The sequence below is a fragment of the Flavobacterium nitrogenifigens genome (assembly GCF_003254565.1).
GTDB classification, from domain to species: Bacteria; Bacteroidota; Bacteroidia; order Flavobacteriales; family Flavobacteriaceae; genus Flavobacterium; species Flavobacterium nitrogenifigens.
Map to the genome: position 1 here is coordinate 1 of NZ_QJRI01000167.1, position 115,343 is coordinate 115,343.

The window sequence follows — 115,343 nt, forward strand, 5'->3', positions numbered from 1 at the left end:
TAATTGCGCGGGAACAGTGACTGGAACAACGGCAGATCCATTGGCATACAATGCTCAGGGAACTTATATGATTAACTGGACTTTTAATGACGGAAATGGAAATGTAGAAACAGCAGTCCAAAAAGTGATCATTAAAGACACTCAAAAGCCATCAATCACTTGTCCGTTGGCAGTTTCAGTTTCGGCAGATGCGAATTCATGTGCTGTGACAGGTGTTGTTTTAGGTACTCCAACGGTATCAGACAACTGTATGGGAACGGTTGCTGTAACGAATGATGCGCCATCAAGTTTCCCAATCGGGGATACAACAGTGACTTGGACAGCAAAAGATGGAGCAGGAAATATAGAGACTTGCACACAGATTGTTAAAGTAATAGGTGCCATTATTGCAAATGATGATAATGTTTCTTCATCAAATGGAGTATCTGGAGGAATTGTCATCGCTAACATTCTTGATAATGATGTTTTAAATTGTAATAAAGTAAATAGAGGAGATATTGATATTACGGTAAATAGTACTGTGCCTTCAGTATTAATTTTCAATACTGTAAATGGTGCTGTTTCAGTAAAACCGAATACGCCAACAGGTATTTATACTTTTGATTATTCGATTTGTGAAATTGCTAATAGTAAAAATTGCAATACAGCTACAGTTAAAGTTGAAATTGTAAATGATTTAATTGCGGTTAAAGATGATTTCGGAACAAAATCTTCAGGATCAACATCAGCAATTCTCGGAAATGTAAAATCAAACGATACTTTAGACGGAGCATTTGTTACTTCTGGCAATACAGTTGTGACTGTTGGCAGCGACGGACCATTAAGCGTTGATGCAAATGGAGATGTGACTCTAGCGGCAAACACGCCAAGTGGAATCTACAGCATTACATACGAAATCTGTGAGAAAGATGCTAGTCCATCAAACTGTAAGACAGCAATTGCAGAAGTTAAAGTTGCAAATACAATAGACGCAGTACCAGATGCTATTACTCCAATTAATGGAAACATTGGAGAAACAACAGTATCTCTAATTGGAAACGATACATTAAACGGAAACCAAGCCGTAATTGGAACTAATTCGGGAGAAGTAACAATAAATATTGTTGGCACTTTACCATCGGGATTAGCATTAAATGCAAATGGAACGATTACGGTAGCTCCAAATACACCAAAAGGAAATTATAATGTAGAATATGTAATATGTGAAGTAGGTGCAGCTCCTGCAAACTGCGATTTAGTAACTATTACTGTACCAGTAACAGCAGGAAACCTTGTGGCAAACGAAGACATAATTCCGTCAGTTTTAGGATCGAATGTTCCTCAGACATTAGGCAAAAACGTTTTTGACAATGACACAAAAAATGCTCAGCCGTTAAATCCGTCAGATGTTACGCTGAAAACCACAGCGGCAGATCCAAAAGGATATCTGACTGTAGATGCAGACGGAAATATTGTTTTAGGAGCTAATCCTCCAGCAGGAGATTATGAACTGACTTATGAAATCTGCGAGAAATTAAATCTGGACAACTGCAGTTCAAATACAGTGAAGGTAACAGTTGGTACGCCAGTAATCGATGCAGTTGAAGATGTGATAGCTTCAATAAACGGAAATATTGGAGGAACAACAATTTCATTAATTGCGAATGACAAATTAAACGGAAATCCAATCACAGTTGGAACAGCAGCCGGAGAAGTTAAGTTTGAAATCGTCGGAACACTTCCGTCAGGGCTTACTTTAAATTCAGATTATACAATTACAGTTGCGCCAAACACGCCAGCCGCAGATTATAATGTAGAATATAAAATCTGTGAAAATACGAATCCAACAAATTGTGATTCGGTAATTACAGTAGTGAAAGTTACAGGAGGAAATCTTGTAGCAAACGAAGATCTAGTGCCATCAGCAGTTGGAGTAAACGTTCCGCAGAAAGTAATCAATGTTTTTGAAAATGATACTAAAGATGGAAATAAATTAGTGCCATCAGATGTAGATCTTAAAGTAACTCAAGCTGATCCAAAAGGATATTTAACTGTAGATGCAGACGGAAATGTTGTATTAGCACCTAATGCACCTGCAGGAGAGTATGAATTGACATACACAATATGCGAAAAATTAAATCCGAATAACTGTAATTCAAATACTGTAAAAGTTACCGTAGCAGAACCAAAAATGACAGTAGTTGCAAATAGCTATTGTTCAAACAATGTTCCTTATGTTAACTATACAGTTACACCGGACAATTTCACGACAAATAACCTATTAACGGTTAAATGGATTGACAGCAACAACAATGTTGTGGCAACTCAGACCAATCTGCCATTAAGCGGAAATATTTTATGGCCAGGAGCAGAGATTGACAGCAACCAAAATGGAACAGATTGGCCAGGATGGATTTTAAATAACGGAATATGGGCAGAAGGAGCAGACGGATTTGAAGCTACCAGAAATGGAGTGAAAATGGAATTTTCATTAAATCCAACTGTAACAGTTTCTGTTGCTTATCCGTCAGCAACGCCAGATTGTAATGCACGTCCAACATTCAGTATAAAAGCAAATAATGACGAGGCTGGACCAGTAAATGCAAAGAAAGGGGCAAATGCTAACATTAATATTTTTGAAAATGATTTATTAAATGGAGCAAAATTAAAGGCCTCAGATGTTATTTTATCAGTTCCAGTTCTACATCCAAATATTTCATTGAATGCAGACGGTTCAATCAACATTGCTGTAAATACCGCAGATGGAGTTTACGAATTGACTTATCAGATTTGCGAAGCTGCAAATGCATCAAATTGTAGTCAGGCAGTGATTAAGATTACCGTTGACAATGTTGTGGATCCAACTCCGCCAACAGAGAATAAAATTACTCTGAACAATGATAATGATGTTAGTGCCGACGGTATTAATGGTTCGTTAGAAATTGTAAATGTTTTGGATAATGATTTGATAAACGGACAGCCAATAAATCCTGCAGATGTTATAATTAAGCCTATAACAGAAAGCCCATATTTTGAATGGAATGCTGACGGAACGGTAAATGTTAAGCCAAATACGCCAGGAGGAAATTATCCGTTGACTTATCAGGTTTGCGAAAAAGCTAATGGTACAAATTGCTCAACAGCCGTATTAAATGTTTTTGTTGAAGTGCCAGCTATTTCGGTTATCAAAACAGCAGTTTTCAATGACGAAAATAAGAGCGGTTTCGCAAATGCAGGAGAAACAATTACGTACAAATTTACAGTAACCAATACAGGAAATGTGCCTCTTGTTGGAATCACAATAAACGATCCATTGCCAGGAGTGGTAGTTTCTGGACAAGCAATTAATTTGGGAGTGAATGAATCTAACGAGACTAATTTCACGGCGGTTTACAAAATCACTCAAGAAGATATTAATCGAGGAAGTGTGAGTAATCAGGCAACTGTAAAAGGAAGTAGTGTAAGAGGAGTTGTTGTCGAAGATCAGTCAGACGATGCAAGCAATAGCGGAGACAGTCCAACAGTTTTAGACTTAAACGGATGTTCTATTAAAGTAATGAATGCTTTCTCTCCAAATGGAGACAGCAAGAATGCAAGATTCTATATAAGAGGAATTGAATGTTACCCAGATAACACAGTTGAAATTTATAACCGTTGGGGAGTTTTGGTTTTCAGTATAGATCAATACAACAATAACGATCGAGTTTTTGAAGGATATTCTAACGGGCGTTCTACAATTAAACAAACAGATGGTCTTCCGGTTGGAACGTATTTCTATGTCTTAAAATACAAAGACAGTGCTCAAAAGTCTCACCAAGAATCTGGTTACTTATACCTTAATAAATAAAATGGAATACGGCTTAGTTAACTCTAAGCCGTTCTAAAACTTCATAAATGAAAAAATTAATTTTAGTTTTTATGTTTTTTTCGATTGTGTCAAATGCGCAGCAAGACGCGCAGTACACACAATATATGTACAACACAATCGAAGTCAATCCAGCGTATGCAGGTTCAAGAGGAGCTTTAAGCATTTTTGGTTTATATCGTACACAATGGGTTGGACTAGATGGTGCGCCAGAAACCAGCACATTTTCTGTTAATACGCCTTTAAAAAATAGCGATTTAGGACTTGGAGTTTCTTTGGTAAATGATAAAATTGGGCCAACTGTAGAAAATACTTTATCGGCAGATTTGTCTTATACGATTCCGACTTCAGAATCTTGGAATTTATCTTTTGGTATAAAAGGAACAGCCAATCTTTTCAATATTGATATTAACAAATTAAGCTACGAAGATCAGGATGATCCACAGTTTCAGAATTTAAAAAATAAATTTTCGCCAAATGTCGGAGCTGGAATTTATTATCATTCAGATAGAGCTTACATCGGATTATCGGTTCCTAATTTTATAGAAACAAATCGTTATGATTCAGACGACGTGGCTATTTTCAAAGATAAAATCAATTATTATTTAATAGCAGGTTATGTATTTAATCTGGATCGTTTAGAATACATAAAATTCAAACCAGCCTTAATGACAAAAATGGTAGAAGGAGCACCTTTGCAAGTTGATGTTTCAGGAAATTTCATGTTCAATGATAAATTCGTTTTAGGACTTGCTTATCGTTGGAGTGCATCTGTGAGTGCAATGGCAGGATTTCAAGTAACAAAAGGAATGTACATCGGTTATGGCTACGATCATGAAACGACACAATTAAGAAAATACAATTCTGGATCGCATGAGATTTTCCTAAGATTCGAATTCTTCAATAATTACAATAAAATGATATCCCCAAGATTCTTTTAATACAACCTATGAAAGCTATAAAATTAATTTTGATCTTTTTACTGTCTAGTTTTATTTCAACTGTGAAGGCACAAAATCCATTCACAAACATGAATATAAAATATGCAGATAAAAAATACGAAGAGTACGCTTACGCGGATGCAATAAAAGTTTACGAGAGTTTGGTAACTGAGCAGACTACCGACCAAGGAATAATTCAGCGTTTGGCAAATTCATATTATTTTAATGGAGAATTAAAAAACGCATTAAAATGGTATGAGCAATTATTTGTAATAAATGAAAATCAAGATGCTGAATATTTATATCGATATGCACAATCATTAAAATCAGTTGGAGATTATAGAAAGTCTGATGAGATTTTGCAGAAATTCAATCAAAAGGCAACGGCAGAAAAAAGAGCAGACTTAATCAGAAATGAGAAAAACTACTTAGAAGATATTAAAGAAAACTCAGGCCGATTTCAAATTGCAGACGCTGGTGTCAATTCTAGATATTCAGATTACGGAAGTGTTGTTTACAACAATAAAATTGTTTTTACTTCTGCGCGTGATACAGGCGGAGTGGTGAAAGCCAATTTTCAATGGACAAACAGATCGTTCTCTAGATTGTATACAGCAGATTTAATGCCAGATGGAAGTGTTGGAAAACCAGAGCTTTTAGTAAAAAGAAAAAGAGATAATTTCAATGAGTCAAGTCCGATTTTTACAAAAGACGGTCGCACGATGTATTTTACCCGAAATAATTTTACAGACGGTAAAAGACGTGGCAACGATAAAAACGTAACGCTTTTGAAACTATACAAAGCAGAGCTTATCGATAACACATGGCAGAATGTAAAAGAACTTCCATTCAATAGTGATCAATACAGCACGGCGCATCCAGCTTTAAGTGTTGATGAGAAAACATTGTATTTTGCATCAGATATGCCAGGAACGTTGGGTCAGTCTGATATTTTTAAAGTTGCAATTAATGAAGATGGAACTTTCGGAACACCAGAAAATCTAGGGCCTGCTATCAATACTGAAGCAAGAGAAACTTTCCCTTTCATTTCTGGAGATAATGAATTGTATTTTGCTTCTGACGGACGTCCAGGTTTAGGCGGTCTGGATATTTTTGCTTCAAGAATAAAAGCAAACGGGAGTTATGATGACGTTTTAAATGTTGGTGAACCGGTAAATAGCAAACAAGACGATTTTGCTTTTAGCATTGATAGTAAAACCAGAAGTGGCTATTTTTCTTCAAACAGAGAAAACGGACTCGGTTTGGATGACATTTACAGATTTACAGAAACCAGAAGATTAATCTGCGAGCAAAACTTATCAGGAACAGTTACCGATGCAGAAACAAATGAGATATTAGCCAATACTTCTTTGACTTTGTTTAATGAAAAATTTGATCCAGTTGGAACAATCACTACGGACGAAAAAGGGAACTACATTTTTCCTGACTTAAGATGTGGTAAAAAATACACCATTAGAACGGCTAAAAACGAGTATAATGCCAAAGAAGTAGCGGTAACAATCCTGAAAGAAAAAGGAGAAACTACTCAAATGATTGCATTAAATAAAGTATTTAAGCCTCTCACAGCAAAAACTGTAGCGATCAAAAAAACGACAATCAGTCCAGTAAAAGTGGGTTCTATAAGAGTAGGAGTAGATATTGCAAAACTGCTAAATCTGCCTATGAATTTCTTTGATTTGGGTAAAGCAACTATCAAGAAAACTTCAGAACCGCAATTAATGAAAGTGGTTAATCTTTTAAACGAATATCCGACAATGAAATTAGATATTCGTTCGCATACCGATAGCCGTTCTTCTTCAGAAAGCAATCAGATTCTTTCAGAAAAAAGAGCACAATCAACCAAAAAATGGTTAATTCAAAAAGGAATTAGCGAAGACAGATTAACTGCAAAAGGTTATGGCGAAACGCAATTAGTAAACAAATGTGCAGATGGAGTACAATGTACAGAAAAACAGCATATGCAAAATAGACGAAGCGAATTTATTATTGTATCAATATAAAATAACCTTCATTAAAATCTAAAACCCCTTTTCTAAATTTTAGAAAAGGGGTTTTGTTTAGAAATAGTTCCTACGGGACAATGGTTTGGGGTGTGATTAATTTTTTTTCTATCGACCAGCCACTCCTAGCGGAGTGGGTTTCGAATTATATATAATGTGTAAAAAAAACACTCCGCTAGGAGTGGCTGGTCGGTAGAACGCAAATGTTTATCCGTAATCATAATGTCCTGTAGGGATATTTCATCGGTTAATAAAAATCAATTAATAAATATGTAATTTATAATTTATTGTCTGTGCATCAGAACGTTAAAAAATCTAAATTTTCTCAAAAAACAATTCTAAACAAATTCATTCTTTACACTATAATTTTGAAAATCTAATTTTTTGTGTATTATATTTAAAATGAATTGGTTATGGTTTTAAAAAATCGATTTCGCTGTAGATTGTGTTTGTTTTTGTTTTAACTTTATAATCCTAAAAAATTTTCATTATGACTGTAGATCAAATACTTAAAGCAAAAGGAAGAAATGTTTATTCTATTTTCTCCAATTTAACGGTTTATGATGCGTTAAAAGTGATGGGAGAAAAAAACATTGGGGCAATTTTAGTTATGGATGATAATATTTTAAAAGGGATATTGTCTGAAAGAGATTATGCTAGGAAAATTGTACTGAAAGATAAATCTTCAAAAGAAACTTTTGTTCATGAGATTATGGAAAGTCATGTTTTTACAGTAAAACTTTCAGATAATCTTGAAGATTGTATGGAACTTATGAGCGAAAAAAGAATAAGACACCTGCCTGTTTTGGAAGACGGAAATGTGGTTGGAGTCATTTCTATAAGCGATGTAGTGAAGGCAATTATAGAAATTCAGAAAGACACAATCAACCATTTGAATTCTTATATTTCTCAATAAAGCACACCTAAAAACGATAAAAATTCAAACGAGTCCAATTTCTATTGGACTTTTTCTATTTATTCGAATAAATTTTAGGAAAAGAAAACGCTAAAAAGACGCCATTTTAAAACAAGACTTATATCTTTGTAAGCTAGAATAAAAGCTAAAAACAATGAACAAAGAGAGTAAAAGAAGAGAAGCGTTACTGTATCACGCAGAACCAACTCCAGGAAAAATTCAGGTAGTTCCAACAAAAAAATATGCAACCCAGAGAGATTTATCATTGGCCTATTCGCCAGGAGTTGCAGAACCATGTTTAGAAATCGCAGCAAACAAAGAAGACGTTTATAAATATACAGCAAAAGGAAATTTAGTAGCCGTAATTTCAAACGGTACAGCTGTTTTAGGACTTGGAAATATTGGCCCAGAAGCAGGAAAACCTGTAATGGAAGGAAAAGGTTTATTGTTTAAAATTTTCTCAGACATTGATGTTTTTGATATCGAAATTGATACAGAAAATGTTGAAGAATTCATTCAGACTGTAAAAAATATTGCTCCAACTTTTGGAGGTATTAATCTTGAAGATATCAAAGCTCCGGAATCTTTTGAAATAGAAAGAAGATTGATCGAAGAATTGGATATTCCGGTAATGCACGACGACCAGCACGGAACAGCAATTATCTCTTCTGCAGCTTTAATCAATGCGCTTGAATTGGCAGGAAAAAAAGCTGAAGACGTTAAAATGGTAGTTTCTGGTGCGGGATCTGCTGCAATTGCTTGTACCGATTTATATGTTTCACTTGGAGTAAAAGTAGAAAACATTTTAATGTACAACAGTAAAGGACTTTTAACAAAAGATAATCCATCTTTATCAAATTTACAATTAAAGTATGCTATTGATGGAGCTAAAATTCCTTTGGACGAAGCCGTAAAAGGTGCTGATGTTTTCATCGGATTATCTTCTGGAGATATTCTTTCGCCAGAAATGTTATTGACAATGGCTAATAACCCGATTGTTTTTGCAATGGCAAATCCAAATCCGGAAATCGATTATAATTTGGCTGTAGAAACTCGTAAAGATGTTATTATGGCTACGGGACGTTCAGATTTTCCTAATCAGGTAAATAACGTATTAGGTTTCCCTTATATCTTTAGAGGAGCACTAGACGTAAGAGCGACAAAAATCAACGAAGAAATGAAAATGGCGGCTGTAAAAGCCCTAGCTATTTTGGCAAAAGAACCAGTTCCAGAACAAGTAAATGTGGCGTATGGCGCAACAAAACTTGGTTTCGGACAAGAATATATCATTCCTAAACCATTCGATCCTAGATTGATTACCGTTGTAGCGCCTGCAGTTGCAAAAGCAGCAATGGAATCTGGAGTAGCAAAAAATCCTATTACAGATTGGGCAGCTTATGAAGATCATCTTCGTGAGCGTATGGGTAATGATAACAAAATGGTACGTTTGATTACAAACCGTGCAAAATTAGATCCGAAGAAAATTGTTTTTGCTGAAGCAGATCAATTAAACGTTTTAAAAGCAGCTCAAATTGTTTACGAAGACGGAATCGGATTCCCAATTTTATTAGGAAACAAAGAAGTGATTTTGGAATTGAAACAAGAATTAGGTTTCGATGCTGATCTTGAAATCATTGATCCTAAAACAGATGAAGAAGCTGAAAGACGTAACAGATTTGCAAAATCATTCTGGGAAGCAAGAGGAAGAAGAGGTGTTTCTAAACTAGATGCTGAAAAATTCATGCGCGAAAGAAACTATTTTGCAGCCATGATGGTTAACGAAGGAGAGGCTGATGCAGTAGTTACAGGGCATTCTAGAAGTTATCCTACTGTTGTGAAACCAATGATGCAGTTAATTCCAAAAGCTCAAAACGCTTCACTTATTGCTACTGCAAACATGATGCTTACATCTCGCGGACCAATGTTCTTGTCAGATACCGCAATCAACATTAATCCATCTGCGCAAGATTTGATTAATATTGCTATTATGACGGCAAAAACAGCAAGAATGTTCGGAATTGAGCCAGTTATTGCAATGGTTTCGTTCTCAAATTTTGGTTCTTCAACTAGCGAGAGCGCATCAAAAGTTAGAGAAGCTGTTGCTTATTTACACAAAAATCACCCAGAATTAATTGTTGATGGAGAAATTCAAGCAGATTTTGCTTTAAATCCAGAAATGCTTCAGGAAAAATTTCCTTTCTCTAAATTAGCAGGGAAAAAAGTAAATACATTGGTTTTCCCTAATTTAGAATCAGCGAATATCACGTATAAATTATTAAAAGAATTGTACAAAGTGAACTCAATTGGACCTATCATGATGGGTATGGGTAAACCAGTTCACATTTTCCAATTAGGCGCTAGCGTTGAAGAGATGGTTAATATGGCAGCAATCGCTGTTATTGATGCACAGGAAAAAGAAAGCAAAAAGAATAAAATAACACAATAAACGTTCTTACAAGGATTGAACAAATTTGTCGTAGTTTTATGGCATTTTTGTTATATTTGATACTAATAAACTATATTTATGATAGCACAGTTGCAGGGGAGATTAGTAGAAAAGAATCCTACAGAGGTTGTAATTGATTGTGGAGGAGTTGGTTATCAGGTGAATATATCACTTCATACCTTCTCTTTAATTCCAAATTCTGAAAATATAAAATTGTATACGCATCTTCAAATTAAAGAAGATGCGCATACTTTATATGGTTTTGTTGAAAAATCAGAACGTGAAATTTTTAGAATGTTGATTTCTGTTTCAGGAATCGGAGCAGGAATTGCAAGAACAATGCTTTCGTCTATAGAGCCAAAGCAAATTATCAATGCCATTGCATCTGGAGATGTAGGCATAATCCAGTCTATCAAAGGAATTGGAAACAAAACAGCACAAAGGGTTATATTAGATTTAAAGGAAAAAGTTGTTAAATTGTATAATATTGATGAAGTTTTTGCTGTTCAAAACAATAGAAACCGAGATGAAGCGTTATCTGCTCTAGAAGTTCTAGGTTTTGTACGAAAAGCTTCTGAAAAAGTAGTAGACAAAATCGTAAAAGAAGATCCAGAAGCTACTGCTGAAACAATTATCAAAAAGGCTTTAAAAAGCTTATAATTTTCATTTTATATAAAAGAATTCTATGCGTAAAATTTGTATTTTGTTGCTAGTATTACTCTGCGGTAATGTTTTGCGCGCACAGGTTACGCCAGTAACTCAAGATACAACTAAAACTCAATTTTCAGTAGGCAAGATAGATCTCGAAGATCCTCCAAGTGTACTTTCAGCATATAAGTACGATCCTGTTACAGATCGTTATATTTACACCACTTCGGTAGATGGTTTTTCTATCAATTACCCTTTAATCTTAACTCCAAAAGAATACGAAGATTTAGTTCTAAAAGAATCCCGAAGAGATTATTTTAGAAAAAAATCGGATGCTATTGATGGCAAAAAGGCTGGAGCGGAAGCAGCCAAAAAAGATTTATTGCCAAGATATTACATCAACTCGAGTTTATTCGAAAGTATTTTTGGAAGCAATACCATAGATGTAAAGCCCACAGGATCAGTAGAAATGGACTTGGGGTTGCGTTATACTAAACAAGACAATCCATCATTTTCACCAAGAAACAGATCTTCTCTAACTTTTGATTTTGATCAAAGAATCAGTATGAGTTTGATGGGGAAAATTGGAACCCGTCTTGAAGTAAATGCTAATTACGATACGCAATCAACATTTGCTTTTCAGAATTTATTTAAACTGGCCTACACACCTTCAGAAGACGATATCGTTCAGAAAGTTGAGGTAGGTAATGTTAGTATGCCTTTAAACAGTACGCTTATTCGTGGTGCGCAAAGTTTATTTGGGGTAAAAGCACAGCTGCAATTTGGTAAGACAACGGTTACGGGAGTTTTCTCAGAACAAAAGTCTCAAACCAAAAGTATAGTCGCAGAAGGTGGAGGAACTGTCCAAAACTTTGATTTATTTGCTTTAGATTACGATAATGACCGACATTTCTTCTTATCGCAATACTTTAGAAATAAGTATGATGCTTCATTAAAAAATTATCCATTAATAGATAGCCGCGTTCAGGTTACAAGGATTGAAGTTTGGGTAACCAATAAGCAGAATAGAATAACAACAGGAAATAATAACTTAAGAAATATTATTGCGCTTCAGGATTTAGGAGAAGGCCAGGTTTCTGGTGTGCCAGACAACCAAGTGGTTGTAATTACAGACCCAACAGGTTTCTTTAATAATCCTATTGACTCTCCAACTGACAACACGAATAATAAATATGATCCAGGAGCAATAGGAAAACCTGGAAGTTATTTAAATTCAAATATTAGAGAAATTGTAACAGCAAAATCAGGATTTAATAATGCCAATGTATATGAAGGTACAGATTATTCTGTTCTCGAAAATGCAAGAAAATTAACTACACAAGAATATACTTTTAATCCGCAGTTAGGTTATATCTCGTTACAGCAGCGTTTGGCTAATGACGAAATTTTGGCAGTTGCATTTGAATATACGGTCGGAGGAAAAGTATATCAAGTTGGAGAATTTGGAAGTGATGGTGTAGATGGAACTGTAGTTACAGGAAATAATAATGGAAATCAGGCGATCGTAACACAGAGTTTGGTACTGAAAATGCTGAAAAGCAGTTTGACAAATGTGCAGAATCCAGTTTGGAACTTGATGATGAAAAACGTGTATCAAATTCCGCAGGCTTATCAAATCAAACAAGAAGATTTCAGACTTAACATTCTTTACACAGATCCTTCGCCAATCAATTATATAACACCAGTTCAAGGAACTCTTTTTCCAGATGATGATCCTGTAAATCCTGATCCAAACAATTATTATATTACAAAGAAACCATTGTTAAATGTTTTTAACTTAGATCAGTTAAATTATAACAATGATCCACAAAAAGGTGGAGATGGTTTCTTTGATTATGTTCCTGGAGTTACTGTAGATGTGCAGAATGCACGAATTATTTTCACCACCAAAGAACCTTTTGGAGAACTTTTGTTTAAAAAATTAAATACAGGCTCTGGAGAAAATTATAATGATCCAACTACATATAACCCTAACCAGAAGAAATATGTATTTAGAAATATGTATAAGAATACTCAGGCGGGTGCTTTACAGGATAGTGATAAAAACAAATTCTTATTAAGAGGAAAATATAAATCTTCGGGTAGCAATGGCATTCCTATTGGGGCTTTCAATGTGCCACAGGGATCTGTAGTTGTAACCGCTGCAGGAAGAGTTTTAGTAGAAGGTATAGATTATAGCGTAGATTATCAATTAGGAAGAGTGCAAATATTAGATCCGTCACTTCAAGCTTCTAATACTCCGATTGAAGTTTCATTAGAAAACAATTCAATCTTTGGGCAGCAGACAAGAAGGTTCATGGGATTCAATATTGAACATAAAATCTCTGAAAAGTTTGTTGTGGGAGGGACTTTCTTAAAAATGACAGAACGTCCTTTTACTCAAAAATCAAGCTATGGACAAGAATCTGTAAACAATACCATTTTCGGTTTTAATGGAAATTACTCAACAGAAGTTCCATTTTTAACAAGATTAGCCAATAAGTTACCAAATATAGATACAGATGTTCCTTCTAATCTTTCGATTCGTGGGGAAGTTGCATTCTTAAAGCCAGATGCTCCAAAAGCAAGTGATTTTGAAGGTGAGGCTACTATTTATATCGACGATTTTGAAGGTACTCAGACTACTATCGATATGAGATCTGCTTATGCATGGAGTTTGGCTTCAACACCATTTATTAATTCTGATGCAGATAATACTTTTAATGCCAATTCAAATACATTAGAGTATGGCTATAAACGTGCAAAATTGTCTTGGTATACTATTGATCCTATTTTCTATACTTCAAAACCATCTGGAATTTCAAATGATGATTTATCTTTAAATACAACAAGAAGGATTTATAGTAAAGAGCTTTATCCAAATACAGATATTGCGCAAGGGCAGATTCAGGTGATTAATACTTTGGATTTAACCTATTATCCATCAGATAGAGGGCCATATAATAATAACCCTGATTTTACTTTGGGTAGTCCATCAGCTAATTTTGGTGGAATTATGCGTGCACTAAATTCTACTAACTTTGAGCAGGGTAATGTCGAATATATTCAATTTTGGGTATTGGATCCTTATGTTGGTAATGGACAAGCGCAAGGTACTAACAGCGGAAAAATTTATTTCAATTTAGGTGAAGTTTCTGAAGACGTTTTAAAAGACGGAAGAAAACAATATGAAAATGGTTTAGGTCCAGATCAGGTTATGGTAAATCCACGACCAATTTGGGGAGACGTTCCTGCATCGCAATCCTTAATTTATGCATTTGACACCAATCCAGATAATCGTAAGAATCAGGATGTCGGGTTAGACGGTTTGCCAGATGCAAAAGAAGGATCGATTTATAATAATTATGCAGGAGAGCCAGATCCCGCGGCAGATAATTATACTTATTTCTTAAATACAGAAGGAGACGTTTTACAGCGTTATAAAAAATACAATGGAACAGAAGGAAACTCAGCTGTAAGTGTTGATGATCCAAACCGTGGTTCTACAACTCTTCCAGATGTTGAAGATATCAATCGTGACAATACCATGAGTACAATCAATGCATATTATGAATATAGTATTGATGTACGACCAGGCATGCAGGTTGGAGAAAATTATATCACAGATATTAGAGACGTTCAAAATGTAGAACTTCCAAATGGAGGTTCAACCAATGCAAGATGGATTCAGTTTAAAATTCCGGTTTCTAAACCTCAAAACACTATTGGGAATATTACCGATTTTAGATCGATTCGTTTCATGCGTATGTTTATGACAGGATTTAACGAACAGATGACAGTTCGTTTCGGAGCTTTAGATTTAGTTAGAGGAGAATGGAGAAAGTACACAGGAACACTAGATGCAAATGATACCAATCCTGATGATGACGGAACTCAGTTTGATGTCGCAGCAGTAAATATTCAAGAAAACGGTACAAAATGTCCAGTGAATTATGTTATTCCGCCAGGAGTTCAAAGAGAGCAATTGTACAATAACAATACAATCATTAATCAAAATGAACAATCTTTAGCGGTTCGAATTGGAGGTTCAGGATTAGAATATCAAGATTCACGAGCAGTTTTCAAAAATGTAAGTGTTGATATGCGTCAGTACAAAAAACTGAAAATGTTCCTTCACGCTGAATCACTTCCTAATGAAACTCAGCTTTTAGATGACGAAATGATTGGATTTATTCGTTTTGGTAACGATTTTACACAAAACTTTTATCAAGTTGAGATTCCATTAAAAGTAACAAGAACAGGCGGATCATGTACTATCAGTCCAGATCAGGTTTGGATGGACGAAAATAGTATTGATGTCGCTTTAGAGTTGTTGACGCGAATGAAAATCTTAGCAATGAAGATTGATCCTAATGATCCAATTAGGGATGTTAATGGAATTTATTATCCAGACCGAGATCCATCTGTCGAAGGAGGTGACCAAGACAGTAAATTAACTTTAGGTATTAAAGGAAATCCGAATTTCGGTTTAGTTCGAAATCTGATGGTCGGAGTAAAAAGTGCGGCAAACCATAAAGATATTATGGGGGAAGTTTGGTTTAACGAACTTCGTATGTCTGATTTGGAAAACAAAGGAGGTATGGCTGCATTATTGAATGTAGATACCAATATGGCCGATTTAATGACATTATCTGCTTCGGGTAAAAAGAGTACGATTGGGTTTGGTTCTCTTGAGCAGGGCGCCAACGAGAGAGATCGTGAAGATATTCAGCAGTACAACATTGTTACCAATATAAATTTAGGAAAACTGTTGCCTCCAAAATGGGGTATTAATCTTCCGTTTAATTATGCAATCGGAGAAGAAGTTATTACGCCAGAATATGATCCGTTTAATCAGGATATCAAGTTAGATCAATTGATTAAAGAAACTACAGATCCGGCAGAAAAAGAAAATATTAGAACACGTGCGGTTGATTATACTAAGCGTAAAAGCATCAACTTTATTGGAGTAAGAAAAGATAGAGCGCCAGAGAAGAAACCTCATGTTTATGATGTAGAAAATTTTACTTTTTCTCAATCATACAATCAGGTAGAAAGACATGATTATGAAGTTGAAAATTATAATGATGAGCAGTCTAATACTGCTGTGAACTATGCGTATACTTTCCAGCCAAAAGAGGTAGTGCCATTTAAGGAAACCCAATTCATGAAAAAAAGTGATTATTGGAAAATGCTGAGCGACTTTAACTTTAATTATCTTCCTTCAAATGTTTCGTTTAATACTAACATTTTAAGACAAAGTAACCGTCAGCAGTACAGACAAGTTGAAAACGTTGAAGGTATTGGACTTGACCCGCTTTATAGAAGAAATTTTGCATTTAATTATCAGTATGGTTTTGGATTTAATTTAACAAAATCATTAAAGCTAAATTATACGGCAGCGTCTAATAATATTGTTAGAAATTTCTTGAATGACGACAATACACCAAAAGCAGATTTTAATATTTGGGATGATTATTTTGATATTGGTATTCCAAATCAGCATTTACAGCAATTGGTTCTGAATTACGATATTCCAATTAATAAAATTCCAATATTTAGTTTTGTAAAAGCGACTTATTCGTATACAGCCGATTACAACTGGCAAAGATCATCAACTGCTATGTCTCAGTATATTGATGAAAATGGAACGCCTTGGGATTTAGGGAATACGGTACAAAATGCCAATTCAAATACGTTTTCAACAACGTTGAATATGAATACGCTGTATAAATATTTAGGCCTGACACCAGGTTCAAAACCTGCGAAAGTAAAACCAGCAGCACCGCCAAAACCAGGTGAGAAAATTGTAAATACGGCTAAACCTGTTACAAGCAGTAGTCCTTTTTATGATGGCTTGATTGGAGTGTTGACAAGTATTAAAAACGTTCAGATAAACTATACCAAAAACAGCGGAACAGTTTTGCCAGGTTATATTCCTGGTGTAGGTTTCTTTGGTACTTCTAAGCCTTCTTTAGGATTCGTATTTGGTAGTCAAGACGATGTACGTTATGAAGCGGCTAAAAACGGATGGCTGACCAGCTATCAGAATTTTAACCAAAACTTTACACAGGTAAGCAACAAACTTTTGAAAATAACAGCAAACATAGATTTACTTCCAGATTTAAAAATTGATTTGGCTATGGACCGTGCTTATTCTGAAAATTCATCAGAGCAGTATACGGTTAGAGATTCTATCGGAGGGTTGTATTATAAGCCTTTGTCTCCATATACTTATGGAATGTTTTCTATTTCGACGGTATTGATTAAGACTGCTTTTTCAACCAGTACAGAAACTCAGTCGTCTGCATTTGATGATTTTAGAAATAACCGTTTGGTTATTGCAAATCGTTTGGCAGAAGATCATTACGGGCCAGGAGCAGCGATTCCTAGATATGATGCGAGTACATTGCCTCCAGAAAATCCAAATGCGCCTTTGGAGGATCTTTCAAATCCAAAAAATAGTGAGCGTATAATAATCCAGTCAAACGATGGCTATCCAGTGGGTTATAGTAAAAGCAATCAAGCGGTTTTACTTCCTTCATTTATGGCAGCTTATACAGGTGCAGATGCTTCAAAGAGCTCAACAGGCATTTTTAGAAGTTTTCCTATCCCGAACTGGAGTGTGAAGTATAATGGTTTAATGCGTTATAAATATTTTAAAGATCATTTTAGACGTTTTTCATTGCAGCACAATTATAGAGCATCTTATACGATCAGTCAGTTTAGGTCTAATTTTGATTATTATGAAAATCCAGATGGGAAGGATGTAAACTCAAACTTCTTCAATAAAACGATTATGTCTAATGTTAACTTAGTGGAACAGTTTAGTCCGCTTCTTAGAGTTGATTTTGAGCTGAAAAATTCGTTCCGTTTATTGACAGAGGTTAAAAAAGATCGTGCTTTGTCTATGAGTTTTGATAATAATTTGTTGACAGAAGTTAGAGGAGTAGAATATGTTGTAGGAGTAGGATATCGTTTTAAAGATGTAATCATTTCGTCTAGATTAGCAGATAATCCAACTGGAATTATTAAAAGCGATATCAATATAAAAGCTGATTTTTCATATAGAAATAACGAAACTCTGGTTCGCTATTTAGATTACGATAATAATCAGCTGGCAGCAGGACAGAATATCTGGACGTTGAAATTGACAGCAGATTATGCTTTCAGTAAAAACTTAACAGCCATATTCTATTATGATCATTCGTTCTCAAAAGCAGTTATTTCGACTTCTTTCCCTTTAACGAATATCAGATCAGGTTTCACACTTCGTTATAATTTCGGAAATTAAATTTGAGTTTATAAACTAGATTTTATTAGAAGATTATTACATTTGTGGCTTAAATTTTAAACAATCAATTTTCAAACACAACTATTATGAGCATACCAGCAAATTTAAAGTACACAAAAGATCACGAATGGGTTAGCATCGAAGGAGATGTTGCAACAGTAGGAATTACTCATTTTGCACAAAAAGAGTTAGGAGATATCGTGTATGTTGAAGTAGAAACTTTAGATCAGACACTTGATAAAGATGAGGTTTTTGGAACAGTTGAGGCTGTAAAAACAGTTTCTGATTTATTCTTACCATTATCAGGAGAAATCATCGCTTTCAATGATGATTTAGAAAGTGCTCCTGAAACAGTAAATTCAGATCCTTATGGAGCTGGATGGATGATTAAAATAAAAATTGCTGATGCATCAGAAATCGATTCTTTATTATCTGATCAAGCTTATAAAGATTTAATCGGTGCCTAAACAATTCTTATTAATTTGGGCAATTATTTGCTCGGGAATCATTGCTTATTTTTGTCTGACAGATTCGAGTAATATACCAGCGGTTAATTTTCCAAGTATTGATAAAATTGTCCATTTCTGTTTTCATTTTGGATTTACCATTTCGTGGATTTTATTTTTCAAAAAAGAATTAAAAGGAAAAGATGCAGATGACTATAAAGCCTATTTGGTTTCTTTTATATTTTCTGTCTTTTTTGGAATTACAATCGAAATTCTTCAAAGTGCTCTTACAGTTACAAGGGCTTCAGATGTTACAGATGTTTTAGCTAATGCTCTTGGAGCGGTTGTGGCAGTTTTCTCAGCAATAGGATTTAAAAAGCAAATCGATAAAATATAATTTTAAAAACCCACTTCGGTGGGTTTTTTATTACAAGAAAATCAAGCACTTAAAAAGCTATGTTTTTTCAATATAAAATGTACTTTTGTGCTGGTTTTCTGCAACTTCTATCAAAATGAATGTAAAGCAATATTTGGACTCTACGTATTTAAAAACTGCATCGCAAGCTGGTCTTTCGGAGGCAGAAAATACTATTGTTGTCAAAAATGCAATTGCTGAAGCAATTCAGGAAGGATTTAAGTTGATCATGATTCGCCCAGAATATGTTGCCTTGGCAAAAGAGATGATTGTAGAAGCCAATTCTGTTTTGTTAGTTGGAACCGTAATCGATTTTCCAGAAGGAAAGTCAAGTCTGGAAGATAAGATTAAAGAAGCAAATGAAGCCATTGCCAATGGAGCTGATGATTTAGATTTTGTCTGTAACTATGAAGCATTCAAAAATGGCGATCTTGATTTGGTTAAAAAAGAAATCCTGATCGGAACACAGATAGGTTTAGCAAACGATAAGACCGTAAAATGGATTATCGAAGTTGCGGCTTTAACAGATAAAGAAATTATTCAATTATCTGCCTTAATAAAACATGTTGTAGTCTCTAATTTTAAAGAAGATGATTTTGAATCTGTTTTTGTAAAATCTTCTACTGGTTTTTACAAAACAGAAAATGACCTTCCAAATGGAGCAACTATTCCATCAATAATTATGATGCTAGAAAATGCTTCGCCTCTTTCAATAAAAGCAGCGGGCGGAGTCCGTTCATTTGAAGAAGCAGCAGAAATGATTCGTTTAGGAGTAAAACGAATCGGAACTTCGGCTGCAAAAGCAATTGCCAACGGAGAAATTTCCCCAAATCAATATTAAATAAATACCCAAATTTTAAGTGAATAAGTTTTTTTTGTCCCTTGTTTTAATTTTTTCTTTTTTTATTGTTTCCGCTCAGCAAAATGGTAATTCTTCGGTTCAACCCGGTTTCACAGCAGAAATGTTTCCAGTTTTTCCTAACTGTGAAAATTTAGACGGAAAAAAATTAGAAACTTGTTTTTATAAAGAAGTTCAGGATTTTGTATTTAATAATTTTCAAGTTCCAGAAAAATTAAAACAAAGCAATTATAAAGGGGCAGTAAAATTACTTTTTGAAGTAAATGCAGAAGGAGAATTTAAGGTGATTTATGTTTCTGCAGAAACAGAAGAATTGTCTGAAGAAGCAAAAAGAGTATTCGGGACATTTCCCAAAATAAAACCTTCAACTTACAACGGAAAACCAACGTATTCCAAATATACTATTTCTATTGATATACCGCTAAAAAGCTCGGCTCAGATTGCAGCAGAAGCTCAAGCAGCGGCAGAAATTTTAAAACCAATAGAAAAGCCTATGACAGAATTGGATAGTATTGTATACAAAAAATACAATAATCCAGAATTTGATAGTCATTTAAATATCCCGTTTTCGCATAGCTATTATGCGCAGTTTGATGCAGAAATGAATCAAGTTGGAAGTAATAACCATACGGCTTCTAAGCCTTATACTTATGCTGAGGTTTCAAAATATTATAATTTAAGAGCGGTTAATGAGTCATTGCAGAAAAAAACTTCAACTTGGCTGGGAAGAAAATGGTGGAATGAAAATTTAGTTCAGATTCAAGGAGAAGATTATTGGTTTGCCTTAAACCCAATTGTAGATTTGCAAATGGGTAAAGCTTCAGATCTTGATGCGTCCTACACTTACGTGAATACTAGAGCTCTTAATTTTAGAGGAGGTTTAGGAAAACAAATCAACTTTACAACTACATTTTTTGAAAGTCAGGGACGATTTGCAGGATATTTTAACGATTATGCTGAATCTATTAAGCCGTCAGGAGGAAATCCAGCTATAATTCCAGGAGTTGGAATTGCAAAAAGATTCAAAACAGATGCTTATGATTTTCCTTTAACAGAAGCGAATATTACTTTCGCTCCGGGAAAAATATTTGATTTTCAATTGGGTTATGGAAGAAATTTTATTGGTGACGGATATCGATCTTTATTAGAAAGCGATGGAGCAAGTCCGTATCCATACTTTAAAATCAACACTAAATTTTGGAAAATTAAATATACCAATACATATATGTGGATGAAAGATGTTCGTCCAGAGGTAACTGCCGAAAGAACTTACGCGACAAAATTCATGGCAAACCATTATTTGAGCTGGAATGTTTCAAATAGAGTAAACTTAGGTTTTTTTGAATCTGTAGTTTGGACAAATACCAATAACAGAGGTTTTGATGCTAATTTTGTGAATCCGATTATTTTTTACAGAGCAGTAGAATTTGGATCTTCGTCAAAAAGCGGAAACGCACTTTTAGGAATTACAGGAAAATATAAATGGAATAATAGCGTAAATCTGTATTCGCAATTTCTGATTGACGAGTTTTCTGTTTCTGATGTTGGAGCAGGAAATCAAAGCTGGAAGAATAAATTTGGCTTTCAGTTCGGAGCAAAATATTTCAATGCGTTTAATGTAAAAGATCTATTGGTGCAGATTGAGTATAATCGTGTACGTCCTTATGTGTACTCACATAGTGCCGTTATTACCAATTACGGGCACAACAATCAGAGTGTTGGGCATCAGTGGGGAGGAAATTTTAAAGAGCTTATTGCAATTGCGAGATACCACAAAGGGCGTTGGCTTGCCGATGCAAAACTTACAGTTGGAACTAGAGGTTTAGATTTTGATACTGCGGAAGACTCTTATAACTACGGAGGAAATATTTATAAAAGTTATGACGTGAAACGTCCGTATGATACAGGCGTGAAAATTGGTCAAGGAAATAAAACGAATGTTTTTATTGCTGATGTTCAAGGAGGATATTTGATTAATCCGATGACAAACCTGAAGTTGTTTGGAAGTTTGATCTACAGAAATTTTGATCCAACTCAAGAGACGGCAACAACTTTTAAGCAAAGTACGACTTGGTTTAGTGTTGGTTTACGTTCAGATATTTTTAACTGGTATTTTGATTACTAGTCTTTTTAATAAGATTTTTCGAAATAATAGTGTTAAAGTATGCTGAGATCTTAATTTGTAAAGGTTTTATTGAAAAAAATCTATTTTTATAGGTTAATATTCTACAATCTAATTTGTACATTTGCACCACTCAAAAAAAATACACAAAATACAACGGTATTGAACGCTGCAAAAAATACATTATCAATCAAATCAATATTTCTAGATTTTAAAGAGATTACTAAAGCTGGTCTGGCTATTAGTGTATTGTTTTCTTCAATCGCTGGATATTTATTAGGGGTAGATTCTGATCATCCTTTTAAATGGAGTGTTTTGGCTGTTTTGGCAGTTGGAGGTTACTGTATGGTTGGAGCATCAAACGCATTTAACCAAGTAATCGAAAAAGATATTGATTCTTTAATGGATCGTACCAAAAATCGTCCAGTTCCTTCAGGACGTATGTCTCCTAAAGTAGCTTTGTTGGTAGCAAGTCTGCTTACTATTGTTGGGATTTCGCTTCTTTATACTATAAACGCGAAGTCGGCAATGTTTGCTGCAATTTCGATATTCTTATATACAAGTGTTTATACACCACTAAAAACGGTTACTTCATTGTCTGTTTTTGTTGGAGCTTTTCCTGGTGCGATTCCTTTTATGTTAGGATGGGTAGCGGCAACAGGCGAATTTGGTATCGAAGCAGGGACTTTGTTTTTAATTCAGTTTTTTTGGCAGTTTCCACACTTTTGGTCTATCGGATGGTTTTTATATGAAGACTATGAGAAAGCAGGAATTTTTATGCTTCCGACAGGTAAAAAAGATAAAGGAACTGCATTACAGATAATATTGTATACAATTTGGCTTATAATAGCGTCGTTATTACCGGTGTTAGGTTTTACAGGACAATTATTTATTTCTCCAATTGCAGCAGTTCTAGTGTTTTTATTAGGGATTTGGATGCTTTTTTATGCCGTTCGTTTGTATAAGCTAAGAACTGCAAAAGCGGCGAGAACATTAATGTTAGTGAGTGTTTCTTATATCTCACTTTTGCAAATTGTATTTATAGTAGATAAATTTTTAAGATAGTTATGGAAATGACATTAAAAGCAAACGAAGAACAAGTAAGAAAGTCAAAATCGGCTAAATTGATTTTACTTTTTGCGATGGTTAGTATGACCATGATGTTCGCAGGGTTAACAAGTGCATTTGTAGTAAGTAAATCGAGAGCAGACTGGTTGAAGAATTTTGAACTTCCTTCGGCTTTCTATTGGAGTACAGCAGTAATTATTGCATGTAGCGTTACTTTTCACTTGGCAAAAAAAGCAATTCAGAAAGACAATAGAAGCGCAGTTACAGGATTGCTTCTTGGGACTTTAGCTTTGGGAGTTTTATTTGTGGTATTACAATTCAAAGGATTTGGACAAATCGTTGCTGAAGGGTATTACTTTACAGGAGAAGGTAGTTCAATTACTACAACTTTTCTTTATGTGGTGACAGTTACACACTTGTTGCACTTAGCTGGCGGATTAATTTCACTTTTAATTATAATTTATAATCATTTTAAACAAAAATACAATTCGACTCAAACTCTTGGGATAGAGCTAGGTGCGATGTATTGGCACTTTTTGGATTTATTATGGGTATATTTATTTTTATTTTTATATTTCTTTAAATAAGAAAAAAACGTAAATTTGGGAACTTTTTAACGAATATCTTTTATGGGAGCGACAGTTACTACTGCAAACAACGACGAAAAAACTTGGGGAGGCGGTCACAATGAGCCTTTAGGAGCAAGTTATGGTAAAATGATGATGTGGTTTTTTATCGTATCAGATGCCTTAACATTCTCTGGATTTCTAGGAGCTTATGGTTTTTCTAGATTTAAATTTATTGAAACTTGGCCTTTGGCTGATGAAGTGTTCACTCACTTCCCATTTATGCATGGTGTTGCGGCTCCAATGTATTATGTAGCTTTAATGACTTTTATTTTGATCTTTTCTTCTGTAACAATGGTATTAGCTGTTGATGCAGGACACCAATTGAAAAAGACAAAAGTTGCAATCTATATGTTCTTAACTATTATTGGAGGTTTAATTTTCGTTGGTTCTCAAGCTTGGGAATGGAAAAACTTCATTAAAGGAGAATATGGTGCAGTTGAAACAGTTGGAGGTAGTTTACTTCAATTTGTGGATAAAGATGGTAAAAGAGTAGCTTTAGCTGATTTTGCTGTTAAATTGCCAGAACAAAGAGAAGCTTTAACAAGAAGTAAATCAACTTGGTTTATGGAAGATGCTCAATCTCTTCCAACTTACACAGTTGCAGAAGTTCAGGCTGGTTTTAAAGCTCACCCTGAAATTTTAATCAGAACAGAAAAACTTACAGATAAAAAGAAAAAAACTGTTTTATCAAGAGAAGAATCTGAAAAACATTTAGCTAGTGCTAAATATGTAGTAGAAGGTGCTAACTTGATCAGAAACGAGTACGGTAATAAATTATTTGCTGATTTCTTCTTCTTTATTACAGGTTTCCACGGATTCCACGTATTCTCTGGAGTTATTATCAATATCATTATTTTCTTTAATGTATTATTAGGTACTTACGAGAAAAGAAGAAGCTACGAAATGGTAGAGAAAGTTGGATTATACTGGCACTTTGTAGATTTAGTTTGGGTATTTGTATTTACAGTTTTCTACCTAGTTTAATTTTTAGAATTTAATTATTATGTCACACGAGCACGTATCAAATACAAAAAGAATCTGGTTTGTTTTCGGATTGCTTTCAGTAGTAACTACAGTAGAAGTTATTTTAGGTATCTACAAACCTGGAGTATTAGAATTTAATCATTTTGTTGGATTGAATCTATTAAACTGGATTTTCTATATCTTAACAATTTTCAAAGCATATTATATTGTATGGGCATTTATGCACATGGAAGGTGAAAAAAGCAGCCTTAGATGGTCTGTAGTTTCTCCTGTTATCTTCCTAGTTTTATATTTATTGTTTATTCTGTTAACAGAAGGACATTATATTTATGGGGTTTTTAAAGATTCTACTATTAAATGGAATTTTTAACATGATATTAATTCGAAAAGAAGCTCCGATTTGCGGAGCTTTTTTTATTTTTGTACCTCAATAATTCCCCGTTAATACAATGAAAAAAAATATAGTTCTCTTTGTACTTTTTGTATTGCCAATTGTAGCGTATTTATTCTTTGCTTCTGGTGTAAATAGTTTTACAACACTTCCTGTAATAACACCTAAAGTAGCCGACTTTGGAAATTGGAATTCATTAAACGGAAAAAAAATCTCCCTTGATAAAAAGATTACTGTATTAGGTTTTTCTGGTACAAATATTCTGGAAAATAGAGGCAATTATTTTAATTTAAACGAAAAGATCTACAAGCGTTATAACGGTTTTGAAGATCTTCAGTTTGTAGTGCTATGTCCAACTGGAACTGAAAAAGAAGCTCAAAAAATTGTTGATGCTTTATCTCCTTTTACAGATGTTAAAAATTGGAATTTTGTTTTTGCTTCTAAAGAAGAAATTCAGAAGTTTTATGATGGATTACATTTAAAGGAAAAACTGAAAGAGAACCTTGGAACTTCTAATGTTTATATTATCGATAAAGAGCGTAATCTAAGAGGAAGAAAAGATCCAAAAGAATATAAAGAAGGATACGATACTTTTCATCCGTCTGAGTTGAGCAATGAAATGTTGGACGATTTCAAGATTATTCTTTATGAATATCGCGCAGCTCTAAAGAAGAACCATAATGCCACAAAGCAACTTTAAAATCATTTATAATGTTTAAGAACAAATCATATATCGGAATCTCTTTTGTTATTCTGATTTTTGGAATTTACGCCATTCCTAAAATCGTTGATCGAGTTAAAAACGGTGACGTTGTAAAAGGAAATCGTTTGGATAATGTTGGAGTAAAATCTTCAAAAGAAGCTAAACTTTTGACTATTGGACCTGCACCAAAATTCGAATTAACGAATCAAGATAATGCAAAGGTTTCAAATGAAACGTATAAAGGGAAGGTATATGTTTTAGAATTCTTCTTTACAACTTGTCCATCTATTTGTCCAAAGATGAATATGAGTATGCTGGAAATTGAAAAGACGTTTTTTGGAAATCCTAACTTCGGAATAGTTTCTATTACAATCGATCCAAAACATGATACTCCGCAAGTTTTAAAAGATCATGCAAAGTTGTTAGGCGTAAAATCTTCTAATTGGAATTTCTTAACTGGAGACAGAAATGTAATTATGGATTTGTCAAATAAAGGTTTTAATCTTTATGCTGGTGAAAATGATAAAGTAAGCGGTGGTTTTGAGCACTCAGGATTGTTTGCTTTAATTGATAAAGATGGAAACATTCGTTGCAGAAAAGATGAATACGGAAATCCGAATATTTATTATGATGGTCTAGATAAAAAAGGAGTAAGAGATATTCAAGAAGACATTAAAATTTTATTAGCAGAATAAAAATGGAAGATAATACTTTAGAGAAAAAATTTAGCAAATTCATTATTGCGGTTTCAATAATAATTCCTGTTGTGGTGGCAATTTTGTTTGGGGTTAAATTAAAAGATTTTGGTGTTAATGTGGAGCCATTATCGTTTTTACCTCCAATCTATGCAACTACAAATGGTATTACGGCTGTTGTGCTGGTTTGGGCTGTTTTGGCAATTAAGAAAGGAAACCAAAAATTACATGAAAGATTGATGACTTCTGCTATTGCATTGTCTGTTGCGTTTTTAGTTATGTATGTTGCATATCATATGACTTCAGATTCTACAAAATATGGAGGAGAAGGAGCATTACGTTATGTATATTTCTTTATTCTTATAACACATATTTTATTATCAATTGCAATCATTCCGCTCGTATTGATTACGTATGTAAGAGCGCTTGGAAAACGTTTTGACAGACACAGAAAAATTGCTAAGATCACTTTTCCTCTTTGGTTGTACGTTGCTGTAACGGGAGTGATTGTTTATTTAATGATATCTCCGTATTATGCACACTAAAAAAAATAACATTCAAATTTTAAAATCCAAATTCCAAGTTATAGTATTTGGGATTTGTATTTTTTTAATTGGAGTTTCAGCCAATGCTCAGTGCGCTATGTGCCGCGCAGCATTATCGGGGGATTCTAATACTAAAAAAGCAGAAGCAGTAAATGATGGAATTGTTTACTTAATGGTAATTCCATATTTACTAGTATTAATAATAGGATATTTGATTTATCGAATGTATTCTAAAAAGAAAAAAGCAGTGTAATTACACTGCTTTTTCTTTTATTTAAGTCCGTTAACTGACACATTAACCGTTCCGTTTATTTTGATGAAAGCTATAATGGCCTGATTGGTTAGTTGTATTTTATCAAACTGAATATCTTCCATTTTCCCATTTACAAATACGCCTGGCATTGGTGAATAATTCTTTAAATAGCCCGCCATGCTCTTTTTACCTTCTTCGAGATTAGGCTGGATTGAATAACGGCAGCTTTCTTCCATTTTTCTCAGAATAAATCCTTGCGCTAACCAGTTTGCTGTGCGCATCAATTTGCTTTTGGTATCCAAAACATAATCTAGCTTTTCAAAATAAATTTCTTTTGTCTGAGCATTGTATGATGGAAAGCCGTTTAAATAAAGTGTTCCGTCTATAGATCCTAAAACGTCTAATGCGATAACCATTTTGCCATCTTTGTGCCAGATTGATACATTTTTTACTGTGACTTTTTTGCTTCCTGAACCAAATTCCTGACCAGCAAAATTTTTGGTCATAATCTTGGAGGCATCTATATAACTTGAAATTGCTGCAATATTGGCAGAAATTTGATTTGGGATTTTGGCCACGGGTTTCAGAACAATTTTACTGGCATTGTATTTTGATTCGGGCTGTTTGCCAACAATGGTTTCCATGTTGCATTTCATGCCCATATCAAGTAAGAACGAATCGTTTTTAAGTTTGGCATTTGTAGAGTAAATTTCAACTGGAACAATTCGGAGCCAGCTTTCATAAGTGTCACTCGTTTGAAAAGGAGTGCAGATTTTTTCTACAGCTTGAAGTACATTCGGTTTAAAATCCATTGATTTTTCAATTGCTTCATCTATTTTCTTTTCCAATTTACTTTTAAAAATAGAGATGGCAGGATTTATCAAATAAGTAATTGGCATGTTCTTGCCAAATATTGACATGGTTGGGCTCTCATTCCAATCAAGAGATTTGAACTCTGTTTTTGTTGTGAGTTTCCAATTTGTCAGAGCAGTTTCGCTGGAAAGTGTTATAACTCCGTTTAAATTAAATTCTCTAATATCATATAATTCGACTCCAAGTTTTTTTGTGCCTATTCGGTATTTGATATTCGCTTTAAGCGGTAAAATTGTTCGGATTCTTTTATCAAGATTTGACGGATCATTTTGAATTTTGATCGGAGCTTGTTTCCAAATTTTCATTTCAATATCATCGTCTTCGATATTATTGTCTTCGTAAATTAATCCGTTAAGAAGAGAATTAGTCTGATTTTCAATATCGCTTAATTTGATAGTAATTGGAAGGTTTATAAAAGAAGGATTGCTGTCATAAATTAACGGACTTGCATCGTCTGGTTCAGGCTTTAATGTTTCTAATTTTTGAGCCGACGAACAGCTTGATAACACCGCAAGTGCTGTAAACATTGAAATAATAGAACTAAGCTTCATTTAAGATGATTTTTATTACGAGGTAAAATTACGAAAACAATCATATTTTATTGAAAAAGTGTAACAATAACTAAAGAATGCAGTCTTATACCTAATAGGTAACAAAACTATTAACTTTTTATTATCATAAATTACTTAATAAAAACGTTATTATTGTCTAAAAAATTTAACAATACCATGATTGAAATTAAAGATTTACATAAATCCTATAAGATGGGAAGTTCTGAATTGCATGTATTAAAAGGTATAAATTTTAATATAGAAGAAGGAGAATTGGTTGCGATCATGGGGTCATCTGGTTCTGGTAAATCAACACTTCTTAACATCTTGGGAATTCTGGATGAAGCCGATTCTGGAAGTTATATTTTAGATAAAACGCCAATCAAAAAATTGAATGAAACCCTTGCTTCAAAATATCGTAATAAGTTCTTAGGATTCGTTTTCCAGTCTTTTAATTTGATTAATTATAAAACGGCACTTGATAATGTTGCAATGCCATTGTATTATCAGGGAGTTAAAAGAAAAGAGCGTTATGATATTGCAATGAAATATCTAGAGAAAGTAGGTTTAGGTTCTCACGTTCACCACTTGCCAAACGAGCTTTCTGGAGGTCAGAAACAGCGTGTGGCTATAGCGAGAGCATTGGCATCAAATCCGAAGGTTTTGCTTGCAGATGAGCCAACGGGAGCTTTGGATACTAAAACTTCTTATGAAGTTATGGAGCTTATTCAAGGAATTAATGATGAGGGAAAAACAATTTTAATTGTTACACACGAACCTGATATTGCCGCAATGTGCAAAAGAAATGTAGTCCTGAAAGATGGATTAATTATCGATGATAAAAAAGTAGAACAAGTTAGAGCTTCGTCTTATGTTTAATATTGAACGTTGGCAGGAAATATTTGAAGCCATTTCTAAAAACCGTTTAAGAACATTCTTAACAGGAGTTTCTGTGGCTTCTGGAATCTTTATTTTGGTAATCCTGCTTGGTGCAGGTAAAGGTCTTCAGAACGGAATTGAAAAACAGTTCGAACGAGACGCTGCTGGAATTATTGAGGTTTGGTCTGGAACAACTACGAAAGAATATAAAGGGCTAAATCCAGGAAGACAGATTCAATTTCGCAATAGCGATTACAATCAATCAGTGCAGAAATTTGAAGACAAGTTAGATCTCAGAGCTTCAACAAATAATTATTGGGGACAGTCTTTTGCTTATGGCAAAGAGTCGGGGAGTTATCAGTTTAGAGGAGTAAATCCAGATTATGGCGGAATTGAAAATTTAACCATAGTTCAGGGACGTTATATCAATGCTAAGGATTTAGAAAGCAACGCAAAAGTTGCTGTTATCGGAATGAAACTAAAAACTGATATGCTTAAAGATAAAGAGGCAATAGGAGAAGAGATTCTGATTAACAATATCAACTTTAAAGTAGTTGGAGTTTTTACAGATCCTGGAGGAGAAAGAGAAGAAACTCGTGCTTATTTGCCATTAACTACAGTTCAGAAGACGTTTGGTGGAGGTGATAAAATCAGCAACTTGTTTTTTACCTTAAAAAAGACGCAAGATTATGATGAAGCCTTGGCTCAGTCAGAAAAATTTACCCAAGATTTAAAAGATTTACTAAAGAGTAAAAATGTCGTGGCACCTGAGGATGATGGCGGTGTAGGAGTGTATAATTCGGTTAAAGATGCCAAACAATTTTATGATTTAAACTTATATATAAGACTTTTTTTCTGGTGGGTTGGTATATGTACGATTATCGCTGGTGTGGTTGGAGTAAGTAATATCATGCTTATTATTGTAAAAGAACGTACAAAAGAAATCGGAATTAGAAAAGCACTTGGCGCTTCGCCTTTTTCAATTATCACCATGATTCTTCACGAATCGATTTTTATTACGACCATTGCTGGTTTTGTCGGATTGCTGGCCAGTCTTGCTTTATTGGAATTTGTTGGTCCGATGGTTCAGAGCGAATATTTCAGAAATCCTGAAGTAGATTTTAGCGTAGCTTTAACCACTTTGGTATTACTTGTTTTTGCAGGAGCAATGGCAGGATTTTTTCCAGCTTACAGAGCAGCCAAAATTAAACCTATTGTAGCACTTAGAGACGAATAATCATGTTTAAAAAAGATAATTGGGACGAGATTTTACAGGCCTTAACCGCCAATCCTTTCAGGACTATCCTGACAGCTTTTGGTGTTTTTTGGGGTATTTTTATCTTGGTAATTTTACTTGCTGCAGGTAATGGTCTAGAAAATGGAATCAAAAAAGGTTTTGATGGAATTGCAACTAATACCATGTTTATGTGGAGTCAGACTACCTCTAAGGCGTATAAAGGTTTGCCAAAGACAAGACGTTATGATTTTAGAAATAGTGATGTAACAGCTTTAAAAGCAGCATTGCCAGATTTATTATATGTTTCACCACGAAATCAGTTAGGTGATTTTAACGGAACCAATAATGTTGTAAGAGGTACTAAAACTTCTGCATTTACAATTTACGGAGATTATCCAGAGCTGATTAAACAGCAACCGATGGATATCATTAAAGGAAGATTTGTAAATCAGCAGGATATTGAGCAAAGAAGAAAAGTTTGTGTAATTGGAAAAGGGGTTATCAGCGAGCTTTACGGTAAAGAAGAGGAAGCTGTTGGAACCTATATCAAAATTAACAGCATCAATTTTATGGTTGTTGGGGTTTATAAATCTAAACAACAAGGAGGAAATGCAGAGCAGGAACAAAAGAATATTTTTATTCCGTTTACAACTTTTCAGCAGGCCTTTAATTACGGAGATAAAGTGGGATGGATGGCACTTACGGCAAAAGATGAAACTTCTATAACCGATTTAAAGCCTAAAATTTTAGAGATTATAAAATCATTGCATTCTATAAATCCGACAGATGATAGAGCAGTTGGAAATTTTGATTTGTACGAGCAATTTAATAAAGTGCAAAGCTTATTTAATATTTTAAAAGTAATTGCCTATTTCGTAGGAACATTAGTTTTGATTTCGGGCGTAATCGGAATTTCGAATATCATGCTGATTGTGGTTAAAGAACGTACAAAAGAAATCGGAATTAGAAGAGCATTAGGCGCAACACCTGGAGCAATTAGAAGTCAAATATTAACGGAGTCTATATTTTTGACCATTATTTCAGGTATGCTCGGAATTGCTGTTGCCACAGGAATTATAGCAGTTTTAAATATGGCATTAGACTCGATGCCTCCTGATCAAAATACTATGTTTGCCAATCCAACCGTAGATTTAGGAGTTGTATTTGTGGCTTTAATTATATTGGTCGGATCAGGTTTGCTTGCAGGATTTATTCCTGCCCAGACCGCAATCAATGTTAAGCCAGTAGATGCTTTAAGAACAGAATAAATTATCAATCAAAATAAATCGATTAAACCCTAGACAAATGAAAAAAGGAGTAACCGTAACCATTTTAATATTTATCGCAGTTGTTTTTTTTGGCGCGCTGTACTATTTGTATGCTAAAAACCAAGAATCTCCGATTGTATTTAAAACGGAAAAAGCAGAAATCAAGACCATCGTAAAAAATACTATTGCGACAGGTAATATTCAGCCTGATGAAGAGGTTCTAATCAAACCAAATATCTCAGGTATTATTGAAGAAGTGTACATCAAAGCGGGTGAAAAAATCAAAGCCGGCGATATGATTGCTAAGATTAGAGTTGTAGCAAATGTTTCGAATGTAAGCAATTCTCAGAATCAGGTGCAGACCGCTAAAATAGCATTAGATAATCAGGAAAAAATCTATAAAAGGCAGAAAACATTATTTGAGAAAGATGTAATTTCTGCAAATGATTATGACGCGGCATTATTATCTTACAATCAGGCAAAACAAAACTACTTAGCTGCAAAACAAGGTTTAGATATTGTTAAAACTGGAACAACTTCTTCTTTAGGAAGTTATGCCAATACTTTAATTCGTTCAACAGTGAACGGAATGGTATTAGATGTTCCAGTAAAAGTTGGTAATCAAGTTATCGAAAGTAATAACTTCAATGAAGGAACTACAATCGCAAGTGTTGCCGATGTTGGAAGAATGATTTTTATTGGAAAAATCGATGAGTCTGAGGTTGGAAAAATTAAAGAAAAAATGCCAATTGAGATTACAATTGGTGCGATAGAAAATAAAAAGTTTGATGCCGTTTTAAATTATATTGCTCCAAAAGGAGTTACAGAAAATGGAGCAATCCAATTTGAAATTAAAGCACAAATGGTTAACAGAGATGATACTTTTATTAGAGCCGGTTTAAGTGCCAATGCCTCAATTATTTTAGAAAAAGCAGAGAAGGTTTTGGCAATTAAAGAGTCTTTAGTTCAATTTGACAAAAAAACACAAAAGCCTTATGTAGAAGTTGAAACTGCTCCACAGAAATTTGAGAGAAGAGATTTGGTTCTTGGAGTAAGCGACGGAATCTACGTTCAAGTTAAAAGCGGTGTAAATGATACCGATAAAATTAAAATCTGGAATCAGGGCCTAATTAACGAAGGAGATAAAGAAAAAAAATAAGCTAATTTGAAAGCTTAGGGATCTTTTTGGTTTTAAAAATGTTAAATTTGCGTAGTTCGGTTTACTGCGCCTTCATCAAAAGTATATGAAAATAAATAAATATAATAGTCTGGTTATAGCATTGTTATTCGGTTTTGGATTAACTGGACAGGCGCAAACTAAGAAATGGACTTTAGAAGAGTGTGTGAGATATGCACTCGAAAATAATATCACAATTAAACAATCGGAACTGGATTTAAAGAATGCTAGTATTGATAAAAAAGCAGCATTGGGTAATTATCTTCCATCTGTAAACGGAAATGCTTCTCATTCTTGGAATATCGGTTTGAACCAGGATGTTACAACGGGTATTTTGCGTAATCAAACTACACAATATTCTTCTATTGGTTTGAGTGCTGGTGTAGATATTTATAAAGGCTTGCAGAATCAAAATGCGTATAGAAAATCAAAATTAACAATCATTGCTTCACAATATCAATTGTTGAAAATGCAAGAAGATATTTCGTTGAATGTTGCGAGTGCATTTTTGCAAATTTTATCTAATAAAGAAGATTTAAAGGTTAAGAAAGAGCAATTGGCAATTGACGAAAAACGATATACCCGTTCTGAAGAAATGGTAAATGCAGGAACTATTCCGCGTGGAGATTTGTTCGATTTGAAAGCTACTGTTGCAACAGATAAACAAAACATCGCCGTTTCTGAAAATAACTTGTTAATTTCTAAATTGAGTTTAGCACAGCTTTTACAATTAAAGGAATTTGCAGATTTTGATGTAGTTGATGATACCAATGTAGCTGATGAAAATAACATTCTAGCTCAGAGTCCAATTGAAATTTACAATAAAGCTAAAGAAACTAGAACAGAGTTAAAATTAGCGCAGGCCAATCTCGAAATTGCAGAGAAGAATGTTGCTATTGCAAAAGGTGCTTTTCAGCCAACTTTGAGTGCTTTCTACAACTTTAATACCCGAGCAAGTTACAGTGATGTAATAAGAGGATCAAAACCAAATACAGCAAATCCTACTTCACAGATTGGATATGTGGAAGGAACAAATCAGGCAGTTCTTCAGGATAATTACACGCCTGTTTTAGGTAAAGCGGACCCAATATTAGATCAATTTAGTGATAACAAAGGGCAATCTTTTGGATTTCAGCTTTCTGTGCCTATTTTTAATGGTTTCTCAGTTAAAAACAATGTAGAGCGTAATAAAGTAAGTTTAGAAAAATCTAAAATAGATTTAGAGCAAAAAAGTTTAGATTTGCAGCGTAACGTTTATACTGCTTTTACAGATGCAAGAGGAGCTTTGAATACGTACGAATCTTCTACTGTAACTTTAGAAGCGAGACAGCAGGCTTACAATTATGCAAAAGAAAAATACGATGTAGGTTTAATGAACTCATTTGATTTTACACAAGCTCAAACCTTATTGACTAATGCGCAATCTGATGTTATTAGAACAAAATACGATTACATGTTCAAAATTAAAATATTAGAGTTTTATTTCGGAATTCCAATTGTTCCAATTATTACAAAATAGTTTATTATGCAGAAAAAAACAGTTTATTCTTTATTAGGTGCTGCGGTAGTTATTATCGTAGCTTTGGTTGGTCTTTCTAAGGCAGGATTAATAGGGAATAAGGACGAAGGAAAAGAAGTAGAAACTGCAAAAGTGACAGCATCAACAATTGTTGAAACAGTCTCTGCAACAGGAAAAATTCAACCCGAAATTGAAGTTAAAATTGCCTCTATGGTTTCGGGCGAAATTATTGCACTTAATGTAAAAGAAGGACAGGTAGTCAAAAAAGGTGATTTATTAGTAAAGATAAATCCCGATTTATATACTTCTGGATTAGATAGATCTGTTGCAAATTTAGCCGGAACAAAAGCAAGCCTTACTCAATCTGACGCCAGTTTTAAAGAAGCAAAAGCAAATTATGAGCGTAATAAAATATTGTATGATAAAGGGGTAATCTCAAAATCAGATTGGGATAAAGCCATTTCTACTTTTGAAGTTGCCAAAGCAACAAAACAAAGTGCTTATTACAATGTTCAAAGCGCTTCGGCATCTGTAACAGAAGCTCGAGACAATTTAGGACGTACCACAATTTATTCTCCTGCAGACGGAACCATTTCTGTATTAAATGTAGAATTGGGAGAAAGAGTTTTAGGAACACAGCAAATGGCAGGAACAGAACTTTTGCGTGTTGCCAACTTGAATAATATGGAAGTTGAAGTTGATGTGAATGAAAATGATATCGTAAAAATTAAAATAGGAGACGAAGCAAATGTTGAAGTTGATGCCTATTTGAAAAAGAAATTTAAAGGTGTTGTAACTAGCATTTCAAATTCTGCAAGCACTACATTAACTTCAGATCAGGTGACGAATTTTAAAGTTAAAGTTCGTATCCTGAAAGATTCTTATCAAGATTTGTTAGAAGGAAAACCAAGTACATATTCTCCTTTTAGACCTGGAATGACAGCTACTGTTGATATTATTACAACAACAAAAACAAATGTTTTGGCCGTGCCAATTAGTTCTGTGGTAGTAAAATCGGATACTACGGCTGTAAAAGATTTTACGGTTGAAGATCCAAATGAAGATAAAAAAGCGGCTCCAAAAAGCGATAAAAAATTCGAATGTGTTTTTGTAAAAGTTGGAGATAAAGCTAAAATTCGAATCATTAAAACTGGAATTCAGGACGATACTAATATTGAAGTAATGTCTGGCTTAAAACCGGGCGATGTTGTTATTACAGGACCCTATACAACAGTTTCTAAAGAACTAAACTCTGGAGATAAGGTAAAACTTAAAAAAGCAGAAGCTCCAAAAAAATAATATAATACCACAATCATTTAAAATTTAATACTTTGTCTTTTATTCTCAATATCGAAACGGCTACTAAAAATTGTTCTGTATCTATAGCAAAAGATGGTCAGACCATTGCTTGCAGCGAATTGGCAGATGAAGGATATTCGCATGCCGAAAAACTTCATGTTTTTATTGAAGATGTAATCGCAAAAGCTGGAATATCGGCGCAGGATTTAAAAGCTGTTGCTGTTAGCCAAGGACCAGGATCGTATACAGGTTTAAGAATTGGTGTTTCGGCTGCAAAAGGTTTGTGTTATGCTTTAAATATTCCTTTGATTGCGGTTGATACGATGCAGACTTTAGCATCGCAAGCAGGAGTTACAGACGGAAAAATTATACCAATGTTAGATGCGCGCCGTATGGAAGTTTATAGCGCCATTTTTAATTCCGATTTGACACTGGAAAGAGAGATTAAAGCCGAAATTATTGACGAAAATTCATTCCAGGAATATACAGACAAACTTTACTTTGTTGGCGATTGTGCCGATAAATGTAAACCTGTTTTGATTAAAGAAAACTTTGTGTTTTTAGAAAACATAAAATATCCTTCTGCACAAGCAATGAGCAAAATCAGTTTTGATAAGCATCAAAAAAGCGACACTATTGATGTCGCTTATTTTGAACCTTATTATTTAAAAGATTTTATGATTGCTCCTCCAAAGAAACAATAATATTATTTCTGAATAGTATACGGTTGAATTGCAATTCCTGCCTCATCTAATGCTATTTTACAATTCTCTAAAGTTTCAGAAAAAACAGCTCCGTAATTGGCATTTTTTGCCCAAGGTCGAACTGCAAAATCAATAGAACTTGCTGATAGATTTTTTACAAAAACCTCTGGCGCAGGTTTCTTCAATACCTTAGGGTTTTTATTTAAAACATCTAAAAGAATTTCTTTTGCCTTTTTGATATCTGAATCATAAGAAATGGCAAAAGTCAAATCTGCTCTTCTCTCTCCTTGCATTGAGTAATTGATGATATTTCCATTAGACAAAGAACCATTCGGAACAAATACAGTCTGATTATTTGCCGTAAGCATTTTAGTTACAAAAATCTGGATTTCAAGAACTGTTGCAATAACGCCTTGTGCTTCTATCGTATCTCCAACTTTAAATGGTTTGAAAACAATGATAAGCATTCCTCCCGCAAAGTTGGACAGCGATCCTTGTAATGATAAACCAACTGCAAGCCCCATTGCTCCTAAAATAGCAACAAACGAAGAAGTTTCTATTCCTAATTTAGAAATAAAAGTAACAAATAATAATATTCGCAACGCCCATAATAAAATATCGGATAAGAATTTTGTTAATGTTGGATCGAGATTTCGCTGAATCATTATTTTTCTAATAATTCTATTAATCAACCTGATGGCATATAAACCAACAAATAAGATTAAAAATGCGGAAATCAGTTTTGGCGAGTAATCAACTAAGATGTCAATAAATCGACTAACATATTTACTGACTTGTTCTGGACTAAGATTCATGATTTTAAAATAAAAAACCTTCTCAAAAGAGAAGGTATATTAGCAGTGCAAATATAAAAATATTTACATTATCAGAAAAATGCGATTATGCTTTCTCAATGTCGTCATCGGCTAACTCTTTTACTTCAGCAGCGGCTTTTTCGCTTGAATCGGCAACTGTTTCAGAAATGGTTTTTGGGGTTTCAGAAGCCAGAGAAGCTGTTTTTTCTTTAACAGAATCTACGGCATCATTTATCGCTTCAGATGCTTTGTCTGCATATTCGCTTACAGTTTCTTTTGCTTTTTCAGCATATTCTGAAGCACGGTCAATAATAGGTTCCGAAGCTTCTTTTACTTTTTCAATTGTTTCTTCTGCAAAAGCTTCAGCTTTCTCAATATAAGGTGCGGCAGCTTCTTTTGCTTGTTCAAAAGTCTCTTCGGCATTATTTGCCAATTCAGTTACAGACTCTTTGGTTGAGCCAAACAAATTTTTAAAAAATGAAGATAATCCCATGGTTTTTAATTAATTGGTTAAGAATACAATATTAATTAATTTTATAGAATTACTTGTGTTTTTAATGCTAAATAATTGAAAATTAGCAATTAATAATAAAAAAAGCGTCTCGATGAGACGCTTTGTATAATAGTTTTGTAGAACTATGCATTTGATGCTTCTACTTTTATCGCATCATCATTAAGCATGCTTTTTAGCATATTTTCGATACCGCTTTTTAAAGTAAAGGTAGATGATGGACATCCGCTGCAAGCACCTTGCAATAATACTTTTACTGTTTTATCATCTTCATTGTAAGATTCAAAAGCAATATTTCCTCCATCGGCAGCTACTGCAGGTTTTACGTATTCTTCTAAGATGTTAATGATTTGCTGCGATGTAACATCTAGTTTATCAAAAGCCTCATCTTTTGTTGCTTCAGTTTTGGCTTTAGTTTCAATTAAACTTTCATCTAAAACAGTTCCTCCGTTTTCAATAAATTGTTTGATGAAAGTTCTTAATTCTAGAGTGATTTCATCCCAGTTATTGATTTCATATTTTGTTACTGAAATATAATTTTCGTCAATAAAAATTTCTTTCACATAAGGAAACTTGAATAATTCCTGAGCTAATGGAGAAGAAGCAGTCTGGTCAATATTTTTATATTCTACGGCATTGCGAGTAAGCATTCTGCTTACTACAAATTTCAGTGCAGAAGGATTTGGAGTTGTTTCTCCGTAAACTGTAATAGGCTGTTTTTTTGGTTTTGTTTCATCAATTTTAATGATAACACCACCTTTGTCCACAAAAGCGCTTATTTGCTCTGCAACAGCATCTTTTACATCATCCCAATCTACAATGCTGTATCTTTCGATCGCGATGAAATTTCCAGAGATATAAACCGTTTTAACAAACGGTAGATAGAATAATTGTTGTGCTAGCGGAGAAGCTTGTGCCTCATCGATATTTTTGAACTCAAAGTTTTGATTCTGAGTGATGAAATCCTCAAATTCAAACTTTAAAATAGTTGGGTTTTGAGTTTCTTTTATAGTGATTTTAGTCATGGTAATATATTTTTCGCAAATTTACTAAAGTTATTTTCTACTAATAGCTATATTTGATTTTTTAATAAAATAATTAAGACTCTTTTCAAATAAATCGTGTTAAATTGCAAGAGTGAAAATTATATAGAAACAATATTGTCTTTATGAAATTAAAAATCAAGGTTTTATTAATTTTTCTCATTACAGCTTTTCACTCTTATTCTCAGGAGGGAATCCCAGTTTATTCCGATTATTTATCTGATAATTATTACCTAATTCATCCTTCTATGGCTGGCGCGGCTAACTGTGCTAAAATACGATTAACAGCCAGAAAACAATGGTTTGGAGAAGAAGAAGCTCCATCGCTACAGACTTTAAGTTTTAACGGAAGAGTCGGAGAACGTTCTGGAGCTGGGATCATTCTTTTTAACGATAAAAACGGATATCATTCTCAAAAGGGCGTGAAATTGACTTACGCACATCATATTATGTTTTCGAGAGATGAACTGGATTTAAATCAGTTGTCTTTTGGTATTAGTGGAGGATTAATACAAAGCCAATTGGATGAAACAAAATTTGGAGGAACTTTTGATCCAATTGTGTTTGGATCGATTCAGAAAGATTCTTATTTTAATCTTGATATTGGAGCTTCGTATAATTATTTGGATTTCTATGCGCACGCAACAGTTCAAGGATTGCTAGAAACTAGAAGAGATCTGTATACAGATTATGAAAGTGATAATCTTAGAAAATTTTTATTTAGTGCTGGATATGTGTTCGGAAAAAACAGTAGTTGGACTTGGGAGCCTTCGATCCTTTTTCAGCTATTTGATCAAACAAAAGCAAAAACGCTTGATTTGAATATGAAAGCCTACAAAAGCATGGATTTTGGAAGTCTATGGGCGGCTTTATCTTATAGAAGAGGTTTTGATGGCGCACAATATATTTCTGGAAGTGGAGTATCATCTCAAAAAATACAATACTTTACACCAATTGTCGGGGTTAATTTCAAGAACTTTATGTTTGCTTATACTTATACTCAGCTAGTGGGAGATGTTAAGTTTGACACAGGCGGCTTTCATCAAATTACTTTAGGAATTAATTTATTCTGCAAAAAAGAACGTTACGACTGTAATTGTCCTGCAGTTAACTAAAATTATTATTATGCTTATTAAATCTGTAAACGGGAAATCGCCTCTTATTCCAGAGGATTGTTATGTTGCCGAGAATGCTACTATTGTTGGAGATGTTACGTTTGGGGAATCTTGCAGCGTTTGGTTTAATGCTGTTGTGAGAGGAGATGTTCATTTTATTAAAATTGGAAACAAAGTAAACATTCAAGATGGTGCAGTAATTCACTGTACATATCAAAAACACCCTACGATTATAGGAAATAATGTTTCAATAGGCCATAATGCAATTGTGCACGGTTGCACTATTCATGATAACGTTTTAATCGGAATGGGGGCAATTGTAATGGATAATTGTGTGGTAGAAAGCAATGCTATAATTGCTGCTGGAGCCGTAGTTACTCAAAATACGGTTGTAACTGCTGGAAGTATTTATGCAGGGGTTCCTGCCAAAAAAGTAAAAGACATTGATCAGTCTGATTTTGCTGGAGAAATTGAACGCATTTCAAATAATTACGTTATGTATTCAAGCTGGTTCAAAAACGAAGAATAAGTTTAAAATTCCAATTATAAAAAATTCCAAATTCCAAAGCTTGACTTTTTTGGAATTTGGAATTTTCTTTTTTGAGATTTTAAAAAATTATAGGTTGATTTTTTCGAAGAAAGTGCTTTTATAGCTTTCGCTGATGGGAATTCTTTTATCGCTTATTAATACCTTGTTTTTCTGAATCGATTTTACATGTTTGATATTGATAATATACGATCTGTGAACTCTCGCAAAACCTTTGCTTGAAAGCAGATTTTCAAGTTTGATTAAACTAATTAATGTTAGCGTAAATTTATTATCTGTAGTATAAATTTTGACATAATCTTTAAGGCCTTCAATAAAAAGAATATCGGCAAAATTCAATTTTACATTTTCATATTCAGCTCTAACAAACATAAAATCCTGTTCGATTTCTGGTGTATTATTGCTTTCTGTAAGTGCTTGAGTTGACACAGGCTGTAAAACTTGCTGAGCACGAACTACAGCTTTTAAAAAACGATGAAACGGAATCGGTTTTACTAAATAATCGACCGCACCAAGATTGAATCCTTCTACAGCATAATCGGAATAAGCGGTCGTAAAAATAACCAGAGGTTTTTTCTCTATAGTATTTAAAAAATCAATTCCGGAAAAATGAGGCATCTGAATATCCAAAAAAATCAAATCAACATTATTCTGATTGATAAACGAAACGGCATCAATAGCATTATTGAAAGTGCTAATCAGCTCCAAAGTATCTACTTTTTTGACAAAATCCTGTAGTAGTTCTACAGCCAAAGGTTCGTCATCAATAATTACACATTTCATCTTTTCTGAATTAGTTTTTTAAAATTTATTTTGCGGTCAAAAGTAGTTTGAAACCAGTAAATTAAGTTTTAAAATTTTCATAAAATACTGGTTTTTACAAATCAACATTATGCGTTAACGGTTATCGTTTTTGTAAGCGTATAACCATCTGTTAAGTTTCCTGTAAGTGTAGCAAGTTCATCGGCTAGACTATCGGCAAAAACATTGTCTTTTGCATTTGCAGTATCTGCCTGTCCATGCGCAGCGTAATTGGTGCTTGAATAAACTTGACTCGAAACGGTTTCTGGAAACGCAATCTGAGTTACAAGTAATGAAGTTCCGCTACTCGACAAAACCTCTACATGTACGTGTGGAGCTCTTCCTTGATACCAGCCAGGATAAATTGAGATAAAAGAAACTTCTCCGTTAGCGTCTGAAGTTTGTCTTCCTCTCAAGAAATGAACAGAAGTATAATCGGTTTGCTGCATTTGCGTGCCACCATATTCAGAATAATTTCCGTCTTTGTCACAATGCCAGACATCAACTAAAACTCCAGAAAGAGGTTCGCAATTATTCTTTTTGTTTTCGATTTTTAAATTAATCAATAGCGCAATTCCAACACGGTCAGATTTGATGTTTTCTAAAACCAGCTGACTTGGCGTTTTAATAGGGAACGGACCTTTTGTTTCTGAAGGAGAAACCGTGCAGCTTCCGTCTCCAGAATTGCTTGATTCGGTATCATCGTTGTCACTTTTAGAACAAGATTCTAAAAATTTTGAAGCGGTTGCCAATGAAGCAATGCCCAAAATACCATTTCGGATGAATTTTTTTCTGTCCATAATCAGTTTTCTTTAGTGTATTGCAGTTTTAATTTCGTCTAACTTTAAATTCAAATGAACTCGGTAATAGTTATCATCTTGTGTAATGGTCAGTTCGTGTGCATTTGGATAAAGCAGATCAAGACGGTTTTGGATATTTACCAATCCAATTCCTGAATTTTCAGGATCTTTCACGTAATTTTCAATGGTATTTTCAATCCAAAAGTCAAGATTGTGATCTGTAATTAGGATCTTGATTTTTACGTGAGCAGCGCCTTTATAATCAGTTCCATATTTAAAAGCATTTTCTACAAAAGAAATCAATAGTAAAGGCTCAATAAACTTGTTTTTAGTATCACCATGAACATTGATTACAATGTCTTCAATATTGTTTAATCGCAGCTTTTGCAATTCGATATAATTCTGAATATAATTGACCTCTTTTTCTAAAGCCACCGTTTTGTTGTCGGTCTCATACAGCATATACCGCATAAGCTCAGACAAGGTTACGATGGCATCAGGGACCAAATCAGATTTTTTGTGTGCGAGAGAATAAATACTGTTTAAGGAATTAAATAAAAAATGCGGATTGGTTTGTTTACGCAAATAAATCAATTCAGTATTTGTTCGATGAGTCTCGGCAATCAGTTTATTTTGCTGATTATTGTAAAATTCAGTCAATGTTCTAATAATGGCTGAGATTGTAATAATCAGAATATAGAAAAATGAAGGAGCAATTTTAAAAAAAAGTGGCTGTCTCATTTCTATTCTGTGATGCATTTTACCATCTCTTGGTAAAAAATGGGGGTCACGAATAATGGTTTCAGAATGCATCATTTTCTCGGGTCTTAAATGTCTGAATTCAGGAACAAAATAATTTAATCGTATTGCCATAAATAGTGCAATCAGACCAATAGCAAATGCGCCGTAGAGCCAATATTTTTTTTGCAGCAGATAATTTGGAACCAAATAAAAATAGTTCAGATAAAACAATAAAATTCCAGAAAGCCATTGGGCGTAAAAATCGTTGTCTAGCTTAAATGGACTTTCGTAAAATTGAATTAGAGAAGTCAAAATAAAGAAAATCCATATCATAAAATGGAATAGTATTTTGTTGTAGCCTGTATTTTTAATGGTATCGATCTGCATTTACAATTTTATTTTTAATAAAATTAGTTCATTTTTGGTTACCGTTGGAGATAAGTTTTGTTTGAGTTTTTGCTTTACTAAATCAGCAACTTTCAAAGCATCGCTCTCTGTATCAAAACTTTTAGTGTCACTTATCACTGGAATGATAGACTGTTTAATTACAATTTTTTCTTTGTAAGCTATCATATAGCCCCATCCAGAATTTGTTTTAAAAGATGCGGTTGTTAAAGCTTCTTTTTTTGCGCAGGCAGTAAAAAGTAAAAAAAGTGCAAGAACTATTAAATTCTTCTGGATAGTATTCCAGAAGAATTTTTTAATTTTAGTTATCATCATCGCTTTGTTCGTCTAATGGCTTGAATTCCCAAGCATCATCAAAGTAAGTGGAGCCAATTCGTCCTAGCATGTAGAATCCGCGGTTATTGATGGCAAAACCAACAGCATCAGTTCTTGTAGCGCCTTCCATTGGAGTTCTTTCTGTCCATAAATCAGTTGATGGATTATACTCCCAAACTGTTTTGATATTTTCACCTCCTACAACATATCCTAAGCCATTCATAGAAAAACTAGAAGCATTAGAACGCACAATAGCATAATCGTCATTGTAGCTGTAATCGTCATCTGTATCTTTATCGATATCACGTTTTCTTGTCCAAACATCTGTTGCTGGATCAAATTCCCAGAAATCTTCTTGATAAACGCCATTGTTCACACCAGTTACCAAATACGCTTTGTCTGCAATTGTAAATACAGTTGCATTACGTCTTTTGTTACCGCTAAAGCCATTTACAAGTGTCCAAGTATTGGCCTGATCATCGTACTGATAAAAATCTTTTAAATAATTTCCGTCATAACCTGTTCCAAAATACGCTTTGCCACCAACTTGAAAACCTACGGCAGCGTAACGAGCTGTTCCTGCAAAATCTGTTTTTTGTGTCCAGCTGTTTGCAGAAGGATCATATTGGTAAAAGTCTTTCAGTTTGTTTGTTCCATCATAACCAAGACCTACATATCCTTTTTCGTTTAATGAAAAACTAGAAGCAGAACTTCTTCCAATACCACCAAAATCAGCTTTCTGTTCCCAATAATCTCCATTTGAGTTGTAAACCCATAGATCTTTTAAATAAACATCGCCCGTATAACCGCCAACTACATAAGCATAATCTCCAATAACAAAACTTGTGGCACTAGATCTTGCAGGGCCATCAAAGGCCGATTTTTTAATCCAGTTTCCTACCAAATCATCATCGTCATCGTCATTGCTGCAGCTTATAAAAAAGAGGCTTGAAAAAAGCGCTGCGAATAAAATTCCTTTTTTTAGATTAATCATAGTGTATTTAATATTTATTGTTTGTATTTGATCCCGATTCCTAAAACGTAACCATTTCCGGTATTATAGTCGTATATTTTATGGTTGTTGCTGTCAAGTAAATTGTACTTTTTGTTGAAATCATAACCGGCTTTAAAATGTAAAAACCAATTGCCTCCAACATTTCTTTCGTATTCTAAGGCCGAAGTCATTTGCGATAAAATGGCTTTTTCGGCATTGTCATCTATACTGGATGTTTCGTCTAAATGATAAAAGTTTCCATTAAAACTATTTGTCAGACTGAATTTGTTTCGATCATTGTTTGAATAAGAAATTTTCGAATCTGGGAATCCAATTCTAAAATCGGTTTTCTCATTCATTTTATAATCAAAAGCAACAATCGGCGTAATCTTTGGTGCTCCAAAAATTGATGTTCGGCCAGCTCCAGCAGTTACACTCAGTTTTGAACTAATCTGCTGACTGATTTCTAAACTTCCTAAAACAGTAACATCTGAAAAATCCAGTTTACTCTGAAAATTTGCTGTTGGAATAACTGAAAGCTTCCATTTTGTTTTTTCTGCTATTTCAGATGAATATTCGAACTTGTTTTGAACTTGATTGAATTTGTCCTGATCGACATAAAAATTATAGGAATTCAATTCGTAATTCACCTTCAGATTAGAATATTCTAACGTGTTCGCTATTTTGCTTTTTGGTCCTATTTTTTTCTGATAAAAAACAGCAATGTTTGTTTCGCTAAAATTTATCTTTTCTGTTGGCTCAGTTTTAAAATTAACAGCTGCGCTAAAATTTCCCTGAGCTTTTAAACCTAAAAATGAAATCAAAAAAAGAGAACAAATTAAAAACCGTACTTTCATTATTTATTTTATTGGCTCAAAATTAGATGGATGGAGCCCTTAAAAAAAAGAAGATATATATATGACGTGTTTTGATAGACAAAATCGTCGTTTTTACGGTCGAATTAAAATTTTAGAATAGAATTTAGATTATAGATTGTTTTATGCAGTTTGTAGCCTAAAAAAGCACAGTAGTATATGTTATAGTGTGTTGCCAAAGTGTGCAATTTATATTTGCTCAAAAATTAGATTATGCACAAGTTTATATTGATACTGCTTTTTGTACTGACCTTATTTTCATGCGGTACAGATACAGACACTGGAGAATTTACTGTTGGGTCAGATTATTTGGCTTTAAGCAATAAAGTGATTTTGATTGATACGGTGACAGTCAATATGTCAACAATTAATTTTGATTCATTGGCAACTTCTAGCCGAGGTAGAATTCTAATAGGAAATTACGATGATCCTATTTTCGGAAAAGTAAAATCGGATAGTTATTTTCAGCTTTCTACTAGTAATTATGCTTTGTCTAGCGTGGGTTCAGATACAGAATCGGTGAATTATGTTTTTGATTCTATTTCTATGATTCTTAAGTACGATAAATATTATTATGGAGATACTACTAGAGTCCAGACATTTAACATTTATAGATTAACTCAAAAAGTTAAGCCAAACAAAGACGATAATAATTTCTATAATAACTCAACGCTGACTTATAGTCCAGAAAGTTTGGGTACGATATCTTATAAACCGAGGCCGAGGGAAAAAGATTCGATCAATATTCAAATGAGTAAAGAATTTGGAGAAGCTCTTTTTCAAAAAATAAAGAAAAGAGAAGTGACAGATTTTGACAGCTTTACAGAATATCTGAAGGGATTTGTATTGGTTCCAGAAAATTCAAGTTCTTCCAATGTTATCGGATTTAGTGCTTCTGAAAGTAAAGTTCGATTGTATTATTCGAAGTATCAAACAGACAATGAAACGCCATATATAATCGATTTTTCAATTTTAGATGCCTCTAAGCAGTTCAATTCTATTTCGCTAGATAAAACAGGAACGATACTGCAAAATCTACCAGTATCCACGGGAACATTATCCAGCACATTGCTCAATAATCAGGGATTTATACAATCTGGAACAGGTGTTGCTTGTCGGGTCGATTTTCCAAATATAAAACAGTTTAAGAATATTTCGGCAAATGGCGCTATTGTCGATGCAGAATTAATTCTCAAACCAATTAATAATACTTATTCAGAGAAATATCCTCTAGCTGATTCGCTAACTGTTTATGTGGGAGATAATTTAAATAGAATAAGTGGAACACTTCTAAATGCCGCTGGCTCTTCAGTTTATGGAAAGCTGAGCAAAAGCACCGATGAATTTAACGAAAATGTGGCATATTCAATTTCAGTCGGAGCTTTTCTTCAAAAGGAAATGCTAAAACAATCTGATTCAAGGTCATCGCTTATTTTGACATTGCCTGGAATTGCACAATCTGTAAACAGAATCGTTCTAGGTGATCAAAAACATGTCAACAATAAAATTCAGCTGAAAATTTATTACATCTCTTATTAAATGAAAAATAAAATTGTTTTATGGAGCTGCTTCCTTTTGATGTCGCTGACTTCGTTTTCTCAAAGTATTTCAAGTTCTCCGTATTCGCTTTATGGCGTAGGCAGTCTGTTTGATTCAGATTTTGGCTATTTGTCTTCAATTGGCGGTTCTGGAATTGCTTTACCTTCAGATACTTTTATCAATAATTTAAATCCCGCTTCATTAGGCTTCATGTATCAGAATCATTTTCTTTTTGATATTGGAGGAAAAGCGATCACCACAACTTATCAGAGCGGTAATCGTGAAGAAAAGCGAAATAATTTTCAGTTTTCTCATTTGGCTTTTGCTTTTCCGGTTACGAAAAATTCGGGTTTTAGTTTGGCACTTAGGCCCTATTCTAGTTCAGTGTTTAAAATTTCTAATTTAAAACTTCCAATAGCCGACAGTCAGGAATATTATTATGTTACAGCGCAAGGTTCGGGAGGTTTAAATAATTTAGATTTTTCTTATGGATATCGATTTGGGAAAAAATTGACCGTTGGAGTAACAGGAACAGTACTTTTTGGAAATACGGTTGATGACCGTTCTTTTTTAATTTCGAATGCTATTACTACCATTCATAAGCAAACAGATTATAGAGGAGTTCGTGCTACATTAGGAGGTCAGTTTAAAATAGATTCTACATTTACAATTGGAACAACATTCAAAGTTCCTACAAGAATAAATGCTTCCAAAGTACAATCTGTAACAAGTATTGCAGATGAAGTAGAATCTTCTATAGAAACCGATAAGGCTTCAGATACCGACGATTATTATATGCCATTAGAAATTGGTTTTGGGGCTAGTAAGCGATTTAAAAATAATCTGAATTTGACTTTAGATTACGAAAAAAGCTTTTGGAAAAGCACCAATCAATCTGAACTTTATGGGGAATTTGTAAATCAAGATCGTTTTGCACTAGGATTAACTTATAGCGCCAATAAGAATGTTAGAAGATATTGGGATAGAGTTGGGTACGCGGCAGGTGTGAATTTTGATAACGGTTATCTCGAAATTGACAAACAGCGTGTAAATAGTGCATCTATTTCTGTTGGATTAAATCTGCCAATTGACAACACGTTTTCGTCACTTAACATTTCCTATTCTTACGGGCAGAAAGGGAGAATCGCAAATGATTTAATAAAAGAAAACTACCATAAAATATCACTCAATTTATCATTGGACGGAATTTGGTTCGTCAAGCGAAAGTTTGAATAATAATTTAAAAATCTTTTATTATTACTGGATATTTATATTCTAATATTGACTCTAAAACTTTAGGGTTAGAATTAGCATAAAATATAGGTTCAGTATCTGCACTTTCAGAAAAACCAACTTTATCTTTAAGAAGATTTTTAGTCTGGCGCGCAACAGCTTCTCCTGAATCTATTATTTTAATATGATCTGGGAGAATTTTTTTTATCTGAGGAATTAGGTAAGGGTAGTGGCTGCATCCTAAAACCAAGTAATCAATATTAGCTTCAATCATGGGCTGAAGATATGATTCTAACAATTGTGTCATTTCTGGCGAGTACAAATTACCATCTTCAATAAGCTGTACAAGTCCGTGTCCGACCTGTTCAATGATTTTGGTGTTGTGAAACATCTCTGCAGTTTTATTAAATAGCTCACTATTAAGTGTTCCTTTTGTAGCTAGAATTCCGATAACTTGAGTTTGAGAATTGTTTGCGGCTGGTTTGATAGCAGGCTCAATTCCAACAAACGGAACATCATAATCTGCACGCAGTTCTACTATAGCATTTGTTGTGGCCGTATTGCAGGCAACAACAATAAGTTTGCAATTATTCTCTAGTAAAAACTCTACGTTTTTTTTGCTTAATGCAACAATCTCTTCTTTGCTTCTTTGGCCATAAGGCGCATTTTTATTGTCAGCCAGATAAATGGTTTTTTCATTTGGAAGAAGTTCATGGATGGCGCTCCAAATGGAAGTTCCGCCAATACCAGAATCAAAAACACCTATAGGATTATTGTTTATCATAAAGCAAATTTAATATTTTTTAATAAAAATTCCATATTCTAAGTTAAGTGAAATCTTGAAATAATACCAAAGATTAGGTTTATTTTTTTGTAAAAAAAAACTGCTCAAATTATACAAATTGAGCAGTTTAAATTATGGGATTTAATTTCTTAGAATCCTAAATCTTTTTTAACGTCAGCAGTGATGTTTGGACCATCAGCTAATAGTAAAGTAGAACCGTCTAAAACGTATTGGAAGCCTTTAGCTTTTCCAACTTTTTGGATAGAAGCTCTAACTTTTTCCATTAAAGGTTTTACGATATCTGTTTCTTTTTGTTGTAATTCTTTTTGAGCATTGTCTCTGTAATCAACAATTCTCTTTTGCATATCTTGCACTTCTTTAGAACGCTCACCGTTTACAGCATCTGTTACAGTTGCAGCTTCAGCTTCGTACTTTTTAATTTTTACTTGATATTCATCAACCATTTTTTTGTATTCAGCATCATATGTACCACTTAATTTTTGCAGTTGATTTTGAGCATCTAGCATAGCAGGCATTTTCGACATGATCTCGCTTACATCAACATGGGCTACCTTCGCTTGCGCGTTCATTGTGTTACTTGCTCCTAAAATAAGAATTGCAGCAATTAGTAAAGTTTTGATTTGTTTCATCATTTTTAAAATATTAATTAATTATTGGTCGTATTTGTTTTTTGCGTTTGGGCTTCTTTTGCTTTTTTAGCCGCTTCTCTTTCTTCTAAAATTTTCTTTCTTCTTTCTTCCAATTCTTTTTTACGCTGTTCGTAAAGTAATTGTCTTTCTTCTGCTTTTGTCATTGCAGGCTGTTCGCCGGCAGGTGTTTCTCCTGTAGCGGTAGGCGTTGCAGTTTTAGCAGTCGAGCTTGTTTTGGCAGCATCTGTTGTTGCGGCAGGAACTGCTGTTGCAGGAGCTGTTCCAGAAACCGTGCCATTCTTTTTAGCTTCTCTTTCTTCTTGCAGCGCTTTTCTTCTATCGTCATATTCTTTTCGCTTCGCTTCCTGCTCTAGTTTTCTGTCCTGAATTAGCTTTTCTCTAGCAGCTTTTTTCTCGTCAAGTGCTTTTTGGCGATCGGCCATTGCTGGATTTTCGTCAATTGCATTTTCAATGTTCTCTTTAGCCTCTTGCTCTTTCAATTGTTTTTTAGTCAGCTGCTCACGTTTTTCAGTACGGTTTAGGATTCTTAAAACCTGATCGCTGATATCAAATCTTTTATTGCTAAAAAGCATGGTTAGATCTGATGATTTATCAAAAACAAAATCATAATTTTTTGCTTCTGCTATATCTTGCACAGCAGTAAAAACTTGATCTTGTATAGGCTTTGCCAAAGCTGCCTTCTGTCTCATTAGATTTCCATCAGAGCCAAATTGCTTCTGCTGGTAGTCCATCATTTCTTGTTCAAGAAACTTAATTTCTGTTTCTCTTTCTTCTATTAATTCTTTTGTAAGTAAAGCTTTTTCTGTTTTTAAGCTTTCTTTCAAATTATTTATATTTAATTTTTTTGCTTCAACTTCTTGTTTCCACTTTTGAGCTTTTTGCTCTAATTGTGATTTGGCTTCTTTATAATCGGAAACATTTTCTAAAATATATTCCATGTCGATGTAGCCAATTCGAGTAGTCTTACCTTGTGCCTGACTTGTATTTGCTACAATCAAGGCTAAAAATATAAATAAAAATTGTTTTCTCATAACATAACTTTATTTGATGATTTTTAACCAAACGTTATTTCACTAAAATTGTTGCCCAATGATAAAGTGTGTTTCCCATCCATTAGGTTTTGTTTGTCCTGGAAGAGCGTCAAATCCGTAACCAAAGTCAATACCCAATAATCCAAATGCAGGCATGAATACACGTAAACCAGCACCAGCAGAACGACTTAAGTCAAATGGGTTGTAATCTTTAAACGTCGGATAGGATGAACCTGCTTCTAAGAACGTTAAGGCAAAAATAGATGCCGATGCCTTTAATGTAATTGGGTAACGTAACTCCATAGAGAACTTGTTGTAAATTGTTGCTCCAATTGCATCACCATTTGCATTTACAGGAGTCAAAGAGTTGTTTGGATAACCTCTCAACTGAATAGTCTCTCTACCATCCATTGAGTAGTTGGCCATACCATCACCTCCTAAGTAAAAACGCTCAAACGGAATTACACCTCTATCTTGGTTATAAGCTCCTAAGAAACCAAACTCTGTAAGGGTTCTTAATACTAGTTTTCCATAAACTTTAGTATACCAGTCACCTTTAAATTTAACTTTATAATATTCTAACCAGTTATATTTTTTCTGATCGACTTTTGCTACATCTGTATCAGCGCTTGCATAATCAGAACCAACACTCATTATTTTCCCTGAACTATCAGTTTTGTAATAATCCCCATTATTAAGAGGTTGTTGATAATCATCTGATCTGTTTTCACCGGTATATTGTGTTTTATATTCTTTTTGGTTTTTCAAATCGCCATAATCAATACCATTAAATAATGAATATGGAGGTGTAACTTTTGCAGTAATACTAAATTCTGAACCGTAAGTTGGGAATATTGGGTTTACCCCTTTATTGCTTCTTGAAAGTCCGATAGTATAAGCTAAGTTTCTAGATGCACCATTACCAAAAGTAAACAAACCTGTGTTATAATTGTTTAGGTCGTAGTGCTGATAACTTAAAGATTGTGATAATACAAAGTAGTCATCTGGCACTGTTAATCTTTTTGCTAAACCAACTTGTACTGTAAAAATATTAAAACTTTTGCTTTTATCAACAGTTCTGGTAATATAATTGTTAAGAAATTGCTTACTGTATGAAATAGATGAGCTAAATTGTACTGGTTTCTTTCCTCCAAACCAAGGTTCTGAGAAAGATAAGCTATAGGTTTGGAAATAGGTGCTTCCTTGTAAACGAAGTGCTACTTTTTGTCCGTCTCCCATTGGTAAAGGCTTGTAAGCTTCCTTGTCGAACATTTTTCGTGCGGAGAAGTTGTTAAATGAAAGTCCTAATGTACCAATGAAACCTCCACCGCCATAACCTCCTTGAAGCTCGACTTGGCTAGATCCTTTTTCTACTACATTATATTCAATATCAACTGTTCCAGCTCCAGCATCAACGTTCTTAAATTTAGGGTCTATTGCCTCAGGATCAAAGAAACCTAATTGACCAATCTCACGAATTGTTCTAACCAATTGTTCTTTACTGTATTTTTCTCCTGGTTTAGTTCTTAACTCACGATAAATAACATGGTCGTTTGTTTTGTCGTTTCCAACAACAGTAATTTTGTTGAAATAAGCGATAGGACCTTCTGTTACTCTAATCTCAAAATCGATAGTGTCATTAACTGTTTTTACCTCTACAGCATTAATGTTTGAGAACAAATAACCATTATTTTGGTATAAATTCGTAATATCTTCTGCGTCTGGTTTTGTTTTATCAGCGATTCTTTTTTCAAGTAAAATTCCATTATAAGTTTCACCTTTTTTGATTCCTAAATAACGGTTTAATAGCTGATCTGAGTAAACTGTGTTTCCTAAGAATTTAATATTTCCGAAGTAATATTTGTTTCCTTCTTCAACATTAATCTTAATGGCAAGTGTATTTTTTTTCTTATTATATTGTACCGAATCGTAAATAATACGTGCATCACGATATCCTTTTTCTTTGTAGGAAGCGATTACTTTCTCTAAGTCAGTTTTGTATTTCTCAGGAATAAATTTAGATGCTTTAAATACGCGAATGAAGTTCTTCTGTTTGGTATCTTTCATTGCAGCACGCAACTGCGTATCTGTAAGTTGCTTATTTCCGATAAAATCAATATTGCTGATTTTTACCTTGTCTCCTTTGTCTATTCTAATAAGCATATTAACTTGATGCCCGTTGATAGTATCAGGAGTATTGGTTATAGTAACTTTTGTGTTATAAAAACCTTCTTTTTTGTATTTGTTTTCGATATAATTTTTGGTGGTTGTAATCAAGTTTTCGTTGACAATTTTATTCTTTGTCAGGTTATTATCCTTAATTAAACTTTCGACTTTGCTTTTTTTGACACCAACGATTTTAACCTCGTTTAATTTAGGGAGCTCAATGATATCTAAGTCTAGATAGATACTGTCGTTTTCTATTTTGTTTACATAGAAAGCGATTTCGTCAAAAAGTCCCAGTTTTCCTAATTTTTTAATTGCACTACTGATTTCTTCTCCAGGCACAGTAATTTCCTGACCTTTTTGAAGTCCTGAAAAGGTAACAACAGTCTGTTCATTGAAGCTTATTTTACCAACAACAGAAACTTTAGCTAGAATATATTTTTTTCCTTGATCAAAAGGAACTCTTTCTTGTGCTTTAATTTGTGAAAAACTACCCAAAAGTAAAAGGGTAAGGACTATTTGTATTTTTTTTTGCAACACTAAAAAATTATTTAATTTGTTCACTGGTTTTTCCAAATCTACGTTCTCTTTTTTGATAACTAATAATAGCCTCATATAAATCTTGGTCTTTAAAGTCTGGCCACAAGACATTAGTAAAATACAATTCTGCATAGGCAATCTGCCACAGCAAAAAATTACTTATTCTATGTTCTCCACTTGTTCGTATTAATAAATCTACGTCTGGTAAATTTTGCGTGTAAAGATGCTCATTTATAATTGAATCGTCAATAGTGTCTATTGAAATTATATTATTTTTAACTTTATCACTAATTGCTTTTACAGCATTTACTAGTTCCTCTCTGGAGCCATAACTTAAAGCTAGGGTAAGGGTTAAACGAGTATTATTTTTAGTCTTTTCCATAACATCCAAAAGTTCTTTTTGGGCTGTTTTTGGTAATTTATCAAGATTTCCAATTGCATTAAGTCTGATATTGTTTTCTTGTAGAGTAACAAGTTCTTTTTTTAATGAATTGATCAATATTTTCATTAATGCCTGAACCTCCAATTTTGGACGATTCCAGTTTTCAGTAGAAAAAGCATATAGGGTTAAATACTCAATTCCAAGTTTGGCTGAGGTTTTAATGATTTCTTTTACAGATTTTGTGCCATTTTCGTGACCAAAAGCACGCAAAAAACCTTGTTGTTTTGCCCAGCGTCCATTACCGTCCATGATAATGGCAAGGTGTTTAGGTAAGTTGGTGTGATCTATTGATTCTATTAAATTCATTTTCTAGTATGCGCAATAGCATGGTTTTTTTCCAAAGGTATATGTTAAAGTCATACCAGAAAAAATATACCAGTCATTATTATTTAAATTTCCAAATTTCATAATATTTGGATTGCTTGTATTTGGATTGCTTCCGTCTATGTTATCTGTAAAAGTATAACGTGCACCAACTTCAGCTGCTAGTATAAAGCGTGGCGATATATTCGATTTTACACCTAATATAATAGGTATCGCTACAGAACTGCGGTTTTTTTGAGCATATATTACGTTTGGGCTTGAAGTGTATCTGTATAAGTTGTCAAAAACAAAGAGATTCAATCCTGTAAAAACATAAGGCGTTACTTTTGTATGATAATCGTGTAAATTAAAATCGAAAAAATTGAATTCTAATCCTGCAGAAAGCTCTTTTATGTCATTGTCAAAACGGTAGCCTCTTTGGTTTCTCCCTGTTTCGTCTGATTTAACGTCATTTCCGCTAATGTTAGATTGTGTGTAAGAAAATCTCCAGGAGTGTCTCGGACTTCTATTCCATTTGTAAAGAACACCAAAAGCTAGTTTTTCTGGGGCGATATAAGTTGTTTTTCCAACATCGCCTACAAAGTTGCTTCCGCCAAGAAAAACACCAATCTCATTTATCTGAGCATTTAGTGTAATAAGAGGGAAAAAACATAACAATAAATTAAAAATTTTCTTCATTTAATTCAAAATTGCGTGCAAATATAATAATTATCGATACGAATCAAAGTTCCTTTAGTTAAATGTGCTTTTTTTTCAATTTACGTTATGATTTTGAGCCATTTAATGATGATTCACTACATGCAGAACGAGAAAATGTGGTATTATCGTATAGTGAAGAATCAGAAAAGAGTTTTAATTTCTTTTATCTTCTCCCCAGAGCAGTTTGTTTCTTAAGGTTTTTAAGAAGGTTTCGCCTGGTATTTCAACCATTTTAATTTTGTAATCTGTTTTTTTTATTTTTAAAACAGACTCATTTTTTACCGAAGAAATTCGTGAATCTAGGGAAACCAAATATTGGTCTTCTCTTCCTGTTACTCGCAATGTGATTTCGGTATCGTCAGGAATAACAAGAGGTCTGGCAGTTAAATTATGAGGGGCAATTGGCGTAATAACTAAGCTCTTGACATCTGGTGTTAAAATTGGCCCTCCACAGCTTAAAGAATATCCTGTAGAGCCAGTTGGTGTTGAAATGATTAATCCGTCAGCCCAATATGAATTTAGATATTCGTTATTCAAGTACGTTTCTACTGTGATCATCGATGTGGTATCTTTTCTGCTCACGGTAACTTCGTTCATAGCGAAATTAAGCTCTTTGAAAGCTTCATTATAAGGTTCACATGTGATTCCTAATAAAGTACGCTCTGAAGTTGTATAATTTTGATCGATAACATATTGAAGTAAAATATCGATATTTTCCTTTTGAACTTTGGCTAGAAAACCTAGTCTTCCGGCATTTATACCTAATAAAGGAACTCCCGAATTACGAACAAAAGCGGCAGCTCTTAAAATTGTACCGTCGCCACCAATACTAATAAGCATTTCGAAACTATTGTCTAAAGCAGTACTTGGAGAAAAAGTTTTGTATTCTTTTTTTACAAGCTGTTTTTCATAAAGCATATTCAGGAAATTTTCTTCAATTACCATTTCTACGTTGTTGGCATTAAAGAAATTGAAAATGTCTTTTATAATAGGTTCAGTGCTATTCTGATAGTATTGTCCGTAAATGGCTATTTTCATTCGTTGTTAAATTAGAGAATTTGTCAATGTGTTAATTAGATAATTGGGGAATGCGAAAATCATTTAATTAACTAATTTTCCCATTGGCATATTCATAACTTATATATTAAGGTATTTGTCTAAGTAATCTGATCGTTCTTTTAAACTGTTGATGTAGGTGTCTTCCTGATGTTCAGAAATGATCTCATAACCATATCTTCTGTAAGTCTGAATGATTTCATTAATTGCTCCTAGACCAATTTTTACAGTAATCTGAACATTTTCTGTATCGGCCTCAGAAACAAAACATCCTAAAACTTTTCCATTATTACTTTCTACAATTTGTGTAACCTCGCTCATAGAATAATCCAAAAGGCCTTTTTGAACAATAATAATGGCGCCAGGTTCTTTTAAAAATGGAGTTTCTTGAAAAAACTTCATGATGTCTTCCATTTCATAATAACCTATGTAGTTATTATTCTCGTCAAGAATTGGGAGAAGGTTGGTGTGGTTTTTTGCAAAAACTTCTAGAACATCTAGCCAAATCATCGATTTTCTAGCAAAGAAACGTTCTAAAGTATATTTGTAATCAATTGCTTTTTTTTCAATGTCAAATGTTTCAACATCGTCAGAAGAGATGCTTCCAATAAAGACACCATCTTCTAAAATCGGAAAATGAGAAAAATTTACATCGATAAAAAAGTCCTGAATCGAAGCTATCGTTTCTTGACTGTCAATCGCTCTGAAATCGTTTGTGATATAGTTTGTAATTTCTGTCATAAATCAATTGAGGATATTTGATGCAAAATAATCAAAAAATACCGAAAACCGCTCTGTTTTACTTTGTATTTTTGTCGTAACAAATATAAGATTACTAGAATTAATATCTATTTATATGACAAAATTAAGTGTTAATATCAATAAAATAGCAACGCTTCGAAATGCTCGCGGCGGAAATGTTCCCGATTTATTAAAAGTAGCTGTCGATATTCAGCGATTTGGCGGACAAGGAATTACAATTCATCCACGTCCAGACGAGCGTCATATTCGTTATCAAGATGCACGCGATTTAAAAGCAATTGTTACTACAGAATATAATATTGAAGGAAATCCGCAGCATAATTTTATTGATTTAGTTTTAGAATGCAAACCAGATCAAGTAACGTTGGTTCCGGATGCAATTGGCGCCATTACATCTTCGGCAGGCTGGGATACCATCAAAAATCAAGATTATTTAACTGAAGTTATTCAAGAATTTCAAAGAAACGGAATTAGAACTTCGATTTTTGTTGATCCAATTTTAGAGATGATTGAAGGAGCAAAGAAAACGGGTACGGATAGAATTGAATTATACACAGAATCTTTTGCGCATCAATATAGTTTAGGGAATGAAAAAGGAATTGATCCTTATGTTGAAGCTGCAAAATTGGCAAACGAATTAGGTTTAGGGATCAATGCGGGCCATGATTTAAGTTTGGATAATATCAAGTTTTTTAAACAAAATATTCCTGGATTACTAGAAGTTTCTATTGGTCATGCTTTAATTTCAGAGGCGCTTTACCTTGGTCTAGATAATACTGTCAATATGTATCTGAATAAATTGAAATAATATTCAAAATTAAAAACAATTATAACCTGAGATAATTGGGTTATAATTGTTTATTTTCGCACTTTTCTTATTAAAATCAAGTGCCAAAATCTATTGTTTTCTTTTTTTTATTTTCCTTTTCGGGCCTCTTTGCACAGACCGTAAAGCTATCTGGAAATATAAAATCTTCTGACAGCCAAAATCTTGTTGGAGCAAATCTTTTTTTAGAAGTAAATAAAAAACAATGGAATGTTACTACTGATGTTTTAGGAAATTTTTCAGAAAACATTTCTTCTGGCAGGCTTGTTATAAAAGTCAATCATTCTGATTTTATCTCAAAAACTATTCAGTTCGATATCCTAAAAGATACTGTGATTACTGTAGTCTTAGAAAAAGATATTTCTCAGTTAAAAGAGGTAATCGTTTCAAGTGGTAAAAAAAATCAAATCAAAACTTTATCTGGCGGAAGACTTTCTTTTAACTTAAAAGAATTAAACACTGTTCCAACACTTTTAGGAACAACAGATGTGATCAAACTTTTGCAGTTAACGCCTGGAGTGCAAAACTCTGGAGACGCAAATGGTTATTTGTATGTTCGTGGTGGTGATCCGGGTCATAATGCGATTTTATATAATGAAACTCCAATTTATGGAATTTCGCATTTATTAGGGATATTTCCTTTTTACAATACAGATCATATTAAAGATGTTGAATTTGATAAATCGAGTTCAAACTCAAAATATGGCGGACGTTTGAGTTCTACAACACTTTTAAATGCCAATAAAAAACTTCCTTCTGAGTTTTCTATTCAAGGGAATGCTGGAATTCTGGCATCGCAGGTAACTTTAGCAGTTCCTATAACTGACAAAAACGGATTCTATATTTCTGGACGAAAAACCTATATTGACGAAGTTGTGGGGCCATTGCTAAAATCTGATTCAAGCAATGATGTTCAGGATATGAAATATGGTTTTTCTGATGCGAATGTTACTTTTTTGTATCAAATCTCTGAGAAGAATTTATTTTCTTTAAATGCTTTTTACAGTTCTGATAAACTCAAAATAAAAGATGAAAATTTTGCCCTTACTACCGATTTGAAGTGGAGTAATTTTACAGTATCTCCATCTTTAACAACAGTGTTTTCGTCTAAGGTAAGTATGTCCAATACGGTTTATTTCAGTCAATATTTGAATGATTTAAATATGGAGCAGGCAACAATTCAGTTTGGAGTTTCTTCTTATGTAAAGGACTTAGGGGTTGCAAATTCAGTAAAATTTTCAATCCATAATATTCCATTCGAATCGGGATTGCAATATGTTTATCATGATTTGCAACCTCAAAAAATAAATGTCGAAAATCTGGCAACAAGCGATAATTATTCTCAAAGAAAAATTGATGCAAACGAAGCAGCAATTTTTGTGAGCGCTAAACCGAAATTATTTGAAAATCTAATAGCCGATTTAGGACTTCGAATGAATTACTATATTTCGGGATCAGATTCGTATTTGCATCTTCAGCCGCGTGCAGTGTTGAATTATTATGCAAACGAAAAGTATTCGTTTTATGCTTCTTACAATAAACAATATCAATATTTGAGTCTGATCACAACTTCGAGTGTTGGTATTCCTACTGATTTTTGGATTGCGAGTTCTGACGGAATTAAACCCCAGTCTTCTAATGAGTTTTCTATTGGATCAAATCAAAATATTAGCAGAAATTTTTCTTCTTCTTTTGGCGGATTTTATCGTTCGATGAAAAATCTACTTGAGTATCCTTATGGAATCACTCAGTTTAATGAAATTACAACTCTAAAGAATGATTTGTATGTTGGAGAAGGCAAGGCGTACGGATTTGAAATGATGTTAAAAAAGAGCAATGGGAAATTTACAGGCTGGTTAAGCTATAGCTTAAGTTGGTCAGAGCGAAACTTTGATGAACTGAATAATAGTAATACGTATTTCGCAAAATATGACCGACGCCATAATCTTTCAGTAGTTGGAATGTATGATTTGAATAAAAAATGGAATTTTGGAATAACTCAAATATTTGGTTCTGGAAATAGATTTACAATGCCAACCTTGTGGTATTTTGTAAATAATAACCCTGTAAAAGAGTATTCAGGATATAATAATGCTCAAATGCCAAATTATATCAGAACAGATTTTTCTGTAAATTACTATTTCATAAGAAGTGCAAAGAAAGAAAGCGCTCTAAATTTTTCGGTTTACAATGCTTTCAATGTTTCTAATCCTATTTATGTTGTTTTGGATGTCGAGGTAAATGAGGATAAAAATAAAGTTGTAGTAAAGCAAGATGAGAAAGTTTTATATAGAATTCTTCCTTCAGTTAGCTGGAGATTTAAATTTTAAGATCTGATGAAAAAATATCTATTGTTTGTTTTTGGGTTATTAGCAGTCAGCTGTTCCAGTGATAATTTCGATGAACAAAAAAATATGGAATCTAAAATAGTGGTAGAAGGATGGATTGAAGAAGGTGATTATGCCAATGTTTTACTGTCAAGCAGTATTCCAGTAGCAGATGTTATTGATTCTACAAACGTTTTAAATCATGTCATTAGATCTGCAAAAATTACAATTTCTGATGGAGAAAATTCAGAAATTTTAAGAGTGAAAAACGATAAAAACCGTATTCCTCCATTTGTATATTTTGGCTCCACATTGATGGGCGAGGCAGGAAAAGAATATTCGATTAAAATTGAATATTTGAACCGCGTTGTTGAAGCAAGCACGGCCATTCCGAAATCGGTAAAACTTAGAAATGCAACATACATAAAGCAAAGTGCGACAGATACGACTGGATATGTTTTTGTCAAATTTGATGATCCAGTATCTGAAAAAAACTATTATCAAATTGCAACAAAAGTTGAAGGAGAAGAACCTATTTTTGTTCCTTCTTTTTACGGTAATTTAGATGATAAAAATTTCAAAAGTCCTACAATTGAAATGCAGATTAACAGAGGAATTTTATTGTTCCCTAAAACTAAATTTACACCGAATTTTAATGATGGAGATTTGATTCATGTAAAATTACGAACTCAAACCAAAGAATCTTTAGATTTCTGGAATAGCTGGCAAAACGAGATTGTTAATGCCAAAAATCCAATTTATCCATCAAATACAAGTTTAAAATCGAATATAAAAGGAGGAATAGGTATTTGGGCAGGATACGGGCAAAGTAATATAATTGTTCAAACACCTCCTAAAAAAACAAAACCGATTTGAGACATTCAAATCGGCTTTGTTTTTTGTTAAAATAGCTTATTACTTATTTTTTGTTTGAAAAGCACTTGTGAAATCTGTAAATTTAGAACGTAGCGCATCAAACCCTTCAGAGAAATAAACGCTCAAAGCAGCTTCTGTATTATCATTGAATTTCAAATAAATTACTTCGTCAAGATAAGGTTGTGCAAATAGCTCGCCATTAGAGCTCCATGTCCAGTATTTTCCTTGATCATTCCAAACAGGCAATCTAACAAGATAATCATCTCCAGCTTTTTGCGAGCGTAAAACAATATCGGCAATTTTAGTTCCATCTTTTTTAGAAACTAATGATAATTTTGTATTCTTGTTAAAGCTTGCAGCCTCTCCTTCAGAGATTTTTTTCTCATATGCATTCAAGGCTGTATAATAAGCTTTGAAATCACTATTAGGATTTAGACCGTCAGGATGTGCTGGACGAGTGTTATTTTTGAATAAAGCTTCTCTATCGGCAGCATCAGCAGTCAAATCTGTATTACCAATAATAATAAAGTTATCCATTATTGAAATCAGGGTATTTGCTTTTCCTTTATATTGGCTTAATTCAATGTTTTCAATTAATTTATCGATTTCAGCACTACTTGTAACATTAAAGTTAATTAAGTTTTTTCCATTATAAGTAAATAATGCATTCGAAGTGGTTTCTACACCTTTTTTACCACTCATTTCCCAAGTGTAACCATCATTTAAGGTTAATTTATAAGTGTAATCTTCAGGAGATTTGTTTTGGCTTGAGTATTTTGCATTTGAAGTAAATGTAGCAGCTTCAGTACCATTAATAGTTAAAAGGCCATCTACAGTTGAAGGTAAATAGAACCAATCTTGCACAGAAGGTGTAATAGGTCCATATTCCCCAGTTTCTGAATTGTAACCCCAGTCAGAATAAGTGTCAACATTTGAAAATTTAATGTTTGAAGACGTGCTTTTGGATGTTAATACCGCATTGTTTGTAGTTTGTCCTTCTTTTGCAGGGAAAACGAATTTCAATTCTGTAGTCGAAGCAGTTTTAATCCATGTTTTTTTAGCATCATCCCAAGTGTATATACCATAAACACCAGAAATGTTTAAAACTTCTTCTACACCATTTTGACTTTTTCCGTCAAAAAGATCAATATGTTTAAGGCTAAACAAACGGCCTAAGTTTTTAATAGCTTCGATTGCTCCAGAGCTTTTGCTTTTGTCCAATTGAACAAGCATTTCATTAGCTTCAGCTTCAAATTTATTTTTTTGCTGTGCAGGAGTAAGATTTGAATAAGGCTGTTTTAATAATGCAGCAATTTGTTCTTCTAGTGTTAGCTCCTTTTCTGGTTTTGGTTCTGGTATGATTTCGTCACTGCTATTGTCGCTAGAACATGAAACCATAAGTTGAGTAAGAACCAATGATGATAAAAATAGTTTTTTAATCATGATTTGGTGTTTAAATTAGTTTGTTAAATCAAGACTTTAATGCTTGATTTTGGTGCGAAAATAGTTTTTTTAAAACGTATTACCTTACGGAAAACCGTAAAAAGTAAAATATTTTTGTATTAAATATCTTACAATGTGTTATAGCTATGTTTTTGACTCTTTTTTGCTCAATAACTTTTTTACCTTTGTAAAAGATATTAATACCAATACAAATGTTATATTCAAAAATAGAAGGCGAGGGAAAGCCATTTATCATCATGCACGGATTTCTTGGAATGTCTGATAACTGGAAAACTCTTGCTGGACAATATGTAGAAGCTGGATTTCAAGTTCATATTTTAGATTTACGAAACCACGGTCGCAGTTTTCATTCAGACGAATGGAGTTATGAAGCCATGGTTCAAGATGTTTACGAATATTGTCAGGCAAATAATCTAACCAGAATTGATATTCTAGGACATTCTATGGGAGGAAAAGTGGCAATGCTTTTTGCAACAACTCATCCTGAAATTGTAGATAAATTGATTGTAGCAGATATTGGTCCGAGATTTTATAAACAGCATCATCAAGATATTTTAGCAGGATTAAATGCTGTTGACTTTTCAGCAAAACCAAGCCGAAATGATGTAGAAGAAATAGTGTCACAATATGTTCCGGATTTTGGAACACGTCAGTTTTTGCTAAAAAATCTATATTGGAAAGAGCCAGGACAATTGGCTTTTAGGTTTAATCTTGAAGCATTTAATAATAATCTCGATGCGATTGGAAAACCTTTGGCAGATCATTTAGTTTTTAATAATCCGACATTATTTATTAGAGGTGGGAATTCTGGATATATTCAAGATGCTGATATTGATGAAATTCGCAAGCATTTTCCAAATTTAAAACTGGAAACTATTCCAAACGCTGGACATTGGCTTCATGCAGAAAATCCGAAAATGTTTTTTGAATTGACGGCTACGTTTTTAAAAGAGTAGTCGTTTTTGATAAAAATTTTATTACTTTTAAATAAATTTTAAACCTGAAGAACTATGAAATTATTACTTAGACTCCTTGTTACTGCAGCCTTGGTTCTATTATTATCTAACATTTTGACTGGGGTTCATGTTGCTAGTTTTGGTACGGCTGTAATTGTCGCAGTAGTTTTAGGATTGCTGAACGTTTTTATAAAACCAATTTTAGTGATTTTAACCTTGCCGGTTACTTTTGTTACATTAGGCTTATTTTTACTGGTAATCAACGCTATAATTATTTTATTATCAACTAAGATCGTAGGCGGTTTTGTAGTAGATTCGTTTTGGACGGCATTAATTTTCAGCATTATTTTGTCTATACTTCAATCTCTTACTTATAAAATACTTGGAGACGATAAATAAAACAAATGCAGCAGATTAAAACTGCTTCAAATACAATAGATTAAAAACTTGGTTGGGTTGCAAAAATTTTATAATTTTGCAACCCAATTTTATTATGTAAATTAAAGAAGAAGATGGATATTAAAAGAGTAGCAATAGACGCTGTAAACGAGACAATCGTTATGAACGTTGTTCATATGGATTATAAAGGTCAAGTAGCAAAAAGAATTAACGAAAAAATGCCTTTAGCGCAAGTAAAAGGATTTAGAAAAGGGGCAGTGCCTAAAGATCTTGTTGAAAAACAATACGGAAAAGCTATTAAGCAAGAAGAGATCAAAAAAGTAGTTGATTTGGCTTTAGAGCGTTATATTCAATCTGAAAGATTAAATCTTTTAGGAACTCCTCTTGCTAAAGTAAACGAAGATTTTAACTGGGATGCTGAAGAATTAACTTTCGAATACGAAATTGGTTTAGTGCCAAACTTCGAAATTGATCTTGAAGCTAAAAATAATATCGTAAAATACATCGTTACTGCTGACGATAAATTAATCGACGGACAAGTTGAGCGTATCCAAAAACAATTTGGAAAAGCAGTTCCTCAAGAAGTTTCTGATGCAAAATCTGACTTAACTGGAACTTTCTCAAACGAAGCAAACGGAATCAATAATACAACTACAATTTCTGTTGATACATTCAGCAAAAAAGCTCAAAAACAATTCACAGGTAAAAAAGTTGGAGATGTTGTTACAGTAAGCACAAAAGGTTTATTTGAAGACGATCACCAATTAATGGATTACTTAAAAGTTGGTCACGAAGGTGTTCACGGTTTAGATGTTGAAGTAAACTTCACTATCAGCGCTATCAACGGTTCTGAGCCAGCTGAATTAAACCAAGAATTATTCGATAAACTTTTTGGTGAAGGAAAAGTAGCTTCTTTAGAAGATTTAAAATCTAAAATTAAAGAAGATGCTGAAGCGCAATTCGCTCAGCAAGCTGACCAAAAATTATTATTAGATGTTCAGGATTTCTTAATCGAAAACACAAAATTCGATTTACCAGCTGAATTCCTTAAAAAATGGTTGCAAACTGTAGGTGAGAAAAAATTAACGGCAGAAGAAGCTGAGGTTGAATACGCAAGATCTGAAAAAGGATTACGTTTCCAATTAATCGAAGGAAAAGCTTTAGCTCAAAGCAATATCCAAATTACATTTGATGACTTGAAAGAGTTTACATCAAACGCAATCAGACAGCAAATGGCTCAATTTGGTCAAACAAACCCAACTGACGAAGAAGTTCAAGGAATCGTGGCTAGAGTTTTATCTAACCAAGACGAAGTGAAAAGACTTTCTGAGCAAGTTGTAGCAGCTAAAATGTTAGACATCTTCAAAGAAAAAGCTAACCCAACAACTAAAGAGGTTACTTACGAAGAATTTATCGCTGCTTCTTACGGAGAATAAATTTAGTCTGAAAGTCAAAAGTCCTAAAGTCGAAAGTTAAGAAGTATACTTTTTAAAAATTAAGATTTTATTACAGAAACTGAAAGATAAAAATAATTATATTTGAACGTCAATGGAATTTTCTTTCTGTTGACGTTCTTTTTTGTTTCAAGTTTCAAGTTGGTAAACGTTTCTTAGAAAAAAAAACTTAGAACCTTAGTAGCTTAGAATCTTAGCATCTTAAAAAAGAAGACAAATTGGCATCTCTTGTAAAAAGGTACGAACTTTGTTTAATTCGTTTTAGTCAATTTCTGACTATAGACTTTCAAACTTTATAAACTAAAAATATGAACTACGGTAAAGAATTCAAAAAATTTGCTACAAAGCACCAAGGAGTAAACGCAATGTATTACGATAAAATCGTAGCTGCAATGACGCCAACAAACATGACTCCATATATTATTGAAGAGCGTCAGTTGAATATTTCTCAATTAGATGTTTTCTCAAGATTAATGATGGATAGAATTATCTTTTTAGGAACTGGTATTGACGATCAGATTGCTAATATCGTTCAGGCTCAGTTGTTATTTTTAGAAAGCGCTGATGCTTCAAAAGATATTCAAATTTACTTAAACTCTCCAGGAGGAAGTGTTTATGCAGGTTTAGGAATTTATGATACCATGCAGTACATTAAACCAGATGTAGCAACAATCTGTACAGGAATGGCAGCTTCTATGGGAGCAGTTTTATTGTGTGCAGGAGCTGCAGGAAAACGTTCTGCATTGCCTCACTCAAGAGTAATGATTCACCAGCCATCTGGAGGAGCACAAGGTGTTGCAACAGATATGGAAATCAATTTACGTGAGATGTTGAAATTAAAAGACGAATTATACAACATTATTTCGCACCATTCAGGACAAACTTTTGACAAAGTGCACAAAGACAGTGAGCGTGATTATTGGATGATCGCTGACGAAGCTAAAGAGTACGGAATGATTGACGAAGTATTGAGAAGAGGATAATTTTTAAAGTTTAAATTGTTTCAAGTTTCAGGTTTCAAGTTCCGTAAATAACGCGCCAACTTGAAACCTGAAACCTGAAACTTGAAACAAAAAATAAAGACTTAAGCTGCAAAGAGCTAAGTTTTTAAGTTTTAGGTCAAAAAGCTTAGAAACTTAGTATCTTTGCAGCTTAGTAACTAAATATAGAATGGCAAAAGTAGTATTAGAATGTTCGTTTTGTGGAAGAAAGAAGCCAGAAACTAATTTATTAATTGCAGGGATCAATGCACATATTTGTGATAAGTGTATTGAACAGGCACATGGAATTGTTTTAGAAGAATTAAAATCTAGCGGAAGCGCAAAACTAGTTGGGGACTTGATTTTAAAGAAACCAAAAGAAATTAGAGCTTTCCTAGATCAATATGTTATTGGTCAAGATCAGACTAAAAAAGTAATGTCGGTTGCGGTTTATAATCACTACAAGCGTTTAATGCAACAGCAATTAGACGATGAAGTTGAGATTGAAAAAAGTAACATCATTATGGTGGGGCAGACAGGAACTGGAAAAACATTAGTGGCAAAAACTATTGCTAAAATGTTAGACGTTCCTTTGGCCATTGTTGATGCTACAGTATTGACAGAAGCAGGTTATGTTGGAGAAGACGTTGAAAGTATTTTGACTCGTTTGCTTCAGGCTGCAGATTATGATGTAGCAAAAGCAGAAAGAGGAATTGTATTTATTGACGAAATTGATAAAATTGCTCGTAAGAGCGATAATCCATCAATAACTCGTGACGTTTCTGGAGAAGGTGTTCAGCAGGCATTATTAAAATTGTTGGAAGGAACAGTGGTAAACGTACCGCCAAAAGGAGGACGTAAACACCCAGACCAAAAATTTGTTGAGGTAAATACTCAAAATATCTTATTTATTGCTGGTGGAGCTTTTGATGGAGTAGAGCGTATTATTTCTAAACGTTTAAACCGTCAGGCAGTTGGTTATTCAACTTCTAAAAACACTGACAATATCGATAAAGATAATTTATTGCAATACATTATTCCAAAAGACATTAAAGACTTTGGTTTGATTCCTGAGATTATTGGACGTTTACCAGTTTTAACGCACATGGATCCTTTGGATAAAGCAACGCTTCGCGCGATTTTAACGCAACCTAAAAATGCGTTGATAAAACAATATCAGAAATTATTCTTAATGGATGATGTTGAGTTTACGATTACCGATGAAGCTTTAGATTTTATTGTAGATAAAGCTTTAGAGTACAAATTGGGTGCTCGTGGATTACGTTCATTATGTGAAGCGATCTTGACAGATGCGATGTACGAATTGCCAACATCTGATGATATTAGTTTGACAATCGATAAAGAATATGCAGAACATACGTTAAGTAAAAACTTATTGAAGCGTATGGAGATTGCTTCTTAAATATTAAAAGTATATTTTCTAAAAACCTGTTCATTTTTTGAACAGGTTTTTTTATTGTCTTTTTCGTTTAGTTTTATGAAAACAAAAGTTCTGTTTTGTGCCTGATTAAAACGGGATTTTAGACAAGTTTTATTGTAGAGATGCACTGCAGTGCATTAACCTATGTATGTATTTTTAGATTATTTTTAAATCAATTGTTAGACGCACTGCGGTGCGTCTCTACGATAAAAATTACTGCACTCTAAATTTCTCGCGATACTCAATTGGTTTCATTCCTACCATTTTATAAAAAACCTTTCTGAAAGCTTTAGGATCGTTATAACCAGTTTTTTCTATAATTTCTGAAATGGAAAGCTGCGTTTGCTCTAGGTATTTCTTCGAACTTTCGACTCTAATATTTTGCAAATATTCAATTGGAGGAATTCCTGTCACTTGTTTGAAACGGCGTGTCATGTTTCTGGTACTTGTAGGGATATCTTTTGTGATTTCTTCCAGTTTTTCGATAGAATGGTATTGATTCTCAATTTTTTGCTGCAGCATGGCAACTAGAGAATCGTTGTGTAAATGGTTGGGTCTAAAAGTGCTGAAATAGCTTTGTTTGTATCTGTTCAGGTCGATTGAGAATATTTTAGCAATTTTGACTGCCATTTCGTTACCGCAGAATTTCTGAACCAAAAGAATCAACAAATGAAAAGTTGAAGTTGATCCGCCGCTGGTGTATAAACTTCCGTCTGCAGTCAAAGTTTCTTCTGGTTTTAATTTTACCATCGGAAAAGCTTTGGTAAATGCGCTACAGGCATCAACATGCGTTGTAGCTAATTTTTCATTCAGTAAACCAGAGGCAGCAAACAAAAAAGCTCCGGTACAAAAACTGGCTAATTCTGCTCCAGCTTTATGCTGTTTTTGCAACCACGGAATAAAACTTTTATTCTTTTTGATCATCTCGCTCATATTATCTGTCGTAAAAGCGGGAATTAAAATTAAGTCTAGAATACTATCTGAAGTTTCGATTGCGTTGCTTTTATATCCAAATAAATTTCCTTGATCGTTTTGCTCTTGCGATTGAAAAATCATAATTTCAAATGGTTTTTCGGTTCCAGGAGTAAGTTTGTTCGTAGTTTCGAATACCTCTAATATTGCCGCGATGCTCAGTAATTTATAATCGTGAGGTATGATTAAGCCTAGTTTCGTGCTCATGATATTTTGGTTTTTTGGAATTGCAGTATCATACAAAAATAAGCAAAATGTCTTAAATGCCCCTAAAAATGACTTTTATTGACGTTTTTAAGTAATCTTAAAAAATTAAATTTGTTTTAATTAATTCGTAATTTTATAAAGATGAAAACAAAAATCTTCTTAAATCTTGCTGTAAAAGATTTAAACAGGGCAGTGTCTTTTTATAACGGACTTGGTTTTTCGACCAATCCAAAATTCACAAATGAAAAAGGAGCTTGTTTGGTTATTGATGAAAATATATTTGTGATGATTTTGGCAGAAGAGTTTTATCAAACCTTTACCAAAAAACAAATTTGTGATTCAACAACAACTAGTGAAGCTATTATTGCTATTTCTGTAGACACTCGAGAGCAGGTTGATGAAATGATGGAAAAAGCCATTAAATCAGGCGGAACAGATTATAACCAGACAAATGATTATGGCTGGATGTATCAAAGAACTTTTTTGGATGTTGATGGACATCATTGGGAAGTTTTCTTTATGGATGAAAATCAGATTCCAGAAAACATATAATAATTAATGCGAAACAGATCAAACAAACCAAAAATATTAAAAAGCTATAAAAATGATAACAATTAAAAACACGGTGAATGCATCTCTTGACAAAGTTTGGAACTTTTGGAATACTCCAGAACATATTACAAAATGGAGCTTTGCTTCTCCTGATTGGCACACACCTTACGCAGAAGCTGATTTGAGAGAAGGAGGGAAATTCAAATCGACTATGGCGGCAAAAGATGGAAGTATGAGTTTTGATTTTGGAGGGGAATTTACTCTTGTAAAACCAAACGAAGCACTTTCGTATGTAATGGGAGACGGAAGAAAAGTCGAAATTACTTTTACAAAAACAGCAGACGGTGTTGAGATAATTGAAAGTTTTGACCCAGAAACACAAAACCCAGAAGAGATGCAGCGTGCTGGTTGGCAAGCAATCTTGGATAATTTTAAAAGTTATGTAGAAGCTAATTAATTTTAGGTTCACAGGCTCAAAGTAACAATGGTTCAAAGATTACAAACTTAAATTTGCTTATATCTCTTATATGGTTTAAAAAGAAATAAATATCTAACCCAACAAAAAAACAAAAAATGACAAAACAAATATGGTTGAATCTTCCTGTAAAGGATGTGGCAAAAGCGAAAGACTTTTTCTGGAAAATTGGTTTTTCGTTTAATGAACAGCATGATACGCCAAGTTCGACGTGCATGGTTGTAGGTGAAGGACATTTTGTAATAATGCTTTTTGAAGAAATGCTTTTTTCAAGTTTTTCTCAAAACAGTATTACCGATACGAAATCAAGTTCAGAAGTCTTGATTTCGATCGACGCAGAAAGCAGAGAAGAAGTTGATGAATTAGCTGAAAAAGTCAAAGAAGCCGGCGGAAACGTTTTTGCTCCTCCAGCAGAAAGTCAAGGCTGGATGTACGGCTGCGGCTTTACCGATTTGGATGGTCATCGTTGGAATGTTTTATTTATGGATTTTAGTAAATTACCAGATTAAAATGGAAAAATTAGTGTTTAATATTGAGATAAAGGCTTCTAAAGAAAAGATTTGGAAAGTCTTATGGGACGATGAAACGTATAGAAAGTGGACAAGCGCTTTTTGCGAAGGAAGTTATGCAGAATCGACATGGAATGAAGGAGACAAAATTTATTTTTTAGGTCCTGGCGGAGCAGGAATGAATAGTCTTATTGAAACTAAAATGCCGAACGAATATATGGCTTTTAAGCATCTTGGTGAAATCAAAGATTTTAAAGAAGTGCCGCCAAATGCGGAGACGGAAAAATGGAGTGGTGCAATGGAAACTTATAAACTGACTCAAAAAGGAGATGCTGTAAATCTTCATGTTGAGGTAGATGTAATTGAAAAACATATTGATTATTTCAAAGATGCCTTTCCAAAAGCGGTGGAATTGATTAAAGAATTGTCTGAGAAGTAAAAGCAAGAGAATAGAAGAAAGAAGAGCAACTAATAATTTAAAATTTATAATTAACAATTAAAAAAAATATCATGGCAACAGTAAATCCTTATTTATTATTTAATGGAAATTGCGAACAAGCATTTCTATTTTACAAATCCGTTTTTGGAGGTGAATTTCCATATATTGGAAAATTTAAAGACATGCCAAAAGAAGAAGGATGTGATCAAGTTTCTGAAGCAGACGCTGAAAGAATAATGCACGTTTCCCTTCCAATTGGAGATACTATTTTAATGGGAAGTGATAGTTCGACAAGATTTGGCGATTTGCCTATTGGAGAAAACTTTTCCGTTTCTATTAATACAGAAAGCACAGAAGAGGCAGATAGAATTTTTAATGGACTTTCTGCAGGAGGAAAAGTAGAAATGCCAATGAACAAAACTTTCTGGGGAGCTTATTTCGGAATGTTTAAAGACAAATTTGGAATCAATTGGATGGTAAATTTTGACGAAAACATGAACAAGAAATAACATAAAAGTTATGTTATTTTAATAATAAAACAGAAATGTTAAATTACTCGAAAAAGCACATGGAAATGTGCTTTTTTGTTTCAAAAAAACAATGATTATTCTTTTTTATCAACAAGAGATTGCCGATTTTTGTCGCTTCATAATCAAGAAAGAAAAATGGCAGCAGAAGATAAAGAAATTATTTTATTAAAAGTTTCTGGACACGATAAAATTGGAGTTACAGCAGGTTTAACAGCTGTATTAGCAACGTACGACGCTAATATTTTAGATATCGGGCAAGCTGATATACATGATACACTTTCCTTAGGAATTTTGTTCGAGATTGCTGCAGGATCTTCATCTGCACCCGTTTTAAAAGATCTTTTGTTTAAAGCATACGAATTGGAAATCAAAGTAAAATTTATTCCGATTTCTATTGAAGATTACGAAACTTGGGTAAAATCACAATCAAAACAACGTTATATCATCAATATTTTGGGAGAAAAACTGGCAGCTTCACAATTGTCTGCAGTGACCCAAATATTGTCAGATCAAAATTTAAATATCGATTCAATTATCCGATTAACAGGAAGAACTTCTATTGTAGAAAAAGAAGAATATCCACGTTCTTGTATTCAATTGTCTGTAACGGGCGAAATTGTAAACAAGATTATGATGACGGCAAGTTTTATGGAAATTTCCAGAACGCTCAACGTTGATATCTCTTTCCAGGAAGATAATATTTACAGAAGAAACCGCCGTTTGGTTTGCTTTGATATGGATTCGACTTTAATTCAAACTGAAGTAATCGATGAATTGGCAGAATTGAATGGAGTAGGAGATCAAGTTCGCGCCATTACAGAATCGGCTATGAACGGTGAAATTGATTTCAACGAAAGTTTCAAAAAGCGTATGGCTCTTTTGGAAGGTTTAAGCGAAGAAGTGTTGCAAAACGTTGCGATTAATTTACCAATCACGCAAGGCGCACATCGTTTGATGAAAGCTTTAAAATACTATGGTTATAAAACCGCAATTCTTTCAGGAGGATTTACATATTTTGGAGAATACCTTCAAAAAGAATTAGGAATAGATTATGTTCACGCCAATCAATTAGAAATAAAAGATGGTAAACTAACCGGTAAATATATCGGCGATATCGTAGACGGTCAGAAAAAAGCAGAATATCTAAAAGCAATTGCCGAAAAAGAAGGAATCCACATCAACCAGACAATCGCAGTTGGTGATGGAGCAAACGATTTGCCAATGCTAAACTTAGCAGGCCTAGGAATTGCTTTCCACGCTAAACCAAAAGTAAAAGAAAGTGCTTCAACTTCAATATCAAGTTTAGGTCTTGACGGTGTTTTATACCTTTTAGGATATCACGATAGATATATTGATATGATGTAATTTACAAGTTATCACCCCGAGCGAAGTCGAAGAACCCGACCCATTTTTTGTCATCCCGAGGAACGAGGGATCTCCGCAAGTAGCTCGACAATCAAAATAAAAAAAAACAAACCTCAGTCTTTTTTAATAAAGAGCTGAGGTTTTTTATTTGGGCATGTCCCGCCAGAAAAAGGCGGGTCGGGCTATCCGTTTCAATCTTTTATGCCGAACCCCGGCATAAAAGGATTTCCACTCCTATCCCTCATGCGGGTTTAGTGGAATTGTTGGTTTGGAAATTGTAGAGTTTCTTGGCTTCTCTAAATTTATAAATAGAATTATAAATATCTTCATTTCGTCCTTTAACTAAACTGATTTCAGTTTTTATAGCGATTTCTTCAGGATTTGGAAGTTTAAATAAAATTTTTGAAAGAAATCCATCTAACTGTTTGGCATATTCAATTTTATCTTTCAGAATAAAATTTACATATGTATTTCCTCTGATAGAAATTACACTTAATTTGTCAATATTGTGCCAATAAATTTTAATGTTATTTATATGATCGAAGAAATATGCTCCAGTAAGTTCAATTGCGGGTTGATTTTTTAAGTTTCGATATAAATTTTTAATTGTTCTCTTTATGCGATTTTTAGTTAAGACAATTAAGAAAAAAGCTAAAATAATCCCAAAAGGTTGATTGTTGCTAAATAAAGTTAGTAAAATCAACAAAAAGGTAATAATCAAAAAAATAGCCGAATCAGTCCATAACTTAATAGAATAATATGGATAGAGAACATTATTCACGAGATTCTAATTCTCGTTTCATTTCCTTTAAATTCTTCAGATTCAAAAAAAGAATAGGCAATAACGCAACAGGAATAACATTCATGGCACTAAACCCTTTCATAAAAACAATGAATATATTAAGAATGAATAACATAAAAAGAACCACGCAAAAAATAGTATTCACGGTTTTTAATGTCTTCTGATTTTTAATCAGTTCTTCAGTGGTCATTTCGCTGAATTTTGTGTCTTTCATTTTGCAAGTTGTTATTAGCACATTTCTTTCAATTGTTCCAAATAATCTCTCTGATTTGAAAGTCTCGGAATCTTATGCTGACCGCCCAATTTATCTCTTTCCTTTAGCCAGTCATAAAATAAGTTCTCTCTGGCAACATTGACCACCAAAGGATTTAAAGTCATATTGTTGTAGCGTTTCGCTTCGTAGTCGGAATTTAGGGTTTGCAAGGTTTCATCTAGTACTTTTTGGAAAAGTCCCACATCGGCAGGATCTTTCTTGAATTCGATCATCCATTCATGAGCACCTTTTTCTTTATCGTGCATAAATATAGGCGCAACCGTATAATCGATAACTTCAGTTTGAGTCACCTGACAAGCTTTTGCAATTGCTTGATCAGTATTTTCAACCATTAATTCTTCGCCAAAAACATTAATATGATGTTTGGTTCTTCCCGTAACTCTAATTCTGTACGGATTTAAAGAAGTAAAACGAACCGTGTCGCCAATTAAATAACGCCACAAACCAGAATTTGTAGTAATAACAATAGCGTAATTTTTATTCAATTCAACATCTGCCAGACGAACCACTTTTTGGTTTGGAGTTCCAAAAGTATCCATCGGAATAAATTCATAGAAAATTCCGTAATCCAGCATTAATAATAAATCGCTCGAATTGTTTAAATCCTGAATCGCAAAAAAGCCTTCAGAAGCATTGTATATTTCGTAATATCTAAAATCTTTACTTGGCAATAGTTTTTTGTACTGTTCTCTATAAGGAGAAAAACTTACACCTCCATGAAAGTAAACTTCCAGATTTGGCCAAAGTTCCAATAAGCTTTGTTTGCCTGTGTTTTCAAGAACTTTATTCATTAAAACCAGCATCCATGACGGAACTCCTGCAAAACTGGTTACATTCTCATTTTTGGTTTCGTTGATAATGGCTGCAATTTTCGTTTCCCATTCGCTCATTAACGAAGTTTTACTGCTTGGAGTACTGCTGAATTCAGCCCAAATAGGCATGTTTTCAATCAAAATTGCCGATAAATCTCCAAAGAAAGTATTATTGTTTTCGTAAATCTGAGAACTTCCGCCTAAGCGAAGACTTTTTCCTAAAAACAGCTCAGAATCTTCATTATTATTTAGATAGAGACATAAAAGATCTTTACTGCCCTTGTAATGGCAATCTTCCAGAGCTTCGTTACTTACAGGTATAAATTTACTTTTGGCATTTGTTGTGCCACTCGATTTGGCAAACCATTTAATCGGACTTTCCCAAAAAACATTTTGTTCGCCCAAACGAGTACGTTCAATTAGAGGTTGTAATTCTTCATAAGTGGCAATAGGAACTCTTTCAGCAAATGTCTGATAAGAATTAATACTCGAAAACTCATATTTTTTTCCAATAACTGTATTTTCAGATGCCGTCAATAAGTTATGCAATAATTCTTCTTGAACTTCATTTGGGTATTTTAAAAAAAGCTCTATTTGATGAATCCTTTGTTTTAGGACCCAAGATGCAAACGAATTGATAATAGATAAAGGCATGAATCTGTTTTTAAGTTAACTGATTTTAGGTTTTAAATCTTACAATCTGTGTAAAACAAAAAAACTTAAAATTTGAATATCGAGAGACAAATAGTAACTTTGTCTTCATATCAAAAATAATATTTTTTTGTAAAAAACAATTCTATTTGAAGTAAAGATTCTATCTAATTAAACGAATTTTAACACAAAAAATTTTAAATCTTTTGATAAATCGAAATCAGCAATTATAAATAAAAAGACGAATGCAATATCAAGGTGTACTGACAAAAATGCAAACTGAACTAGGGAGTCCAATTCAATACTATTTGGTTTTTGAGGATAATTTTCTGAATGTAAACCAATTATTAGATAAAGAAATTGAAATCAATTTTGTAGGCACCCAATGCTTAAATTGTGGTAAAAAGAAAAAAATATACCGACAAGGTTTTTGCTACGAATGTTTTTATTCTAGTCCAGCAGTTGGAGATTGGATTATGAGGCCAGAATTGAGTACGGCACATTTAGGAATTGCTGATAGAGATTTAGAATACGAATCAAAGGCTCAGTTGCAGCCACATATTGTGTATTTGGCTTCGGCGAGCGAAATAAAAGTTGGCGTAACCCGTAAAGCACAGATTCCGACACGATGGATCGATCAAGGTGCTTCTCAAGCGATTGCAATTGTTGAGGTTCCAAACCGCTATTTGGCAGGAATAACAGAGGTTGCGTTAAAAGATCATTATACAGATAAAACAAATTGGAGAAAAATGCTGCAAAACTCTGTTGAGAGTTTTGATTTAATTGCTGAAAAAGCCAAAATTGAAAGTCTTATTCCTCAAGAAGTTAGAGATTATTTTTATGCTGAAAAAAATGATGTTTACGAACTTCAATATCCAGTTTTAACCTATCCTGCAAAAGTAAATAGTTTAAACTTAGATAAGACACCTTCTTTTAGCGGAAAATTAACGGGAATTAAAGGCCAGTATTTGTTATTTGAAAATGGAACCGTTTTTAATGTTCGTGGTTCTGAAGGTTATGTTGTAACAATAGACGTCTAAATTTATTTGGGATCTGTCGATGGTTTTTGTATAACTGTCTATTACTTTGTTGATTAGATAATAATTTATTGTAATTTTATATCAATTCCAAAAACAAAAAAATGTAAATATTGATACATTTGATTACAATTTTGTAACAAATGCTTATTGGAAGAATTTATTTTTAGAAAATAAAAGAAGGTAGATTTGAAACTGCCACTGTTTTTAAAATTAATCAAGATTTATAATCGTAAATTATTCCATAAATGAGTGTTTTAAACAAAATAAATGTGCACAGACGTAGCATAATGCGAAGCCTCACAAAGAATGTTGGAAAGGCAAATATGCAGGATGATTTTATTTTGGTCGATAAGAACGAAATCAAAAAAGTTCTGATTTGCAGACCAAATGGAAGATTAGGAAATCTCTTATTGATTACACCACTCGTTCAGGAAGTGTCAGAAATGTTTCCAAATTGTAAAATTGATTTATTTGTTAAAGGAACATTGGCTCCCATTATTTTTGAAAAATATGAGGTAGTTGATAAAATAATTCATTTGCCTAAAAAGCCATTTAAAAATTTATTAGCTTATTCAAAAGTTTGGATTTCGTTAAAAAAAGCACACTACGATTTGGCTATTAATGTTGATCAAAACTCCTCTTCAGGCCGATTAGCGGTTCAGTTTTCTAATGCTAAATACAAATTTTTCGGAGATTCAGGTGAGGAATCAACAGAGCAGAAAAGTGGCTTTGAACACATTGCAAAATATCCAGTTTATAATTTTCGAAATTATTTGTCAAAATTAAGATTACCAACAAACAGTAATAAAATAATTCCTCCTTTAGATCTTAAATTATCAGCTTCTGAAATTGCAAAAGGCAGAAAAATATTAAACGAATTGGCGAATAACGATAAAAAAACGATTTGTATTTTTACTTATGCCACAGGAACAAAATGTCTTTCAGAAGATTGGTGGGAAAAGTTTTATTCGATGCTTACCTCAGAATATAAAGAGTATAATATTATTGAAATTTTGCCTGTAGAAAATGTATCTCAAATCGGATTTAAAGCGCCAACATTTTACAGTAAAGATATTCGCGAAATAGGATCTGTTATTACAAATGCCGATTTATTTGTTGGCGCCGATAGCGGAATCATGCATTTGTCAAGTGCCGTACATACACCAACTATAGGACTGTTTTCTGTTTCTAATTTAAAAAAATATGAGCCTTATGATAATTGCAGTGTCGGCATAGATGTAAATCTCTACACGAAAAAGAAATACATAAAAACTATCAACACAATTTTGAATAACGGTAGATTGAACGGCTTGTCAAGGGCAATTTAAAAGCAAAAAATCCTGTTCATTTGAACAGGATTTTTTGCTTTTAAAGATGCTAAGCTTCTAAGGCGCTGAGGTCCTAAGCTTTTTTTTAGCTTTAGAAAAGCTTAGCACCTTAGCATCTCAGCATCTTTTTTTATGGATTCTTTTTCTTGAACAACCCGTTCAATAAATCACCAGCTTTTTTCGTCACTTCTTGAGTTTTCTGCTCTTTTTCAGTTTTAGCTGCCTGAGTGGTATCTTTAGCTTTAGTGTTTTTGTTGATTAAATCAGTAAGTGCTGAAGTGCCTTTTTGAGTCAGTTTGTCCTTCTGCTGATTTACCAATTGTGTAGTTAAATTGCTCACTGCAGCTTTCATGTCTGTGCTGATTTTCGGATTCGAAAAATTACCAGTCAAAGAAGCATTAATTGGAATATTATCCAGTTTTGCAGCATCAGCAGGAGACATTTTTGCAATTAAGTTGTTAGCTTCAGTTCCCAAATATTTGGCAGGAACATCAAATTTTAGATTGTAGTTCATCGTTTGATCAAAACCATGAGTTCCTCCAACAGTTACTTTAATATCTTGGTATTTAATGTCAAAAGGTTTAACATTTACTTTTCCATTATCAAAAGTTAAAGCTGCTTTTATGTCATTCAGATTCACTTTATTCAAATCGATAAACTTCACATTTGAACTTAGTGCAGTAAGCAAAGTAGAGTTTTTTGAATTTACAGTAGTAGACAGTAATTGACCAATCAAATCTCCTGAAATAGATTTAAGATCTGGAGTCAACTCTTTTGCATCCAAATTACCATTCAGTTTGATAGTCGAATTCAGTTTTCCGTTAATGATTCCAGCAATCGGAGCGATTTTTTTCATCATATCCAATTGTGTAAAAGTCTGTGCAATATCAACTTGATTAAAGCCTAAGTTCATATCAAAAGTTGGCACTTTTTCTTTTGTAGAAACCGCTCCATTAAGACCAATCTGTCCTCCGAAAATATTTGTTTTAAAGTTTTCTAGAGTTGCTTTTTCATCTTTAATAAGCAATCTTCCAGAAACATCTTTTAGTTTCAGGTTGTCATATAAAACCGTTGTTGCTTTTGCGTTCAATGTACAATTCAAGAAAGCAGGAATCTTCATTGCATCAGCAGGTTTTGCTGGAGTTTTGGTTTCTTCTTTTGCAGGTTCGCCAGCAGTCATGAAATCATCAACAGCCAATTGGTTTGAGCTCATGTTAAAGTTTCCTTTCAGTTCTTGTTTTTTAAACATAAAACCATAGAAGTTTTCTAGAACTCCATTAATGCTAATATCACTTTTTCCAGTCGTAGCATCAAATTGCTTCAAGTTAATTTTACTCGGATTGAATTCAACAAGCGCTGTGCTGATGTTCATCGATTTGTTGTTTTCATCAGTATATTTAAATCCTGACAAGCTCATTGTACCAGCATTTTTGATGTTTTGGTACTGGCTTTTTTCTACAGAAGCCATATCAAAATTGGTAGTAACGTCAGCTTTTAAAATACCTGCCAAAGGCTTATCCATTTTAATTGGATACGCTTTTGAAAGATTAGCTAAATTGATTGTTCCTTTTAAAGCCGCATCAATAATAGGATTTACCGTTATGTTTTTAATATTCGCTTTAGCGTTGAAAACATCCTGATCAATTCTAAAAGATAACTTATCTAGGTTGACATAAGTATCATTTAAAATTCCTGTCTCGTTAATGATTTTCGTATCAATTACAATATTTTGAACTGATTTTGGAAGGTTAGGATATTGAAATGAAGCATTGTTAGATGCAATTTCTATATTGAATTTCGGAACAGTTGTATCTGTCAGTTCTCCTTTTGCAAAACCATTTACTGTAAAATCTCCAGTAGTTTTTACGCTATCTAAACCAGCAGCATAAGCCGAAGGAATTAAACCTAAGAAATTGGTAAAAGATGAAGTAGGAGTTTTAAACTTTAAATCGTAAATCTGAGCTTTCTCTGCCATTTGAATGAATCCATCAAATTCTAATGGCAATTGATTGATTAAAGCTTTGTTTTCTTTGAAAGTATATTTGCTCTTTTCTAAATCAATTCCAAGAACGGCGTCAAGAGTTAGTTTTACATTTTTCATGTAGTTTATCTTGTCCATGTCCAATGAAACTTTTGCAGTAGATTTTGTAGCCAGATCTAATTTTGAATTGGTAAAATCTCCAGTTCCTTCGTGGTTTAAACTGTCAATTACCATTTTAATTTTAGAACCTTGATCGATGTATCTAAAAGTAAAATTCTCAATTTTATAGTTTTGAATTTTCAATGCAAGTGGTTTGCTTGCTTCGTCTTTCGTGTCTTCTTTTTTGTCTTTTAAAGCAATATCGAAGTTTCCGACACCATCTTTGTTGAAGATAATATTTACTAATCCATTTGTAGAACTAATTCCCTGAATGCTTAAAGGTTCTTCTTTTCCTTTGAAAAGTTCTTTAATACTCATTTTTAGGTTTAATTCTCCTAGCGAAACCAAAGTATCGCCTTCAAAAGGAGCTTTGTTAATGATAACTAATTTTTCGATTCCAACTGTCGCGTTTGGAAAATTCTTAAATAAACTTAAATCAGCATCTGTAAAACTTACTTTGGCATCAACACTTTCGTTGATTGCTTCGACAATTTTAGCTTTGATTTGGTCTTTAAACAAAAACGGAATGGCAAATAATGCCGCAACAAATACCACAATAACTATGGCACTTATTTTTAAAACTTTTTTTAGCATATAAATAGATTTGAGGGTTTACATTTTAAAATCGACTCCTGCAAAAATAGTTTTTTTTACTAGAGTTTAAAGATAAAGTTTTCTTAATTGTGTAAGAAAAATATTAAAATTGTTAAATAAAAAAATCCGTTGAGAACTATTTTCAAAACGGATTTTTTAGGGTATTTATTTTATTATTTCTGAATAAATGAAACTATTTTTTCAATTAAGACCTCAGAAATTGGAAGTGTTTCATTATTATAACTAGCCATATTATCTTCCTGATTACCATCAATGATTTTCATGATGTGATTCATCTTGTCAATAATCTGCAAGTCTGCATTTTTGTTTGCCTGTTTTAAATTTTCAGCGTCTTTTACTGCAATCTGAATATCATTGTTTCCCTGTAGTATTAAAACAGGAATTGTCAGTTTTTGTATTTCGGTCTGTGGATTGTATTTGAACCAAGAAATGAGATAAGGCTGAACGCTTGGCCTGAAAAGAGAATTTAGCATCGGGTCAACTTTCTTTACCTCAAATCCGTTTTTTAAACTATCAATAATTGGGAAAGTCATGTCATTAAGCTGTTTCATTGACTTTGCTCCAATCTGTGTTTTTAGAATCTGATCTGCCGGTTCGCCTGCTCCTGCAATAGAGATAAACTTATCGGCTTTTGCACTGGCAACCATTCCTATCAAAGAACCTTCGCTGTGACCGATTATAATTATTTTAGAAAAACGTTTGTCCTGTTTTAAATAATTAATCCAGCTTTTTGCGTCCTGGATATAATTTTCAAAAACCAGACTGCTTTCAGATCCGCCGGCAGCTTTACTTTCTCCGATTGCTCTTTTGTCGTATCGTAAAGACGCAATTCCGTTTTTTGCTAAAGCTTCTGCCAGCATTTTCAACGAATTGTTTTTCATCATCGGATTATTTCCGTTTCGGTCCGTTGGCCCAGAACCCGCAATGATTAAAGCAACTGGAAATTTTTTGGTTAAATCGGGTGTTGTCAACGTACCAAAAATCTGATCGTTATTTATCTTTAAGATCGCTGGTGTTTCCTTAAACGTGATTTCTTTTTTGGTTTGGGCGTTTAAGAAACTCCAAAACAAAACTGTTAGAAAAAGAATTGCTTTATTCATCTTTTAATCCGAATTAATAAATATTGATTCCATAAGGCAATATGGCTTGTACTCCTTTTTGTTTTTGGAATTTTTTCACCTGTTCAATAAGAAGATAATTTTCTTCTCCGATTTCTTCTTTTATAAATGCCTCTTTCGATTTTGCAAAAGGAAGGTTACCCAACAAATCGTTTAAAGTCTTTTCGTATTCAGGATAATTCTGAGTGCTGTATTTTTTTACTTTAGCGATTTTTGCTGCTTCAGCAATTGCATCATTTAGTCCGCCTATTTTATCAACTAAGCCAATTTTTAAAGCTTCAGTTCCAGACCAAACTCTACCTTGAGCAATAGAATCTACTTGTGAAAAAGTCATTTTACGACCTTCGGCAACGTGAGTCACAAAAGTGTTGTAGATTTTTTCAACCCCTTCTAAAGTAAACGCTTTGAATTTTTCATCGACAGGTAAAAACGGACTGTAGTTTGCAGCATTTTCATGTGTTTTAACCTGCTCAGAATTGATTCCTAATTTGTTGGCCAATGGGCTAAAGTTTGGCAGCATTCCGAAAACCCCAATAGATCCTGTAATAGTATTGTTTTCGGCAAATATTTTATTGGCGTTACAAGCAATATAATAACCGCCAGAAGCAGCATAATTACCCATAGAAACCACAACTGGCTTCACTTTTTTGGTAATTTCGATTTCTCTCCAAATTAAATCTGAAGTCAAAGCGCTTCCGCCTGGGCTGTCAATTCTAAGAACGATAGCTTTAACATCGTCATTTTTTCTAGCTTCTTGAAGAGAACGTCTCATTGAACCTTCCCCAATAGTATTTACATCTCCTTCGCCGCTTCCAATTTCGCCTTGAGCGTAAATAATGGCAATCTGATCTGTTGCCGTATTAGCTAATGCTGTTGTAACATTGTTTTGAGTATAATCTGAGATTGAAATTTTATTATAATCTTCGTCTTTGTCTACTTTCAGCGCTTTTCTAATGGCATCATGATAAACATCTTCGTAAGCAATAATATCAACCAAATGTTGTTGTTTGGCCATTTCTGGAGTTCTTGCCAGAAGTCCGTTTGCAATTTCGTTTAATTTAGGCAACGGGATATTTCTGCTTTTTGAAATATCAGCAGAAACGGTAGCCCAAATAGAGTTCAAAAGTGCAGTGATTTGTTCTCTGTTGGCATCACTCATTTTATTTTCTAAGAAAGGTTCAACGGCACTTTTGTATTTTCCGTGACGAATAACTTCCATGTGAATTCCTGATTTATCCTGAAAATCTTTGAAGAACATAATTTCAGAAGAAAGACCTTTAAAATCAAGATCTCCAGCAGGATTTAAATAAATAGTGTTGGCTACAGAATTTAAATAATATTCTTTCTGAGAATAAGTATTGGCATAAGCCCAGACAAATTTTCCAGATTTTTTAAAGCTTTCTAGAGCATTTCTTAAATCTTTATATTGCGCAAGACCAAGAGAAGATTCATCATTTAAAATCGAAATTCCTTTGATGTTGTCGTCTGTTTTTGCCGCTTCAATGGCATTGATAACATCAGTCAAACCAATGCCTTTTTTGTCTGAAAAGACAGTTACCCAAGGATCTTTATATTTTCCTGCGTAATCATTTTTAATTTCTTTTAAATTCAATTCAATAACCGAATCCGATTTAACAGAAACACTGTCGTCTCCGCCAAAAATGGCTCCAATAAAGATTACTCCAAAAAAGAAGAGCATAATAAATACAAAAATACCAATTACTGTGGCAATTACATTTCCTAAAAACTTCATATGTATATTTTTTTAATAAGTAGCGAAAAAGGGCAAAATGTTACAAATTAGACTTCTAAATTTATGTTTGGATTTGAGACGTCGTTTCACAAATATATTGGTTAATTCTAAAATAGTTTTAGTTAATTTGCATTAATTATGAAATTACAGCATCAAGTCGTTTTATCGATAGGCAGCAACCAAGGCAGCAGACTAGAAAACATTCAGAAATGTATTGATTTAATACACCAAAATGTAGGGACTGTTATTGAGGTTTCAAAACTTTACGAAACTCCTGCATGGGGTTTTGAAAGTGATGCTTTTTATAATTGTGCGCTTCTTTTGCATACCTATTCTTCTGCACAAAAAATACTCAATCAGATTTTAAAAGTCGAAAAAGAACTGGGCAGAATCCGCTTGAACCAAGAAGGATATCAGTCTAGAATTATTGATGTTGATCTGATTGCTTTTGATACTGAAATAATTGATACAGAAAAACTTCAAGTTCCTCATCCATTAATGCAGAATAGAAACTTTGTTTTACTGCCAATGCAGGATTTAAAGTTAAATTGGAAACACCCGATTTTGCAGAAAACAGTTTCGGAACTAATTGCCATTACTCCAGATGACAGTGTGTGCACGGTTGTTCAGGATTTGAAAAGTCCGATAAGAGAAATTCCATTAAACCAATTTAACTATGTTGCTTTTGAAGGAAATATTGGTGCAGGAAAAACTACTTTGGTGCATAAAATATCGGAAGATTTTAACGGGAAAACGGTTTTAGAGAGATTTGCAGATAATCCGTTTCTTCCAAAGTTTTACAAAGATCAGAACCGATATGCGTTTCCTTTAGAAATGTCTTTTTTAGCCGATCGCTATCAGCAATTGGCAGATGATTTGGCGCAGTTTGATTTGTTTAAGGATTTTATAGTCGCAGATTATCATATTTTTAAATCGCTGATTTTTGCAAAAATCACGCTTGCTGAAGATGAATATCGTTTGTATAGAAATCTATTTGATATTATTTACAGAGAAATGCCAAAACCAGATTTGTATATTTATTTGTACCAAAATACAGATCGCCTTCTTCAAAACATCAAAAAACGCGGGCGAGTTTATGAACAGAATATAGAAGCTACGTATTTAGAAAAAATCAATAACGGTTACTTAGAATATATAAAATCTCAAACCGATTTGAATGTTTTAATTATTGATGTTTCTAATCGAGATTTTGTGAAAAACCATGAAGATTATCTTTATATTTTAAATGAAATTAAGAAGAAGCTTAATTAATTGAGATAATGAGAAAATGTGTCAATTAGAAAATTTTCTAAACAATGGTTTGAATTATCTAATTATCAAATTGACATATTCTCTCATTAAAAACTATCTTTTTAGTGTAAAATGTCCTCTTAAAACAGGCATTGAATCATCTACTTTTAAAGCATACCAATAATCTGAAGCAGGAAGCGGAACTTGATTTAAAGTACCGTCCCAGCTCATTTTGAAACGAGTTAATTGCGCTACTAATTTTCCATATCGATCAAAAATTGTAACCACGGCCTGAGGATAATTTTCCATTCCTGTTACTTCCCAAATGTCATTGTAGGTGTCATTATTTGGTGTAAAGAATGGAGGGAAAACCAATACAACAAATTGTTTTTCAGCTTCACCGCAATGGTTTTTTTCTCGTGCATACGCAGTTTGTAATCCGCCAGGGACATCGTAAAAAACAGTTGAATCTTGATAATGAACGCCATCAACAGAATACTCAAAATAATCTTCTGCTTTTACAGGGTAAATGATGGCTCTTGTTCCTTCTACATCAACACGTGCAATTTGAGGAATCATATGTTCTTCAACCATAATTGTTTTTGTGCTCGAACAGTTTTCAGGACTTGTTACAACAACGGTATATTTGCCTCCTTTACTAACTGTAATTTGTTGTGTAGCTTCATTAGCATTTGACCATAAATAACTCATTCCAGAAATTCCTGCATCTAATGTAATAGACTTGAATTGGCACAAAGGCAAAGTTTCGTCTGTAACAGCTGGAGGTGTGTTAATTACAATGTTTACAGGGGTTCTAGTTGTATTTTTGCATCCATTATTTGATGCTTCAGCATAGTACGTCGTATTGGATGAAATTATTGGAGTTGTAAAAGTTGTTCCTTGAGATATAATGGTTTGGTCAGTTGCTGAAGCATACCAGTTTATAATTCCAATATTTGAAGATGCCTTAATTGTTAGAGATCCTGCGCCACAATTAGTATAGGTGTCTTTTTCTGCTATTGGAGTTGTAGGAGTTGCATATATAGTTGCTTTTACTGGTTTTCGGTTAGATTCGCAGCCCGCATCAACATAATAAGTTGTAGTTGCAGTTAGTGGTAGTGTAGTGTAAGTTGGTCCTGTTGCCAATAAATTTCCACCAACAAGAGCGTCAAACCATCTAATGGTTGCTCCAGCAGTTGCAGTTGCGTTAAAGGTAAAACTTCCAGAATCGCAAACTGGGGCTGGGTCAGTAGCTGGCATTGCTACAGGAATCGTGATTTTAGTGCTCGCAGCAATTTCTAATAGAGTTTCGCCTGGCATTCCGCCATATTCTACAATATATCCTTTTGGCTGATAAGGATCTCCAGAGGTAAGTGATCCTGTATTTGATAAATCATTCCAAGAGCCTCTTGTTCCGATGCCTGGTTGAGTGATGTGGGCATAATCTTCATCACCTTGCTGGTTCGGTTCGCCTGTGTTCCAAAAAGCATAATTAGGTGTTGAACCGTTTGCGTTGCCATTCCAAAAAATAGTTCCTGTTTCTGGGCCAGTAACCCATTTCCAGACACCTTCGGTTTCGGCATCACTTCCGCCAATCCATCCAGTTCCAGAAGCTTGTTCACCAATTAATTTGGCTTCATCTGCAGATAGAATTGTTGCTAAATAACCTTGAAGACCATAATAGGTGCTTGAAGCTGCCAAATCTCGTGCATTTGTCCAAGTAACACCAACATTCGGAATAAAGAGATAATAATGCCCAGTAGAAGGTAAATAATTAGCTTGTCCAATTGTAATTGAAAATGTTCTTGTTCCGCTAGCCGTTGCGGAAGAATTAGTAAATACAACATCTTTTACTGCTGAGACAAAATCAGCATAAGGAATGTCGGCTGAAGTTGTTCCAGACAATCTTAGTTTTCCAGATGTAGCGTCCCAGCTGGTTATGATATTAGGATGCAATGTCGGATTTGTTAGCTCTAATCTGTCTAAGCCACTTGAATATCCAGACGAAATCTGGATGTAAAGCACTTGTGTTCCGTTTTCGGCAATATCATGATCAATTCTAAAGTCGGTTACAATGTTAATTGATGTCTGTGGGCAATAAAATTGGTCTCCCTGCGCAATAAGCTTTGGAGGGTCAATTACGAAACTACTTTTCTTTTGTTTTTTTATATTTGAATTTACGCTAGGTTTTGAGGAGTGTGTATTCTTTTTGTTAAAAGTTTTCATATTTTCATTGGCATTAGAAAAATTAAAACTTAAAACAGAAAATAAAAAGAAAAAGGTTGCTAATTTGATATTCTTCATTCGCTAAAAATATCAATTAATTGAGAATAAAAAAATAAATTTTTACTCAGGCCAATTTATTTTTTGAAATAAATCCCAAACAACAATTCCGGCACTTACAGAAATATTTAGAGAGTGTTTTGTTCCCAGCTGAGGGATTTCAATACATCCGTCGCAAATGGCAACAGCTTCTTGTGATACACCATAAACCTCATTTCCAAAAACCAAAGCATATTTCTGATTTTTTTCAACTTTAAAATCTTGAAGAAAAATCGCACTTTCAACTTGCTCAATAGCCATAGTCAAAACATTTTCTTTCTTTAAATTTTCAATGACTTCCAAAACATCCTCATGATGTTCCCAAGCAACAGTTTCTGTTGCACCAAGAGCAGTTTTGTGAATTTCTTTATTTGGAGGAGTTGCAGTAATACCGCACAGAATTATTTTTTCGATCAAAAACGCATCAGCTGTTCTAAAAACAGAACCAATATTATGCAGACTTCTAATATCGTCTAAAACTAATATTAAAGGGGTTTTTTCCGATTTCTTAAAATCTTCAATTGATTTACGGTCTAGTTCGCTGTTTTCGAGTTTTCTCATTGTTTTAAATTCTAGTAATAAAAAAAGCTTCCAAAGGTAAGGAAGCTTTTTGATTATTTTAAATGTTTTTCAGATTAGCTTTTTACTGGATCTGGTAAAACAGTACCTTTAATAGTAAGGATTTTTGTTGGTTGTCCTTCTGCATTAGAAGTAACAGTTACAGTTTTTGTAAAAGCACCAACTCTGTCAGTAGCATATTTTACGCCAATAATACCTTTAGCTCCTGGAGCGATTGGTTCTTTTGGAGTAGTTGGAACAGTACATCCGCAAGATCCTTGAGTGTTTGTAATGATTAATGGTTTAGTTCCATTGTTAACAAAAACAAACTCGCGTTTTCCATCAGCATTGTGAGCGATAGTTCCGTAGTCAATAGTTTCAGTTTCGAAAAGCATTCCTGCTCCTTCAACTTTAGCAGCTTTAGCTTTTTTAGTTGTTTGTGCATTTGTAGCCGTGATACCAGCAACAGCCAACATAGCGAATAAAATTATTTTTTTCATCTTTAAGGGTCTTTTTTTAAATGATAAACAAAGCTATATAAAAAACTTAAATCAGTAACTAAAAATATCTTAAAATATTTTAATTTTTGAAGCTTTCGATATGCGACCAAAAAATCATAAATTCGCTGTCTTAATTTTTTCATTTAAAATATAATAATTTGGCAGCTAAAGAGAAAGTGGTGAAAGAAACACCTTTAATGAAACAGTACAACGAGATCAAGGCTAAATATCCTGATGCATGTCTGCTTTTCAGAGTAGGAGATTTTTATGAAACCTTTGGAGAAGACGCCATTCGAGCTTCTAAAATTTTAGGAATAACCTTAACTAAAAGAGGAGCGGGGTCTGATACCGAAACAGCATTGGCTGGGTTTCCGCATCATTCTGTAAATACTTATTTGCCAAAATTGGTAAAAGCTGGACTTCGTGTAGCGATCTGCGATCAGCTGGAAGATCCAAAAATGACTAAAACTATCGTAAAAAGAGGTGTAACGGAGCTTGTAACTCCAGGGGTTTCTTTAAATGATGAGGTTTTACAGTCAAAATCGAACAACTTCTTGGCATCCGTTTATTTTGCTAATAAAAATATCGGAATTTCATTTTTAGATGTTTCGACAGGAGAGTTTTTGACTGCTCAAGGAAATGCAGAATATATTGATAAATTGCTGCAGAATTTTAATCCAAGCGAGGTTTTGGTTCCAAAGAATAATAAGAATGATTTCAAAACTGCTTTTGGAGAAGATTTTCATAGTTTTTACTTAGAAGATTGGATTTATAAAGAAGATTATGCTTTAGAAACCTTAACAAAGCATTTCCAGACTAATTCGCTAAAAGGATTTGGTGTTGAGGAATTAAAAGAAGGAATTATTGCTTCTGGAGCGATTTTATACTACTTGTCAGAAACACAGCATAATCGTGTGCAGCATATTACAGCGATTCAGCGTATTGCAGAAGATGCTTACGTTTGGATGGATCGCTTTACGATTAGAAACTTAGAATTATATCATAGTTATAATCCAAATGCAGTTACGCTTTTGGATGTTATCGATAAAACGCTTTCTCCAATGGGAGGACGTTTATTGAAGCGTTGGCTGGCTTTGCCATTGAAAGATGCGAACAAGGTAAAAAGCAGACATGAGGTTGTGGCTTATTTGAAATCTAATCCTGAAATTCTGCACAGTATTCAATATCAAATCAAGCAGATTTCAGATTTAGAACGTTTAATTTCTAAAATTGCTGCGGGGAAAGTTTCTCCTCGTGAAATCGTGTATTTAAAGGAATCTTTGGATGCCATTATTCCAATTAAAACTCTTGCGTTAGAAAGTCCGCAAGAAGCGGTAAAAGTTATTGGAGACAGTTTGCATGCTTGCGATTTGCTTCGTGAAAAAATTAAAACTACACTAAATCAAGATGCTCCAGTTGCCATTTCAAAAGGAAATGCTATTGCGAGCGGAATAAATGAGGAACTGGACGAACTTCGTGCGATTTCAACTTCAGGAAAAGAATTTTTAGAAGGAATCGAAAAACGTGAATCTGAAAGAACTGGAATTTCGTCATTGAAAATTTCTTTTAATAATGTTTTCGGATATTATATCGAAGTTAGAAACACGCACAAAGATAAAGTACCAGAAGAGTGGATTCGTAAGCAGACCTTGGTAAACGCAGAGCGTTATATTACCGAAGAATTAAAAGAATACGAAACTAAAATCTTAGGCGCTGAAGAGAAAATATATAAAATAGAAAGCGAGCTTTTTGAGCAATTGGTGGCGTGGATTTCGACATACATCAAACCAGTTCAGATGAACGCGTATTTGGTTGCGCAATTGGACTGTTTATGTTCGTTTACGCAAATGGCTGTCGAAAATCAATATGTGCAGCCTGAAATCGATGAGACTTTCGAATTAGACATCAAAAACGGAAGACACCCTGTAATTGAAAAACAATTGCCAGTCGGAACGCCGTATATCGCCAATGATGTTTTCTTAGATAGAGAAACGCAGCAGATTATTATGATTACTGGGCCAAACATGTCGGGTAAGTCGGCGATTTTAAGACAAACGGCTCTAATTGTGCTTTTGGCTCAAATGGGAAGTTTTGTTCCTGCTGATAGTGTTAGAATGGGAATTGTCGATAAGATTTTTACCAGAGTTGGAGCTTCAGATAATATTTCGATGGGAGAATCTACTTTTATGGTAGAAATGAACGAAACAGCTTCTATTTTGAATAACTTATCAGATAGAAGTTTGGTATTGTTAGATGAGATTGGAAGAGGGACAAGTACTTATGACGGAATCTCTATCGCTTGGGCAATTGCTGAATTTTTGCACGAACATCCAGGCAGAGCAAAAACGCTTTTTGCAACACATTATCATGAACTGAATGAAATGACGGAATCGATGCCGAGAATCCAGAATTTCAATGTGGCGGTAAAAGAGTTAAAAGATACCGTTCTTTTTGTTAGAAAGCTGGTAAAAGGAGGAAGCGCGCATAGTTTTGGAATTCACGTGGCAAAAATGGCCGGAATGCCTCAATTGGTTATTTCAAAAGCGCAGAAACTTTTAAAGAAATTAGAAAAGAATCATTCGAGTGATGCTTTAAACGGAATAAAATCGGCAAATGAAGAAATGCAGATGAGTTTCTTTAATCTGGATGATCCTTTGTTGGAAGAGATAAAAGAAGAAATTTTGAATCTCGATATTAATGCAATTACACCAGTAGAAGCATTGATGAAACTGAATGAGATCAAAAGAATGCTGGTTAAAAAATAAAATTCAAAAATTTTTCAAATTTAAACTTTAGGTTATCAGAAAGTTATAAAATAAGTCGATTTTTTTTTGAAAAAACACTTGTGTAATTGAATAAATGTCCTAAATTTGCACTCGCAATACGAAACAAATCAAGTGTTGCGGTTCTTAAACAGAATTTGAAAATGCGAAAATAGCTCAGTTGGTAGAGCGCGACCTTGCCAAGGTCGAGGTCGCGGGTTCGAGCCCCGTTTTTCGCTCTAAGACCATACAATGCTCGGATGGTGAAATTGGTAGACACGCTGGACTTAAAATCCAGTGAACAGCAATGTTCGTGCGGGTTCAAGTCCCGCTCTGAGTACTAAAGCCTCTTCTTTTGAAGAGGCTTTTTTTATTTGCAGACTTGCAGGTAATAAATTTACGCAGTAAATTTATTAGAATCTCAGAATCTCAGAATCTCAGAAAAAATCAACAATCTAAAATCTAAAATTTATAAATGGGTGCTTTTGTAATTAGCAAGCGATTTAATGATGAATATAAGTTTACGTTTACTTCTCGAAAGGGGAAAGTGATTTTTACAAGTTTGAGTTATGAATTGAGGTTTGAGTGTGAAGAGGATATTGAGAAGTTTAAAGCGAATATCGATCTTGCGAAATTTTTGAAATTTAAAGGCTCAGGCGGGAAGTATTTTTTTAAATTGATGTTGGGTGAAGTTCATTTTGCTACAAGTCGAAAATACAGCACGGAATTGCTTTTGCAGAAAGGGATAAAAGAAATTGTAACTTATTCTTCTAGATCGGAAATTTTGGATTTTTCTTCTAGTGAGTCGATTTTTGGTGATGAGGGATCTGAGGAAGAATTGGAAGAGGTGGCTGAATAGAGAAAAAATATGGATAACAATAAAAAAAAAGCGTTCGCAATTGCGAACGCTTTTTTTTTATTGTTGAAGTGGATTAAAGGAAAAATTAATCACAAAAAAAACCATCTAAAAAGATGGTTTTAAAATCGTTAGAACTTAGGTTCTAATTATTTTTTTACTTCTTCTACTTTAGCAGCAGCAGAATCAACTTTAGCAGCAGCAGAATCAACAGTTGCAGCAGCAGAATCAACAACAGCAGCAGCTGAATCAACAGCAACAGCAGTAGAATCTACAGCAGGAGCTTCAGCAGCAGCGTCAGCTTTTTTACAAGATACAACAGTTAATACAGCAACAACAGCTAAACTTAAAAATACTTTTTTCATCTTACTTTATTATAAAAGGTTAATTATTAATTCGTGGCAAAGATATAAATTTTTTAATATGTAAAATATTTTTTCACTTTTTTTTTAAAATATTTTCCTTGCTCACGTTTATCTTATTTATCAAAGAATATGCCAAAATTATAAATTTTTCTTAAATTATCTAATTTCTAGTCTAAATATTTTTTTATTGAATAATCTCTATGAAAATCAGTTGTTTAGTTTTTCGGATTTAGAGTTTATTCTGTTTTTTAAGAGTATTTAGATGAATGCTTTTTTTCTTATTTCTTCAAATTTAACACTTTTATCAGGTCAAAAGGTTATGAGATGAGTTTCATGATTGTTTCAGTAGCTCCTTTATTGTCTTGAATAAACGATTTGCAGATTTTGCTTTTTTCTTCTAGAAAGTTTTTGTCATTCAATAATTGGTCAAAAACGGCCTTAAGTTCTGCGCTCGTTGAAATTGTTACGCAACCACCGATTTCTACTAAAGCAACAGCTTCTGCAAAACTCGAATAGTTTGGACCAATTACAATTGGAATTCCAAAAGTAGCAGGTTCTAATATGTTGTGTATTCCAGGATTTCCGAATCCGCCACCGACATACGCTATGGTTCCGTAACTATAAATCTTAGTAAGAATTCCAATCGTATCAATTATAAAGACATTATAGGTTGATAGGTCTTTGTTTTCTTTTTCGGAAAATAAAATGGTTGGTTTTGTAATTTTTGATAGAAGATCTGAGATTTGATCTTGCTTAATATTGTGCGGAGCAATGATAAATTTTACATAATCGGGTGCTTGATTAATGTATTCAGCAATTAGAATTTCATCTTTTGGCCACGAACTTCCAATAACTATCGTTGGCTGGTTGTTTTTGAAATTTCCCACATAATCCAATCGGTTGTCTCTTTCTAAAATAGCATTTACACGATCAAAACGAGTATCGCCAGAAACAATTACATTATTGAAGCCAAGACTTTCTACCTTTTGTTTTGATTTTTCGTTTTGAACAAAGAAATAAGTAAAAGCATTTAGTGCTTTTCTGTAGAAACCGCCATACCATTTAAAAAACATCTGATTGTCTCTGAAAATCCCAGAAATTAAATAAGTTGGCGTTTTGCTTTTTTCTAGTTCCTTTAAATAGTTTAGCCAAAATTCATATTTAATGAAGAATGCAAGTTCAGGATGAACTAGTTTTAAAAAATTTTTAGCGTTGCTTTTAGAGTCAAGCGGTAAATAAATTGTTACATCGGCAACTGTGTTATTTTTACGCACTTCGTATCCAGATGGTGAAAAAAAGGTTACAACAATTTTATGGGAAGGGTATTTTTCTTTGATTTTTTCAATTACAGGAAGTCCTTGTTCGTACTCGCCTAGAGAGGCAGAATGAAACCAAATAGTTTTATCTTCTGCTTTAATCTTTTCTTCTAATGTTGAAAATACATTTTTTCGCCCTTCAACAAAAAGCTTAATTTTCGGACTAAATAGCGCTATGATTTTTAAGAAAAATCCTGCTATGTAAATGGTTAGATTGTATAAAAAAAGCATGTAATTTTTTTTGCAGCTAAATTACATTTCTTTCGACTATTTTCATTGGTTTGAAGCTATTAATAACTATTTTTGTTCCTCCTTTTAGAGATTTCTGTTAAAAATAGAGTCTTTAATTTTTAAATATTATTCGAAATGAAAAAAATACAAATGGTTGACTTAAAAAGTCAATACGAGAAAATAAAATCTACTGTAGATGCTTCAATTCAAGAAGTTTTAGACACAAATACTTACATCAACGGGCCTTTAGTTCATCAGTTTCAAAAAAATCTTGAAGACTATTTAGGAGCAAAACATGTTATTCCGTGTGCGAATGGTACAGATGCGTTGCAGATTGCCATGATGGGATTAGATTTGAAACCAGGTGATGAGGTAATTACTGCCGATTTTACTTTCGCGGCAACTGTTGAGGTTATTGCTTTACTACAATTAACTCCAGTTTTGGTTGATGTAGATTTGCACAATATGAACATCGATATTGATGCGGTTAAAAAAGCAATAACACCAAAAACAAAAGCGATTGTTCCAGTTCATTTATTTGGACGTGCGGCGAACATGGACGCGATTATGGAAATTGCAGCAGAACACAATTTATATGTAATTGAAGATAATGCACAAGCAATTGGAGCAGATTATATTTCGAAATCTGGATCAAAAGTGAAAGTAGGGACAATTGGTCACGTTGCGGCAACTTCATTCTTCCCTTCTAAAAACTTAGGCTGTTATGGAGACGGAGGAGCAATTTTTACAAATGACGATAAATTGGCGCACATCATCCGCGGAATAGTAAATCACGGAATGTATGAGCGTTACCACCACGATGTTGTAGGTGTAAATTCCCGTTTAGATAGTATTCAGGCTGGAGTTTTAAATGCAAAATTGCCTTTGTTGGATGAATATAATAAAGCACGTCGTTTGGCGGCAACTAAATATAATGCAGCTTTCGCAGGAAATGCAAAAATCATTACTCCTGATTTTGATGCAAACGAAAATGATCACGTTTTTCACCAATATGTATTAAGAATTTTAGATGCTGATAGAAATGCTTTAATGCAGCATTTGTTAGATAAAGGAATTCCTTGTGCAATTTATTATCCAATTCCGCTTCACTCTCAAAAAGCATATTTGGATCCTCGTTACAAAGAAGAGCAGTTTCCTGTTACGAATCAATTAGTGCAAGAAGTAATTGCTTTGCCAATGCATACTGAGCTTGACGACGAACAAATTAAATTTATTACCGATTCTGTTTTAGAATTTCTAAATAAATAATTAAAAGCCAAAATAACCACAAAACAACCAAATAAAATGAAAGTATTAGTAACAGGAGGATTAGGGTTTATTGGTTCTCACACCGTAGTCGAATTACAAAATGAAGGCTTCGAAGTTGTGATAATTGATAATCTTTCAAACTCTTCAGAAGATGTTTTAAAAGGGATAACAGCCATTACAGGAAAAACACCTTTATTCGAAAAAATTGATTTAAGAGAGAAAAGTGCCGTTCGGGATTTTTTTAAAAAACATAATGATGTTACTGGTGTCATTCATTTTGCCGCTTCAAAAGCGGTTGGTGAAAGTGTTGAACAGCCTTTGCTGTATTATGAAAACAACATTAGCAGTTTGGTTTATCTTTTACAAGAATTACAGCAAAAACCTGAAGCAAGTTTTATTTTTAGTTCTTCTTGTACGGTTTACGGTCAAGCTGAAAAAATGCCTATTACAGAAGATGCTCCAGTGCAAACTGCAATGTCTCCTTACGGAAATACAAAACAGATCGGAGAAGAAATTATTACAGATACAGCTAAAGTTACCAACATCAGCGCTATTTTATTGCGCTACTTTAATCCAGTTGGAGCACACGAATCTGTACAGATTGGTGAATTACCATTGGGTGTTCCTCAAAATTTAGTTCCGTTTATTACACAAACAGGAGTAGGATTACGTCAGGAATTATCGGTTTTCGGAAACGATTACCCAACGCCAGACGGAACCGCAGTTCGTGATTATATTCACGTAGTGGATTTAGCAAAAGCACACGTAATTGCTTTACAGCGTTTGTTGAATAAAAAGAATTTAGCAAAAGTTGAAACATTCAATTTAGGAACAGGAAAAGGAAGTTCTGTTCTTGAAGTCATTCACAGTTTCGAAAAAGTCAGCGGTAAAAACTTGCCTTATAAGATGATGCCTCGTCGCGAAGGTGATATTACTGAGGCTTATGCAAATACAGATAAGGCAAATAATGTCTTAGGATGGAAGGCTGAACTAAGTTTAGACGAAGCAATGGCAAGTGCTTGGAAATGGGAACAAAAAGTGAGGAATAAGTAATTTTTAATAAAATTATAAATTTTTAAGATCCCAGATTATAGCAATATAGTTTGGGATTTTTTTTAGCTATTAATTATCATGAAACAAAGTTTAGATTATAAATTAATATTTGCCTTAGCAGCAGTTGGAATTGTTTGGGGGACAACGTTTTTAGGAATTCGTGTTGCAGTTGAAACTATTCCGCCTTGGTTTGTAACTTCAATTCGTCAAGGTCTTGCGGGATTCATTATGATGACCATTTTATTGTTTAAAAAAGAATTAAAATGGATTGGTTGGGGAAATTTCAAACAACAGCTTATTGCTTCGGTTTTAATGCTTGTGATTGCAAATGGTTTTACGACAATTGCAGAGCAGAATATTCCAAGCGGATTAGCATCAGTAATAAATGCGCTCACTCCGATTCTTATTTTCTTGGGCAGTATTTTGTTTGGATTGCAAAAAATGAGCTTAAAGGGATTTATAGGTGTAATTATTGGGTTTTCGGGAGTAGTTTTTATCTTTAAAGATGGACTAGGATCTTTTCTAGATGCTAATTATAGAACAGGAATGATGTTTATGGGATTTGCAATTTTGGCTTGGGCGGCTGGAACAATTTATACCAAAACGCATGCTAATAAATCGAAAAATATAACACTCAATTTGTTTTACCAATTTACAATCGCATCTTGTATTCAGTTGGTTTTGGCTTCAATATTCTCACCAAATCCAGATTTTAACTCGTGGAGTTCAAAAAGCATTTTTGCGGCTTTGTATTTATCAATATTTGGATCTGTAATTGCTTTCTTTTGTTATAATTATGCATTAAAACATGTTACAGCAGTTCAGGTTTCTATTTTGTCCTATATTAATACAATAATAGCTGTTTTCTTGGGCTGGTTGCTTTTGGATGAAGTAATTACGATTGATTTTATTATTGCTACAGCTTTAATTATTCTTGGGGTTTTTATTGTGAATTACAAGAAGAAAGAAAAGAAAGTCGTGTAAATTTTGATTCGTTTTATTTTGTAAATTTGTAAGAATTAAAAATGTGGGAATAATGAGCTTGGATAAAGAAGATAAAAAGAACAAGGTTGAAGAGCCAAGAGTAGAATACGAAGTTCAAAAACCAAGGCGACAAGGTATAGATCTCGAAACTTTTGATTTTGATGCTGAGTTTGCGAAAGGATTGACTCCTGAGCAAGCAAAAGCAGAATCTATTAGAAGAATTAGAGAATGGTGGGGGAAATAGGAGTTATTTATACGCCAGAAGTAATACGATATTTAGACGATTTGGTAATAACTTTATATAAAGAAGATTATTTTGGCTTCATAGAATCTGCGGAAGAATATGTTTCTAATATATATAATGCTGTTTCAGAAAGAATAAAGAAATTTCCTCAAAAGAAAACTCCGCATTCGTTGCAATATTTAGGAGCTAATTATATTTTCTATAAAACTAACTCAAGAACAACTTGGTATATATTTTTTGAAAAGAGTAATCAAAATTATCTGATTACTGGAATTTTAAATAATTACAACGAAGAAGCAAAAGAATTATAAAATAAAATCCTCATAAACCTATTAAAGCTTATGAGGATTTTTTTATGCGTATAGTTTTTAACTTATCACTAAAAACTGAACACTGAAAACTAATTAAGCATTTGCAGTAGCAGCTTCTTTATCAATTTTATTAATCAAACCAGTTAAAACTTTTCCAGGACCAACTTCAGTAAACAAAGTAGCACCGTCAGCGATCATTTGCTGTACAGATTGTGTCCATCTTACAGGAGCAGTCAATTGAATAATTAAGTTCTTTTTAATTTCATTAGCATCAGAAACCGCATTTGCAGTAACGTTTTGATATACTGGACAAATCGGAGTAGAAAAAGTAGTTGCTTCAATTGCAGCTGCCAATTCTTCTCTTGCAGGTTCCATCATTGGAGAGTGGAAAGCACCTCCAACAGGTAAAATTAAAGCACGTTTTGCTCCAGCAGCTTTCATAGCTTCACAAGCTTTTTCAACTGCTGTAGTTTCACCAGAAATTACTAATTGTCCAGGGCAGTTATAGTTAGCTGCAACCACAACTCCGTCTATAGAAGCGCAAACTTCTTCCACAACATTATCAGCTAGACCTAAAACTGCAGCCATTGTAGATGGAGTAATTTCGCAAGCTTTCTGCATTGCTAAAGCACGTTGAGAAACTAATTTAAGACCATCTTCAAAAGATAAAGTTCCGTTAGCAACCAAAGCCGAAAATTCTCCTAAAGAATGTCCTGCAACCATTTCTGGTTTGAAATTTTCTAAAGTTTTAGCTAAAATAACAGAGTGTAAGAATACTGCAGGCTGTGTAACTTTAGTTTCTTTTAGTTCTTCGGCAGTGCCTTCAAACATGATATCTGTAATTCTAAAACCTAGAATTTCATTAGCTTTTTCGAATAATTCTTTGGCTAAAGCCGAATTTTCATAAAGGTCTTTACCCATTCCTGTGAATTGTGCACCCTGACCCGGAAATACGTATGCTTTCATTTGTCTAATTTGTTTTTTATTTTTTTGAATTGAAAATTAGCTTCAATTGAAAGGCAAAAATAATACTTTTTTATTTCGAATAATCCTTAAACATATAAATCCATGCTAATCTGGAAAATCGAAGGTTAAAAGGTGTGAGCAAAGTGATAGAAACTGCAATAATTGGAAGGATTCTTAAATCGAAATTTTTCTCAAAGAAAAACTGCGCAATACAATACGTTGCAATTCCTTGGGCTACAGTTAATCCGTAGTTTACATACATAGCGCCAAAGAAATAACCAGGTTCTTTTTGAAATTTATAATTGCAATGACTGCAGTATTCATTCATTTTTGGAAAACTGAAATTTAGAAAGATATTCTTGTCTGTAAAAACTTTTCCCTTATGACAAACAGGACATTCGTTTTTTAAAATATGAGTTAATGCGCTTGACATGATATTGTTATTTTTATTTAAGCAAAGGTAATTCAGGGCATTATAAAAGTCTTTTTAGTATCTTCGCTTGTTATAGCACAATAAAGACATTCTTGATTTAAATTTCAAAAGAATAAATTCCAAATTCCAAAATGAAAAAATATCCTATTTATAGTGTTCAGAATTTCAGCTGTAATGATATTCACCGCGATTTTTATGTAAATACTTTTACAGAACATTTAAAAAATCATAGTTTCGTTGAAGAACCACATCGGCATGACTCTTATTTAATGGTCTTTTTTACAAAAGGTTCTGGATTGCATGAAGTCGATTTTGACCAGTTCGAAATCAAAAGAGGAAGCCTTTTTGTGCTGCAGCCAGGACAAATGCATCATTGGAATTTATCTGAAGATGTTGAAGGTTTTGTGATTATCTTTTCGCAGGAATTGTACAATCTGTATTTCGGACAGAAAAAGATCAACGATTACAACTTTTACCATTCTATTCAAAACCGCCCCGAAATGGTTTTTGAAGAAAAAGAAATTCCAAAAATCCTTCCATATTTCGATTTGCTGATTCAAGAAAATAGCCATAACAACAAATTTCAATTAGACAAATTGTTGAATTTGCTTGATTGCATTCATATTGAAGTAGCCAGAAAATATGGCGAAACTTATTCGCATCAAACCCATTCATACAATATTAAGATCAATAAGTTTGAATCGCTTTTAGAAGAATATTTCAGAACCCAAAAATTGCCTTCTTTCTACGCAGAAAAATTAAATATCACGCTAAAACACTTAAACAGAATCTGTAACGAAATCCTTCAAAAAACAGCCACAGAAGTTATTACTGACAGAGTAATTCTAGAAATAAAACGAATGCTGATAGATAAACAATTGGCTGTAAACGAAGTCGCCTTTAAGGTTGGTTACGAAGATTACTCGTATTTCTCTCGCTTCTTCAAAAAACAAACAGGAATGTCACCAACAGAATTCCGAAATACTGTACGTTGATTTTTTTTAGCCACGAATTCACGAATTATTTTTTTTTCGTTTGCCACAGATTGAAGGATTTTTACAGATTTAATCCTAATAATCATTTTAATCTGTGGCATTAAAATTTCTGGCATTTAGGAAAAATGAATTCGTGAATTCGTGGCAAAAAAAACAACCCCTTGCGTGAGGACGCAAGGGGTTCAATAACCAACCAATTAAATCTAAAACCAAATAGATTAGGCTTGTTTTACAAATTGTAATTCAATGTTCAAACGAACTTCTTCTCCTACTAAAACACCTCCTGTTTCAAGAGCTGAGTTCCAGTTTAAACCCCAATCTTTACGATTAATTTTTCCTTCTATACTTAAACCAACTTTTGTATTTCCCCAAGGATCAGTCATAGTTCCGCTAAATTCTACTGGGAATTTTACTGTTTTAGAAACACCTTTAATGTTTAAATCTCCAGTTAACTCATAATCACCAGCATCAATTTTTTTGAAAGATGAAGCTTTGAAAGTCAATTTTGGATTGTTTTCTACATCAAAAAAGTCAGCACTTCTTAAATGTCCGTCTCTGTCTGCATTTGCAGTATCGATTGAAGCAATATCGCCAGAAAATTCGATAGTGGCATTTTCGAAGTTGTCTCCGTCTGTAGTAATTGTAGCGTCATAAGTTCCAAATTTTCCTGAAACATTTGTAAACATCATGTGTTTAACTTTAAAACCAATTTCTGAGTGAGTTGGGTCAATTGACCATTTTGTAGTTGCCATAATTTTATTTTTTTAAATAATTAATTTGTTTCATTTTGATAGGACAAAGTTACGGTGACAGTTGTCCTAGAGCACTTAACCTAGATTAAGAAATAAAAATGTGATAATTTTTTGGTTATCACATTTTGTGTTTTGTTGTCTCTCTGAGTAAAGTCGAAGAATTATTTTTTATCATTCATATAAAATGTCAGCGCTCCCGACGGACATTTATTAACAGTAGAAATAATTTTCTCAGTAGTAGATTGTTCTGGAGTAATCCACGGTTTTTCTTTTGGACGAAAGACATCAGGATTGTTTTTAACACAATTAGCAGAATGAATGCATTTTCCAGATTGCCATACAATCGTGACTTCTCCGTTTGTATATTCTTTAGTGAGGTTATTTGGATTCATGGTTTAAAATTTTAAGGATTAGTTTAATTTTAAAGTCAGACCAATTTTTTTACTTATAAAGGTAGTCTTTCTTTTTTGAAATGGAATAAAAAAAGAAACGATAATAATCTGATTTTCAGGATTATTATCGTTTCGGCATTCAGGTATTTAATTGTTTTTGTTTGAATTAATAATTCATCGGAATGTCCATTAATAAAAACTCAGCATCTGTATTGGCTTTAATATTTAAAGTATCAGTTCCTGAAATTCCAACTGCATCACGAGAGTTTAATTCCTGACCGTTGATGGTTACATTTCCTTTCAAAACGAAAGCATAAACTCCGTTTCCTTCTTTTTTGATTTTATATTCAGCAGTAACTCCAGAATCGAAATTCCCCATATTAAACCAAGCATCTTGGTGAATCCAAACCCCTTCATCATCTGCATTTGGAGATAAAACCTGAGATAATTTATTATGTCTGTCAGCAACATCCAAAGTAATCTGCTGATAGCGTGGCGTAACATTTCTTTTGTTCGGAAACAACCAAATCTGCAATAACTTAGTCTGCTGATCTGCATTTGGGTTAAACTCACTATGCTGAATTCCAGTTCCGGCACTCATTACCTGAATATCTCCGTTTTTGATGATTTCAGTATTTCCCATACTGTCTTTATGAGCTAAATCACCTTCCAATGGAATCGTAATAATCTCCATATTATCGTGAGGGTGAGTTCCAAAACCCATTCCGGCAGCAATTGTATCATCATTTAAAACACGAAGCGCTCCAAACTGAATTCTATCCGGATTGTACCAGCTCGCAAAACTAAAGCTATGATAAGCGTTCAACCATCCGTGATTTGCATTTCCTCTTGATTCTGCTTTGTGCAATACTATATTTTCCATGATTTTGTCCTTTTGTTATTTTTATAGTACAAAGATACGGTCGATGTAGACGAAAAGCACTTAATCTAGGTTAAGAAAGGTTTTTTGAGGTGCAAAGGGTCAGAGTTTCAGAGGTGCAAAGGTTTTTTTTATGCAGTTTGTCATCCTGAGGAACGAAGGATCACACTCGGAACTCGACAAAGATTGGCGATTAAGCAGATGGAATTTCTTGTGCGATCCTTCGTTCCTCAGGATGACAAGATTATGATGAAATTATGTGATGTAAAGTCTAGAGAAGCGTGTGCTATTTAATCCTAACCAATTTCCCTTTTCCAACTACAACATCAAGGTAATTCGCAACTGGACTTTGTTTGTCATGCATAAAAAATGGAATTGTATCTTTTTCAATCTGATCTTTTGGAATACTTATAATCAAATCGGTATTAATGAAATTATCCAATAGTATCACATTACCATAAGAAACTTTCCCTTTTGGCAGAAATTTATTATCAAACTTAAAAATACTATCGCCAAAAGTAATTTTATCTTTTAAAATATAAGCGCCTTCATCTTCAATTAAATATTCGTAACGGCCAGTAAGTTTATCTGTTTTCTGGTTGAAGTTAATAAAAAACAGAGTGATTAGTAAAGCAAAATATTTCATGGTATTCTAACTGTATTGATTTATAAACTGCTGTACAACAGTGTCTGTATTTTGATGTCGTTTCTCTTTTTCCAAAACTGTCGGTGGAGCACTTCGTTCCAAACAATCTTGTACAGCACAAGTTTCGCAAGTTACACCAACAATTCGTTTCACCAAAGGTTTCCCATCAATGAATTTGAATTTCTTTTTCATCGTCGGATTTATTAAAATTCCAACCGAAATGCTTCTAATATAATTTTCTGCAAAAGGATCTTTTGTCGCCGATGAAAAAACCAAATATTCGTTTCCGCTATTGGCATAACTCGAAATTTGAGCATCAAAAAAATGAGATTTGTTTTGTTTAATGGCCTCATCAATTGTTTTAACCGAAACCCATCTTCTGCAATAATGCTCGTTGGTTTCATTGGCATGTGGTTCCTGTTGGTGCGTGATGTGTAATTCTTTATTTATCTGGTAAAAATCAGAACCAATTTTATGGGATAATCTTAAAAAGAATAAGTTTTTTAGCTGAAAATCTTTTGGTAATAAATTGGTCAATCGCTGATAAAAAGATTCTGGCGAAACCTCAAAACTTTCAATTAGCTGGACAAATTCTTCTGGTTTCGGATTTTCATTTTCCAAAAAAGAATTGATTTTGTCTACCACTAATTTCCTCGGCAATAATAAAGCACCTGCAAAATAAGAGGCATAAAAATTATTTAAAACTTGGTCGAAATTTTCAAACTTAATCCAGCTGAAAGTCAACAGACGATCGGAAATTTTCAAATAATTATAGGCGATTTCTTTAGCTAAAATAAAAGCTTTCTGTGGAGCGTCGAGTTCTGTAGAAAGCAATAAAGTTCTACTTTTTGGAACATAAATCGAACGCAAATCATCTAAAGCTTCCTGATCTGTAAAAGCAATTTCTTTAATGTTGTATTCGTATTCTTCTTTTAAAATTGATTCCAGTTCTTCAACGCTGATTTTAGAATCCAAATTGATTTGAAATGACTTAGAAAACGTAATTACTTTTTCTTCTAAATCTTCAAAATAATTGCTGTGCGCTTCCTGATACGAGCGTAAAGCAGCTAAAAAGAAGCTCTCACGGCTTAAATTATAATGCTGTGCAATTTCGATAATGGTACTAATGAATGCATTGACTTTGGCGGGAGCATTCGCAATAATATCAATCAAATCGGCTTCCTGAATTCCGAAAAGCTCTAGTGGAATTTCTTTTAAAATTCCTGATTTCAAGATTTCGCCAATAGGAGCGAGGTTGTTATCGAGTTTTAAAGACACCATTTGGTCGTAATTCACGTCCAAATGTTCGCATAAAAGCAAAATTTTATCGGTTTTGGGATATTTTTTTCCCTTTTCAATCTCGTTTAAATACGATTTTGAAAGATTAGTCAGTTTGGCCAAGCCAAAAAGAGACAAGTTTTTTTGTGTACGAACTTGTTTCATTTTTAGCCCAAAAATCAGCTTTATATAGTCTTTTTCGATATCCATAATCCAAATGTAGGTAATCTAAAAATAATCGCCAAAAAAATATTTTTAAAATTTAGCGAACGTTCGCTTGTTTTGTAAAAAACTTTTTTATAACATTGTATCGTTGAAACTTATTAATTATGAATTAGTTATGATTGAGTTGTTTTGATGAAATGAAAATAAAAAACAGAGAATCTGTTTTTAAAAATTAAAAATAAAAATCTGCAGCTATGAAAAACCAATTAGAGACCACTGAAATGGCTATAGAATTCCTAGCCGACAAAAAGCTTGCTTATCCAAAAATCTGGACAGAAGAAGCAACTGCGTTTATTATCGAATTGCACAAAAAATTCGAATCGCAAAGAAAATTATTGCTTTTGCAGAGGGAACAGAAACAAGTCACTTTTGATCAGGGAATCATGCCGGTTTTTATTCCAGAAACCAAAAGCATCAGAGAAAGTAATTGGACAGCTGGAGAAATTCCGAAAGATTTACAAGACAGAAGAGTAGAAATTACTGGACCGGTTGACCGAAAAATGATTATCAATGCTTTGAATTCTGGTGCTAAAACTTTTATGGCAGATTTTGAAGACAGCACTTCACCAACCTGGCAAAACTTGATGGATGGACAAATGAATTTAATAGATGCCGTTAATAAAACCATCACATTTACTGATTTGGTTAAACAGAAGTCCTATCATTTAAATGAAAAAACTGCAACATTGATTGTTCGTCCAAGAGGTTTGCATTTGCCAGAAAAGCATGTTTTGATTGAAGGAAAAGAGGTTTCAGGTTCTTTGGTAGATTTTGGTTTGTATGTTTTTCATAATCATAAAAGACTTTTGGAAAACAATTCTGGACCGTATTTCTACATTCCAAAATTAGAACATTATCTGGAAGCAAGATGGTGGAATACTGTAATTGATTTTACCGAGGATTATTTGAAGCTAGAAAGAGGAACGATAAAAGTGACTGTTTTAATTGAAACCATAACCGCAAGTTTTCAATTGGATGAAATCATTTATGAATTAAAAGAGCATATCGTTGGCTTGAACTGCGGACGCTGGGATTATATTTTCTCTTACATTAAAAAGTTTAGAAAAAATCCAAAATACATTGTTCCAGATCGTGATCAGGTAAATATGACTTCGCCTTTTATGAATGCGTATTCAAATCTAGTAATTCAAAGATGCCATAAACGAGGAATTCATGCGATTGGCGGAATGGCTGCACAGATTCCGATTCGAAATAATGAAGAAGCAAATGCTGTCGCTTTCGCAAAAGTAAAAACCGATAAAGAGCGTGAAGTTCGAAACGGTCATGACGGAACTTGGGTGGCGCATCCAGATTTGGTTGCCATAGCAAAAGAAGTTTTTGATAAAGGAATGCCAACTCCAAATCAGATTCACGTAAAAAGAGAATATCGAAAAATTACAGAAACCGATTTAATCGAACCGCCAATTGGATTGATCACAGAAAATGGCGTTCGAAAAAACATCAACGTTGCGGTTTTGTACTTGGCTTCATGGCTAAACGGACAAGGCGCTGCTGCTTTGCATAATTTGATGGAAGATGCCGCAACAGCCGAAATTTCGAGATCACAATTGTGGCAATGGCTTCAGAATAAAGTGATTTTGGATAATGGCCGAAAATTGGATTTGGTGTATTATCATGAATTGGCTTTGGATGAATTTAGAAAACTCAAAGAAGAAGTAGGAGCAGAAAATCACGAAAAACAGCAATTTCCATTAGCTGAAAAATTGCTAGAAAGATTAGTTGTAAACCTGCATTTTGTGGATTTCCTTACTCTTCCGTGTTATAAATATTTATAGACTTTTAAAATCTGCTCAATCTGCCAGATCTGTGGGCTAATATTTTTTTCTCGCAGATTTAGCAGATCAGGCAGATACAATGAAAATCAAACTTAGACTTAAATTGTTTAAACACATAGAAACATAGATTTTATTTTTTCTGTAAAAAGAGAAAAGAAAAAAACTGGTTTTTCATGCATAGATAACTATGTGTATTGAAACAAGTGAAACGCCTTTAACCACAAAGTATAACTATGTTTCTATGTGTTTAAAATCTTGGTTCAAACTGAAAACTGAGAACCGAGACTGAAAACTTTATTAACGAACCACTTTAACTAAACTATATTATGAAAACAACAGAAGACAGAATTCAGGAATTGATTAACGATTGGATTACGAACCCAAGATGGAAAGGCGTTGAGCGTCCTTACACTGCGAGTGAAGTAGTAACGCTTCAAGGGTCTTATAAAATTGAGCATTCTATTGCGAAAATGGGTGCAGAGAAATTATGGAGAAAGTTAAAAAGTCAGGATTATGTTGCGGGTTTGGGAGCGTTGACTGGAAATCAGGCGATTCAGGAAGTCGATGCGGGTTTAGAAGCGATTTATTTAAGCGGATGGCAGGTTGCGGCTGATGCAAACTTGGCAGGAGAAATGTATCCTGATCAATCGCTTTATCCAGTAAATAGCGTTCCGATGGTGGTTAAAAAAATCAACAACGCTTTATTGCGTGCTGATCAGATTCAGACTGTAAATAATATTGAAGATAAAAAAGATTATTTAGTACCAATTGTAGCCGATGCCGAAGCGGGTTTTGGCGGAAACCTAAATGCTTTCGAATTAATGAAATCAATGATTGAAGCGGGAGCTTCTGGAGTTCACTTTGAAGATCAGTTAAGTTCTGCAAAAAAGTGTGGACACTTGGGCGGAAAAGTTTTAGTACCAACTCAAGAAGCGATTAACAAATTGATTGCAGCGCGTTTAGCTTCAGATGTTATGGGAATTTCGACTTTAATAGTTGCTCGAACAGATGCTGATGCAGCTAATTTATTAACAAGCGATGCCGATCCAAGAGACAGAAAATTTCTAACAGGAGAAAAAACGGCGGAAGGCTTTTTCTACGTAAAAAACGGAATCGACCAAGGAATTGCAAGAGGTTTGAGTTACGCGCCGTATGCCGATTTAATTTGGATGGAAACCAGTAATCCCGATTTGGATTATGCGAGAAAATTTGCGAAAGCAATGAAAAAAGAATTTCCAGATAAAATGCTGGCGTATAATTGTTCTCCGTCTTTCAATTGGGCTGCGAAATTATCAGTGGCAGAAATGGAAACGTTTAGGGAAGATTTGGCTGCAATGGGTTATAGTTTCCAGTTCATTACTTTGGCGGGATTCCATGCTTTGAACACAAGTATGTTCGAATTATCTAAAGCCTATAAAGAACGAGGAATGGCTGGGTATTCTGAATTGCAGGAAAGAGAATTCGCTTTACAGAAAAACGGATTCAGAGCAGTAAAACACCAGGCTTTTGTTGGAACTTCTTATTTTGATGCCGTTCAGAACACAGTAATGTTAGGAAAATCAGCAATAACGGCGATGGAACATTCTACAGAGGTTGAGCAATTTTAATTCACTACACACGGTTCATTTTTGAGCCGTGTTTTTTTTAGCCACAGATTTCACAGATTGAAAGGATTAAAAAAATGTCGCCACGAATTACACAAATTTTCACGAATTTTATTTCAATCTAATTCGTGAAAATTTGTGTAATTCGTGGCGAAAAAAAATCTTTTTAATCTGTGGCAAAAAATTATTTTTTCAAAAGACGGGCTTTCATTTTACTGAAAAATTCTGGTGTTACACCAATGAAAGAAGCGATTTGTTTTTGAGGAACTTTGTGAACTAATGTTCCGTATTTTTTAGTGAATTTTTCGAAACGTTCTTCCGCAGGCAAACTCAAGTTATCCATTAATCTCTGCTGATTTGCAACTAAGGAATTTTCAATTAAAATCCTGAAAAAACGTTCTAGCTTCGGAATTTCAAGATACAATTGTTCCTGATTTTCTTTAGATAACAAAACCACTTCAGCTTCTTCCAAAACTTCAATAAAAAGCTGTCCTGGTTTTTGCGAAAAATAACTGTACATGTCACTCATCCACCAGCCTTCACACGCGAACGAAAGAACATGTTCCACAATATTATCATTGATATTGAAACTTCTTAAAATACCTGAATTTACAAAATAGGAATGTTTACAAACTTCTCCCGCGTTTAATAAAACAGTTTTTGCTTTATAAGTGTTCGTCTCTAATTTAGATAAAAAAAGCGCCTGTTCCTCTGGTGTCAGAGAAACGTGTTTAGCAATATTTTCGAGAATTAATGCCATTATTTTTTATCGTCTATTAAAGTAAATGAAGTTGCTTTGAATCTGTCTCCTTTGATTTCTCCCGTAACTAAAGCTTTACTGATTGCATTGCAGAAACCTTTTTCAGCGTGAGCATCACCGTGATCGTGAATTGTAGTTCCATCAACAAAATAGCTTTTTCCGTCAATACGAACAGCTAAATCACAGCTTTTGCCTTTCATTCCGAATTGGCATTCTCCGCAAGAAGCTTCAACGACTGTTGGTTTGTCAAATTTCTTTTTGTCTTGTGCCTGTACTGCGATTCCAATAAAAAGGAATGTCGCTAAAAGTATATTTTTCATAGTTAAGAATTTATAGTTAATCTGTTGTGTGTATGTAAACACATAGAATCATAGTTCTGCTTTGTATATAAAGGCGTTTCACTTGTTTCAATGCATCCCGATAGCTATCGGGACTATGTGTGAAAACTTGTTTTTTCTTTTCCCTTTTTTATTAGAATTAAAATCTATGTTTCTATGTGTTAAAGAAAATTTTTAATTTAATTCTACGAATTTACAGTTACTAATTTTGCTGTTTCTTTGGCGCGTTCTGTTACTTCGTTAATTGGAGTCGAAAGTGTATCATGGCTTAAAACAACTCCCATTCTTCGGTAAGGTCTTGAAGTTGGTTTTCCGAAAATCCTGAAATCGGTTTTGGGTAAAGCTGCTACTTTCTCAATTCCAGTAAAAGTTGGATTTGTAGAATCTTCTGATGCCAAAATTACAGCACTTGCTCCAGCTTTTTCTAAAGTGATTTCGAAAATTGGAAGACTTAAAATCGCTCTTAAATGCAATTCAAATTCATTGAAATTCTGCGTTCCAGCCAAAGTTACCATTCCAGTATCATGAGGACGAGGAGAAAGTTCAGAGAAATAAACGCCTTCTTTCGTTAGGAAAAATTCAACGCCAAAAAGTCCAGCACCGCCAAGTGCTTCAGTGATTTTTTCGGCCATATCCTGAGCTTCGTATAAATCTTTTTCTGAAACCAAAGCAGGTTGCCAGCTTTCCTGATAATCGCCTCTTTCTTGTCTGTGTCCAATTGGCGCACAAAACAAAGTTGGATTATTATTTTGAGTAATCGTTAAAAGTGTAATTTCAGAATCAAAATTGACAAAAGCTTCTACAATCACTTCGATAACATCGCCACGCGAGCCTGCAACGGCATATTGCCAAGCTTTTTCAATATCGCTTTCTGTTTTGATAGTCGATTGCCCTTTTCCAGATGAAGACATTAATGGTTTCACGACACAGGGAATTCCAACTTCTTGAACGGCTTTTTGAAGTTCTTCTGCTGAGGTTGCGTATTTGTATTTTGCAGTTCTTAATCCTAGTTCTTTTGCTGCTAAATCACGAATGGCTTTACGATTCATAGTAAAGTTTGCTGCTTTCGCTGAAGGAACAACGGTAATGCCTTGTTTTTCATAATCGTAAAAACGTTCGGTGCGAATGGCTTCGATTTCAGGAACGATAAAATCGGGTTGATGTTTGGCTACGATTCGGTCAAGTGCTTCACCGTCAAGCATGTTTATGACTTCAAAGTCGTGAGCGACTTGCATGGCTGGTGCATTTTCGTAACTGTCAACTGCAATTATGGTTTGTCCGATTCGTTGTGCGGCAATGACAAATTCTTTGCCTAATTCGCCTGAACCTAGGAGTAGTATTTTCATTTTGGAGTGTTGTAATGTTCTATAAACAAAAGTAGTTAATTCAATTAAATTTTGTTGTTCAATATCGATCGAAAAGCTTAACGGATTTGTTTTTACTAATGATCAAATCCTTCAAAAAGTTTGCTTTTTTTCATGATTTTGTACATTATGAAAGTAATTATAATTGAGAGAAGCCAAAGTAATGGCACTTTTGCTTTTTGATAAAATATTTTTTTTGCTGGAAGCATTTTATCTTTTTTCATAGCAGGATAAGCAAAATCGATCCCATTTCTATGCCATACATCCATGTGAGCATTTCCCAAACTATCTATTTCGCTCTCCTCATTTCTGTTTTTATCAAGTAAAATAATTGTTTTATAATTGTTGAGGTCTTTTGAGTAGCCATCAACTCTTGGTTTGTCATTACCATCAGTATTCAGATAAGTTAAAGAATCAATAACAATATGTTTCTTTTGATATTTATCGTAGTGAATGTAAATGTCTTTATAGTACAGAATAGTGCCAATATCTCCTATGGCAGGAAAGAAACCTATTAGCGCAAAGAATGTAGAAAAGGCTCCTATTAATCTTACCCATCTTCTATAATATACATTGTTACTGGTCAAATTTTGAGCTTTTTAGGTTAAGTTTCATAATTATTAAACTGCTTATAAAAGCTAAGGTCATTAATACAAATGATAGGAATAAAATCATTAGTATCGAAAACATAATTATATATGGAATTTGTGACTTTAATACAACAGATAATCCATTAATAAATAGTCCGATTATATAAATTGTAAAAAGTGATAGTATAAGTTTAGAACTTACTCCAAAAGAAAACTGAGAACAGGCTTTAAAATAAGTTATTTGATTTAATGAATAGTTTAATTTTTTAGCAGTATTCCAAAAAATAAAAACAATGAAAATTGGGAATAAGATTCCCTAGAAAAGTGGATTCCAAAAAATACCGAAATCACATATTTGAATACATAAATCGACGAAAAGGGTTTTTGAAAAAAATAAAAGTGGAAAAAAAGCGGTCACAAAAATCCCACCAATAATTGCGTGTTTTTGAATGTTGTTTTTGGCTTCCATTTAAATTTAGTTTGGAGAGTAAAGATAAATAAATGGAATTTATTCCCATGTAGATTTTGGAAATTCGGCAGATTTGCTTTTAGATACGTTAATCATACAGTTTGTCAATTTCGACGAAAGAGAAATCTCCACGAGAAGCTCTACAAAGATTGGCTTGTTGGAACGGAGTTACTTACGAAGATTTGCTTCGCCTGTTCGCTATCGCTTGAGTCTCCTTACGTCGAAATGACAATATTGCGGAAATAGCAGAATATTTAACCGCAAAGAATTACGCAAAGAGCGCTAAGTTTGATTTTAAGTTAAAAAAAAGGTTCGCAAAGATTGGTTTAAAATCTTTGCGAACCTTTGCGTAATTCTTTGCGCTCTTTGCGGTAAAAAAAACGTTGCGGTTAAATATTATTAATGAAAATGATCTTCTTCAATCTCAAATTCAGCATCTTTTTCCCAGATTTCCATTTCGCAGGGTTTGCAGTTGAATTTTAGTTTGTATTCCAATTCTCCTTGTTTTAAAACTAAAGGTTCTTTTACTTTAACGCCCACTATATCTTTTTGGTGAATCGGGCATTTTTTTAATTCGTATTTAATGCAATATTTGGTTGTCATTACACGAGATTTTCCTGGATCCCATTGTAATTCGAATGCTTTTTCGATTTCGGTAACACCGTGGCGTTCGTAGAATTTACGAGCCGTTTTGTTTGAAACATTGTACATGAAATCCAGTTTGGTTTCTGGATATGGATGTGACGTTTTTACCAATTGGTGTTCTTCACGAACGTAATTTGCCAAACGAATTTCGGTCAATTGATCGTAAACAGTTCTTCTCATTTCATTGATTTTTGAAATAGGAAGGAACCAGTTTTGAGAAAACATGATAGTAATTTCATCAGCTGTATAAGGCGTAAAACCTGTTTTTGCTAATTGCGTTTTGATGTTTTCTTCTATAGATTCGCCTGTTTTTGTTTGCTCTTTTGGGTGTTCTAAGTTAACAGTACTTACATTTCCATCTTCATCGGTTGCGATTAATTCGAAACCAGTTTCAGTTTCAGTAAGCAATAAAGTGGTGCTTAATTTACGAACAGCACTGTCTTCTCTTTCTACAATTTTGATGAAAGCAGCGTCGTTATTTCTGTATATGAAAGTTCCGTCTTTTATTTCTTTTAAAACGTTTGGATAAACTTTTCCGTTTTCGGCTTTGTTTACGTAGATTCCATCGGCTTCGTTATTTTCGTTAATGAAGCAAAGTCCGTCACCGTTGTTTAATAATTCGCCATTTTCGATTTCGTAAGCGCCGCCAACAGTTCGGATTAATTTACCGATATATTGACCTTTTGATTTTGGGCTTTCCCAAGAACCAATTGAGCTGTGTCTTTCGTTAACGAAATAATCGGTATAACCACGGTTAAAAGTTCTGTTTAATGCAGAATCGAAGGTATATGTACATTTTCCAGAAGAAGCTTTTGTGTATTTATCGCTTCCAGGACCTTCTAAATAACTGTCTAATTTCTGACGAAGATAAGATACGTTGTTTTTAACGTAGGCTACGTCTTTTAATCGACCTTCGATTTTGAAAGAAACGATTCCTGCTTCGATCAAATTCGGAATCTGATCGGAAATATCTAAATCTTTAATAGAAAGCAAGTGACTGTTTCTGATTAACGTATCTCCGTTTCCGTCGATTAAGTTATAAGGTAAACGGCAGTTTTGTGCGCAAGAACCACGATTGGCACTGCGTTCTCCGTTTGCCACACTCATATAGCAGTTTCCGCTGAAAGAAACACATAAAGCTCCAGTTACGAAAAACTCTAATTCAACATCAGCGTGATCGTATATAGTTTTAATTTGATGCAAGTTTAATTCACGTGCTAAAACGACACGTTTGATACCAGCATCTTTTAAGAATTTAATTTTATCAGCATCACGATTATTAGCTTGTGTGCTGGCGTGAAGTACGATAGGAGGCAAGTCCATTTCCATAATCGCCATATCTTGAATAATCAAGGCATCGACACCAATATCGTATAATTCCCAGATCATGGCGCGACAAGTTTCTAATTCGTTATCATATAAAATGGTATTGATAACTACAAAAACCTGAGCGTTAAATAAGTGCGCATATTTTACAAGTTCAGCAACATCTTCGATTGAGTTGTTGGCATTTGAACGTGCTCCAAATTGCGGTGCGCCAATATAAACTGCATCGGCACCACTATTTATAGCAGCGATTCCTCCAATTAAATCTCTAGCAGGAGCTAATATTTCGATTTTCTTCTTCATTTCTAAAACTTTAGACTTTTGTGGTATTCCCGAAAAAAAGTGTGCAAAGGTCTAATAAATATTCCGAGTTTGCTAGTGATGAAGCGATTTTTTTGAAATTGTTAACTTAATATGGAATGATGATGGTTAAAATGCATATGGTTATATTTTAAATAATTCTTTTATATGTCTCAATTATCTCTTCCCCTATTTTAGTATTCGGTTCTTCATCAATAGTATTTGAATAATAGTAATTTGCAAATTCTACATCTTTACTTTTTCCAGCAAGTACGTAACACAAATAAAATAAGGAAATTCCCTTGTCAAAACTTCCTGGTATTTTGTCTTTAAGCCATTCTGATGCAAAATTTATTATCTTTTCCTTATTTTCGATTATTTCTTCTTCTAATTTTTTAATTGTATCAATATTTAAAAAAAGTAGTCTTTTAACATGATTTTCAATGTCAATATTTTGATGGTTTGCTAATTTACATCCTGAGACTTCACATATTTTTTCGTCAATTTCTTTCACATCTTTATTAGATAAAATAAATGATTTGAGTGAAGTAGCATTTATCTCAACATTTTCGGGATCTCTTTCAATACTGCTAGCAATATTTGTCTCATAATTTTGAAGACCTTTTTTTATATTGACAAATTCAATATCAGCTGTTTCTAACAATGCAGCAACACGATAAAAATTTCGTTTAAATAGAGTTGGTATAGCTTGCTCACTTTTATAGCCAATATCATGTTCAATTTCTGCCCAAGCATGTTGCAAAATTGATCTGATTTGTAACTCAATCTTTATGTCTTTAAATCGTTTATATTCTGTCAAGTTTTTTCTTTCATTTGTTAATGATATGACATAGTGTAAAGAACGATAGCCAAATTTGTCAGAGTCAAGCATTCTTTTATCAATTGAATTATTATGATCAAGTGTAAACTCTTTTGATATAATATCGGCTACCTTATCTACGTCATCTTCGAGATACGTAATAACTCTTACACCAACTAAGTCCGTGATCTCGTCTAATGACGAGTATTTTTCATCTTTTCGATATATTTTTTCATCTAACTTACTTATATCTTTTATTCTTGATTCAATTTTATGATAGTTTAGATTGTTTTGAATTAATAGTTCAAGTATTAGATTTTCTGCTTTACGCTTATAATCCTCATATTTTTTAATTGCTGATTTATATTGTTGTGTTAATTTGTGCATAATAATTTTTGGTAATTAGTTATTATTTTATGGAAGTTTTAAAAATAAGAAAATATGCTACATATTTAGAAAGAAATAGAATTAATTTAGGCTATAATTTAAACAAAAAAACTGCTCAATCCGAAGACCGAGCAGTTCTCAAAAAAAAGCATGAATCGTTTAATTCACTCTCATTTTAATTTGTGACAAAGTGTTTTGAATACTGTTTAATTGTTTTGAAACAATGTAAACCTGACTGTGTTCAAGATGATTTTCTTCGAGTGCTGCTTTGTATTTTTCAATTGCAGCTTCTTCACCCGTAACACAAGCGTTGATAATTGCTTTAGTGTCGCCTCCTGAAAATGATGATTTGATGTCAATCCAAGCTCGGTGTAAAGCGCCTAATGGCCCACCGCCCGAAGTATCTGTTGATTTACCAAGTTTATTGATTTCGTCTTGCAGTTCTACAATGAATAGGGCACGTTCGCGGGCGTAATCAAGGAAATCGGCTTTCATGGCTAGATTTTCGACATGTTCAGCGGCGTTTGTATATCCTAGTTTTCCGTCTTCAAGAATTGAAATTAATCCGTTTAGTGTTTTTACGGTTTCATCTGTGTTTACATCTGTATTTGTCATGACTAATAGTTTTTTAATTAATACATTACAAAGTTGATGATTTCTAAAACGTTATGTTTTACAGGATTATCGTTGAGGTTTTATAATATTGTAGAATGGGAATTTTGAAAGTGTTTTTTTTTGCTCTCGCAGATTTTTTTAGATTTTTTTCTTTTGAAAATGAATTTTCTCGTTTACCGTTTTGCGTGAGGGATTGAGGCGGTATCCTTTTATGGAGCGGAGCGGAATAAAAGATATAGCCGAAAGCCCGACCCGCCTTTTTCGGCGGGACACGCCAAAAATAACTTCATAAAAAAACAGCTTAAAGTATAAAAGTGATGAAACTTTTGAACCTTAAGCCGTTTTAATAAAACTTAGAATATTATTGTTATGCAGTCAAAGCTTCTTTGATTCTGCGTAATGCTTCTTTTAAAATATCGTTGCTTGTTGCGTAAGAGAAACGAATACAGTTTGGATTTCCGAAAGCGTCTCCAGTTACTGTTGCAACATTAGCTTCAGC

At 33.7% G+C, this 115,343-nt stretch carries 103 protein-coding genes and 2 tRNA genes (1 of these 105 running past the window's edge); 59 read left to right on the top strand and 46 right to left on the bottom strand.

Annotation, left to right across the window (positions count from 1 at the left end):
- The 19 genes from DM397_RS05785 to DM397_RS05875 form a co-directional block, all read left to right on the top strand.
- On the top strand, window positions 1-3,826 hold a 3,826-nt coding region (locus DM397_RS05785; RefSeq protein ID WP_162615467.1), incomplete at its 5' end, for a T9SS type B sorting domain-containing protein.
- Window positions 3,827-3,873: 47 nt separating this feature from the next.
- Window positions 3,874-4,785 carry a PorP/SprF family type IX secretion system membrane protein gene (locus DM397_RS05790; RefSeq protein ID WP_111376629.1) on the top strand — a complete coding sequence of 304 codons (912 nt, stop codon included), beginning with the start codon at window positions 3,874-3,876 and terminating at the stop codon, window positions 4,783-4,785.
- An 8-nt stretch (window positions 4,786-4,793) separates the two neighbouring features.
- On the top strand, window positions 4,794-6,806 hold the full coding sequence (locus tag DM397_RS05795) for an OmpA family protein (RefSeq protein WP_111376630.1): 2,013 nt from the start codon (window positions 4,794-4,796) through the stop codon (window positions 6,804-6,806).
- Between the two features lie 490 nt (window positions 6,807-7,296).
- Window positions 7,297-7,722 (top strand): CBS domain-containing protein, encoded by a 426-nt coding sequence (locus tag DM397_RS05800; protein ID WP_111364849.1) that lies wholly within the window; start codon window positions 7,297-7,299, stop codon window positions 7,720-7,722.
- Between the two features lie 154 nt (window positions 7,723-7,876).
- Complete coding sequence (locus DM397_RS05805) at window positions 7,877-10,168, top strand: NADP-dependent malic enzyme (protein WP_111376631.1); 2,292 nt, start codon at window positions 7,877-7,879, stop codon at window positions 10,166-10,168.
- Between the two features lie 78 nt (window positions 10,169-10,246).
- Entirely contained in the window at window positions 10,247-10,828 is a 582-nt protein-coding gene (gene ruvA / locus DM397_RS05810) for a Holliday junction branch migration protein RuvA (protein WP_111376632.1), read from the top strand.
- 25 nt (window positions 10,829-10,853) lie between these two features.
- The gene (sov, locus tag DM397_RS05815; RefSeq protein WP_111376633.1) at window positions 10,854-18,110 is read left to right on the top strand and encodes a T9SS outer membrane translocon Sov/SprA; all 7,257 of its coding nucleotides are present in this window, start codon (window positions 10,854-10,856) and stop codon (window positions 18,108-18,110) included.
- Window positions 18,111-18,196: 86 nt separating this feature from the next.
- Entirely contained in the window at window positions 18,197-18,577 is a 381-nt protein-coding gene (gene gcvH, locus DM397_RS05820) for a glycine cleavage system protein GcvH (RefSeq protein ID WP_111376634.1), read from the top strand.
- Window positions 18,570-18,953, top strand: coding sequence for a VanZ family protein (locus DM397_RS05825; RefSeq protein WP_111376635.1), 384 nt, complete (start codon window positions 18,570-18,572; stop codon window positions 18,951-18,953). The genes gcvH and DM397_RS05825 overlap by 8 nt, the downstream gene beginning before the upstream one ends.
- A 115-nt stretch (window positions 18,954-19,068) precedes the next feature.
- Window positions 19,069-19,812, top strand: coding sequence for a deoxyribose-phosphate aldolase (gene deoC / locus DM397_RS05830; RefSeq protein WP_111376636.1), 744 nt, complete (start codon window positions 19,069-19,071; stop codon window positions 19,810-19,812).
- Between the two features lie 19 nt (window positions 19,813-19,831).
- Entirely contained in the window at window positions 19,832-21,955 is a 2,124-nt protein-coding gene (locus tag DM397_RS05835) for an energy transducer TonB (protein ID WP_111376637.1), read from the top strand.
- Window positions 21,956-22,114: 159 nt separating this feature from the next.
- Window positions 22,115-23,017 (top strand): heme o synthase, encoded by a 903-nt coding sequence (cyoE, locus tag DM397_RS05840; protein WP_111376638.1) that lies wholly within the window; start codon window positions 22,115-22,117, stop codon window positions 23,015-23,017.
- 2 nt (window positions 23,018-23,019) lie between these two features.
- Window positions 23,020-23,607 carry a cytochrome c oxidase subunit 3 gene (locus DM397_RS05845; protein WP_111376639.1) on the top strand — a complete coding sequence of 196 codons (588 nt, stop codon included), beginning with the start codon at window positions 23,020-23,022 and terminating at the stop codon, window positions 23,605-23,607.
- A gap of 42 nt (window positions 23,608-23,649) precedes the next feature.
- A complete protein-coding gene (locus tag DM397_RS05850) occupies window positions 23,650-24,633 on the top strand; it encodes a cytochrome c oxidase subunit 3 (protein ID WP_111376640.1) in 984 nt (327 codons plus the stop codon).
- 19 nt (window positions 24,634-24,652) lie between these two features.
- Window positions 24,653-25,003 carry a cytochrome C oxidase subunit IV family protein gene (locus DM397_RS05855; RefSeq protein ID WP_111364867.1) on the top strand — a complete coding sequence of 117 codons (351 nt, stop codon included), beginning with the start codon at window positions 24,653-24,655 and terminating at the stop codon, window positions 25,001-25,003.
- A 79-nt stretch (window positions 25,004-25,082) separates the two neighbouring features.
- A complete protein-coding gene (locus DM397_RS05860) occupies window positions 25,083-25,724 on the top strand; it encodes a hypothetical protein (protein ID WP_111376641.1) in 642 nt (213 codons plus the stop codon).
- An 11-nt stretch (window positions 25,725-25,735) separates the two neighbouring features.
- Complete coding sequence (locus DM397_RS05865) at window positions 25,736-26,422, top strand: SCO family protein (protein ID WP_111376642.1); 687 nt, start codon at window positions 25,736-25,738, stop codon at window positions 26,420-26,422.
- A 2-nt stretch (window positions 26,423-26,424) separates the two neighbouring features.
- Window positions 26,425-26,967, top strand: a complete 543-nt coding sequence (locus DM397_RS05870) for a DUF420 domain-containing protein (protein WP_111376643.1) — start codon at window positions 26,425-26,427, stop codon at window positions 26,965-26,967.
- Window positions 26,957-27,220: a hypothetical protein gene (locus DM397_RS05875; RefSeq protein ID WP_111376644.1), complete on the top strand. Its 264-nt coding sequence runs from the start codon at window positions 26,957-26,959 to the stop codon at window positions 27,218-27,220. The genes DM397_RS05870 and DM397_RS05875 overlap by 11 nt, the downstream gene beginning before the upstream one ends.
- Window positions 27,221-27,237: 17 nt before the next feature.
- Here DM397_RS05875 and DM397_RS05880 read toward each other — a convergent pair whose 3' ends face one another.
- A complete protein-coding gene (locus DM397_RS05880; protein WP_111376645.1) occupies window positions 27,238-28,644 on the bottom strand; it encodes a DUF4403 family protein in 1,407 nt (468 codons plus the stop codon).
- A 177-nt stretch (window positions 28,645-28,821) separates the two neighbouring features.
- Here DM397_RS05880 and DM397_RS05885 point away from each other — a divergent pair, with 177 nt between their 5' ends.
- The 7 genes from DM397_RS05885 to tsaB all read left to right on the top strand — a co-directional run bounded on the left by DM397_RS05885 (window position 28,822) and on the right by tsaB (window position 36,727).
- Window positions 28,822-29,523, top strand: coding sequence for an ABC transporter ATP-binding protein (locus DM397_RS05885; protein ID WP_111376646.1), 702 nt, complete (start codon window positions 28,822-28,824; stop codon window positions 29,521-29,523).
- Window positions 29,516-30,760 (top strand): ABC transporter permease, encoded by a 1,245-nt coding sequence (locus DM397_RS05890; RefSeq protein WP_111376647.1) that lies wholly within the window; start codon window positions 29,516-29,518, stop codon window positions 30,758-30,760. The genes DM397_RS05885 and DM397_RS05890 overlap by 8 nt, the downstream gene beginning before the upstream one ends.
- Window positions 30,761-30,762: 2 nt before the next feature.
- Window positions 30,763-32,028 carry an ABC transporter permease gene (locus DM397_RS05895; RefSeq protein ID WP_111376648.1) on the top strand — a complete coding sequence of 422 codons (1,266 nt, stop codon included), beginning with the start codon at window positions 30,763-30,765 and terminating at the stop codon, window positions 32,026-32,028.
- A gap of 37 nt (window positions 32,029-32,065) precedes the next feature.
- A complete protein-coding gene (locus tag DM397_RS05900) occupies window positions 32,066-33,187 on the top strand; it encodes an efflux RND transporter periplasmic adaptor subunit (RefSeq protein ID WP_111376649.1) in 1,122 nt (373 codons plus the stop codon).
- A gap of 85 nt (window positions 33,188-33,272) precedes the next feature.
- Window positions 33,273-34,724, top strand: a complete 1,452-nt coding sequence (locus DM397_RS05905) for a TolC family protein (protein WP_111376650.1) — start codon at window positions 33,273-33,275, stop codon at window positions 34,722-34,724.
- Window positions 34,725-34,730: 6 nt separating this feature from the next.
- Window positions 34,731-36,023 (top strand): efflux RND transporter periplasmic adaptor subunit, encoded by a 1,293-nt coding sequence (locus DM397_RS05910; protein WP_111376651.1) that lies wholly within the window; start codon window positions 34,731-34,733, stop codon window positions 36,021-36,023.
- Between the two features lie 32 nt (window positions 36,024-36,055).
- Window positions 36,056-36,727, top strand: coding sequence for a tRNA (adenosine(37)-N6)-threonylcarbamoyltransferase complex dimerization subunit type 1 TsaB (gene tsaB / locus DM397_RS05915; protein WP_111376652.1), 672 nt, complete (start codon window positions 36,056-36,058; stop codon window positions 36,725-36,727).
- Window positions 36,728-36,729: 2 nt separating this feature from the next.
- Here tsaB and DM397_RS05920 read toward each other — a convergent pair whose 3' ends face one another.
- The 3 genes from DM397_RS05920 to DM397_RS05930 all read right to left on the bottom strand — a co-directional run bounded on the left by DM397_RS05920 (window position 36,730) and on the right by DM397_RS05930 (window position 39,078).
- Window positions 36,730-37,542, bottom strand: coding sequence for a mechanosensitive ion channel family protein (locus tag DM397_RS05920; protein ID WP_111376653.1), 813 nt, complete (start codon window positions 37,540-37,542; stop codon window positions 36,730-36,732).
- An 85-nt stretch (window positions 37,543-37,627) separates the two neighbouring features.
- Entirely contained in the window at window positions 37,628-38,035 is a 408-nt protein-coding gene (locus DM397_RS05925; RefSeq protein WP_111376654.1) for a YtxH domain-containing protein, read from the bottom strand.
- A gap of 143 nt (window positions 38,036-38,178) precedes the next feature.
- Window positions 38,179-39,078 carry a NifU family protein gene (locus tag DM397_RS05930; protein ID WP_111376655.1) on the bottom strand — a complete coding sequence of 300 codons (900 nt, stop codon included), beginning with the start codon at window positions 39,076-39,078 and terminating at the stop codon, window positions 38,179-38,181.
- A 143-nt stretch (window positions 39,079-39,221) separates the two neighbouring features.
- Here DM397_RS05930 and DM397_RS05935 point away from each other — a divergent pair, with 143 nt between their 5' ends.
- Together DM397_RS05935 and DM397_RS05940 are read left to right on the top strand one after the other, a co-directional pair.
- Entirely contained in the window at window positions 39,222-40,211 is a 990-nt protein-coding gene (locus DM397_RS05935; protein ID WP_111376656.1) for a PorP/SprF family type IX secretion system membrane protein, read from the top strand.
- Between the two features lie 10 nt (window positions 40,212-40,221).
- Entirely contained in the window at window positions 40,222-40,740 is a 519-nt protein-coding gene (locus DM397_RS05940) for a gamma carbonic anhydrase family protein (protein ID WP_111376657.1), read from the top strand.
- 87 nt (window positions 40,741-40,827) lie between these two features.
- On the opposite strand, the gene DM397_RS05945 is transcribed toward DM397_RS05940, so the two are convergent.
- From DM397_RS05945 to DM397_RS05970, 6 genes are all read right to left on the bottom strand, one after another.
- Window positions 40,828-41,541 carry a LytR/AlgR family response regulator transcription factor gene (locus tag DM397_RS05945; RefSeq protein ID WP_111376658.1) on the bottom strand — a complete coding sequence of 238 codons (714 nt, stop codon included), beginning with the start codon at window positions 41,539-41,541 and terminating at the stop codon, window positions 40,828-40,830.
- 107 nt (window positions 41,542-41,648) lie between these two features.
- Window positions 41,649-42,359 carry a dioxygenase family protein gene (locus tag DM397_RS05950; protein WP_111376659.1) on the bottom strand — a complete coding sequence of 237 codons (711 nt, stop codon included), beginning with the start codon at window positions 42,357-42,359 and terminating at the stop codon, window positions 41,649-41,651.
- Between the two features lie 12 nt (window positions 42,360-42,371).
- Window positions 42,372-43,487: a sensor histidine kinase gene (locus DM397_RS05955; protein WP_111376660.1), complete on the bottom strand. Its 1,116-nt coding sequence runs from the start codon at window positions 43,485-43,487 to the stop codon at window positions 42,372-42,374.
- On the bottom strand, window positions 43,488-43,820 hold the full coding sequence (locus DM397_RS05960) for a DUF4907 domain-containing protein (RefSeq protein WP_111376661.1): 333 nt from the start codon (window positions 43,818-43,820) through the stop codon (window positions 43,488-43,490).
- Entirely contained in the window at window positions 43,807-44,814 is a 1,008-nt protein-coding gene (locus DM397_RS05965; RefSeq protein ID WP_111376662.1) for a Kelch repeat-containing protein, read from the bottom strand. Before DM397_RS05965 ends, DM397_RS05960 begins: the two co-directional genes overlap by 14 nt.
- A 14-nt stretch (window positions 44,815-44,828) precedes the next feature.
- A complete protein-coding gene (locus DM397_RS05970; RefSeq protein ID WP_111376663.1) occupies window positions 44,829-45,671 on the bottom strand; it encodes a DUF6268 family outer membrane beta-barrel protein in 843 nt (280 codons plus the stop codon).
- A 231-nt stretch (window positions 45,672-45,902) separates the two neighbouring features.
- On the opposite strand from DM397_RS05970, the gene DM397_RS05975 reads away from it, so the two are divergent.
- The gene (locus tag DM397_RS05975) at window positions 45,903-47,228 is read left to right on the top strand and encodes a DUF4270 family protein (RefSeq protein WP_111376664.1); all 1,326 of its coding nucleotides are present in this window, start codon (window positions 45,903-45,905) and stop codon (window positions 47,226-47,228) included.
- Window positions 47,229-48,464, top strand: coding sequence for a PorV/PorQ family protein (locus tag DM397_RS05980; protein WP_111376665.1), 1,236 nt, complete (start codon window positions 47,229-47,231; stop codon window positions 48,462-48,464).
- A 4-nt stretch (window positions 48,465-48,468) separates the two neighbouring features.
- Here DM397_RS05980 and murI read toward each other — a convergent pair whose 3' ends face one another.
- From murI to DM397_RS06020, 8 genes are all read right to left on the bottom strand, one after another.
- Window positions 48,469-49,245, bottom strand: a complete 777-nt coding sequence (gene murI / locus DM397_RS05985; RefSeq protein ID WP_111376666.1) for a glutamate racemase — start codon at window positions 49,243-49,245, stop codon at window positions 48,469-48,471.
- A 149-nt stretch (window positions 49,246-49,394) separates the two neighbouring features.
- Complete coding sequence (locus tag DM397_RS05990; RefSeq protein ID WP_170830271.1) at window positions 49,395-49,898, bottom strand: OmpH family outer membrane protein; 504 nt, start codon at window positions 49,896-49,898, stop codon at window positions 49,395-49,397.
- Window positions 49,899-49,912: 14 nt separating this feature from the next.
- Window positions 49,913-50,947, bottom strand: a complete 1,035-nt coding sequence (locus tag DM397_RS05995) for an OmpH family outer membrane protein (RefSeq protein WP_111376667.1) — start codon at window positions 50,945-50,947, stop codon at window positions 49,913-49,915.
- Between the two features lie 42 nt (window positions 50,948-50,989).
- The gene (gene bamA / locus DM397_RS06000) at window positions 50,990-53,728 is read right to left on the bottom strand and encodes an outer membrane protein assembly factor BamA (protein WP_111376668.1); all 2,739 of its coding nucleotides are present in this window, start codon (window positions 53,726-53,728) and stop codon (window positions 50,990-50,992) included.
- The gene (locus DM397_RS06005; protein WP_111364908.1) at window positions 53,661-54,401 is read right to left on the bottom strand and encodes an isoprenyl transferase; all 741 of its coding nucleotides are present in this window, start codon (window positions 54,399-54,401) and stop codon (window positions 53,661-53,663) included. The genes bamA and DM397_RS06005 overlap by 68 nt, the downstream gene beginning before the upstream one ends.
- A gap of 3 nt (window positions 54,402-54,404) precedes the next feature.
- Complete coding sequence (gene porG / locus DM397_RS06010) at window positions 54,405-55,097, bottom strand: type IX secretion system protein PorG (RefSeq protein ID WP_111376669.1); 693 nt, start codon at window positions 55,095-55,097, stop codon at window positions 54,405-54,407.
- Between the two features lie 174 nt (window positions 55,098-55,271).
- The gene (locus tag DM397_RS06015; RefSeq protein WP_111376670.1) at window positions 55,272-56,156 is read right to left on the bottom strand and encodes an NAD kinase; all 885 of its coding nucleotides are present in this window, start codon (window positions 56,154-56,156) and stop codon (window positions 55,272-55,274) included.
- 99 nt (window positions 56,157-56,255) lie between these two features.
- A complete protein-coding gene (locus tag DM397_RS06020; protein WP_111376671.1) occupies window positions 56,256-56,915 on the bottom strand; it encodes a CBS domain-containing protein in 660 nt (219 codons plus the stop codon).
- Window positions 56,916-57,030: 115 nt separating this feature from the next.
- Between DM397_RS06020 and DM397_RS06025 the strand changes: the two genes are divergently transcribed.
- The 3 genes from DM397_RS06025 (at window position 57,031) to DM397_RS06035 (ending at window position 60,965) form a co-directional block, all read left to right on the top strand.
- Window positions 57,031-57,744, top strand: a complete 714-nt coding sequence (locus tag DM397_RS06025; RefSeq protein WP_111376672.1) for a pyridoxine 5'-phosphate synthase — start codon at window positions 57,031-57,033, stop codon at window positions 57,742-57,744.
- Window positions 57,745-57,824: 80 nt separating this feature from the next.
- Entirely contained in the window at window positions 57,825-60,092 is a 2,268-nt protein-coding gene (locus tag DM397_RS06030) for a TonB-dependent receptor plug domain-containing protein (RefSeq protein ID WP_111376673.1), read from the top strand.
- A 6-nt stretch (window positions 60,093-60,098) separates the two neighbouring features.
- Window positions 60,099-60,965: a DUF4249 domain-containing protein gene (locus DM397_RS06035; RefSeq protein WP_111376674.1), complete on the top strand. Its 867-nt coding sequence runs from the start codon at window positions 60,099-60,101 to the stop codon at window positions 60,963-60,965.
- 39 nt (window positions 60,966-61,004) lie between these two features.
- On the opposite strand, the gene DM397_RS06040 is transcribed toward DM397_RS06035, so the two are convergent.
- Window positions 61,005-62,408 (bottom strand): hypothetical protein, encoded by a 1,404-nt coding sequence (locus DM397_RS06040; protein ID WP_111376675.1) that lies wholly within the window; start codon window positions 62,406-62,408, stop codon window positions 61,005-61,007.
- A gap of 212 nt (window positions 62,409-62,620) precedes the next feature.
- Between DM397_RS06040 and DM397_RS06045 the strand changes: the two genes are divergently transcribed.
- The 5 genes from DM397_RS06045 (at window position 62,621) to clpX (ending at window position 67,641) form a co-directional block, all read left to right on the top strand.
- Window positions 62,621-63,385 carry an alpha/beta fold hydrolase gene (locus DM397_RS06045; protein ID WP_111376676.1) on the top strand — a complete coding sequence of 255 codons (765 nt, stop codon included), beginning with the start codon at window positions 62,621-62,623 and terminating at the stop codon, window positions 63,383-63,385.
- 54 nt (window positions 63,386-63,439) lie between these two features.
- Window positions 63,440-63,784, top strand: coding sequence for a phage holin family protein (locus tag DM397_RS06050; protein ID WP_111376677.1), 345 nt, complete (start codon window positions 63,440-63,442; stop codon window positions 63,782-63,784).
- A 113-nt stretch (window positions 63,785-63,897) separates the two neighbouring features.
- Window positions 63,898-65,220: a trigger factor gene (locus tag DM397_RS06055; RefSeq protein WP_111376678.1), complete on the top strand. Its 1,323-nt coding sequence runs from the start codon at window positions 63,898-63,900 to the stop codon at window positions 65,218-65,220.
- 326 nt (window positions 65,221-65,546) lie between these two features.
- On the top strand, window positions 65,547-66,221 hold the full coding sequence (gene clpP, locus DM397_RS06060; protein WP_111376679.1) for an ATP-dependent Clp endopeptidase proteolytic subunit ClpP: 675 nt from the start codon (window positions 65,547-65,549) through the stop codon (window positions 66,219-66,221).
- 187 nt (window positions 66,222-66,408) lie between these two features.
- Window positions 66,409-67,641 (top strand): ATP-dependent Clp protease ATP-binding subunit ClpX, encoded by a 1,233-nt coding sequence (gene clpX, locus DM397_RS06065; RefSeq protein WP_008467306.1) that lies wholly within the window; start codon window positions 66,409-66,411, stop codon window positions 67,639-67,641.
- Between the two features lie 231 nt (window positions 67,642-67,872).
- On the opposite strand, the gene DM397_RS06070 is transcribed toward clpX, so the two are convergent.
- Entirely contained in the window at window positions 67,873-68,838 is a 966-nt protein-coding gene (locus DM397_RS06070) for a GlxA family transcriptional regulator (protein WP_111376680.1), read from the bottom strand.
- Window positions 68,839-68,979: 141 nt separating this feature from the next.
- On the opposite strand from DM397_RS06070, the gene DM397_RS06075 reads away from it, so the two are divergent.
- From DM397_RS06075 to serB, 6 genes are all read left to right on the top strand, one after another.
- Entirely contained in the window at window positions 68,980-69,390 is a 411-nt protein-coding gene (locus tag DM397_RS06075) for a VOC family protein (RefSeq protein ID WP_111376681.1), read from the top strand.
- A gap of 52 nt (window positions 69,391-69,442) precedes the next feature.
- Window positions 69,443-69,847 (top strand): SRPBCC family protein, encoded by a 405-nt coding sequence (locus DM397_RS06080; protein WP_111376682.1) that lies wholly within the window; start codon window positions 69,443-69,445, stop codon window positions 69,845-69,847.
- 116 nt (window positions 69,848-69,963) lie between these two features.
- Window positions 69,964-70,374 (top strand): VOC family protein, encoded by a 411-nt coding sequence (locus DM397_RS06085; protein ID WP_111376683.1) that lies wholly within the window; start codon window positions 69,964-69,966, stop codon window positions 70,372-70,374.
- Window position 70,375: 1 nt separating this feature from the next.
- Entirely contained in the window at window positions 70,376-70,813 is a 438-nt protein-coding gene (locus DM397_RS06090; protein ID WP_111376733.1) for an SRPBCC family protein, read from the top strand.
- A 71-nt stretch (window positions 70,814-70,884) separates the two neighbouring features.
- A complete protein-coding gene (locus DM397_RS06095) occupies window positions 70,885-71,322 on the top strand; it encodes a VOC family protein (RefSeq protein WP_111376684.1) in 438 nt (145 codons plus the stop codon).
- A gap of 156 nt (window positions 71,323-71,478) precedes the next feature.
- On the top strand, window positions 71,479-72,708 hold the full coding sequence (gene serB, locus DM397_RS06100) for a phosphoserine phosphatase SerB (protein ID WP_111376685.1): 1,230 nt from the start codon (window positions 71,479-71,481) through the stop codon (window positions 72,706-72,708).
- A gap of 241 nt (window positions 72,709-72,949) precedes the next feature.
- On the opposite strand, the gene DM397_RS06105 is transcribed toward serB, so the two are convergent.
- The 3 genes from DM397_RS06105 to DM397_RS06115 form a co-directional block, all read right to left on the bottom strand.
- Window positions 72,950-73,414 (bottom strand): hypothetical protein, encoded by a 465-nt coding sequence (locus DM397_RS06105; RefSeq protein ID WP_142479113.1) that lies wholly within the window; start codon window positions 73,412-73,414, stop codon window positions 72,950-72,952.
- Window positions 73,415-73,481: 67 nt separating this feature from the next.
- Window positions 73,482-73,724, bottom strand: coding sequence for a redox-active disulfide protein 2 (locus DM397_RS06110; protein WP_111376687.1), 243 nt, complete (start codon window positions 73,722-73,724; stop codon window positions 73,482-73,484).
- Between the two features lie 14 nt (window positions 73,725-73,738).
- Window positions 73,739-75,250 carry a GH3 auxin-responsive promoter family protein gene (locus DM397_RS06115; RefSeq protein WP_111364933.1) on the bottom strand — a complete coding sequence of 504 codons (1,512 nt, stop codon included), beginning with the start codon at window positions 75,248-75,250 and terminating at the stop codon, window positions 73,739-73,741.
- A 242-nt stretch (window positions 75,251-75,492) separates the two neighbouring features.
- Here DM397_RS06115 and DM397_RS06120 point away from each other — a divergent pair, with 242 nt between their 5' ends.
- Both DM397_RS06120 and DM397_RS06125 read left to right on the top strand, forming a co-directional pair.
- The gene (locus DM397_RS06120) at window positions 75,493-76,287 is read left to right on the top strand and encodes a DUF2797 domain-containing protein (RefSeq protein WP_111376688.1); all 795 of its coding nucleotides are present in this window, start codon (window positions 75,493-75,495) and stop codon (window positions 76,285-76,287) included.
- A gap of 245 nt (window positions 76,288-76,532) precedes the next feature.
- A complete protein-coding gene (locus DM397_RS06125) occupies window positions 76,533-77,615 on the top strand; it encodes a glycosyltransferase family 9 protein (RefSeq protein WP_111376689.1) in 1,083 nt (360 codons plus the stop codon).
- Between the two features lie 130 nt (window positions 77,616-77,745).
- Here the strand turns inward: DM397_RS06125 and DM397_RS06130 are convergent, their stop codons facing one another.
- The 3 genes from DM397_RS06130 to sppA form a co-directional block, all read right to left on the bottom strand.
- Complete coding sequence (locus DM397_RS06130; protein WP_111376690.1) at window positions 77,746-80,349, bottom strand: AsmA-like C-terminal region-containing protein; 2,604 nt, start codon at window positions 80,347-80,349, stop codon at window positions 77,746-77,748.
- 173 nt (window positions 80,350-80,522) lie between these two features.
- Window positions 80,523-81,470 (bottom strand): alpha/beta hydrolase family protein, encoded by a 948-nt coding sequence (locus DM397_RS06135; RefSeq protein WP_111376691.1) that lies wholly within the window; start codon window positions 81,468-81,470, stop codon window positions 80,523-80,525.
- 13 nt (window positions 81,471-81,483) lie between these two features.
- The gene (sppA, locus tag DM397_RS06140) at window positions 81,484-83,241 is read right to left on the bottom strand and encodes a signal peptide peptidase SppA (protein WP_111376692.1); all 1,758 of its coding nucleotides are present in this window, start codon (window positions 83,239-83,241) and stop codon (window positions 81,484-81,486) included.
- 138 nt (window positions 83,242-83,379) lie between these two features.
- Here sppA and folK point away from each other — a divergent pair, with 138 nt between their 5' ends.
- A complete protein-coding gene (gene folK, locus DM397_RS06145) occupies window positions 83,380-84,513 on the top strand; it encodes a 2-amino-4-hydroxy-6-hydroxymethyldihydropteridine diphosphokinase (RefSeq protein ID WP_111376693.1) in 1,134 nt (377 codons plus the stop codon).
- Between the two features lie 93 nt (window positions 84,514-84,606).
- Here folK and DM397_RS06150 read toward each other — a convergent pair whose 3' ends face one another.
- From DM397_RS06150 to DM397_RS06160, 3 genes are all read right to left on the bottom strand, one after another.
- Window positions 84,607-86,796, bottom strand: a complete 2,190-nt coding sequence (locus DM397_RS06150; protein WP_111376694.1) for an Ig-like domain-containing protein — start codon at window positions 86,794-86,796, stop codon at window positions 84,607-84,609.
- 42 nt (window positions 86,797-86,838) lie between these two features.
- The gene (locus DM397_RS06155; RefSeq protein ID WP_111376695.1) at window positions 86,839-87,375 is read right to left on the bottom strand and encodes an RNA methyltransferase; all 537 of its coding nucleotides are present in this window, start codon (window positions 87,373-87,375) and stop codon (window positions 86,839-86,841) included.
- Between the two features lie 74 nt (window positions 87,376-87,449).
- Window positions 87,450-87,872 carry a DUF1573 domain-containing protein gene (locus tag DM397_RS06160; protein WP_111376696.1) on the bottom strand — a complete coding sequence of 141 codons (423 nt, stop codon included), beginning with the start codon at window positions 87,870-87,872 and terminating at the stop codon, window positions 87,450-87,452.
- Between the two features lie 158 nt (window positions 87,873-88,030).
- On the opposite strand from DM397_RS06160, the gene mutS reads away from it, so the two are divergent.
- The 4 genes from mutS to DM397_RS06180 all read left to right on the top strand — a co-directional run bounded on the left by mutS (window position 88,031) and on the right by DM397_RS06180 (window position 91,493).
- Window positions 88,031-90,637, top strand: a complete 2,607-nt coding sequence (gene mutS, locus DM397_RS06165; RefSeq protein WP_162615468.1) for a DNA mismatch repair protein MutS — start codon at window positions 88,031-88,033, stop codon at window positions 90,635-90,637.
- 163 nt (window positions 90,638-90,800) lie between these two features.
- Window positions 90,801-90,873, top strand: a tRNA-Gly gene (locus DM397_RS06170).
- Window positions 90,874-90,888: 15 nt separating this feature from the next.
- A tRNA-Leu gene (locus tag DM397_RS06175) sits at window positions 90,889-90,974 on the top strand.
- A gap of 135 nt (window positions 90,975-91,109) precedes the next feature.
- On the top strand, window positions 91,110-91,493 hold the full coding sequence (locus DM397_RS06180; protein ID WP_111376697.1) for a DUF1508 domain-containing protein: 384 nt from the start codon (window positions 91,110-91,112) through the stop codon (window positions 91,491-91,493).
- Between the two features lie 146 nt (window positions 91,494-91,639).
- Here the strand turns inward: DM397_RS06180 and DM397_RS06185 are convergent, their stop codons facing one another.
- Together DM397_RS06185 and DM397_RS06190 are read right to left on the bottom strand one after the other, a co-directional pair.
- Window positions 91,640-91,855: a PG1828 family lipoprotein gene (locus tag DM397_RS06185; RefSeq protein WP_008467260.1), complete on the bottom strand. Its 216-nt coding sequence runs from the start codon at window positions 91,853-91,855 to the stop codon at window positions 91,640-91,642.
- A 317-nt stretch (window positions 91,856-92,172) separates the two neighbouring features.
- On the bottom strand, window positions 92,173-93,402 hold the full coding sequence (locus tag DM397_RS06190; RefSeq protein WP_111376698.1) for a 3-deoxy-D-manno-octulosonic acid transferase: 1,230 nt from the start codon (window positions 93,400-93,402) through the stop codon (window positions 92,173-92,175).
- A gap of 135 nt (window positions 93,403-93,537) precedes the next feature.
- Here DM397_RS06190 and DM397_RS06195 point away from each other — a divergent pair, with 135 nt between their 5' ends.
- The 5 genes from DM397_RS06195 (at window position 93,538) to DM397_RS06215 (ending at window position 97,263) form a co-directional block, all read left to right on the top strand.
- Complete coding sequence (locus DM397_RS06195; RefSeq protein WP_111376699.1) at window positions 93,538-94,671, top strand: DegT/DnrJ/EryC1/StrS family aminotransferase; 1,134 nt, start codon at window positions 93,538-93,540, stop codon at window positions 94,669-94,671.
- Between the two features lie 36 nt (window positions 94,672-94,707).
- Complete coding sequence (galE, locus tag DM397_RS06200; RefSeq protein ID WP_111376700.1) at window positions 94,708-95,724, top strand: UDP-glucose 4-epimerase GalE; 1,017 nt, start codon at window positions 94,708-94,710, stop codon at window positions 95,722-95,724.
- A gap of 78 nt (window positions 95,725-95,802) precedes the next feature.
- Window positions 95,803-96,708: a DMT family transporter gene (locus DM397_RS06205; protein ID WP_111376701.1), complete on the top strand. Its 906-nt coding sequence runs from the start codon at window positions 95,803-95,805 to the stop codon at window positions 96,706-96,708.
- Window positions 96,709-96,760: 52 nt separating this feature from the next.
- The gene (locus tag DM397_RS06210) at window positions 96,761-96,952 is read left to right on the top strand and encodes a hypothetical protein (RefSeq protein WP_111376702.1); all 192 of its coding nucleotides are present in this window, start codon (window positions 96,761-96,763) and stop codon (window positions 96,950-96,952) included.
- Window positions 96,937-97,263, top strand: a complete 327-nt coding sequence (locus DM397_RS06215) for a hypothetical protein (RefSeq protein WP_111376703.1) — start codon at window positions 96,937-96,939, stop codon at window positions 97,261-97,263. The genes DM397_RS06210 and DM397_RS06215 overlap by 16 nt, the downstream gene beginning before the upstream one ends.
- A gap of 93 nt (window positions 97,264-97,356) precedes the next feature.
- Here the strand turns inward: DM397_RS06215 and fabD are convergent, their stop codons facing one another.
- Both fabD and DM397_RS06225 read right to left on the bottom strand, forming a co-directional pair.
- Complete coding sequence (gene fabD / locus DM397_RS06220; protein WP_111376704.1) at window positions 97,357-98,229, bottom strand: ACP S-malonyltransferase; 873 nt, start codon at window positions 98,227-98,229, stop codon at window positions 97,357-97,359.
- 70 nt (window positions 98,230-98,299) lie between these two features.
- Window positions 98,300-98,662, bottom strand: a complete 363-nt coding sequence (locus tag DM397_RS06225; RefSeq protein ID WP_111364963.1) for a DUF983 domain-containing protein — start codon at window positions 98,660-98,662, stop codon at window positions 98,300-98,302.
- Window positions 98,663-98,793: 131 nt separating this feature from the next.
- On the opposite strand from DM397_RS06225, the gene DM397_RS06230 reads away from it, so the two are divergent.
- Window positions 98,794-99,657 (top strand): helix-turn-helix domain-containing protein, encoded by an 864-nt coding sequence (locus DM397_RS06230; protein WP_111376705.1) that lies wholly within the window; start codon window positions 98,794-98,796, stop codon window positions 99,655-99,657.
- A gap of 218 nt (window positions 99,658-99,875) precedes the next feature.
- On the opposite strand, the gene DM397_RS06235 is transcribed toward DM397_RS06230, so the two are convergent.
- The 5 genes from DM397_RS06235 to DM397_RS06255 form a co-directional block, all read right to left on the bottom strand.
- A complete protein-coding gene (locus DM397_RS06235) occupies window positions 99,876-100,409 on the bottom strand; it encodes a YceI family protein (protein WP_111376706.1) in 534 nt (177 codons plus the stop codon).
- 161 nt (window positions 100,410-100,570) lie between these two features.
- Window positions 100,571-100,801 (bottom strand): (4Fe-4S)-binding protein, encoded by a 231-nt coding sequence (locus tag DM397_RS06240; RefSeq protein WP_111376707.1) that lies wholly within the window; start codon window positions 100,799-100,801, stop codon window positions 100,571-100,573.
- Window positions 100,802-100,967: 166 nt separating this feature from the next.
- The gene (locus DM397_RS06245; protein WP_111376708.1) at window positions 100,968-101,684 is read right to left on the bottom strand and encodes a pirin family protein; all 717 of its coding nucleotides are present in this window, start codon (window positions 101,682-101,684) and stop codon (window positions 100,968-100,970) included.
- A 283-nt stretch (window positions 101,685-101,967) separates the two neighbouring features.
- Complete coding sequence (locus DM397_RS06250; protein ID WP_111376709.1) at window positions 101,968-102,327, bottom strand: hypothetical protein; 360 nt, start codon at window positions 102,325-102,327, stop codon at window positions 101,968-101,970.
- 6 nt (window positions 102,328-102,333) lie between these two features.
- On the bottom strand, window positions 102,334-103,815 hold the full coding sequence (locus DM397_RS06255; protein WP_111376710.1) for a helix-turn-helix domain-containing protein: 1,482 nt from the start codon (window positions 103,813-103,815) through the stop codon (window positions 102,334-102,336).
- A gap of 209 nt (window positions 103,816-104,024) precedes the next feature.
- Between DM397_RS06255 and aceB the strand changes: the two genes are divergently transcribed.
- Together aceB and aceA are read left to right on the top strand one after the other, a co-directional pair.
- Window positions 104,025-105,626 carry a malate synthase A gene (gene aceB, locus DM397_RS06260; RefSeq protein WP_111376711.1) on the top strand — a complete coding sequence of 534 codons (1,602 nt, stop codon included), beginning with the start codon at window positions 104,025-104,027 and terminating at the stop codon, window positions 105,624-105,626.
- 326 nt (window positions 105,627-105,952) lie between these two features.
- Window positions 105,953-107,233: an isocitrate lyase gene (aceA, locus tag DM397_RS06265; RefSeq protein ID WP_111376712.1), complete on the top strand. Its 1,281-nt coding sequence runs from the start codon at window positions 105,953-105,955 to the stop codon at window positions 107,231-107,233.
- A gap of 181 nt (window positions 107,234-107,414) precedes the next feature.
- Here the strand turns inward: aceA and DM397_RS06270 are convergent, their stop codons facing one another.
- From DM397_RS06270 to DM397_RS06305, 8 genes are all read right to left on the bottom strand, one after another.
- A complete protein-coding gene (locus tag DM397_RS06270) occupies window positions 107,415-107,990 on the bottom strand; it encodes a Crp/Fnr family transcriptional regulator (RefSeq protein WP_111376713.1) in 576 nt (191 codons plus the stop codon).
- On the bottom strand, window positions 107,990-108,310 hold the full coding sequence (locus DM397_RS06275; RefSeq protein ID WP_008467236.1) for a DUF6370 family protein: 321 nt from the start codon (window positions 108,308-108,310) through the stop codon (window positions 107,990-107,992). Before DM397_RS06275 ends, DM397_RS06270 begins: the two co-directional genes overlap by 1 nt.
- Before the next feature lie 203 nt (window positions 108,311-108,513).
- The gene (gene purT / locus DM397_RS06280) at window positions 108,514-109,719 is read right to left on the bottom strand and encodes a formate-dependent phosphoribosylglycinamide formyltransferase (protein ID WP_260677874.1); all 1,206 of its coding nucleotides are present in this window, start codon (window positions 109,717-109,719) and stop codon (window positions 108,514-108,516) included.
- Window positions 109,720-109,769: 50 nt separating this feature from the next.
- Entirely contained in the window at window positions 109,770-110,279 is a 510-nt protein-coding gene (locus tag DM397_RS06285; protein ID WP_111376715.1) for a hypothetical protein, read from the bottom strand.
- Between the two features lie 871 nt (window positions 110,280-111,150).
- A complete protein-coding gene (locus tag DM397_RS06290) occupies window positions 111,151-113,025 on the bottom strand; it encodes a peptidase U32 family protein (protein WP_111376716.1) in 1,875 nt (624 codons plus the stop codon).
- A gap of 148 nt (window positions 113,026-113,173) precedes the next feature.
- Complete coding sequence (locus DM397_RS06295; protein ID WP_111376717.1) at window positions 113,174-114,229, bottom strand: GTP pyrophosphokinase; 1,056 nt, start codon at window positions 114,227-114,229, stop codon at window positions 113,174-113,176.
- Window positions 114,230-114,388: 159 nt separating this feature from the next.
- Entirely contained in the window at window positions 114,389-114,844 is a 456-nt protein-coding gene (locus DM397_RS06300; RefSeq protein WP_111376718.1) for a ferritin-like domain-containing protein, read from the bottom strand.
- Between the two features lie 367 nt (window positions 114,845-115,211).
- A protein-coding gene (locus DM397_RS06305; protein WP_111376719.1) for a pyridoxal phosphate-dependent aminotransferase crosses the window boundary here: on the bottom strand, window positions 115,212-115,343 show its 3' portion. It continues 1,059 nt past the right edge of the window; the window shows 132 of its 1,191 coding nt (coding positions 1,060-1,191); the start codon falls outside the window, past its right edge; its stop codon occupies window positions 115,212-115,214.

What these genes read in the sequence shown, in the direction of transcription:
- DM397_RS06020 (WP_111376671.1), bottom strand. Translation starts at nt 56,915, where the DNA reads ATGACAGAAATTACAAACTATATCACAAACGATTTCAGAGCGATTGAC.
- DM397_RS05850 (WP_111376640.1), top strand. Translation starts at nt 23,650, where the DNA reads ATGGGAGCGACAGTTACTACTGCAAACAACGACGAAAAAACTTGGGGA.
- DM397_RS06230 (WP_111376705.1), top strand. Translation starts at nt 98,794, where the DNA reads ATGAAAAAATATCCTATTTATAGTGTTCAGAATTTCAGCTGTAATGAT.
- DM397_RS05860 (WP_111376641.1), top strand. Translation starts at nt 25,083, where the DNA reads ATGAAAAAAAATATAGTTCTCTTTGTACTTTTTGTATTGCCAATTGTA.
- DM397_RS06300 (WP_111376718.1), bottom strand. Translation starts at nt 114,844, where the DNA reads ATGACAAATACAGATGTAAACACAGATGAAACCGTAAAAACACTAAAC.
- clpP (WP_111376679.1), top strand. Translation starts at nt 65,547, where the DNA reads ATGAACTACGGTAAAGAATTCAAAAAATTTGCTACAAAGCACCAAGGA.
- DM397_RS06250 (WP_111376709.1), bottom strand. Translation starts at nt 102,327, where the DNA reads ATGAAATATTTTGCTTTACTAATCACTCTGTTTTTTATTAACTTCAAC.
- DM397_RS06040 (WP_111376675.1), bottom strand. Translation starts at nt 62,408, where the DNA reads ATGATTAAAAAACTATTTTTATCATCATTGGTTCTTACTCAACTTATG.
- DM397_RS05875 (WP_111376644.1), top strand. Translation starts at nt 26,957, where the DNA reads ATGCACACTAAAAAAAATAACATTCAAATTTTAAAATCCAAATTCCAA.
- DM397_RS06075 (WP_111376681.1), top strand. Translation starts at nt 68,980, where the DNA reads ATGAAAACAAAAATCTTCTTAAATCTTGCTGTAAAAGATTTAAACAGG.
- porG (WP_111376669.1), bottom strand. Translation starts at nt 55,097, where the DNA reads ATGAAGAAAATTTTTAATTTATTGTTATGTTTTTTCCCTCTTATTACA.
- DM397_RS06080 (WP_111376682.1), top strand. Translation starts at nt 69,443, where the DNA reads ATGATAACAATTAAAAACACGGTGAATGCATCTCTTGACAAAGTTTGG.
- DM397_RS05870 (WP_111376643.1), top strand. Translation starts at nt 26,425, where the DNA reads ATGGAAGATAATACTTTAGAGAAAAAATTTAGCAAATTCATTATTGCG.
- DM397_RS06270 (WP_111376713.1), bottom strand. Translation starts at nt 107,990, where the DNA reads ATGGCATTAATTCTCGAAAATATTGCTAAACACGTTTCTCTGACACCA.
- folK (WP_111376693.1), top strand. Translation starts at nt 83,380, where the DNA reads ATGAAATTACAGCATCAAGTCGTTTTATCGATAGGCAGCAACCAAGGC.
- DM397_RS05930 (WP_111376655.1), bottom strand. Translation starts at nt 39,078, where the DNA reads ATGACTAAAATCACTATAAAAGAAACTCAAAACCCAACTATTTTAAAG.
- DM397_RS05910 (WP_111376651.1), top strand. Translation starts at nt 34,731, where the DNA reads ATGCAGAAAAAAACAGTTTATTCTTTATTAGGTGCTGCGGTAGTTATT.
- DM397_RS06290 (WP_111376716.1), bottom strand. Translation starts at nt 113,025, where the DNA reads ATGAAGAAGAAAATCGAAATATTAGCTCCTGCTAGAGATTTAATTGGA.
- gcvH (WP_111376634.1), top strand. Translation starts at nt 18,197, where the DNA reads ATGAGCATACCAGCAAATTTAAAGTACACAAAAGATCACGAATGGGTT.
- DM397_RS05905 (WP_111376650.1), top strand. Translation starts at nt 33,273, where the DNA reads ATGAAAATAAATAAATATAATAGTCTGGTTATAGCATTGTTATTCGGT.
- DM397_RS05975 (WP_111376664.1), top strand. Translation starts at nt 45,903, where the DNA reads ATGCACAAGTTTATATTGATACTGCTTTTTGTACTGACCTTATTTTCA.
- DM397_RS05980 (WP_111376665.1), top strand. Translation starts at nt 47,229, where the DNA reads ATGAAAAATAAAATTGTTTTATGGAGCTGCTTCCTTTTGATGTCGCTG.
- DM397_RS05900 (WP_111376649.1), top strand. Translation starts at nt 32,066, where the DNA reads ATGAAAAAAGGAGTAACCGTAACCATTTTAATATTTATCGCAGTTGTT.
- DM397_RS05880 (WP_111376645.1), bottom strand. Translation starts at nt 28,644, where the DNA reads ATGAAGCTTAGTTCTATTATTTCAATGTTTACAGCACTTGCGGTGTTA.
- DM397_RS06070 (WP_111376680.1), bottom strand. Translation starts at nt 68,838, where the DNA reads ATGAGCACGAAACTAGGCTTAATCATACCTCACGATTATAAATTACTG.
- deoC (WP_111376636.1), top strand. Translation starts at nt 19,069, where the DNA reads ATGAATGTAAAGCAATATTTGGACTCTACGTATTTAAAAACTGCATCG.
- DM397_RS05925 (WP_111376654.1), bottom strand. Translation starts at nt 38,035, where the DNA reads ATGGGATTATCTTCATTTTTTAAAAATTTGTTTGGCTCAACCAAAGAG.
- DM397_RS06055 (WP_111376678.1), top strand. Translation starts at nt 63,898, where the DNA reads ATGGATATTAAAAGAGTAGCAATAGACGCTGTAAACGAGACAATCGTT.
- ruvA (WP_111376632.1), top strand. Translation starts at nt 10,247, where the DNA reads ATGATAGCACAGTTGCAGGGGAGATTAGTAGAAAAGAATCCTACAGAG.
- serB (WP_111376685.1), top strand. Translation starts at nt 71,479, where the DNA reads ATGGCAGCAGAAGATAAAGAAATTATTTTATTAAAAGTTTCTGGACAC.
- DM397_RS06195 (WP_111376699.1), top strand. Translation starts at nt 93,538, where the DNA reads ATGAAAAAAATACAAATGGTTGACTTAAAAAGTCAATACGAGAAAATA.
- DM397_RS06275 (WP_008467236.1), bottom strand. Translation starts at nt 108,310, where the DNA reads ATGAAAAATATACTTTTAGCGACATTCCTTTTTATTGGAATCGCAGTA.
- DM397_RS06115 (WP_111364933.1), bottom strand. Translation starts at nt 75,250, where the DNA reads ATGCCTTTATCTATTATCAATTCGTTTGCATCTTGGGTCCTAAAACAA.
- DM397_RS06155 (WP_111376695.1), bottom strand. Translation starts at nt 87,375, where the DNA reads ATGAGAAAACTCGAAAACAGCGAACTAGACCGTAAATCAATTGAAGAT.
- DM397_RS05950 (WP_111376659.1), bottom strand. Translation starts at nt 42,359, where the DNA reads ATGGACAGAAAAAAATTCATCCGAAATGGTATTTTGGGCATTGCTTCA.
- DM397_RS06215 (WP_111376703.1), top strand. Translation starts at nt 96,937, where the DNA reads ATGGTGGGGGAAATAGGAGTTATTTATACGCCAGAAGTAATACGATAT.
- DM397_RS05955 (WP_111376660.1), bottom strand. Translation starts at nt 43,487, where the DNA reads ATGCAGATCGATACCATTAAAAATACAGGCTACAACAAAATACTATTC.
- fabD (WP_111376704.1), bottom strand. Translation starts at nt 98,229, where the DNA reads ATGAAAGCATACGTATTTCCGGGTCAGGGTGCACAATTCACAGGAATG.
- DM397_RS06045 (WP_111376676.1), top strand. Translation starts at nt 62,621, where the DNA reads ATGTTATATTCAAAAATAGAAGGCGAGGGAAAGCCATTTATCATCATG.
- sov (WP_111376633.1), top strand. Translation starts at nt 10,854, where the DNA reads ATGCGTAAAATTTGTATTTTGTTGCTAGTATTACTCTGCGGTAATGTT.
- DM397_RS06295 (WP_111376717.1), bottom strand. Translation starts at nt 114,229, where the DNA reads ATGCACAAATTAACACAACAATATAAATCAGCAATTAAAAAATATGAG.
- DM397_RS06005 (WP_111364908.1), bottom strand. Translation starts at nt 54,401, where the DNA reads ATGAATTTAATAGAATCAATAGATCACACCAACTTACCTAAACACCTT.
- DM397_RS05855 (WP_111364867.1), top strand. Translation starts at nt 24,653, where the DNA reads ATGTCACACGAGCACGTATCAAATACAAAAAGAATCTGGTTTGTTTTC.
- DM397_RS06205 (WP_111376701.1), top strand. Translation starts at nt 95,803, where the DNA reads ATGAAACAAAGTTTAGATTATAAATTAATATTTGCCTTAGCAGCAGTT.
- DM397_RS06160 (WP_111376696.1), bottom strand. Translation starts at nt 87,872, where the DNA reads ATGAAAAAAATAATTTTATTCGCTATGTTGGCTGTTGCTGGTATCACG.
- DM397_RS06185 (WP_008467260.1), bottom strand. Translation starts at nt 91,855, where the DNA reads ATGAAAAAAGTATTTTTAAGTTTAGCTGTTGTTGCTGTATTAACTGTT.
- DM397_RS05845 (WP_111376639.1), top strand. Translation starts at nt 23,020, where the DNA reads ATGGAAATGACATTAAAAGCAAACGAAGAACAAGTAAGAAAGTCAAAA.
- sppA (WP_111376692.1), bottom strand. Translation starts at nt 83,241, where the DNA reads ATGAAGTTTTTAGGAAATGTAATTGCCACAGTAATTGGTATTTTTGTA.
- DM397_RS05970 (WP_111376663.1), bottom strand. Translation starts at nt 45,671, where the DNA reads ATGAAAGTACGGTTTTTAATTTGTTCTCTTTTTTTGATTTCATTTTTA.
- clpX (WP_008467306.1), top strand. Translation starts at nt 66,409, where the DNA reads ATGGCAAAAGTAGTATTAGAATGTTCGTTTTGTGGAAGAAAGAAGCCA.
- DM397_RS06120 (WP_111376688.1), top strand. Translation starts at nt 75,493, where the DNA reads ATGCAATATCAAGGTGTACTGACAAAAATGCAAACTGAACTAGGGAGT.
- DM397_RS05865 (WP_111376642.1), top strand. Translation starts at nt 25,736, where the DNA reads ATGTTTAAGAACAAATCATATATCGGAATCTCTTTTGTTATTCTGATT.
- DM397_RS05940 (WP_111376657.1), top strand. Translation starts at nt 40,222, where the DNA reads ATGCTTATTAAATCTGTAAACGGGAAATCGCCTCTTATTCCAGAGGAT.
- DM397_RS06085 (WP_111376683.1), top strand. Translation starts at nt 69,964, where the DNA reads ATGACAAAACAAATATGGTTGAATCTTCCTGTAAAGGATGTGGCAAAA.
- DM397_RS06255 (WP_111376710.1), bottom strand. Translation starts at nt 103,815, where the DNA reads ATGGATATCGAAAAAGACTATATAAAGCTGATTTTTGGGCTAAAAATG.
- DM397_RS05995 (WP_111376667.1), bottom strand. Translation starts at nt 50,947, where the DNA reads ATGAGAAAACAATTTTTATTTATATTTTTAGCCTTGATTGTAGCAAAT.
- DM397_RS06110 (WP_111376687.1), bottom strand. Translation starts at nt 73,724, where the DNA reads ATGAAAGACACAAAATTCAGCGAAATGACCACTGAAGAACTGATTAAA.
- DM397_RS06150 (WP_111376694.1), bottom strand. Translation starts at nt 86,796, where the DNA reads ATGAAGAATATCAAATTAGCAACCTTTTTCTTTTTATTTTCTGTTTTA.
- DM397_RS06015 (WP_111376670.1), bottom strand. Translation starts at nt 56,156, where the DNA reads ATGAAAATAGCCATTTACGGACAATACTATCAGAATAGCACTGAACCT.
- aceB (WP_111376711.1), top strand. Translation starts at nt 104,025, where the DNA reads ATGAAAAACCAATTAGAGACCACTGAAATGGCTATAGAATTCCTAGCC.
- DM397_RS05885 (WP_111376646.1), top strand. Translation starts at nt 28,822, where the DNA reads ATGATTGAAATTAAAGATTTACATAAATCCTATAAGATGGGAAGTTCT.
- DM397_RS05945 (WP_111376658.1), bottom strand. Translation starts at nt 41,541, where the DNA reads ATGAAATGTGTAATTATTGATGACGAACCTTTGGCTGTAGAACTACTA.
- DM397_RS06050 (WP_111376677.1), top strand. Translation starts at nt 63,440, where the DNA reads ATGAAATTATTACTTAGACTCCTTGTTACTGCAGCCTTGGTTCTATTA.
- DM397_RS06180 (WP_111376697.1), top strand. Translation starts at nt 91,110, where the DNA reads ATGGGTGCTTTTGTAATTAGCAAGCGATTTAATGATGAATATAAGTTT.
- DM397_RS06025 (WP_111376672.1), top strand. Translation starts at nt 57,031, where the DNA reads ATGACAAAATTAAGTGTTAATATCAATAAAATAGCAACGCTTCGAAAT.
- DM397_RS05990 (WP_170830271.1), bottom strand. Translation starts at nt 49,898, where the DNA reads ATGATGAAACAAATCAAAACTTTACTAATTGCTGCAATTCTTATTTTA.
- DM397_RS06035 (WP_111376674.1), top strand. Translation starts at nt 60,099, where the DNA reads ATGAAAAAATATCTATTGTTTGTTTTTGGGTTATTAGCAGTCAGCTGT.
- aceA (WP_111376712.1), top strand. Translation starts at nt 105,953, where the DNA reads ATGAAAACAACAGAAGACAGAATTCAGGAATTGATTAACGATTGGATT.
- DM397_RS05790 (WP_111376629.1), top strand. Translation starts at nt 3,874, where the DNA reads ATGAAAAAATTAATTTTAGTTTTTATGTTTTTTTCGATTGTGTCAAAT.
- galE (WP_111376700.1), top strand. Translation starts at nt 94,708, where the DNA reads ATGAAAGTATTAGTAACAGGAGGATTAGGGTTTATTGGTTCTCACACC.
- DM397_RS06130 (WP_111376690.1), bottom strand. Translation starts at nt 80,349, where the DNA reads ATGCTAAAAAAAGTTTTAAAAATAAGTGCCATAGTTATTGTGGTATTT.
- DM397_RS06225 (WP_111364963.1), bottom strand. Translation starts at nt 98,662, where the DNA reads ATGTCAAGCGCATTAACTCATATTTTAAAAAACGAATGTCCTGTTTGT.
- DM397_RS05895 (WP_111376648.1), top strand. Translation starts at nt 30,763, where the DNA reads ATGTTTAAAAAAGATAATTGGGACGAGATTTTACAGGCCTTAACCGCC.
- DM397_RS05960 (WP_111376661.1), bottom strand. Translation starts at nt 43,820, where the DNA reads ATGATGATAACTAAAATTAAAAAATTCTTCTGGAATACTATCCAGAAG.
- DM397_RS05800 (WP_111364849.1), top strand. Translation starts at nt 7,297, where the DNA reads ATGACTGTAGATCAAATACTTAAAGCAAAAGGAAGAAATGTTTATTCT.
- DM397_RS05920 (WP_111376653.1), bottom strand. Translation starts at nt 37,542, where the DNA reads ATGAATCTTAGTCCAGAACAAGTCAGTAAATATGTTAGTCGATTTATT.
- DM397_RS06095 (WP_111376684.1), top strand. Translation starts at nt 70,885, where the DNA reads ATGGCAACAGTAAATCCTTATTTATTATTTAATGGAAATTGCGAACAA.
- DM397_RS06210 (WP_111376702.1), top strand. Translation starts at nt 96,761, where the DNA reads ATGAGCTTGGATAAAGAAGATAAAAAGAACAAGGTTGAAGAGCCAAGA.
- DM397_RS06245 (WP_111376708.1), bottom strand. Translation starts at nt 101,684, where the DNA reads ATGGAAAATATAGTATTGCACAAAGCAGAATCAAGAGGAAATGCAAAT.
- DM397_RS06240 (WP_111376707.1), bottom strand. Translation starts at nt 100,801, where the DNA reads ATGAATCCAAATAACCTCACTAAAGAATATACAAACGGAGAAGTCACG.
- DM397_RS06125 (WP_111376689.1), top strand. Translation starts at nt 76,533, where the DNA reads ATGAGTGTTTTAAACAAAATAAATGTGCACAGACGTAGCATAATGCGA.
- DM397_RS06190 (WP_111376698.1), bottom strand. Translation starts at nt 93,402, where the DNA reads ATGCTTTTTTTATACAATCTAACCATTTACATAGCAGGATTTTTCTTA.
- bamA (WP_111376668.1), bottom strand. Translation starts at nt 53,728, where the DNA reads ATGAGGCTATTATTAGTTATCAAAAAAGAGAACGTAGATTTGGAAAAA.
- DM397_RS05965 (WP_111376662.1), bottom strand. Translation starts at nt 44,814, where the DNA reads ATGATTAATCTAAAAAAAGGAATTTTATTCGCAGCGCTTTTTTCAAGC.
- DM397_RS06235 (WP_111376706.1), bottom strand. Translation starts at nt 100,409, where the DNA reads ATGGCAACTACAAAATGGTCAATTGACCCAACTCACTCAGAAATTGGT.
- DM397_RS06135 (WP_111376691.1), bottom strand. Translation starts at nt 81,470, where the DNA reads ATGAATAAAGCAATTCTTTTTCTAACAGTTTTGTTTTGGAGTTTCTTA.
- DM397_RS06090 (WP_111376733.1), top strand. Translation starts at nt 70,376, where the DNA reads ATGGAAAAATTAGTGTTTAATATTGAGATAAAGGCTTCTAAAGAAAAG.
- DM397_RS05935 (WP_111376656.1), top strand. Translation starts at nt 39,222, where the DNA reads ATGAAATTAAAAATCAAGGTTTTATTAATTTTTCTCATTACAGCTTTT.
- DM397_RS05890 (WP_111376647.1), top strand. Translation starts at nt 29,516, where the DNA reads ATGTTTAATATTGAACGTTGGCAGGAAATATTTGAAGCCATTTCTAAA.
- DM397_RS05795 (WP_111376630.1), top strand. Translation starts at nt 4,794, where the DNA reads ATGAAAGCTATAAAATTAATTTTGATCTTTTTACTGTCTAGTTTTATT.
- murI (WP_111376666.1), bottom strand. Translation starts at nt 49,245, where the DNA reads ATGATAAACAATAATCCTATAGGTGTTTTTGATTCTGGTATTGGCGGA.
- DM397_RS05805 (WP_111376631.1), top strand. Translation starts at nt 7,877, where the DNA reads ATGAACAAAGAGAGTAAAAGAAGAGAAGCGTTACTGTATCACGCAGAA.